Source organism: Paenibacillus sp. 01T47 (assembly GCF_056398245.1).
Map to the genome: position 1 here is coordinate 1 of NZ_JBFTPA010000016.1, position 115343 is coordinate 115343.

The 115343-nt window shown below is 46.0% G+C and carries 83 protein-coding genes (1 of these 83 running past the window's edge); 10 read left to right on the top strand and 73 right to left on the bottom strand.

From position 1 onward, the window contains the following. Positions 1 to 10 precede the first annotated feature (10 nt). Positions 11 to 103 (top strand): IS3 family transposase, encoded by a 93-nt coding sequence (locus AC1DOV_RS25335; RefSeq protein ID WP_477510785.1) that lies wholly within the window; start codon positions 11 to 13, stop codon positions 101 to 103. Between the two features lie 72 nt (positions 104 to 175). On the opposite strand, the gene AC1DOV_RS25340 is transcribed toward AC1DOV_RS25335, so the two are convergent. Then, positions 176 to 1114, bottom strand: a complete 939-nt coding sequence (locus tag AC1DOV_RS25340) for a VanW family protein (RefSeq protein WP_477551323.1) — start codon at positions 1112 to 1114, stop codon at positions 176 to 178. 144 nt (positions 1115 to 1258) lie between these two features. On the opposite strand from AC1DOV_RS25340, the gene AC1DOV_RS25345 reads away from it, so the two are divergent. Next, complete coding sequence (locus tag AC1DOV_RS25345) at positions 1259 to 2428, top strand: hypothetical protein (RefSeq protein ID WP_477551324.1); 1170 nt, start codon at positions 1259 to 1261, stop codon at positions 2426 to 2428. Between the two features lie 73 nt (positions 2429 to 2501). Here the strand turns inward: AC1DOV_RS25345 and AC1DOV_RS25350 are convergent, their stop codons facing one another. Further along, a complete protein-coding gene (locus tag AC1DOV_RS25350; protein ID WP_477551325.1) occupies positions 2502 to 9389 on the bottom strand; it encodes a rhamnogalacturonan lyase family protein in 6888 nt (2295 codons plus the stop codon). Positions 9390 to 10095: 706 nt separating this feature from the next. Between AC1DOV_RS25350 and AC1DOV_RS25355 the strand changes: the two genes are divergently transcribed. Continuing rightward, complete coding sequence (locus AC1DOV_RS25355; RefSeq protein ID WP_441884881.1) at positions 10096 to 10452, top strand: helix-turn-helix domain-containing protein; 357 nt, start codon at positions 10096 to 10098, stop codon at positions 10450 to 10452. Positions 10453 to 10507: 55 nt separating this feature from the next. On the opposite strand, the gene AC1DOV_RS25360 is transcribed toward AC1DOV_RS25355, so the two are convergent. The 20 genes from AC1DOV_RS25360 to AC1DOV_RS25455 form a co-directional block, all read right to left on the bottom strand. Beyond that, positions 10508 to 11371 carry a hypothetical protein gene (locus tag AC1DOV_RS25360; RefSeq protein WP_477551326.1) on the bottom strand — a complete coding sequence of 288 codons (864 nt, stop codon included), beginning with the start codon at positions 11369 to 11371 and terminating at the stop codon, positions 10508 to 10510. Between the two features lie 85 nt (positions 11372 to 11456). After that, positions 11457 to 14699, bottom strand: a complete 3243-nt coding sequence (locus AC1DOV_RS25365; RefSeq protein WP_477551327.1) for a hypothetical protein — start codon at positions 14697 to 14699, stop codon at positions 11457 to 11459. Between the two features lie 28 nt (positions 14700 to 14727). Continuing rightward, on the bottom strand, positions 14728 to 16068 hold the full coding sequence (locus tag AC1DOV_RS25370; protein WP_441884887.1) for a UDP-glucose dehydrogenase family protein: 1341 nt from the start codon (positions 16066 to 16068) through the stop codon (positions 14728 to 14730). A gap of 29 nt (positions 16069 to 16097) precedes the next feature. Beyond that, complete coding sequence (locus tag AC1DOV_RS25375) at positions 16098 to 17465, bottom strand: sugar phosphate nucleotidyltransferase (protein ID WP_477551328.1); 1368 nt, start codon at positions 17463 to 17465, stop codon at positions 16098 to 16100. A gap of 73 nt (positions 17466 to 17538) precedes the next feature. Beyond that, entirely contained in the window at positions 17539 to 18492 is a 954-nt protein-coding gene (locus AC1DOV_RS25380; protein ID WP_477551329.1) for a polysaccharide pyruvyl transferase family protein, read from the bottom strand. A gap of 1 nt (position 18493) precedes the next feature. Next, a complete protein-coding gene (locus AC1DOV_RS25385) occupies positions 18494 to 19846 on the bottom strand; it encodes a lipopolysaccharide biosynthesis protein (protein WP_339204772.1) in 1353 nt (450 codons plus the stop codon). 9 nt (positions 19847 to 19855) lie between these two features. After that, on the bottom strand, positions 19856 to 20755 hold the full coding sequence (locus tag AC1DOV_RS25390; RefSeq protein WP_441884894.1) for a glycosyltransferase: 900 nt from the start codon (positions 20753 to 20755) through the stop codon (positions 19856 to 19858). Positions 20756 to 20758: 3 nt separating this feature from the next. Further along, the gene (locus AC1DOV_RS25395; RefSeq protein ID WP_430059508.1) at positions 20759 to 21790 is read right to left on the bottom strand and encodes a glycosyltransferase family 4 protein; all 1032 of its coding nucleotides are present in this window, start codon (positions 21788 to 21790) and stop codon (positions 20759 to 20761) included. 15 nt (positions 21791 to 21805) lie between these two features. Beyond that, positions 21806 to 22378 (bottom strand): DapH/DapD/GlmU-related protein, encoded by a 573-nt coding sequence (locus tag AC1DOV_RS25400; protein WP_477551330.1) that lies wholly within the window; start codon positions 22376 to 22378, stop codon positions 21806 to 21808. After that, positions 22375 to 23508, bottom strand: coding sequence for a glycosyltransferase (locus tag AC1DOV_RS25405; protein WP_441908583.1), 1134 nt, complete (start codon positions 23506 to 23508; stop codon positions 22375 to 22377). Before AC1DOV_RS25405 ends, AC1DOV_RS25400 begins: the two co-directional genes overlap by 4 nt. A 1-nt stretch (position 23509) precedes the next feature. Next, a complete protein-coding gene (locus AC1DOV_RS25410; RefSeq protein WP_477551331.1) occupies positions 23510 to 24679 on the bottom strand; it encodes a glycosyltransferase family 4 protein in 1170 nt (389 codons plus the stop codon). Then, complete coding sequence (locus tag AC1DOV_RS25415; RefSeq protein WP_441884904.1) at positions 24676 to 26061, bottom strand: hypothetical protein; 1386 nt, start codon at positions 26059 to 26061, stop codon at positions 24676 to 24678. The genes AC1DOV_RS25410 and AC1DOV_RS25415 overlap by 4 nt, the downstream gene beginning before the upstream one ends. A 21-nt stretch (positions 26062 to 26082) precedes the next feature. Beyond that, positions 26083 to 27198, bottom strand: a complete 1116-nt coding sequence (locus AC1DOV_RS25420; RefSeq protein WP_477551332.1) for a glycosyltransferase family 4 protein — start codon at positions 27196 to 27198, stop codon at positions 26083 to 26085. Positions 27199 to 27293: 95 nt separating this feature from the next. Further along, complete coding sequence (locus AC1DOV_RS25425) at positions 27294 to 27983, bottom strand: sugar transferase (protein WP_477551333.1); 690 nt, start codon at positions 27981 to 27983, stop codon at positions 27294 to 27296. Further along, entirely contained in the window at positions 27980 to 28888 is a 909-nt protein-coding gene (galU, locus tag AC1DOV_RS25430) for a UTP--glucose-1-phosphate uridylyltransferase GalU (RefSeq protein ID WP_076269101.1), read from the bottom strand. Before galU ends, AC1DOV_RS25425 begins: the two co-directional genes overlap by 4 nt. Before the next feature lie 188 nt (positions 28889 to 29076). Next, positions 29077 to 29769, bottom strand: a complete 693-nt coding sequence (locus AC1DOV_RS25435; RefSeq protein WP_339204780.1) for a CpsD/CapB family tyrosine-protein kinase — start codon at positions 29767 to 29769, stop codon at positions 29077 to 29079. Continuing rightward, positions 29750 to 30505 carry a YveK family protein gene (locus AC1DOV_RS25440; protein ID WP_076269103.1) on the bottom strand — a complete coding sequence of 252 codons (756 nt, stop codon included), beginning with the start codon at positions 30503 to 30505 and terminating at the stop codon, positions 29750 to 29752. The genes AC1DOV_RS25435 and AC1DOV_RS25440 overlap by 20 nt, the downstream gene beginning before the upstream one ends. A 163-nt stretch (positions 30506 to 30668) precedes the next feature. Beyond that, positions 30669 to 30953 (bottom strand): hypothetical protein, encoded by a 285-nt coding sequence (locus tag AC1DOV_RS25445; RefSeq protein ID WP_430059502.1) that lies wholly within the window; start codon positions 30951 to 30953, stop codon positions 30669 to 30671. Positions 30954 to 31815: 862 nt separating this feature from the next. Beyond that, complete coding sequence (locus AC1DOV_RS25450; RefSeq protein ID WP_477551334.1) at positions 31816 to 32865, bottom strand: M42 family metallopeptidase; 1050 nt, start codon at positions 32863 to 32865, stop codon at positions 31816 to 31818. A 43-nt stretch (positions 32866 to 32908) separates the two neighbouring features. Next, positions 32909 to 33385 carry a GyrI-like domain-containing protein gene (locus tag AC1DOV_RS25455; RefSeq protein WP_477551335.1) on the bottom strand — a complete coding sequence of 159 codons (477 nt, stop codon included), beginning with the start codon at positions 33383 to 33385 and terminating at the stop codon, positions 32909 to 32911. A 164-nt stretch (positions 33386 to 33549) separates the two neighbouring features. Between AC1DOV_RS25455 and AC1DOV_RS25460 the strand changes: the two genes are divergently transcribed. Genes AC1DOV_RS25460 through AC1DOV_RS25470 form a run of 3 tightly spaced genes read left to right on the top strand, consistent with a single transcriptional unit; the run spans position 33550 to position 35462 of the window. Further along, positions 33550 to 34143: a bifunctional transcriptional activator/DNA repair enzyme AdaA gene (locus AC1DOV_RS25460; protein WP_441884915.1), complete on the top strand. Its 594-nt coding sequence runs from the start codon at positions 33550 to 33552 to the stop codon at positions 34141 to 34143. Further along, positions 34127 to 34642 (top strand): methylated-DNA--[protein]-cysteine S-methyltransferase, encoded by a 516-nt coding sequence (locus AC1DOV_RS25465; protein WP_477510701.1) that lies wholly within the window; start codon positions 34127 to 34129, stop codon positions 34640 to 34642. Before AC1DOV_RS25460 ends, AC1DOV_RS25465 begins: the two co-directional genes overlap by 17 nt. Position 34643: 1 nt before the next feature. Continuing rightward, positions 34644 to 35462 carry an SPL family radical SAM protein gene (locus AC1DOV_RS25470; protein WP_477510702.1) on the top strand — a complete coding sequence of 273 codons (819 nt, stop codon included), beginning with the start codon at positions 34644 to 34646 and terminating at the stop codon, positions 35460 to 35462. On the opposite strand, the gene AC1DOV_RS25475 is transcribed toward AC1DOV_RS25470, so the two are convergent. The 26 genes from AC1DOV_RS25475 to AC1DOV_RS25600 form a co-directional block, all read right to left on the bottom strand. Next, complete coding sequence (locus AC1DOV_RS25475; protein WP_477551336.1) at positions 35459 to 36154, bottom strand: DNA alkylation repair protein; 696 nt, start codon at positions 36152 to 36154, stop codon at positions 35459 to 35461. The genes AC1DOV_RS25470 and AC1DOV_RS25475 overlap by 4 nt on opposite strands. 18 nt (positions 36155 to 36172) lie before the next feature. Next, complete coding sequence (locus tag AC1DOV_RS25480; protein WP_477551373.1) at positions 36173 to 36790, bottom strand: DNA-3-methyladenine glycosylase family protein; 618 nt, start codon at positions 36788 to 36790, stop codon at positions 36173 to 36175. Positions 36791 to 37245: 455 nt separating this feature from the next. Further along, a complete protein-coding gene (pgsA, locus tag AC1DOV_RS25485) occupies positions 37246 to 37824 on the bottom strand; it encodes a CDP-diacylglycerol--glycerol-3-phosphate 3-phosphatidyltransferase (RefSeq protein WP_441884921.1) in 579 nt (192 codons plus the stop codon). 61 nt (positions 37825 to 37885) lie between these two features. Further along, positions 37886 to 39826: a family 10 glycosylhydrolase gene (locus AC1DOV_RS25490; RefSeq protein ID WP_477551337.1), complete on the bottom strand. Its 1941-nt coding sequence runs from the start codon at positions 39824 to 39826 to the stop codon at positions 37886 to 37888. A gap of 110 nt (positions 39827 to 39936) precedes the next feature. After that, positions 39937 to 41418 (bottom strand): extracellular solute-binding protein, encoded by a 1482-nt coding sequence (locus AC1DOV_RS25495; protein WP_477510705.1) that lies wholly within the window; start codon positions 41416 to 41418, stop codon positions 39937 to 39939. Between the two features lie 104 nt (positions 41419 to 41522). Further along, a complete protein-coding gene (locus AC1DOV_RS25500; protein ID WP_477551338.1) occupies positions 41523 to 42392 on the bottom strand; it encodes a carbohydrate ABC transporter permease in 870 nt (289 codons plus the stop codon). Positions 42393 to 42416: 24 nt separating this feature from the next. After that, complete coding sequence (locus tag AC1DOV_RS25505) at positions 42417 to 43373, bottom strand: ABC transporter permease (RefSeq protein ID WP_441884929.1); 957 nt, start codon at positions 43371 to 43373, stop codon at positions 42417 to 42419. Between the two features lie 782 nt (positions 43374 to 44155). Then, positions 44156 to 45760, bottom strand: coding sequence for a response regulator transcription factor (locus AC1DOV_RS25510; protein WP_339204794.1), 1605 nt, complete (start codon positions 45758 to 45760; stop codon positions 44156 to 44158). After that, complete coding sequence (locus tag AC1DOV_RS25515; protein ID WP_477551339.1) at positions 45757 to 47628, bottom strand: cache domain-containing sensor histidine kinase; 1872 nt, start codon at positions 47626 to 47628, stop codon at positions 45757 to 45759. Before AC1DOV_RS25515 ends, AC1DOV_RS25510 begins: the two co-directional genes overlap by 4 nt. 2 nt (positions 47629 to 47630) lie before the next feature. Further along, on the bottom strand, positions 47631 to 49160 hold the full coding sequence (locus AC1DOV_RS25520; RefSeq protein ID WP_441884936.1) for an extracellular solute-binding protein: 1530 nt from the start codon (positions 49158 to 49160) through the stop codon (positions 47631 to 47633). A 480-nt stretch (positions 49161 to 49640) separates the two neighbouring features. Continuing rightward, complete coding sequence (locus AC1DOV_RS25525) at positions 49641 to 50522, bottom strand: sugar phosphate isomerase/epimerase family protein (RefSeq protein WP_441908599.1); 882 nt, start codon at positions 50520 to 50522, stop codon at positions 49641 to 49643. Positions 50523 to 50540: 18 nt separating this feature from the next. Beyond that, positions 50541 to 51605 (bottom strand): Gfo/Idh/MocA family protein, encoded by a 1065-nt coding sequence (locus AC1DOV_RS25530; protein ID WP_441884940.1) that lies wholly within the window; start codon positions 51603 to 51605, stop codon positions 50541 to 50543. 30 nt (positions 51606 to 51635) lie between these two features. Beyond that, positions 51636 to 53210 (bottom strand): FAD-dependent oxidoreductase, encoded by a 1575-nt coding sequence (locus tag AC1DOV_RS25535; RefSeq protein WP_441884942.1) that lies wholly within the window; start codon positions 53208 to 53210, stop codon positions 51636 to 51638. 19 nt (positions 53211 to 53229) lie between these two features. Next, on the bottom strand, positions 53230 to 54048 hold the full coding sequence (locus tag AC1DOV_RS25540) for a sugar phosphate isomerase/epimerase family protein (protein ID WP_477510710.1): 819 nt from the start codon (positions 54046 to 54048) through the stop codon (positions 53230 to 53232). Between the two features lie 315 nt (positions 54049 to 54363). After that, positions 54364 to 55911 (bottom strand): ABC transporter substrate-binding protein, encoded by a 1548-nt coding sequence (locus AC1DOV_RS25545; RefSeq protein WP_441884946.1) that lies wholly within the window; start codon positions 55909 to 55911, stop codon positions 54364 to 54366. 83 nt (positions 55912 to 55994) lie between these two features. Further along, complete coding sequence (locus AC1DOV_RS25550; protein WP_076267076.1) at positions 55995 to 56885, bottom strand: carbohydrate ABC transporter permease; 891 nt, start codon at positions 56883 to 56885, stop codon at positions 55995 to 55997. Between the two features lie 15 nt (positions 56886 to 56900). Beyond that, positions 56901 to 57806: an ABC transporter permease gene (locus AC1DOV_RS25555; protein WP_441884992.1), complete on the bottom strand. Its 906-nt coding sequence runs from the start codon at positions 57804 to 57806 to the stop codon at positions 56901 to 56903. Positions 57807 to 58057: 251 nt separating this feature from the next. Then, a complete protein-coding gene (locus tag AC1DOV_RS25560; protein WP_339204804.1) occupies positions 58058 to 59629 on the bottom strand; it encodes a response regulator in 1572 nt (523 codons plus the stop codon). Between the two features lie 2 nt (positions 59630 to 59631). After that, positions 59632 to 61377 (bottom strand): sensor histidine kinase, encoded by a 1746-nt coding sequence (locus AC1DOV_RS25565; RefSeq protein WP_441884949.1) that lies wholly within the window; start codon positions 61375 to 61377, stop codon positions 59632 to 59634. 92 nt (positions 61378 to 61469) lie between these two features. After that, on the bottom strand, positions 61470 to 63740 hold the full coding sequence (locus AC1DOV_RS25570; protein ID WP_477551340.1) for a glycoside hydrolase family 3 protein: 2271 nt from the start codon (positions 63738 to 63740) through the stop codon (positions 61470 to 61472). A 129-nt stretch (positions 63741 to 63869) separates the two neighbouring features. After that, a complete protein-coding gene (locus AC1DOV_RS25575) occupies positions 63870 to 64973 on the bottom strand; it encodes a Gfo/Idh/MocA family protein (RefSeq protein WP_441884953.1) in 1104 nt (367 codons plus the stop codon). 22 nt (positions 64974 to 64995) lie between these two features. Continuing rightward, positions 64996 to 65865, bottom strand: coding sequence for a sugar phosphate isomerase/epimerase family protein (locus AC1DOV_RS25580; RefSeq protein ID WP_477551341.1), 870 nt, complete (start codon positions 65863 to 65865; stop codon positions 64996 to 64998). A gap of 520 nt (positions 65866 to 66385) precedes the next feature. Next, positions 66386 to 67294 carry a fumarylacetoacetate hydrolase family protein gene (locus AC1DOV_RS25585; protein ID WP_441884957.1) on the bottom strand — a complete coding sequence of 303 codons (909 nt, stop codon included), beginning with the start codon at positions 67292 to 67294 and terminating at the stop codon, positions 66386 to 66388. Between the two features lie 41 nt (positions 67295 to 67335). After that, on the bottom strand, positions 67336 to 68109 hold the full coding sequence (locus tag AC1DOV_RS25590; RefSeq protein WP_339204810.1) for an SDR family NAD(P)-dependent oxidoreductase: 774 nt from the start codon (positions 68107 to 68109) through the stop codon (positions 67336 to 67338). Positions 68110 to 68175: 66 nt separating this feature from the next. Beyond that, a complete protein-coding gene (locus AC1DOV_RS25595; RefSeq protein ID WP_441884961.1) occupies positions 68176 to 69336 on the bottom strand; it encodes a UxaA family hydrolase in 1161 nt (386 codons plus the stop codon). Continuing rightward, positions 69333 to 69656, bottom strand: coding sequence for a UxaA family hydrolase (locus AC1DOV_RS25600; RefSeq protein ID WP_441884963.1), 324 nt, complete (start codon positions 69654 to 69656; stop codon positions 69333 to 69335). The genes AC1DOV_RS25595 and AC1DOV_RS25600 overlap by 4 nt, the downstream gene beginning before the upstream one ends. A gap of 212 nt (positions 69657 to 69868) precedes the next feature. On the opposite strand from AC1DOV_RS25600, the gene AC1DOV_RS25605 reads away from it, so the two are divergent. Together AC1DOV_RS25605 and AC1DOV_RS25610 are read left to right on the top strand one after the other, a co-directional pair. Continuing rightward, on the top strand, positions 69869 to 70741 hold the full coding sequence (locus AC1DOV_RS25605) for an AraC family transcriptional regulator (protein WP_477551342.1): 873 nt from the start codon (positions 69869 to 69871) through the stop codon (positions 70739 to 70741). A gap of 134 nt (positions 70742 to 70875) precedes the next feature. Then, positions 70876 to 71742 (top strand): phytanoyl-CoA dioxygenase family protein, encoded by an 867-nt coding sequence (locus AC1DOV_RS25610; protein ID WP_477510863.1) that lies wholly within the window; start codon positions 70876 to 70878, stop codon positions 71740 to 71742. A gap of 109 nt (positions 71743 to 71851) precedes the next feature. Here AC1DOV_RS25610 and AC1DOV_RS25615 read toward each other — a convergent pair whose 3' ends face one another. The 19 genes from AC1DOV_RS25615 to AC1DOV_RS25705 all read right to left on the bottom strand — a co-directional run bounded on the left by AC1DOV_RS25615 (position 71852) and on the right by AC1DOV_RS25705 (position 100431). Beyond that, positions 71852 to 72649: a polysaccharide deacetylase family protein gene (locus AC1DOV_RS25615; RefSeq protein WP_477551374.1), complete on the bottom strand. Its 798-nt coding sequence runs from the start codon at positions 72647 to 72649 to the stop codon at positions 71852 to 71854. Between the two features lie 96 nt (positions 72650 to 72745). Next, positions 72746 to 74458 carry a hypothetical protein gene (locus tag AC1DOV_RS25620; RefSeq protein ID WP_477551343.1) on the bottom strand — a complete coding sequence of 571 codons (1713 nt, stop codon included), beginning with the start codon at positions 74456 to 74458 and terminating at the stop codon, positions 72746 to 72748. Position 74459: 1 nt separating this feature from the next. Further along, positions 74460 to 75542, bottom strand: coding sequence for a glycoside hydrolase family 88/105 protein (locus AC1DOV_RS25625; RefSeq protein ID WP_441884970.1), 1083 nt, complete (start codon positions 75540 to 75542; stop codon positions 74460 to 74462). Position 75543: 1 nt separating this feature from the next. After that, complete coding sequence (locus AC1DOV_RS25630) at positions 75544 to 76614, bottom strand: TolB family protein (RefSeq protein ID WP_441884972.1); 1071 nt, start codon at positions 76612 to 76614, stop codon at positions 75544 to 75546. A 26-nt stretch (positions 76615 to 76640) separates the two neighbouring features. Then, entirely contained in the window at positions 76641 to 78983 is a 2343-nt protein-coding gene (locus AC1DOV_RS25635; protein WP_477551344.1) for a helix-turn-helix domain-containing protein, read from the bottom strand. A gap of 56 nt (positions 78984 to 79039) precedes the next feature. Continuing rightward, the gene (locus tag AC1DOV_RS25640; RefSeq protein ID WP_477510865.1) at positions 79040 to 80653 is read right to left on the bottom strand and encodes an extracellular solute-binding protein; all 1614 of its coding nucleotides are present in this window, start codon (positions 80651 to 80653) and stop codon (positions 79040 to 79042) included. A 79-nt stretch (positions 80654 to 80732) separates the two neighbouring features. Continuing rightward, on the bottom strand, positions 80733 to 81539 hold the full coding sequence (locus AC1DOV_RS25645; protein ID WP_477551345.1) for a carbohydrate ABC transporter permease: 807 nt from the start codon (positions 81537 to 81539) through the stop codon (positions 80733 to 80735). 100 nt (positions 81540 to 81639) lie between these two features. After that, positions 81640 to 82620 (bottom strand): ABC transporter permease, encoded by a 981-nt coding sequence (locus tag AC1DOV_RS25650; protein ID WP_477510866.1) that lies wholly within the window; start codon positions 82618 to 82620, stop codon positions 81640 to 81642. A 1170-nt stretch (positions 82621 to 83790) separates the two neighbouring features. Then, entirely contained in the window at positions 83791 to 84798 is a 1008-nt protein-coding gene (locus AC1DOV_RS25655; protein WP_441884982.1) for an ROK family protein, read from the bottom strand. Beyond that, positions 84795 to 85430 (bottom strand): D-sedoheptulose-7-phosphate isomerase, encoded by a 636-nt coding sequence (locus tag AC1DOV_RS25660; protein WP_441884984.1) that lies wholly within the window; start codon positions 85428 to 85430, stop codon positions 84795 to 84797. The genes AC1DOV_RS25655 and AC1DOV_RS25660 overlap by 4 nt, the downstream gene beginning before the upstream one ends. A 50-nt stretch (positions 85431 to 85480) precedes the next feature. Then, a complete protein-coding gene (locus AC1DOV_RS25665) occupies positions 85481 to 90586 on the bottom strand; it encodes an S-layer homology domain-containing protein (protein WP_477551346.1) in 5106 nt (1701 codons plus the stop codon). A gap of 102 nt (positions 90587 to 90688) precedes the next feature. Beyond that, positions 90689 to 91747, bottom strand: coding sequence for a dienelactone hydrolase family protein (locus tag AC1DOV_RS25670; protein WP_477551347.1), 1059 nt, complete (start codon positions 91745 to 91747; stop codon positions 90689 to 90691). A gap of 13 nt (positions 91748 to 91760) precedes the next feature. Next, positions 91761 to 94244, bottom strand: a complete 2484-nt coding sequence (locus tag AC1DOV_RS25675) for a glycoside hydrolase family 38 N-terminal domain-containing protein (protein WP_477551348.1) — start codon at positions 94242 to 94244, stop codon at positions 91761 to 91763. A 1-nt stretch (position 94245) separates the two neighbouring features. Next, positions 94246 to 95244, bottom strand: a complete 999-nt coding sequence (locus tag AC1DOV_RS25680) for a zinc-binding dehydrogenase (protein WP_441882563.1) — start codon at positions 95242 to 95244, stop codon at positions 94246 to 94248. A 31-nt stretch (positions 95245 to 95275) separates the two neighbouring features. Beyond that, on the bottom strand, positions 95276 to 96229 hold the full coding sequence (locus AC1DOV_RS25685) for a zinc-dependent alcohol dehydrogenase (protein ID WP_441882565.1): 954 nt from the start codon (positions 96227 to 96229) through the stop codon (positions 95276 to 95278). 9 nt (positions 96230 to 96238) lie between these two features. Continuing rightward, entirely contained in the window at positions 96239 to 97249 is a 1011-nt protein-coding gene (locus AC1DOV_RS25690; RefSeq protein ID WP_477551349.1) for an SGNH/GDSL hydrolase family protein, read from the bottom strand. Positions 97250 to 97271: 22 nt separating this feature from the next. Next, entirely contained in the window at positions 97272 to 98090 is an 819-nt protein-coding gene (locus AC1DOV_RS25695) for a carbohydrate ABC transporter permease (protein ID WP_441882569.1), read from the bottom strand. Positions 98091 to 98095: 5 nt separating this feature from the next. Then, positions 98096 to 98965 (bottom strand): carbohydrate ABC transporter permease, encoded by an 870-nt coding sequence (locus tag AC1DOV_RS25700; protein ID WP_441882571.1) that lies wholly within the window; start codon positions 98963 to 98965, stop codon positions 98096 to 98098. An 89-nt stretch (positions 98966 to 99054) separates the two neighbouring features. Beyond that, positions 99055 to 100431 carry an ABC transporter substrate-binding protein gene (locus AC1DOV_RS25705; protein WP_477551350.1) on the bottom strand — a complete coding sequence of 459 codons (1377 nt, stop codon included), beginning with the start codon at positions 100429 to 100431 and terminating at the stop codon, positions 99055 to 99057. A gap of 157 nt (positions 100432 to 100588) precedes the next feature. Between AC1DOV_RS25705 and AC1DOV_RS25710 the strand changes: the two genes are divergently transcribed. Together AC1DOV_RS25710 and AC1DOV_RS25715 are read left to right on the top strand one after the other, a co-directional pair. Then, positions 100589 to 102394: a sensor histidine kinase gene (locus tag AC1DOV_RS25710; RefSeq protein ID WP_477510875.1), complete on the top strand. Its 1806-nt coding sequence runs from the start codon at positions 100589 to 100591 to the stop codon at positions 102392 to 102394. Positions 102395 to 102434: 40 nt separating this feature from the next. Continuing rightward, complete coding sequence (locus AC1DOV_RS25715; protein WP_477510876.1) at positions 102435 to 103988, top strand: response regulator; 1554 nt, start codon at positions 102435 to 102437, stop codon at positions 103986 to 103988. Positions 103989 to 104131: 143 nt separating this feature from the next. Here AC1DOV_RS25715 and AC1DOV_RS25720 read toward each other — a convergent pair whose 3' ends face one another. The 6 genes from AC1DOV_RS25720 to AC1DOV_RS25745 form a co-directional block, all read right to left on the bottom strand. Next, a complete protein-coding gene (locus tag AC1DOV_RS25720) occupies positions 104132 to 109102 on the bottom strand; it encodes an FN3 associated domain-containing protein (protein WP_477551351.1) in 4971 nt (1656 codons plus the stop codon). 5 nt (positions 109103 to 109107) lie between these two features. Further along, positions 109108 to 111423 (bottom strand): helix-turn-helix domain-containing protein, encoded by a 2316-nt coding sequence (locus AC1DOV_RS25725; RefSeq protein WP_477510878.1) that lies wholly within the window; start codon positions 111421 to 111423, stop codon positions 109108 to 109110. Between the two features lie 64 nt (positions 111424 to 111487). Next, positions 111488 to 113044, bottom strand: coding sequence for an extracellular solute-binding protein (locus AC1DOV_RS25730; RefSeq protein WP_477510879.1), 1557 nt, complete (start codon positions 113042 to 113044; stop codon positions 111488 to 111490). A 56-nt stretch (positions 113045 to 113100) separates the two neighbouring features. Further along, positions 113101 to 113976 carry a carbohydrate ABC transporter permease gene (locus AC1DOV_RS25735; RefSeq protein WP_477527710.1) on the bottom strand — a complete coding sequence of 292 codons (876 nt, stop codon included), beginning with the start codon at positions 113974 to 113976 and terminating at the stop codon, positions 113101 to 113103. Between the two features lie 19 nt (positions 113977 to 113995). Next, entirely contained in the window at positions 113996 to 114889 is an 894-nt protein-coding gene (locus tag AC1DOV_RS25740; RefSeq protein ID WP_441882589.1) for an ABC transporter permease, read from the bottom strand. Continuing rightward, on the bottom strand, positions 114886 to 115343 hold the 3' portion of the coding sequence (locus AC1DOV_RS25745; protein ID WP_477510881.1) for an alpha/beta hydrolase family protein. Its footprint extends 604 nt past the window's final position; 458 of the gene's 1062 nt are visible here — the last part of the coding sequence; the start codon falls outside the window, past its right edge; it ends in the stop codon at positions 114886 to 114888. Before AC1DOV_RS25745 ends, AC1DOV_RS25740 begins: the two co-directional genes overlap by 4 nt.

Below are 115343 nucleotides of genomic sequence, written 5' to 3' on the forward strand. Positions count from 1 at the left end.
TGAACGGGACATTGAAGCCTACATTCACTTTTACAATTACGAACGATTACAGGCGAAACTAAACGGCCTCAGTCCAATGGAGTTTAGGACTAAGGCCGTTTAACAGGTTTTATTATTTGTAATGTCTACTTGACGGGGTGCAGTTCATTCATTCGGCAGTCTCTATTCTAATCGTTTATTTTTTTGGCTCCGAACCGCCAGCATCCATCTCCAGCTTGATTTCCTCAGGCAATTTTCTCGAAGCGCTGGGCACTTGTCTCGTTTTTGCATTAACGTCTTCCGAAGAGCAAATAACGATGCTAACCTGCCCTCCCTGCGCATAAGCACGAATGAGTATAGGCTGATCATATTTATTTTGAAACACAAAGTCCGGCCCATACCAGCTTACCGTCGCATCGCGTCCTGGCGGAACATATTTGACATGCCGGCTGTGTGAGTAGCGCTCAACAATTTTGAGTCCTGCCCGATCCACTGCATTAAAGAGGGTAGATGAAATTTGACAAATACCACCGCCGACGTCTTCCGAAACCTCTCCCCTCACAATGACTGGAGCACGCAAATACCCTTTTTCCCTTGTCCGCATGCCAACAACCTCATTAAAAGAAAACCGTTCATCCGGGAAAACGACATGGTTATTAATTGCTTTCGCAGCTAATTCAACATTATGAGAACGGTTTTTGTTGCGTGAGTTGTAGTATGTAGCATAGAGTCCAATTTTTTTGGTTTTGATGTTCGAGAGCAGCTCACTGTCTACTTTCGGATAAGTCGTTAGCATAGGAGCCTCAAGCTTTAATAATTCCCCTTCAAAAATAAAGCTGTAAAACAGCTCCTCGAACGCTTTCCGATTAAGCTTACTTCCTGTCTGCTCGGACATGATACTCCCCGCTCCATCAAGCGCTGCGTTAATAGGAGGCTTCTGCACTCGTTTATCAAGCTCATCCATAAATTTATCAAGCTTCTCTTGATTAACGAGCGGTATGCCAGTCATCGAATCGCTATACTGTGCACGTTTCATTTCCGAAATCGCATGGCCTTCATGCTCGATAACTAAAGATTCAGAATATGCTCCTTGCTGGAACAAAAACAATATGGCCAGAATCCACGGCAATCCCATTGTCGTTAATCACCCCTATACGGTAGTATCCGTGCTAGTATGAATCATTTTAGGCAGAAGCATGCATACGCGGTGACCACATAATTAACGGGACATTGGCTGAATATAAAGATAACTACAATTGTGATTGGAGGAGGACAACTTATGACCCGGACCTGGAGAAAAGCAGCTGTTGTTATATTCGTTCTTATATCGCTGTTAACCTTACAAACCAACGATGCCGCTGCACAGACGATGATGTTGAAGCCCAAAAAATCAAATGAGCAGCAGCAGCAACATATAATGATTATGACTGTCCGCTCTGGTCAACACTCCTCATTTATGAGCGAGCTGCAAATCGAAAGCCAAGAAATGAATGCCGCTTTGCGTCAATCCAAGCATGTTCCTGAAGCTGAAATAGACTATTACTCCGATATAGACATCGCGTTAAAGTCTGCTGAAACGGTACATTATCGCTTGGATCGCTCTGGACAGCTCTGGAACGAAGCAAAAGCAGAAAAAATAATTTTGCCTGACAAGCTGGCTAAGAAGCTGGTTCGGTTAGCCGAAGGGTTGCGGACACAGCATTACGGGAAATTGTTGACATGGCAGCAAGCAACGGAGCTTTTGCCTAAAAAAAGCATGTTTTCTGTGACGGAGCTGGAAACGGGATTAACCTTCCATGTACAACGGCGCGCAGGCAGCGATCATGCAGATGTTCAGCCGTTAACGAAAGAAGATTCCCGTGTTATGAAGCAAATTTATAATGACAAATGGAGCTGGAAAAGAAAGGCCATACTCGTCCACTCCGGCGACACCTGGATCGCTGCTTCTATGAATGGCATGCCGCATGGCGGTGACGGCATTCCAGAGAACGGCTTCTCTGGACACTTTTGCATTCATTTTCTAGGCAGCTCCACCCATAAATCAGACACTCCAGACCCCGCGCACCAAATGATGGTACATAAGGCTGCTGGTCAAATCAAACCTTATTTCGAATCTGTTCAGCCGAGCGTTCTGGCTAGAAGCTTCGTAGAAGCGATGTATCATCAAGACCATGAGTTGTTGCTTCCGCTCGCCAAAGAAATGCCTAAGGAAAAGCTCGCTTCCATCTTACATGTTATGGAGTCACTCGTTTCCATACGAGAGCAAATCCCGCCAAAGTCCAAAGGCCAGATCCACACCGATGAGCTTGGTGATGCTTTAACGACCGAAATAAGATTGCCTGTATCCATCCATCAGCTGAATAAGCCTCGCCGAAGCAGCGTCTATACCTTTATGTTCAAACGAGAAACCGCTAAGTCCCCATGGCATATTCAAGATATTATTGAATAAAAAATCCCTATAGCTGCGGAATCCGAATCACTCGGCTTTCCTTCGCTATAGGGATCTGCTCAGTTGACGTATTTTATTCGAGCATGCTCATCATCGAATAAATGACTTTTGCTGCTTGTGCTCTTGTACTCCATCCATTTGGCATAAATGTATTACCCGTCATGCCGTTCAGAATGCCTGTCGACTGCATTTCCTGAACAGCCTTGACTGCATAATCGGCAATCTCCTCCTGATCGGTGAAAGCAATTCCGCCTCCACTCACAAGCTTCAAGCCAGCTACCTCAGCTGCACGGTAGGCCATAACGGCCATATCCTGCCGTGAGATAAGCTCGTTGACGCCAAAGGTTCCGTCAGACTTGCCTTTTATTATGCCAAGCTTCTCAGCTGCGGCAATTGAGCTGGCGTACCATGCGCCTGCTTTCACGTCGCTAAAGCTGCTTACTCCTTCGCTGTCTTCTAGCTCTACTGCTAGCATCAGCATTTTCACAAATGCTCCTCGTGTCACCTCGCTATTTGGCTGAAAGCTGCCATCTCCATAGCCATTAACAATGCTGCGCGCTGCCAATGCTTCAATCGGATCGATTGCCCATAAAGCTTGATTCAGATCCGTGAATGCAGATGCTGCGTATAGGCTAGAATAATAGCTGAAATGATTCGTTTTGAAGGTGATCATCCCTGTTTTTGCATCATACTTTCCATTGCGAACGATTTCGAATTTGCCATCGTCTGCGATATAATAAACGACCACATTGCCCGGCTTCTCACCTGGCTTAAGCACATAAGGAACACTTATCTCAAGTGTATGCTTGCCGCCCGCGAATTCACTTATTTTCTTATCGCCTACATATAGATTGAAATCATAGACGGTTCCATCGCCAACTTTCTCTCGAATAGCCTCGGAGAGTCCAGAAGTATCCATCCTATCGATTGATAGTTTTAGCGTTTCTGTACCTGCGCCAAGCGCACCCTTAAGTGCTTTGTTCGAAAGGGTTACTTTTGCCGAGCCCGTATCAATTGTTAAAGATAATTCATCCTTCGTATTCAAGCCCGCAAACGCTCCGCCATGAATGCTGATCTCTACTGATTTGGCAGACCCTACCGCATTCACCTTAATGGTGAGCGATTTCGCTGCTGCTTCGATCACTTTTTGGAGATCCGCAGCTTCTACCACCGCTGTCGCTTTTCCGTTCACTGTCACTGCTTCAACCGTTACTTGATTGCCAGCAGGTGCTGGAGTTGGCGCTGTTCCACCCGACGATGAATCCGGTGTTGGACTTGGAGTTGGTGTTGGTGTCGGTGTTGGACTTGGTGAAACGACTGGATCTGCAAGCAGGGTAATTTTTTTCTCCCCTTTTACACCCGATCCATCCGCAGCCGTCGCTACGACGGTTACCTTTCCTTCCGCTGTCGCATGAAGCAGGCCATCTGTTCCGATTGCTGCCAGAGCAGTAGTGCTGCCATCCTCATCCACAACTGACCAAACAACATTTTTGTTAACCGCAGTATCCATATGAACCTCTGCATTCATCTGGAGCGTGCTGCCCACCTTAACAGAATCGGCTTGCCCTGCCGCTGTTACCGTTATCGAGGTAACTAGCGCTTGAATATATTGAATATTTGGAGCTGCTGGCATCGCCATTCCGTCTCCTAAATAGAAGCTTGGATGCGGAGGCTGGTTATAAGCAACATTTTGCCAAGCTACTCCTAAACGATAGTTCGGATCATGCATCAGCGTGCGAATGCGATATTCGGTTTCATCCACAGTAGAGTAGATTCTAAATTCGCTGCTGTCTTCTGAACGCCACATGATCTCCTCACGCCAGTCGCCGAACAAATCAGCCTGCAAGCTAGAGTTCGCTTTCGTCGAGTTATTTGTAGAGGAGCCAACTGCGGTCAATAAATTAACCGTTTTTGCATTCATATAATCCCATTTATCGATGCGATTATAATCCTGCAGCTCGCGCAGCAGATCGCCATCCCACCAAACGCCAAAGTTTGTCGAGCTTGGGATGCTCGTCGTTATTTTCTCGCCTTTGGCGCTGTACAATCCTGTAACCGGGATATGCTCGCTACTTACAATATTGGCGCTCCACATCTCTTCACCCAAATATCTTGGATCGAGATCCGCTGACATCCCGCGGCCCGTATCTACGCCGGTATGAATCCCCCAAATAATTTCGCCTGTACGCGCATCCTTCAAATCCATCCCGTATGGGGAGTCGCTATGCTCTTGTACAGCGAATATTTCCAGTCCCGGACGTTCAGGGTCAAGGTCGCCAAAGTGCATCGCATCACCGTGACCAAGTCCCGTATTGTAGAGCGGCTTGCCATCGTCATCAATACCCATCGCGCCAAAATGAATTTCGTCTTTGCCGTCGCCGTCCGAATCGCCTATCGATAAATTGTGATTCCCTTGGCCTGCAAAGGAGCCGTTCCCTTCATCGTTAGAGTCAAATACCCACCGCTTCGTCAGCTGACCATTGCGATAGTCATAAGCAGCAAGCACCGTACGTGTGTAATACCCTCTGCTAAAAACCAAGCTTGGCTTCTCGCCGTCAAGATAAGCGACCGCTGCTAGAAAACGGTCTACCCGATTGCCATAAGCATCTCCCCACGCTGTAACATCACCGCGAGGCGGATCATACTCTGTTGTGGCAAGTGCTTTTCCAGTTGAACCCTCGAATATGGTTAAATATTCATTACCTAGCAAAACATATCCGGTACTGTTGCGATAATCCTTGCTAGGATCACCGATGGCTTTTCCCGTTCCGTCAATCGTGCCATCTGCTGTCTTGAACGTTACTTCCGCACGTCCATCACCGTCCAAGTCATAAACCATAAACTGCGTATAATGCGCTCCTGCTCGAATATTTGGTCCGAGATTAATGCGCCATAGCCGCGTGCCGTCAAGCTTATAAGCGTCCATATACACAATGCCCGTATAACCGGCTTGGGAATTGTCTTTGCTGTTGGATGGCGACCATAACATGACAATCTCATATTTACCGTCACCGTCGAGATCCCCTACGCTAGCGTCACCCGCTGCATACGTGTACGGCTGTCCGTCCTTCGTATAATCATCGGCTGGCTTCTGCAGCGGCACTGATTTGTACTGCTTTTGCCAAACGCCGAAGCTGCTGGTCGCCGCCTGCTCAACACCGCTCAGCACTGATGTAATATGGTACGAGGATGTGTCTGTACCCGCAGCATCCACATAGTTCGTGCTCTTCGTGATTAGCTCATCGTTAAGCTTGACGCCGTCACGATAAACATTGAAGCCGATTGACTCTGGATCAAGTCCTAACATACGCCATCCCAAATAGTTGCCGTTCTCCGTCTTAATGGCGACAGGCGAACGATCCAGATACTCCATTGCACGAACAAGCGTTGTAATTGCCTGCGTCTCCAAAGCACCCGACAGCTCAGAAATGCCGCCCTCATTGACAGAGGCCACTTTATAGTAATAAGGAATCGTCGTCAAAACGGTGTTGTCGGTATAAGCTGCCGTAGATGACTTTCCAATCAACGTATAAGGGCCATTCGCTTCTTTGGCGCGATACACATTGTACATTCTTGCCTGTGGAACGGCATCCCAAGTGAAGCTGATATCGTTTTTGTGAATGGAAGCAAGCGCAAGGCCAGATGGAATCGCTGCTTTCTCCACATTCGGATCAATCATGGACACCTGTAGGAAATTAGATGTCACCGACTCAAATCCGGTATTGTCTATTGCCGACACCGAATATACGTACTCAAGGCCAACATCCGCGCTTGTATCAATAAACGTTGGTTGCGTCGTCACGCCTAGCAGCTCAGCGCTGCTTGCGACAGTAGCCTTGCGATAAACATGATATTTTACAGCATCTGCTACTCCCGTCCATGAAAGCTCCGCCTTAATAGGATTGCTGCTCAAATCAAGATCGTTTAGCTCTAGCTTCGTAGGCGCTAGAAGCAGCGGCGTTATTTCAACCCCATTCAAATGAGCAGTCTGACCGCTGAGGATCATGTTCAGCTGCCCGTCCTTAACGGCAATCATGTTGAACACTCGTTCAGCAATATTTTCCTTGCCTGAGGAAACCGTGCCGAAATCCTTGCCTTCGATATTAATATTCGTTTTCGTTGATCCGATCCAATCCCCTGTATAGGTTTTGACCGAATAATAACCGTTTGGCAGGTCCACTTTGAATTCATAGCTTTTGCCAAAATAAGCAACAAAGTCTCGTCTGAGCGCATCTGTACCCGCTCCGCGGTCTCGATCTATCATCCCTGTGCTATCTGTTATGCCATACCCGCGTTCAGCAGTGTAAATCGTATTGCGAGTAACCTCGGTATAACCGGCCTCAACTACACCGCCAATCGTTCCGAAATCATATTTGTACAAAGCCGATTTCGTTTGAATAAAAATAGGATCGGATGGCGCAGATTCCCCTTTGCCATTCACTGCTGTCACATATACATGATAGCTGTTCCCTTCCACAAGGCCGCCCATATTCAGCGTTGGAAGTGTAGAGGTACCGATCATCGCATACGCACTATCCGGCTCTGAGGAAAGCTTGCGATAGATTTTGTAAATATCAGCCGTTGCTGTTTTGTCCCATTTGAGCAATGCTCCTGCATTGCTTATGCTTCCAGCGATAAGGCTAGTCGGCTTAGCTGGCACGTTTGCTGGCAATTCAATTTCTTTTACGGATTGAGCCAGAGGCAAATCCAGCTGCTTGATCGCTGCCGAAAGCATACGCGCGAGCTGAATGGCGCCATATTCTTGGAAATGCGTATCATCAGCGGAGCCATTCAGGAATGCTCCGTATACACCAGCTGGCGTATGAAGGAACACGGATAACGTTGCTGCTGGACCGATTGAATCGTAATACGCAATACTCAGCGCGCTCAAATCGACCACGTTAACGTCAAGCTCCTGCCCCACTTCCTTCATCGCTTGCACGTATTCTGGGAAGCTGACGTTAAACTTTCCAGTTTCGGCGTTGAAGCTGCGCCTGCCCATCGGCGTCACAAGAATTGGCGTTGCTCCGCGCTGCTTCGCGCCGTTTACATACGTTTTCAAATAGTTTTTGTAATCAGCTGGAGATGCATAACGATCCGGAACGCTAATCGTTGCATCATTATGACCAAATTGCACGAGGAAATAATCGCCCGGCTTTATAGCTCTCAGCACCTCATCCAAGCGGCCTTCGGATATAAAGTTTTTGGTGCTACGACCGCCGATCGCATGATTTTTGAAAATAACATTTTCAGAGAAAAAACTTGGAATCATTTGTCCCCAGCCCGCTTGTGGAAGCCAGTACGGATCGTATGTTTGTACTGTAGAATCACCTGCTAGATAAATAGTAGGCAGCTCGCCTGGTGTACGCTCCGCCTTTTTCATAATGACGAGCGCGTTGATTTTTGGAGCAGTACCCGTAAACTCGAAGTTCAGCTGCCCGTCTACCAGCGCAATATCGAAGCTCATTTCAAGAAATTGACCTGCTGGCCTAACCGCATTGCCGTCCAGTCGTTTTACCTTTTCCATGTTCTCGACCGTAATTGAAATATCTGTTACGTCATTCAGATCCCCTGCAATAAGAGACACGGTGTAATCTGCATTCGGCAGATCCACAATGAAGGATGTGTCCTTTACGATGCTGAAGTCCGAGCGCAGCGCATCCGCTGTGCCGCGGTCGACGAAGCTTACCTTTGCCGGATCACCAAACCCGTATTTTCGCTCCGCGGAATAAGCAGCAGCAGAGGAAACGGAAACATAACCATCGGCTGCCCAACCTTTTCCAAAATCAAAACGTTTTACATCTCCATCCGGCAAGACAACCGGCGGCACATACACGGTGCTTGCCGCGTAAGCCGAGAAGTCGGACAAGACTTGTCCATTCCGTGCTTTTATTTTGTAATATTGCACGATAGCGGTATTCGCTGTTTGATCGATATACGACGATGCTGCTGATTGGCCAATCTCAGCATACGTCCCATCCACTGCATCCGAACGATATACGACATAGTCCGCCGCTCCAACAGAAGCGCCCCAAGCAAGCCGAGTAGAGGCGGCATTCACTTCGGTAACTGCTAGATTGGTGGGAAAAACAGGAGACTGCGGCATCGGAATCAAGGCAGCCTCGCTAGCTGTACTTAAAGGCGACTGCTGGCCAAAGGCATTGACTGACGAAACATAATACGTATAGCTGTCCCCAACACTTACATTAGCATCGGAATAGCTCGTTTCTTTGATTTGCTCAGCAATTGGCTCACTTGGCTCACTGCCGCCAGTCGTACGGTATACATGGTAGTAAACTGCATCCGTGACAGCTGTCCATTTCATTGAAACTCCGCTTGCGCTTATACTCGTCAGCATGAGTCCTTCTGGCGCAGAAGGAAGTACTTGCTCGATAATAACAGCGTTCAATACACTGAATGTTCCATCGCCTGTCAGTTGAATATTTAGTTGTCCATCTGCGACTGAAGCATGATAAACCTTGCTCTCTACAGCTCTGCGAGAGTTGATAGATTCCCCGGCTACATCCTCAATCGTTACCTTCGTTTTGTAGGTAGAAGTCGTTTGAAGAAGATCACCGGAATAAAGCGTGACCTTATAGTTGCCATTAGGTATGTCCGCTTTGAATACAAAAGGAACATTTGTTCCTCCCAAAACAAAATCATTAATTACGTTATCCGGTGATTCTGCCCCTCGAAAACGAGAAGCAAGATTCATATCCAAACCATAGCCCTTCTCAGGTGTATAAAGCGTCGTTCCAGTAATTCCGATATAACCATCCGCAACAGGACCGCCTGTACTTCCAGCAGGTGCTGGCGCTGAACCAAAATCAAACTTCCACATCTGCGGCTGTGCAGTTTGCGCGGCCTCTGCTTGCTCATTTGTAAATCCAGCAAAAACCGTGCAGAAAACCATAACTACTGCCAACACTAACGACATGCTCCGTTTCAATCGCTTACTCATTCAGCGTTTGTTCCCCTTTCATAAATGGGCTAAAATAAGCTGTAAACGTTTCTAGCAATCACGCAAAATTTTTGGCAAGAAATATTTACCTCTTAATAGTACTCTTATAAAGAATGCGCTTTCATTAGAAAAAACCATAATGATTGTTCAAATATCCGTGTATTTAGGCAGCTTTTGCAAAAACGACAGACTTCGGCGGCGGCATACTGGGCTGTTGATTAGTGAAGGTGACTGTAAGCAAGCCGGTGTTCTAAAAGCCTTAAAGTTATGTTAGTTTGGTAGCTGTAGGTACATATATACGCTTATAGTGTTAGGTGGGCCGTTGGAGTGGGGATTTATGGTGGCTATTAGAACGTATATGTTCTTAGAGCCTTGAAGTATCATGAGTTTGGCGGCTGTAAGCACATATATGTGCTTATGGAGTAAAACCAGCGTTGAAATAGTGATCTAAATTGGCTGTTAGCACGTATATGTTCTTAGAGCCTTGAAGTATCATGAGTTTGGTGGTTATAAGCACATAGATGTGCTTATGGAGTCAATTCGCAGTCGGAGAGGGACTTTTGGCGGCTGTAAGGTTGCTTACAACAAGCTAGTGTTCTGATTTGTACATGCAATTGGAAAACATGATATAATTATGTGTGCATTTACCTTGCAAGCAATATGATCATTTAAAATAGACATTGTGACGTTGGAGAGGGGGATATTGATGTTTGCGAAGCGCCTTAAACAGCTGCGTAAATCGAGGAAATTAACGATGCAGGAAGTTGCTGATTATTTAGGAGTTGCGAAAAGCACCTATGCAGGCTATGAATCCGGCTATCGACAGCCGACTCTTGAATCCATTCAAACCATTTCACGCAAGCTGCGCACTTCCGCTGATTATCTTCTTGGGCTTACTGATTATCCTGAGCCGCCAATCGAGCTCAATCATAATGCGAAGGAATATTTGAATTATGATCAGCTGCACTGGGATGGGGTTCCTTTGGAAAAGGACGATCTGGATTTAATTCGCAACTTGCTCGAACGTGTACTCCGCGATCGCACCTTGCCAAAGGATGGATGATCTATCCACTATATCTATATTTGATTAAAATAAGGAACTCCAAACGTTCTTAGCTTCAGCCGCCCATCAATTGCAGCAGCTTCGCCTCGAATTGCCCTTGAAGCTGCAGCATGAGATCGCTGAACGTTTGCTCCCACTTATCCGTAATTTCTGCCTCTACATTATCCTTTTCTGCTTGTGCAATAATTCCCTGCATTTTCGTACTGCATGTCGCTTCCACCTTCGAAAGCCCGTCCATCCATTTCTGGCTTAACTCCTGAAACGCGTAAGGGTCAGACATATCCAATTGCGCAATACTTGTTTCCGCTCCTGCCAATATATCATTCATATCCTGCGTACACTTAGCTTGAATCTGGACAATCTGCTGCTCATACTTTTCCGTTGACGTAATTGGAGCTTCCGTTTCCGGCACATTTGGCTGATCAGGCGAAGGCGTTGGCTTTGGTTTTGTCGTTGGCGTTGACGTTGAACCATCATTCGGCTTCGTCTCCGTCCCTTTGTTCGGTTTAGTTGTACTTGATGGCTTCGTCGTCTGAACGGGCAAAGGATTTTCATTTTCCCCAGCCGGCTTATCCGCCTCTTTCTCCGGCAGTACAGCTTCCCCTCCACTTCCAGCAGGCTTACCTGCCACCTGTTCCACTGGTTTGCCGGTTTTGTCAGTTGTTGGCGGTACGCCATCTACAGTTGGACTCGTTTTCTCAGGAGCAGTCCCATACAGTTCTTCCTCACTCAGCTGTGCTTGCTCGTTTAATGCTGCGCCATTCGCATTCACAATAAGTGATTGTTGTGAGGATTCATTCCAATAGAGACCGCCCCACACAAATAATAGAATAAGCGTTAACGAGCCTAAAATAATATTAATCGTATCCGGCTTCTGAAGCCGCGGACGCCGTTTCTTCCTAGCATGATGCTTGCTCATATTATGCTCATACCACCTTCCGTTTTGAATAGAAAGCAGCCAGTCTCCTTTCTCTTAGACGAGAAGGAAGACTGGCTGCTTTTTGTTAAGATCGCATGATTTCCGTAATAATAGTAGTAAGCAATTTGTTGACCTTGCTTTTCGTTTCGTTTATCGCCTTATTTTTCAGCGCGTTCGTTGTTTTTACTTTATTGATCTCATCAACAGCTACATTTCTAGCCTGTACAACATCCATGATCAGTTGTGCCTTCTGCTCATCATTGGTCGCTGCTTTCAGCTTTTTCTTAACCTCGTTCAGCTTGCTATCCAATTCTTCAGCTATTCTCTTAAACTCTGCCTTAGGATCAATTTCCACATCTTCATTAACTAGCGTCACCTCTTGCTGGAAAATCACTTTAGCAGAGCCGCCGTATGGATTCACTAACGTCGCTTGAATAACAGCCGTACCATTAGCAACCTTTTTCGGAATCGTTACTTTCCCTCGCGAATCGACCGTGACATCTTTGCTTCCCGATACTTTCTTCCATTTCAAGAACGAGGATGGCAAAACAGTGCCCAGCAGCTTCAAGCTGTATTCATGCTGCCTTCCGCTATCCGTAATCTTCACCGCCGAAATAACTTCTGAACGGATATAAGCAACTGTTAATGCGTTAAGGGCCCGCTCATCATATTTCAGCTTTAGTTGGAATTTAAAAACAGATAGTCGTACATCAGCCGATTTAACACCTAAGTTGTTCAGCGCCTCGCTTAATGCATAATCATCCTTTTTGGATAAAATTTCACCCATGGCTTCCATAATAACCGCATTTATTTTTTCCTTGTTGCCGAGCAGCTGAGCGATCTCCTGCGGCTTCATATCCGAGATAATTTTGCGAACGGTCCCTTCAACACCCGGACGGTCAGCTCCATCACCGAACAACAGAACGAGGAAATCATCCATGCTGAGGCTTGTTACCCCGCCTGCTGCGGCAATCGTCTTCAGTGCAGCACGGAATTCTGGATTCGTTCGAATCGCTTCAAGTCCCTTCGCTTCTGGATCATATTGCAGGGAGCCTACAGACTGAATAATCTGGAACACAGTCTTCTTCAGCTCCGCTTGGTTAACCGATGCGGGAAGCTTAGGAGCAATTTTGACCCAGACAGGATCAATAAGTGATTGATCCTTGGCAAAATCAAGCTTGGCGATCTCATCGCGCAAATTGCGTACATCCTGCACATCCGAAGGATCTCCAGCAAGCAGTGCCGCGTGAAGCTTATTCATTCTCTCAAGGAATTCTTCTGCCGGGAAGTGTTCTCCCTCTCCATTTGTAGCTGTTAACGTAACCTCTTTCTCAAATATAACTTTAGCTTGTCCACCATATGGGTTAATCAATGTGGCTTGAACAACCGCCGATCCGCTGGCAACGCCTCGCGGAAGCGTAACCGTACCGCCAGTAGATACTTTCACATCTTTGCTTCCAGATACTTTGCTCCACCGCAGCGCAAGCGGCGGAACATCCACGCCGAACACCTTCAAGCTGAATTTTTGCTCACGGCCATCTTCACTGACTTTAACAGCCTCGACAGCTTCAGAGCGCATATGAGCGATAATTAGCGCTTGAATTGCTGGCTCATCCATCTTCAATCGAGCTTGGAAGTTAAGCATGGTTGCAGCAGATTCCTCCGCCGTTACACCCAACTGGCTTAAAACGGAGCTGAACTTATAATTGCCGGTTTCACTTAGCAGCTCCTCTGTCTTCTGGAGCAGCAGTGTGGAAATCGCTTGCTTATCTCCAATCAACTGCAGCAGCTGAGTCGGTGACAGGCTGGCAAGCTTCTGCCTTATCGCGCCATCTACACCTGGGTTAACGCCACCATCGCCAAATAAAAACATGAGAATATCGTCTATGACAAAGCTAGTTTCGCCGCCTCCGGCTGCTCCAAGCTCAGCTAACACTGCACGATATTCAGGATTTTTGCGAATCTCCTCTAAACTTGCAGCCTGCGGGTCATATGGAATCAAGCTAATCTCCTTAACCATATTGAATAAAACAGCCTTCAGCTTTGCTTGGTCTGCTTCTGCGGGCAGCTTAGCTGCAATCTTCTTCCAAATCGGATCAATTAAATTGTGATCCTTAGCAAAGTCCAGCCCGGCAAGCTCATCACGCAAATTGCGAACAGCCCCAATATCTGCTGGATCTCCTGCTGCTAGAGCAGAATGCAGCTTATTCATCCGCGCAAGGAATGACTCTACAGGAAATTCGGTCTCATGCGAAATTGCAGCGTTTAAGGTTACCTCTTGCTCAAATATGACTTTCGCCGAGCCACCGTATGGATTAATCAGCTTAGCCTGAATAACAGCTGTGCCGGTTTTCGCAGCATCCGGTATAGTAACGACACCCGTAGGCAATACCTTTACATTAGAATCGCCGGATACCTTTGACCATTGCAGCACTTGTGGGAAAAGATATACGCCGAACACATTTAAGCTATACGAATGCACACGACCGGTGTAGTCTATTTTCACGCTTGATTTCACGCTTGATCGAATATACGCCACAGTCATCGCGCTGATCGCAGGCTCGTCCTTCTGAAGCTTCACCTGGAAGTTTTGTACGGTCGCTCTTACATCCTGCGGCGTCACGCCTAAATTTTTCAAAATAGAGCTGAACTTGTACTCCTTTGTCTCACCCATCAGCTTCTCCATCGCTTGAAGAAGAACCGTTACAATGCCCTGCTTATTGCCAAGCAGCAAAATCAGCTCCTCCGGAGACTTCTCCGCGATCAAGCTGCCAATCGTTCCTTCAACGCCTTTACGGCTGCTGCCATCGCCAAACATAAAGACAAGAAAGTCTTCCAATCGGATGTTTTCGTCACCGCCGGCAGCTGCAATCGTCTTTAACGTTGCACGAAACTCTGGATTCGTGCGAATAGCCTCCAAATCAGAGGCTTCAGGGTCGTAACGGAAGGAGCCTACAGCCTTGATCAACCGGAACAGGCTCGCTTTAAGTTCTGCTTTATCGGCAGACTCAGGAAGCTTCTCGCTAATTTTGGTCCAAATCGGATCGATCAGCTGCTGATTTGTTGCTTCATCCAAACCGGCAATTTCATCTCGCAAATTTTTAACCTCTTGCATGTCCTTCTTGTCCCCAGCTGCTAGTGCTGCATATAGAGCCTGCATACGCTCCAAAAACACGCTTGAAGGCAGCGCAGCTTCTGCGGCACTCGCCGCTTGAACAAATCCCAGCTTCTCGGTCAGCCCTTTCTGGCTGAGCGGTAATCCGCCTAGCGATGCTGTAAGCATAGAGATCGCCAGCGCGGATAAGGTTACTTTTTTTCGAAACGTCATTTCATTCACCTCTGGTCATTAGTTTGGTTTAAAATTGTAATACAGGTATTTGCTGCTTTACGCCTTGATTAAGGCTAGGGCGGCCTACGGAGTAATAAACAAATTCAGTACCAACCAAATGCTCCTCTTCGAAAACATTGCGGCCGTCAATCAGAATCGGACTTTTTAATACTTGTTGAAGCAGTCCAAGGTCAACATGCGAGAACTCCTCCCACTCTGTCAGCAAGCAAAGCGCATCCGCATCTTTTGCCGCTTCCATCGCGTCCTCGCACCATTCAACACCGCTAATTTCATATAAAGTGCGGAAGTTGTCAGTCGCAATAGGGTCATAAGCCTTGACCTTAACGCCGTTGTCCACCAAATGTTGAATAATTTCCGATGCTGGCGAATCGCGCACATCATCGGTATTCGGCTTAAATGCAAGCCCCCATACTGCAATCGTCTTGCCTGAAAGCTCACCTTGAAATATCGTCTCCAGCTTGCGAATGACGTTAAAGCGTTGATCCTGATTGACCTCTACTACCGAGCGCAGCAGCTTGAACTCATAATCAACATGTCCGGCAATTTGAATTAAGGCGCTTGTATCTTTAGGAAAACAAGAGCCCCCGTAGCCGATTCCCGCTTTTAGGAATGATGGGCCAATTCGCTTGTCATAACCCATTCCTTCAGCTACCTTCGTTACATCTGCGCCTACCTTCTCGCAAATATTAGCGATCTCATTGATAAATGATATTTTGGTAGCTAGAAATGCATTGGACGCATATTTAATCATTTCAGCGCTGCGAATATCTGTAATAACGATTTGTTCCGTTAAGGGAATATGAAGCAGCTTCATAATTTCTGCTGCGCTTTGTGAGCTGGCTCCAATAATAATGCGATCGGGATGCAGCGTATCTTGTATCGCCGAGCCCTCGCGCAAAAACTCTGGCAGCGAGATACTGTCAAACAACTCACTCGTGTGGGAGGAGATGACGGTTGCTAGACGTTCATTCGTTCCAACGGGTACGGTGCTTTTTACCGCTATGATTTTATAACCGTTCATCGCCTTAGCAATCTCTATGGCTGCTTGGTCAATGTAAGATAGATTAGCCTCGCCATTTGGCAACGGCGGTGTTCCTACCGCCAAAATGATAATGTCCGATTGCTGTACCGCGCTTCGCAAATCAGTCGTGAAGGTGAGCATTCCTGCTGCTCGGTTCGACGCTGCGAGCTCCTTGAGGCCTGGCTCATAGATCGGAATGCCGCCAGCGTTTAGTGTCTCAATTTTGCGCGGGTCCTTGTCTACGCAAATGACGCGATTGCCAAGCTCCGCATAACAAATGCCCGAGACGAGCCCCACATAGCCAGTTCCAATAACCGTGATGTTCATGCTATTCGCTCCTTCATTGAATGATTTATTTATACGGTGCATATTTGCATAATCTCATTCCAATCGAAGGCAAGCCGGACGATGTCCTCTTCTATAAGCTCCGTCCCTGTCTGAATTTCGATAATGTCCATTTCTGTTTCTGCGCGCAGGCTATGAAGGCTTTCTTTCGATATCGTTAGCACATCGCCTGATTTCACTTCAAAGCTTCGACCATTCAGCACCATGACGCCATGTCCGGCAACAATCGTCCATACCTCGTCTCTCAGCAGATGATATTGATAGCTTAAGTTCCGTCCTGGCGCAACGCATATTCGTTTAGTCAGCACTTCCTTGCCGTCGGGATATTTCAAATAATCAAGCACACGATAGCGGCCCCAACGACGCTCCTCATACATCGGACGCTGGTCGGAATGCTTCATGACCTCCTTGATCATAGGACTAGCCGCTTTGTCCGATACCAAAATTCCGTCCGGACTCGCCGCTACAATGACATTCGATACATTCAGCAGCGTAATCGGGATGTCGAGCTCATTAATGACATGCGTGTTCGTTGAATCTCCCGAAATAATCCCTTTTCCAATAAGCGGCGTTTCAATTTCCTCGGTCAAGGTGTTCCAAGTTCCAAGGTCTTTCCAATCGCCCTCATATGGCAATGCCACGATATGATTGGACTTTTCTACGATTTCATAGTCAAAGCTGTTTTTCGGCATCTTCCCGTATTGCTTCAGCATCTCGTCGTATTGAATCGGCAGTTCATTAGCAATCAGAATGTTAATGAGAAAATCAAGCTTGAATGCAAAAACCCCGCAGTTCCAAAGTGCAGCCTGCTCAATCATGGCTGCCGCTTCTTCTTCGCGGGGTTTTTCTCTAAAGCTGTTTACATTGACATAATGGTTCGCCTCAGCTGCAAGCTCAGGAACGATATAGCCGTATTTTTCCGAAGGATATGTTGGCTTCACGCCCATAAGCGCTAAATCTGCTCCCGATTCATTCAAAACCAGCTCAAGCACCTTCGTCTTATGGAAAAACGATTGCTCCACGTAGGGATCAACGGGCATGACAACGACTGTTTCATTCAAGCTTACGCCTTGCACCGAATATAAATAGGTTGCTGCGAGCGCGATAGCAGGGAAGGTATCCCTTCTTTCCGGCTCGACGATCACTTCAATCTCGCTTCCGAGCTGGCTGTGAATCATATCTACCTGCGGCTTGCTTGTTGCGATGTAAGCATGCTCGCGTAAACCCGCCTTCGTGATTTGTCCCCATACGCGCTGAACCATCGATTCACGCTCGCCGCTCTCGTCTTTTAGCACCTTCAAAAACTGCTTGGATCTCGATTCGTTCGACAACGGCCACAGCCGCTTGCCTGAGCCTCCGGATAGAAGAACAATCTTCATGTTGATTCCTCCTAATCGTTTTTATAATACGGTGATTCGATTCATACTTACTCTCTTCGATATGCCAAGATCATTATGCTTCGTTCTTCACCACCAGCTGCGCTGACTTGATCCCGCTGGTCCATGTATTGTAATAGTTCGAGTTTTTGCCATATGAGTTATCGAGCAGCGTATTAGGCTTGTCCATCAAGCAGGATAATATATGCCCGTGCAGCCTAGAGGTTTGCACGATGCGATAGCCGCTGAAGCGCTTGACCGCTTTGTCTACGAGATAGTCGGAGTACTTGCCCCATATCGCCTGCATCGGCAGAGGGACACCGCTTTTCGTCATCATTTGCCCGATCATCTTAATTGATTTTTTCTCGACGCGATTGTATAGGGAAGCCCAGTCCAAATAATCGCCACTCCCTGCCAGTTCAAAGCTCGCCTGCTCGCTTGTCTTCTCGATGTCGGTACGGAAGAAGCAGAGCAGCTCCTTGCCGGGGCTGCTTTTGGGCAAAATAGGCCACAGCTGATGTGCCATATCCGGCGATAAGTATACGCAGCATTTATCAAATTTTTGAGCTGCTATCCCATAGGACAGCGTATCCCGCACAAAAAGATGAACATCCTTATGCGCGTTAAAAATACGCGCCGTGCGATCATACTCCGCTTCCTTCTCGAAGAAAATCGTCTGCGGCAGCAGTACAATTCGGTGATTAGGATAATCCTTTACGATTTTCTCCCGCAGCTTCTGATGAACCGGGTACAAATCACCAAAGTTGCCTCCGCCTTGAAGCACGATAATTTGATCATTCGGAATGGTCAGCTTGTCTGGAAAATCAAGAACGCTATAACGCGCAGCCACGCGGATATGATTGTCTTTAAAAAACGCCTCTGCACCCTTCATAATGAGCAAATCGCCGCCATTGTTGTAAACGGGATAATCGATATAATAAATGCTTGAACCCGGTGGTATCACCTTTGTAATTCGGAGAAGCATTTTTTTGAGGCCCTCCATCGGATGTACCTGTGCTTCAACTTGCATATCAACGCGCTCCTTTACGTTGTTTTTTGTCTTTCAAACGCTCGATTAAAAAACGGAAATCATTTTTATCAAACAACATCCCTGATAGCTTTACTTGGAAAATAATTCTCATCGAAGCCAACGTCACTACTAAACGAATGACCGCGCCGATTAATAAAGCAAGTGCAATTCCATTTAGCCCATACAGGGGTGTAAACAGAAAAAACAATCCGATGGTTGCCGCTAAGGCAATAAGCTGGCGGACAAGCACCAGCCCTGGTCGGCCCATTGCATTAAACGAGGATGCCAAAATCCATGAGCCCCCGCCGAGAATGCATTCGAACGACAGCAGATAGAAGGCCCCGCTTGCTTCAAGGAACGGCGCTCCGAACAGGATGCCCATCAGATAACGCCCGATGAACATGCTCGGGATGACGACAATCGTCATCAGCAGCATCGATAACCGAAACGCCCTGCCTACCGTTGCGATGATGGCTGACTTCTCCATGCCGGTAACCTTCGGGAACACAACGTTCGTAATCGCCATCTGTACGACATTGAATACGCGGGACAGCGCATAAACGACCGTATACAACCCCAGTTCTCTAGCTGTCAGCATCGATAGAATGACAAGCTTGTCAAACTGTGTGTAAAGCGTGCCGAGAAGCTCCACTCCGAACACTTTGCTGCCATAGCCAAATAACGCTTTCGCTGCCAGCCGATTGCCGAGTCCCTTCAACCAGTTCATCTGAAGCGTTTCTCTTAAACTATAGAGTGACCATGAAACGACAAGCACGCTGGTTACGAGAAATACAAGCGAAGCATTATGCAGGCTTAAATCACCAATCGCCCATAACCCCAAGAGCCCAACCAAATTGCACAGCGGAACCAATAAGCGCACACCGTTATAAATGTTAAACTTGCCAGTGCTTTGCGCCAGCGCAGATATTAAATTGATAGCGAGCAGAATCGGCAGCATGAGTACCGTATACCATCTCGTAATTTGAATGATGTCAGCAGGATAGTTGCCAAGCCATACCGGCAGCCATACCCACGCGACCACGCCAATGATGATGCTGACCGGAATTTGAAATAGAAAACCCGCTCTTACAAAATCACTGCCGCTGCCTTTGTTTTGCTTCATATTATAAATAAGAGAGGTCGGCAGGCCGAAGCCAACAAGACCCGCGAGAAGCGTTGGCCAAAACAAAATGGCTGAAAATTCGCCCTTGCCAACAACGCCGAACATACGCGCCGTCACGATGGACGTCAGCGTGCTGATAACCATGACTAGCAGGTTCGTTGCACTCGTGCGCATAATCGTTTGAACGAGGCCGTTGCCTCTCCACGCTTTTGAAATAGCAAGCTGTGCCATAGCTTTCCGTCAACCCCTACCGTTATAGCGCAGAATGCCGACTAATGACCCGTTGCGATAACATATTTTCACGACTTGACTGATGAATTTCTTAAAATGAAAAATCGACAGCAAGGATGTTCCGATTGCCTGAATCATTCGGATCACATGTTTTACGATAGCAAAGAGGCTTCGATCCTGCCGCTTAACCGCATCGCTCACGCCTTGCCAGAAGATCCGCTTCAAAAACCATTTTTTTGTCGTTCTCTCCTTGGCAATTTTGTGTTGAACGGATCCATATGGCGTATAAAATACTTTGTAGCTTTCACGAATTCGTGCGATAAGCTCACTTTCCTCACTTGAGAGCAGGTTTGTGCCTACCCGCCCAAGATCCTCTCGGAACGGCTTATATTTATGAAAGACGCTTGCCCGAAACGCAACGTTTGCGCCATATGGAATGGACGGTGCAGGCATTTCCTTCACAACGTTTGCATAATCAAGAATCGTGAATACCGAGCGATGCTCCTCTGGAATCCAGTCCGGCTCAGCCGCTTCCCAGATCGGATCAATTTTGCCGCCTACACAGCCAATCGCCGGATCGCTTTCGAATACGTTCACAATATGCTGCACCCAGTCCCGCGAAGCCAACGCATCATCATCCAAAAATAAAATGAATTCACCGTTTGCTTCCTTAATCGCTCGATTGCGGGCTACCGACAAACCAAGCTTGTTCTCAAAAATATACCGAATGCTTGGACCATACCGATATGCAAGCTTGCCTACCACTTCAGCCGTATTGTCTGTTGATCTGTTGTCGATTACAACAATCTCGATTTGTTCCCGCTCAAAGCTTTGAGCGATTACGCTCTCTATTGCCTCTCCCGTATCCTTCGCCCGGTTATGGGTGCAGATGGCCACCGTTACCTTCATCCTTTATCCCCATCCTTGGTAAACATTTTTTATCCTCTGTGCGATCGCGCTCCAGTCGAGCTCCTTAAGCACTTCTTCGTACTTAGGCGTCTTATGCTCTCTCTTCACATTTAACGCGGCTTTCATTGCATTTTCGAGACCGTTATAATCGCTTGGGTTGTAGCTCACGACCATATCCTCCATAAAATACTCATCGATAAAATCATTGTCAGGCATGACGATCAGCTTCCTGAACGAGAGGCCAAGTATCGCAGAGCCGGAGGTCGTAATTTCCTTGTACGGCATCACCATCACATCAACGGCGCTAATCAAGTCAGCCACTGCTTCATTTGGAATGAAGCGCAGGTCCAAAATAATGTTTTCCTTATCCTCTACCCGCTTCAAATAGGATTCCATTTGCTTGTCCGCTTTGCCCGCAATGATCAGATAGGTATTTCGAGTTTTGAACGCATTAAACGCTTCAATTAAATCCTCGACACCCTTATACGCCTTGATTGCCCCTAAAAACAAATAAACATCAGCTTCTTCGCTGATGCCATAAGACGCTCTGAAGTTGAAGCCTGCAGGCTTATACACGCCAAGATAATGACCATGCTTTACAACAAAAAGCTTGCTAGCAGGCACTCCGAATTCCATCATAACCTTACGTTTGATCGACTCCGAAGCAACCAGCAGCTTGCTGCAAAATTTGCAAATGATCGTTCGCATGTAACGCTCCAGCCGCTTAAACTTCACCTGATGCGGATACAGGTTATGAATCGTCCAAACCAGCTGCACTTTTCGCAGCTTCAAATAAATCATCGTCATTATAAATATGATCGATTTCACCATGAACAACAGCAGATTATCATTCTGATAGGCATGATGCATCCAGTGAATATGGACGATGTCGCCAGCTTTCGCTTGCCCGACCTGAAGCGCTAGCTTGCCATGCTGCAAATCCTTCACTTCCATGCCTGCACTGCTGAGTGAATCGGTCAATAAATCATTGTAAAAGTTCAATTCGCTTGATTTTGGCCACATCCATACTTTCATCGCCGTACGCTCCCTTTAGTTATATCTGCGAACCCATTCCTTCGTAATCTGGAGCTCGCGAATAATCTTTGCGGGTGCACCGCCTGCCAGCACATTATCCGGAATATCCCGCGTGACGATGCTGCCTGCAGCAATGACTGAACCGCTGCCAATCGTTACGCCAGGCAAAATAACAGCTCCGCGTCCAATCCACACATTGTCCGAGATGACGATGTCCTTGCTGCCTGCTCGGTCTTCCATATCTACGGGGTGGAAGTTCGTATCGATAATGTTCACCATCGGACCGATAATCGTGTTGCTGCCAATTCGGATCGACTTCGTGCAGCCAATGTCGAGGCCATAATTAAAAAACACATTATCCCCTACCCAAAGCTCCGCCTGCTTCTCTACGGTAACCGAAGAAGGCAGCGGCTTCGCATGGAAAGAAACATTTTTCCCAACGATGAACCGCCCTTTGTTTCGCAAGGTCAGCTTTCCGGAAATACGGCCAAGCTTGCCAGCTGAACTCGCCTTGATTGGCAGTATGGCAGCCCCCTTCAATACAGCCAGGAGCTTGCCGAAGCTTAATCGATTATATACGGTGCTCATCTGACCATCCCGCCTGCCGCTTCCGATTTTAAGTTTGGCGCAAGCAGCTCACGATATGTCGACTCCACCTTCTTCGCAATGGAGCTCATATTAAAGTCGCTCATTACGCTTGCATAACCTTGGCTTGATAGTTCCTCATAATCAACTTCCCCATCGTAAACGCTTCTCATCGTCTGATACAGCTCTTCCACATCGCCGTCCTTCACGATGAAGCCGCCTCTCGTATGATGGATAATTTCTGGCGCTCCGCCCGAATCTGCAACGATAACTGGCGTTTCAACGAGCATCGATTCAATAATGACTCTGCCAAACGGCTCGTTAAGGGAGAAGTTTATCGTTAAATCACATTCCTTCATCACATCTAGCGGTTTTTTGCTGTAGCCATAGAAGACCACATGATGCTCCAAGCCGTAGGACAGCACCTTTTGGATCATGTCATTGTAATAGTCATCCGACCCGTCAACGGATGCATCGCCCACGATGAGCAGCTTCCAATTGTTCCGATTGCTATCGCTCAGTTTCTTCACTGCCTCGATCATGAGATGGTATCTTTTCCATTCCACAATCCGGCCGAACGTGCCGATGACGAGTGTATCATCCTCCATAAAGGCTCTGCTTTTTCTCGTCAAAGCAAGCTCTGGATCAACACCGTTATAAATGATCGTCTTGTTGCTGCCCTGAATCGAATTGGCTACAAAATGCGAAATGCATATTACCTGATCAAAAAATTTAGGCAGCACTTGGTTGAACATACGCAAATGGGTATAGTCGCGATGATGCCAGATCAGCTTTGACTTCGTCATAAACTTTAGCGGAGCTGTGTACCAAGGTGCGCGCCAGCCGTTGGCATGAACGATGTCGATGCGATTTTTACGAACAAAGGACTGAATCTTAAGCACCGTTTCGATATAACCTAAGCCTAGTTTTTTCTTAATGCTGCCCAGCTGCAGCGGAAAATGAACATAATCCGATCTTATTTCATTTAGATACGTCGCATCGCGAGGACTTAACAAGAAAATCCGATATTTTGACGTGTCCAAATAATTGATGAGATGGATCAGGCTTTGCTCAGCGCCGCCCTTCTTATCCGCGTGGGTAACAAACAACACATTCGTTTTACTTCGACTCATATTAGAGCACCTGCTTTACTGGATAACTGACGTTCAAGGATTGCATATATGTTTTCAATACTTCTTTGTGATTGTAATGGGTGCGCAAGAAGCTTTGCGATGACTCCAGCAATGATTTTGCCCTTTGAGGATCATCGAATAGCTGCTTGATTTTCCCATAAAATTGCTCCGGCCGATCAGCGACCATGATATGCTCGTTATCTACAAGTCCTGTTCCCTCGTAGCCGATGGAGGTGGAAATAACCGGCAAGCCGTTCTGAATCGCTTCAATCGTCTTCAGCTTGACGCCCGCTCCGTTCTGCATCGGGTTAACGAATAAATAGCCGCTTCGGTATATTTCATCCAAACTCTTTGGCGTATCATGTACAATGACATTCTTTAGGTTGTAGCTCTCGAGCCAGCTGAGGCTCTGTTTTCTGCTGTTCCCTGCTATGATGAACTTATAGTCCGGCTCCTTCAGCATCAGCGGGTGGATATGCTCCAGATACCACTGAATTGCTTCTCGGTTGTTCGGCATAAATAGGGAACCAATGAACACGACATGCTTGCTGCGAAAATCACTAGCTTCGAAGTTGACCTTCGTAACCGGAGGCGGAAGGAACAAGCTTTTTGCAGCAGGATGCTGTTTGCGGAAGCTTTCAAATTCCTTGCTCGATATAAACAAGTATTTATCCACCTTCTCCAGCATTTTTTTTTGCAAAATCGTGAATTTGCGGCTCTCCATGTGGTAATACATTTTGTGAACGACGTTTTTGGTGCTATTGGCTAGCGCCTTGAAATAGACCGCTTCATCGTTATGCACCCGCAGGATAACCGTATCATGCTTGATCTTTGGATTTTGCAATACCGGATACACGTAGTCGCCTTCAAGCAGTACATAATCATAATCTCCTGCCAGCTCTACATTACTTAATTCACTGCGCGACTGCACCTGCATCGGAATAACATGCAGCAGATCAGCCAGCTTGCTTCTTCGATCACATAACGTGATCTCTTCCACGTAATTATATACTGTGTCCATATCTTCCTTAGATGGCATCTGCTTGCCGCAAACGAGCAAGTGGATCTTCCAGCCAAGCTCCGCGAGCACCTTGATTCTCCCCCATGTGTCTACCCTTCCGCCATGATCGGCGGGATAGGGAAAATCACTGCACACCACAAGCATCTTCATTTGGATACCCCCGACCTTTTTGGTTGATCTATATCGTTTTTGCCTAAATAAAGGCTAATAAAAGCAAATAGCAGCCATATCTCATATTTAATCTCCAAGGAAACAAGAAGCATTGAAAATAAGATAAAAACTAAAGCAAGAAATAATATAGAGCTGGATTTCACTTTGACGATCAGGTTTTTGGCAAGCAGATAAAAGAACACAACTGCGAAGAGCCCGCCAAACATAATCCATTGGAAAAAGCCCGATTTGACGCCTAAGTTTTTGTCCGAGCCCGAATATTGCAACAGCTCCCCCGCATTAATTTGGCTGATGCCAAATGTATTGTAATAGAAATGGGACATCATGCTGATCGAATCATTCACATACTTATCGAAATACATGAGATATGCTCCTGTGCCAACCCCGAGCGGATTGTGAAACACCGTAATCAGCGCGATGATGATCGTTCCCATACGCGTGTAGGAAGATGTGTAGTTTTCGATGTCATTACTGAACGAGCTGACCAGCCCCGCAGAAAAATTAGTGATGAACATATACATGGCCAGAACGACTGAGATGAGCAAAACAAAATTTTTCTTTTTTCGAAAATCCAAAAACTTAATCATCGTCACGACTAGCGTGAACAAGCTGATAATCATAAACCCTTTGGAGCCTGTAATAAATAAGTAAAACAGAAAAAAACCTGAAGCATAAACGATCGTTAGCGTCTTGCCGAAGCTGTTCAAATACTTTGTCAGATATACCAAAATGGATGCATATACGACCACGATGGAGCCCGTCGTGCTGCTCTCTGAGGTCAACATCCGAACCCTCCAATAAGGGCTGCTCCCTGCATGCAAATACGTGAAGGCGTTCGGCATACTCATAAGCTCCAAGATCATAATGACCGTCAGCAGCGTAACGATTGCAAGGAAGCAACCATACAGCGTCTTAAAGCTTGTAATTTTGGAAAAAACGAGCTGCATATGCCTGATATAAAGCAGGATGAGCACAAAATAAATAAGTACCTTTATCGCTTTGCCAAGCAGACTCTCTGATCCGAAGCTGTAGCTGCCTTGAATGAATTGAATTAGCAAATAGGCAATGCTGATAAAGCACAAATATAAAATAAATCCGAATATATACTTCTGCAGCATGCTGCCATGCATCACCCGCTTATGCTTCGCCAGCAGCCCAATTTCGCATAACACAAACAGCGGAACCAGCAAAATAATGGGTGACCTGCCAATCTCGCCGATTATATTGACTAACGGGAAATCCTGGTAGACGGTCAGCACCAGCAAGAAGCATAAATAAATCGCCAAAAAGATTTGCTGCTTCTCTTCTTTTTTGGCTAATTTAGCTTTAATCACTAGATTGCTTTGCAAGATTTGGCTCATCTTCTCTCCATCCCCGTAAATCTAGACGTATTTTTTGACGGCGGAGGATAACGGTTTGCTTGATTTCTGCAAGGCTTCCTCGTAAAGCCGCTCGATTTGGTTGTTCATTTTATCCGAATGGAATTTCTCTTGGAAAATGTCCCATCCCGCTAAGCCAAGCGCTCTCAGCTTCGGCTTGTCCAGCTCATGAATGATGTCTGCCAGCTGCTGCTTATTATCGAAGTCGAATACATACCCATTAACGCCATCGCTAATAATTTCCGGCAGCGCACCTCGATTGCTCGCAATAACCGGTTTCTTATTCCGCAGCGCTTCAATGGCGACGATGCCAAAGCCTTCCCAGCGAGATGGAATAATGACCGCATCACAGGATTGCATATAACGATCGATCTGAGAATTGTCCACCCAGCCGATCTTAATTGTGTTCTCAGGAAACTTGTATTCAACTTCCTTCAGCACAGTATCGCCAACCAAATATAAGCGAACGTTTGTAAACTGATGCTTGTTGAACACCTCAAGCAGCAGATCAAACCCCTTCTGCCGATCGAAGCGTCCTACATAAAGTAGATGAATCATGTCAGGATCAGTCTCGAAAGGCGGCGTGCTTACTTCCAACGTATCCGAAACGCCGTTATAGACGACTCCCGACTTGGCTGCTGGCAGTCCATAATGCATGGCCTTCTCATATTCATGCCTCGAAATATTGATAATGAAATCAGTCCGGAGTGCGAGCGTCTTCTCTACTAAGGCGAATATCCGCTGCTTCCACGGCTTTATATCCATCAGAAAAGCCCAGCCATGCGCATTATAGATGACGATCGGGCGCTTGCTCTTGAAAAAAAACAACGTCCGCAGGAAAACACCTGCGAACGTTCCGTGTACATGTACAATATCAGGCTTGAAGTCCTTTACCTTACGATGAATAGCTTTCATGGCTTTCACAAAATAAGCCGGCTTCCTCTTGTAAGGGTACAAGCACAATCGATCTTGGCTAATTTGAAGCGACTCAGGGCTCGAATTCTGCTCAGAAGCCATAAGAAAAATATCATGTCTGCTCGCTTGGTAGCTCAGCACCTCGTTCAAGTGCGTCTCGATACCGCCCTTCGTAAACTCCGAAATATGCAGGATTCTTGCCATTTTTATCAACTCCTTAAGTTTTGCGTAGCAAAACTGACTTCGTAAGCATTAGCTTAGTTTTGCGTAGCAAAACTATCTTCGTAAGCTTTCACACTCTAAAAAGCATCCTGAGAGCCGACTAACGTTTTCACCGTTCTCAGCATAATTTTGAAATCGAACCAAATGCATCGCTTCTGAATATAAGTTAGGTCAAGCTCAACCATTTGCTTAAAGCATAGATTGTTTCTGCCGCTTACCTGCCAAAGTCCCGTGCAGCCTGGCGTTACGGACAAGCGCTGCTTGTCGTACTCCGTATATTCCGCTACCTCCCTTGTAAGAGGCGGCCTTGGACCAACCAAGGACATTTCGCCCCTCAGCACGTTCAGCAGCTGAGGCAGCTCATCGATGCTCGTTTTGCGAATGATCTTGCCGATCTTTGTAATGCGCGGATCATCCTTCATCTTGAACATTGCACCGCTAATTTCGTTCTTATCCAGCAGATCCTTCAGCTTGTCCTCGGCACCCGTCAGCATCGAGCGAAATTTGTACATGCGAAACGGCTTCTCATCCTTGCCGATCCTTGTTTGATAGAAGAAGACAGAACCTTTAGGGTCCTCCCACTTAATAAGGATAGCGATGATGATAAACAGCGGGCTTAACAGGATTAAACCGACTAGCGAACCAACAATGTCAATCGTGCGTTTGATAATCGAATACATGCTTACCGTTTGCTGAGCGCTGCGCCTATTCGAATAGTAATCAGAAACGCCGATTACCGCTTCATCCTGATATTGTGGAGGTGTCATCTTCTATCACTCCTTCCAGCTAATAACTGTTTGCTAAGCTCCCGTTCCATTAATTCCTCAAGCTCAGTCATCAACTGATACTTAATTTCATTATTTCTTAAGGCAAAGTCAAGCGTCGTCATAATGAAGCCTAGCTTCTCTCCGACATCATAACGAATGCCTTGGAAATCAAAGGCGTAAACGCCTTTTTCTACGTTAAGCTTTTGAATCGCATCGGTAAGCTGAATTTCGCCTCCAGCTCCGCGCTCATGGCGTCCTAAATATTCAAATATATCGGGAGTGAGCACATAACGGCCCATGATGGCTAAATTAGAAGGCGCTTGTCCTTGCGGCGGCTTCTCTACAAAACGATTGACCTCATAAAGATTGTCTACCCGCTGTCCTGGGTCAACGATACCGTAACGATGCGTCTGATCAACGCCAACCGTCTGTACGCCAATAACCGAGCGGCCGGTTTTCTCATATTGCTCAATAAGCTGCCTAGTGCAAGGGACTTCTGCTTCTACAATGTCATCCCCAAGAAGCACTGCAAACGGCTCGTCCCCAATGAAGTTGCGAGCGCACCATACCGCATGCCCAAGCCCCTTCGCTTCTTTTTGCCTTATGTAGTGAAGATTCACATTTGATGATTTTCTTACCTTTTCCAATATATCCAGCTTGCCTTTTTCTTCTAATATATGCTCAAGCTCAAATGCGATATCGAAGTGATCTTCAATCGCCCGCTTTCCTTTACCCGTTACGACGATGATATCCTCAACGCCTGATTCAATGGCTTCCTCTACAATGTATTGAATGGTCGGTTTATCGACGATCGGAAGCATTTCTTTTGGCATCGCTTTGGTTGCCGGTAAAAACCGTGTTCCAAGTCCTGCGGCGGGGATAATGGCTTTTCTCACTTTTTTCATTTGATTTCACCCTATCCTATTATTTTTTTTTGGTTGTTAAGGGGCATCTAACCCCTCCTCACGTCACACCCTTGACGATTAACGTCTAAGGTCGGCTGACCCACAGCATGACCGAGTGCCTCCGGTGATAGAGGTGCAGGAGACATTACCTATCTATTTCTTGCTTCTATGAGCTGGAGCAAAGACGATTAAGCTTCTGTCTTTTCTCCGTAGTAGTAAGAGTAGATATCTGAATGATTTCGATTGATCTTATTAAGCACGACGCCGATAAGATTTGCTTTCACATGTTCAAGTGACGCTTTTGCTTTAAGGGCAACATCTTTTTTCACTTTTCCCGAGTCGATCACAAGAACGACCCCATCGCTTTGCGTTGCTACAATTTGAGCATCCGTTACAGACATGATCGGCGGCGTGTCGATAATGACGACATCGTACCGCTCTCTAGCTGTCTTAAGCAGCTCCGCCATTTGCTCCGACGAGAGCAGCTCGGAAGGATTGGGAGGCGTTGGCCCCGCTTGGATAATGGACAGATTGTCCGTATTCGTAAACTGAATGATGTCCTCAAGCTTCAGTTGGTTCAATAAAGCCGTCGTTAAGCCGCTGCGGTTGGACTTCCCAAAGATATGATGCTGCGAAGGCTTGCGGAGATCCGCATCAATCAGAAGCACCTTTTTGTTTGCTTGTGCAAACGCGACTGCCATATTGGCGCATGTCGTGCTTTTGCCCTCGCTTGGCTTGGAAGAGGTGACCATAATAATTTGCAGCTTTTGATTAATTGTCGAGAACTCAATGTTTGTCCGCAGCATCCGGTACCCTTCAGAAATGGGCGATTTGGGATTAAGCTCCGTTATCAAGTTCCATTTAGGAATCAAACGAGACATTTTGTTCCCTCCCTGCATTCGTCTTTAACGTGGCGTTGCTGCTGTGTTCTGTCGCATCCCGCTCTTCGAACTTCGGAATCGATGTTAGTACTGGTACTTCCAGCAGTGCCTCGATGTCCTCTTCGGTCTTAATCGTGTCATCTAAGTAATCCAGCAGGAAGGATATGCCTACACCTACCATCAATGCCAGCATGAACGTGACCGCAATGTTCATCTTAGGATTCGGAGCAACGGGCCCGTGTTGTTCATGCGGATCAGCTTGGTCCAGCACGGAAACATTATCTACCTTCATCAGCTCTGGAACCGATTTTTGAAAAACGATGGCGATCGCATTCGCGATTTTTGCTGCTTGCTCATAGGAGTCATCACGTACCGATATGGACATGACCTGTGTTTCATTCACTGAGCTTACGCTTACCTTGCCGATGAGCTCGCCGTATGTCACACCGAGATCCGGGTATTGCTTGACAACTCGCTTCATCATTCGCGGCGTTCGCAAAATCTCTTTATAGGTTTTGATAAGTCCGATCGTGGAGTTAATCGATCCAACATCTATGCTCGGAATGAGCGAGCTGCTGTCCTTATACTGGTTAACGATTAACTTAGCGGATGCTTCATACTGTGGTTTGATAAAGTAGCTGGAGTAAATGCCGATGGTTAGACAGCTCACTGAAATAATTAAAGCTATCATCAGTAGCCTTCTTTTCACGATGATCCAATACTGTTTTAATTCCAAATCATTTCCTCCATTGCTTTAAAATCATCCGTTGCCGAACTTCACGAAAGTTGTTCTTAATGAATATTAAAATTCTCTCATTATTCGAAACGCGAACTTTTGGGCATCGTTTGTTTACAGGAATAGGTTTATCCATGGATTCCTGCTTAGACATAAAATGTTATCATCTCGTGTTATTAATGAACTCATCCACGGTCCCGCCATTCATTACATGCTCCATCATATCGTCAGAGCAGGCTTGTAGGCCGATCTTACCGAGCAGCTGAGATATCAGCTTCGCCATGTCAATCGGTTCATTATGGATTAGGCAGCCAGTTGCCATAAGCAGCTCAGGCAGCGACCTCGCTTCCGATTGACCGTCTTTCTGTAATAGAGAAGGATCCTCGGATAGTATTTTCAAAAACTGCTTCAGCTTCATCTGCTTCTGCTCCTGATTTGAAACATTCATCTCTGAAACCTCCATTCATCAGCTCGCTCATACATTTTGAGTTTTGGAAAGCTTCTTGTCTCTCTTTGCACTCTAGTATGACACAGATGATAATAATTCTTGAGGGAATAAAGACATGGTCACACTTAGACAATCTTGCTCATTTTCATTATGGTTTTCATAAGTACGGACTCCTAATTGATGCGAATAGTGGGATATGTCATGTCATGTTTTTTATCGCCAAATTGATAATTCTGACTATTGAAAGCGCTTAATAAATTTTGGGTGAAAGTCCCACTTGGGACTCATGTTTTCCCGCATACTTTTTCCCTCTAACCCATGTAAAATAAAGGTTTTTTTCCTGTTTGCCACTTTCCAACGAACGAAGAATCCAATTAAAATTCCACTAATTTAGCGAAAAAATAAGGGACTATTGACCAGCATCCTACCTAAGCAGCAGTAAAACACCATTCGACATATTTCGCATTCCTCTTTTTCCTGTACGTTTTAACCCCTAACTGCCGCAAATTTACACTTAAAAAACAAAAAAAAGCGGGGTTTGAATTGAAAAAGGGACTATTCGGAGCCTAAAAAGCGGATATTCCATCGTTCTCAGCTAATCGATCATACGTTTCAGCAATCTATATTTTGCACCCTGTCAGGATAAACCAACATCATTCGGGATAAATATAAAGCTTCTAAAGCACTGAAATCATAGAGCATTCCCTATCTTTTTGTCCCAAAATAACGCTTGGCGCTCTTCTACTAACGTCCTACTTCATTGTCTTTCTGACAAGTTTAGTCATCAAAAAAAAGAAGAGCATCGATGTCATCGCCGCTCTTCTTCGCATTTTTTCTACCTATTGTATATTAACTAGAAATCTTACTCCATGACATAAGCCAGAAGCAAAGCGGACGTGCCTACGATGGCATCTGCGTGTGTGCGTTCCATGCCGTGGGAAGCGTGAACGCCCGGTCCGATTAATGCCGCACGAATATTGCTTCCGCCGCGCAGCGCAGCCGATGCATCGGAGCCGTAGTGCGGGTAAATATCTACTGCATAAGCTAGGTTCTCACGCTTCGCTAATTCAATTAACTTAGTCGTCATATTATAATCGTATGGTCCAGTCGAATCCTTGGCGCAAATGGATATATCCTGCTCTGTCGCAGAAAGATCATCTCCCAGCGCTCCCATATCCACCGCAATCATCTCCGTTATATCCTCAGGAATATAAGAACTTCCGTGTCCCACCTCTTCGTAGGTCGAGAAGATCAGCTTGAGTGTATATGCAGGTGTGTTCCCTTCACGCTTGAACCATTCCATTAATCCAAGCAGTGCTGCTACGCTTGCTTTATCGTCCAAATGCCGTGACTTCACCCAGCCATTCGGAAAGATGCGCACTCGCGGCTCCCACGAAATGATATCGCCTACGGAAATGCCCAGCCCCTCTGTATCTGCTTTGGTTTTCACCAGCTCATCTATGCGAATTTCCATATTCGCTTCTTCGCGCTTCCACTCCCGCGAATCGGAGTATACATGCACAGAGGCTTTCGTAGACAACACCGTTCCCTCATATTTCCGGCCGTCACGCGTGTGAATAACGCAATACTCCCCTTCGACCGTTTGCATATTGTAGCCCCCGATCGACGTGAAGCGAAGCTTCCCATCAGACTTGATCGAACGAACCATCGCTCCAAGCGTATCCAAATGCGCGGTTATGCCGATCACTTTCTCTGAATTGACGCCTGGAATGGTTATCATTCCGTTGCCCTTTGGCGTTATTTCGAGCGAATAGCCAAGCTTCTCTGCTTCCTCTCCTAAATGCTTTACAATGTCCATACAGTACCCGCTAGGGCTTGGAATGTTTAGTAAAGCTTCGAGCTGGCTAAGAATAAAATCCCGATTAAGCTGTTTCGAAAGTGGCAATGACATGATATTGTGCTCCTTTTAAAGCTATATTTTTTATAACCTCTCATTACTTCAATGCAATATACAAATCAATTTCATTATCGGGACTTTCGGGTTGATATCGTTCATCCCAAATTTCAAAATCGTAGTTTTTGGGTTCATTTCCCGTTTCACTCATCCAATCGCCATAGACATAGCCGTACGAACGACTTAGCTCGGATTCAAGTCCTTTGTGCTTGTATGTAACATACTTACTTTCAGTCACGGTATGACTAGTCATATCTACTGGAACATCAGCTTGTTCACTTACCTCGTAACAGACCAGATTCGTAAACCGATCGACATGTGGGTCAAAATCATCATTCATGGGGTAGATTTGCATTAAAATCACATTTTCATTTTTTCTATTCATAATTTCCGCTTTTCTTTCAACGAGTAATCGATAAGTATTCTTGCCAAGACCAGACTCAAACTCTGTTATGTTAGCTTCAATACGATAGCCTACAACATGTAATAAAGGTAATGTTATTACTTTAGCTTCCATAAGCTCTCCTCCATTAGCAGCATTGATCCTTCTATTTTACGCGATTGCGCGTCAGGATCAAAGTCTACCCTCTAATCATCCCGCTTTCGTTATCTTGCTTTTACATTCTAAAATACGTACATACGTTCACTTTCGAGGTTATACTAATGATGGAGGTGAGCAAAATGGTGAAACAACACTCAGAAACATTGACCGAGGAACGGTGGCATGCCATCTTAAGCAACAATGCTGCTTATGACGGGATCTTCTTTTACGCGGTGAAAACGACAGGAATATTTTGCAGGCCATCCTGCAAATCCAAACCGCCCAACAAAGAAAATATTGCTATCTACTCTACGGCCGAGCAAGCTTTATCTGCCCGCTTTCGCCCATGCAAACGATGCAAGCCTACCGGGATGCGCCTGCCTGATGATGAATGGATTCATTTAGCTGCCGAATATATCGACAGAAACTATATGAACAACTTAACTTTACAAGTCGTTGCCGATCAATGTCACGGCAGCCCCTATCACCTGCATCGGACCTTCAAAAAAATCAAACACATGACACCCGTTGAATATATACAGCAATTACGAGTCGATAAAGCGAAGGAGCAGCTGACATCATCCGATTTGTCCATTTCAGAGATCGGTTCAAGCGTCGGCATGCACAACACGCCGTATTTTGTAACGTTGTTTAAGAAGAAGACGGGCTGCACACCCGCAGCCTATCGGCAATTGCACAAACAGGAGGCTGATTCGAATGACCAAACACAGTAAACCGCCCATTTATTGGACATTGCTCACGTACGAAACTTGGAGCCTATACGTTGCAGCCACAACGGAAGGACTCTGTTTTATCGGCTCTCAGAATGAACCGATAGACGAGCTGGTCCAATGGGCAAATACCCGCTATCCAGGCAGCCCTTTACTAGAGAATGTTGAGTTGCTCCAGCCTTATACAATTGAAATAGCTGAATACCTTCAAGGTTCCCGCAAGCAATTCAGCATCTCCTTCCACTATCAAGGAACAGCCTTCCAACAGGAAGTATGGAAAGCACTTTGCGATATTCCTTATGGGGAAACGAAGTCTTATTCCGATATTGCCCATCAAATCCAGCGGCCCGCAGCTGTTCGCGCTGTGGGCACGGCGATTGGCGCTAATCCGATCTTAATTACAATTCCCTGCCATCGCGTCATTGGAAAGAACGGATCGCTGACAGGCTACCGCGGCGGCATAGAAATGAAAACAAAGCTGCTACAGCTGGAAAAACACTAATATGCCGATCGAATATTTATATACACAGCCCAAAACCTTATTGAATAAAGGAACCGGCTTTCTTACCGGCTACAGCCATTCTTTAAATCCTTATACAGGGTGTACGTTTGGCTGTTCCTACTGCTATGTGCGGAAAATGCCTGTTTCTTTATTTCGAGGCGCCGAATGGGGAACATGGGTCGATATTAAGAAAAATGCTGCTGAAGTTTTTCGCAAACAATTTTTAAGAGAAAAGTCTAAAGGTCCGGTTACTATTTTTATGTCATCCAGCACTGATCCCTATCAGCCAATTGAATATAAGGAACAAATTACTCGCTCCTTGCTCGAGGTGATGGTTGATGACCCGCCTGATTTTTTGTTTGTGCAAACGCGAAGCCCGCTTGTTCAGCGGGATATTGATCTGCTCTTGCGACTTGGAGAGAAGGTTCGCGTCAGTATGACAGTCGAAACAGATCGCGAGGACATTCGAAAACATTTTTCACCGAATGCCCCACCGATTAAGGCTAGGCTAAAGACGCTTCAACTGCTAGCTGATGCGGGCGTTCCCACTCAAGCGACGATTGCCCCCATGCTGCCAAGCAGTGAGCAATTCGCCGAAATACTGCGCCCGCTCGTTGAACGCATCTGCATAGACGATTATTTTATGGGTGACGGAAGCAGTGGAAAACGAACGCGACAACTAGGCATCAATGCTTTGTATGAGCAGCTAGGTCTTGAGGAATGGTATCATCCGGCTGCTTATCGCGTCGTTTACGAGCGGTTCAAGCAGGTTTTTTCGGAGGATCGCATTTATGTAAGCCAGGAAGGCTTTGAGCCTTAGCTTTTTTTTCGTTTCATACCGCGTATTAAGATTTTGGTTTCTTGATCGACGCGGTATGATTCTATTATTTTTTGCAGAGCTTTGTTATAGGTGAAATCATCTAAAGAATTAGCACCGCTTTTCAAATAATTCATAGTAGCCTCTGGCTGCTTAATATAACAAATTGACAATGCCCAAGCTACCGCCATCTTGACGTAATACGTCTCTCGTTTCGTCTGATCAAGCAGCTGCAAGAGGCGCTCGATATAAGTTTCTTCAATATAATACCCAAGCAGCATAACGACGCCAAAGCGTATCTCATACTCTTTGTCAGATACCAAATACGGCTGTATGAAATCCCATACCGCTAACTTATTGTCCGTTGTAAATTTCAGCCCATTGCAAAAGCTGTCACAGACTGACCAATTGTCTATCTTCGGAACAAATTCAGCGACAATGTTTAAACGTTCTGTGATATCCGCTTGAGCATAACCAATGACCATCCCCTGCAGCATCACTTCCTCAAAGTACTCGCTATCTGCATCCTTTAAATAGGTACGCCAGTCATCACTTGCTATCGACTTGGCCAGCTGGCGCAGCTTCGGCAGCCGAACGCCTAATACATTATTAATTGTAGGAATAAGCGCAGCCGTAAATTTCTGAAAATCGTCTTCCTTCAATGCTATGAGCTGTTCTTTTATTGTTTTCTCCATGTTGTTGCTCCTTTTAGCTTACTCCATTGACAAGGTCCACAAATAAATCGAAGCCACTGAACCATAGGGCGAATACCTTAGCCGGTAGGTATCGAACTGTTCTTTGGTTAAATCTTGAAGACCATACAGCTTCATCATCCCGCGGCGAATGGCAATATCTCCCCAGCTCACGACATCTGGGCGCTCCATCGCATGAATGAGCAGCATTTCAGCCGTCCACTTGCCAACTCCCTTTAAGGACATCAGCTGCTTGATTACCTCTGCATCCGATAAGCGGTTCAGCTCTTCCAGCCGGATTTCACCTTGCATAATCGACTCCGCAATGCTTTTTATGCAAACGGCCTTCTTCATCGTTATCCCGCAGCTTTGAATCTGATCTGCCGTTTGATTAGCTATGTTCGAAGGGGATATTTTACCAAGCCGCACCTGCATTCGCTCCCATATGGTGTGCACTGCTTTAGCTGAAATCAGCTGGCCTACAATCGCATAAACGAGTGAAGTGAATAAGTCCGGCATGATGATGCGTTCGACTTTTCCGAGCCGAGACATGACAGCACCAAGCGCTTCATCTACGCTTTTCAAATAATCGATCTCTGCTTGCCCATAGTCAAAAAGCTTTGTTTGTATCGTTTGCAGACGGCTCGCCCCCTGTAAATCGAAATAAATAGCTGTATATTCTTACTATACCTCATCGGGCTTTGTATGTTTTAATTACCGAATATAATCGCAAGATAACGAAATCGGCGATGATAGAAATAAAGGACATCAGATACCTTATTTGCTTTGATTTCCTCTTTTTTCAGAAGTAACGGACATAGGGTACGCTATTAGGCTCCAAGCGTTATGATTTAACTTGATTTCGACTAAATAGCGAAATCTATGTCCGTTAGATGCAAATTAAGCCCAAATTATGAAGAATAGCGGATTCTATGTCCGTTAGCATCAAGCCTGAGTCACAAATGAATAGGAATGCTTAGAAGGAAAACGACCATTTCATAAAACAGCGGCAGTCTTGGACTGTTTCATCTCGTCCATCGCTGCCGCTGTATTTTAAATGGGATAGGTTTAATCGTTCTACTCTACTTTTATTTCTACTGCAGCAAGCGATAGTTGTTTTTGATGTAGTTAGCTCCGGATAGGATGGTCAACGCTAAGGCAACATACATCAAAATTTGATCAACAGGAATCGCTGTCAAAAAGCTGAGCGGACGATGGTTTAACAACACCGCTGAAATCGCAACAACTTGAAAGACCATCTTAATTTTGCCGAATTGGTCGGCTTGCAAGGCGATTTTTTGAGATGAGGCAACAATTCGAATGCCCGTTATAATAATCTCTCTTCCGATAATCACAACTGCGATCCAGCTGTAAATCATCTGCTCGCCTACCATTAATATTAACGCGGCGGATATTAGCAGCTTGTCTGCCAGCGGATCGAGCAGCTTGCCAAGATTCGTAATCTGATTATATTTTCTTGCGATATGTCCATCTAATTTATCCGTCGCTGAAGCGAGTATAAATAATGCTGCGGCATAATAAATGCCATAGGTATCTATATGTAGAAAAAATTCTGATTTGCTGATTAACCACTCGGGGTATATCGGAAAAAATAAAATAAACACAGGTATTAATAAAATACGAGCAATCGTTATTTTATTCGCTAGATTCATATGGTTCCTCCTTCGCATTATGCTAGTCATTATACCATATGTTGGTAGGCTTCTGAAGAAGCTACCTGCGCGCCTCCATAACTTTTAAAGACTGATTAAGCATATCCCAATCGGTATGCGAGGCGTCAAACAGCATTAGCCCGTCTGTGTACCGGAAAGCCGAACGAAATACCTCACCCTGCCGCTCGGCGCTATTCATCTGATTAAGGGAAATGCCCGCATATACCGGAACTTCTCCACCTGTGGCAATGTTGCCAAGCGCCATATATTTCTCCACCTCGGCCAGCGTATCCTGATACGTACCAATCATGAGGAAATCCAAGTGCCTGACATATCCAGTGCCTCGGTAGTCCTTGGTATAGACGGAGCCCTCCTGAAATTGAAGGCGGCTGTCATATTGAAAATCCGGGCTGGCCCAGTTTGCACCGTTGACATAATAGGTATCAAACCAAGACCCCACGTAGGCAGATAACAAAACATCGCTTCCCGTTTGTCGCTTATGACCGTCCACCATCTCCTTGACCTCCGCAACAAAAGAGGTAATGACGCCTGCACGGAAAGCCCACCAGTCCAAAATCAACGGACCATCTATTCTCGTATTGCCTTGATAATCGAATATGTCCTCTGGCCAACGATGAAGCCGCTTGCCCCTTTCCGCCAAATATGCCTCAAAGCGGCTGCATGCCAAAGGACTGAAATCCGCCGTTTCATTGTCGTATCTGCCCCGGTCCAAAATAATGCCGTCCACCTGATAGCCGGCCATCACTTCCCGGAAAGCAGCCAATTGATGCTCGCGCACCTTCTCATGAAGCGGGTTGGCAAATGCAACCAAGCCCGGAGCCGAGCTGTCTCGCTGCCGCTTGATCACGCCTTCATCTTGATGCTTGTAAACCATTTCCTCCCATTCAGGATGCTCATTTAAAATCGCATATTGACCACGTACAATGGAGCCTTCTGCAAATACATTCATGGATGCATGAATAGCTAGACCAAGCTGATGCCCCTCTTCTATAAAAATCTGCAGCAAATCCAGCTTTGGATAAGGAGTACTCTGCTTAGCGTTTACCAATTCACTCATGTGGGGACGCCTCGTCAGCGGATTTTTGAAGTAAGAAACGTACCCCTCCACCCCTTTAACGTCAAGCGCAATATCCGTAACGCCTGCATGTTTTGCTCGCTGCAGCAGTTTTCTTACAGCGTCCGCAGACTGCAGCTTCCCACTGTTGGCTCTCTGATCTATCCAAAGGATCGTCCTCTGCTTCCTCTCAGCACGGCTCTTAGAAAAAATAGCTAAGCTTCGAGCAACTGGGGTTTCGTTCCCCGCTTTGATCTCCACATCAACAAAGTTGACGCCAAGCGCCAGTTTCAGTTTATGGGCAAAAGCACCCTGCTCGTCTACCACAGCAGCTTCACCATTAACCATTAGCGCCGGAAACTCGCCTGCATTTCCGCCGCTCACATTACCGCTAACTGTAGTAACAGTCTGCGTTTCCGTATAAACGGATGGATGGTTCAAATAAAGGCTGAATTCATGATCAGCAGCGCCTGCCAGCCCGTGATGATCAGTCACCGCACCATCCTTGCGCAGCTTGATACGGTCTCCTTTTCTAAAGCAGGTAGACAAAAAGAAGCGGCTGCTTTCCGGAGCATACAAAGGATCAAGGGCAAGAAGCACGTAACCATCCTCAGGGATGTCTAGTATCGTTGGGCCCGACCAGGCCGGGGCAAAGCCGACAGGCGCTTCATTAACGACGCGTAAAACCAAGCCGCCTGCTCCCACCTGCACCGCAACGCCATTCTCAGGAACAGTGACCGATTCCCCCCATGCGCTTGTAAACAAGACAAGCCACTCTTCGGCCACCGGAATGGTGTTGACAGCCGTTATAGCGTGCCGCTGCCCTTCTAATGTAATCGTAATATCCTCTGGCGCAGCTTCCACTTGGGCATGGATAGCAAGCATATCAACCTCACTGCCTTTATGCGGCTTAAATGGTTCATTCATTTCTGTTCCCCCTCAGTCAATTATGCTAGGCATTTCGCCTGGGCGACAAAGAGGCACCTGCGATTCGCAGCTGCCCCTTTGCCATCAAGCCTACGTCTATAGGCAAGCCATTATTTTGAAATGGTTTGATACCACTCGTTCGCTTCCTTGACGGATTCTGCGCCGCCTTCGGCCATCCATTGCGAAAGGAAGGTATCGTAGTTGTCTCTAGATTGCGCACCTGCGATATACATTAGCACCGTGTCGTCCAGCAGCTTCGTCAGCTTTTGCTTGTTTTTGGATACCGCATCGATTGGCGGCGCAATCGACATCGGATCAACGACAATATTGCCTTTCGCCGCGTTTTCCTGAAACGCCTCATAGTAGCTTTGCAGCACAGGGTCCTTCCGAACGCGTGCCTGCCAGTAAGCCGGATAATCATATTCATTAACCCCGGTCATGTAGGAGCTTGCATTGGTTAAGTCATCATTGAATTTAGGCAGAATGGGATAATATTTTCCATCCTTCACTTCGTGATGAACGCCTTCCTCGCCAATGGCGAGCTTTATGAAGATATCCTTCTTCAGCTTGGTATCGAGCAGCTTGATCGCATGCTCCTTTTGCTTGGATATCTTCGGTATCGCAATAAACCAAGTAGTTGCCAGGTTAACGCCAATCGATGATTTGCCATCCTTGCCAACTAAGTATGGAATAATGCCGATTTTGGCTTCAGGGAAGTTTTTGACAAGGGCAGCTTCTGCGCTAGAAGCACTCCACCAAGCCAGCTTGATCATTGCGGCATTGCCGCTGGAAAACTTCTCAATCGCTTTCGCACTCGTATTGATCGGCATTTCCGAATCCAGCAGCCCTTCGCTGTACAGCTTGTTCATATAAGCCAAAAATTCCTTCATCTGCGGAAGCTCTGCTTTATGCAGCAGCTTGCCATCCACATCGTTCCAGTCGTTCAGCACGCCGAATGCTGCTGCAATATCTCCATAGATAGAATCCTTTGAGCCCGTTAACGGAACAATGTTTTTGGCTTTCTTGATCGCTTTCAACACCTCATACAACTCATCCGGTGTTGTCGGGTTTTTCAAGCTCAGTTCTTCCATCCAATCCTGACGGACAACGAGCTCCTCGCCTACGCTAATGCCAGAGCCAGTCTCCGGTATAGCATAGATTTTGCCGTCAATCGTAACGCTTTCCCATGAATCTTCCTTAATCGCCGCTTTGATGTTAGGGCCATGGCTTTCGATCAGATCATTCAGCGGCTCCAGCGCGCCCGCTGTTGCCAGCTTGTAGAACTGGGCAGAACCCAGCTTCATGATATCGAAGTTTTGCTTGTTCGCAACCATCAAGTTCAGCTTCTCGTCGGCACTTTCCGCCGGAAGCATTTCATAGGTAACCTTGTAGCCGGTCGCATCTTCTATGTTTTTAGCAACCGGGTCTGCGTTCGGATCGAACAGGCTGTACTGCATCAGCATCGTAAGTTTGGGATTGCCTTCGCCATCTCCCCCTGAGCCGCTGCCCGGAGCTGGAGTGGAATTGTTGCCGCATGCGGCAAGAGCAAGAGCAAATACAAGGACTATGGCCAACCAAGAACCTTTTTTCATAGAGTACCCTCCCGAATATGTGTTTTAAAGTCAAACTGCATTACCCTTCCATTGCCCGCTATCTTGACAAGCTGACAGCATCACCGCCTTTCATGCCGATAGGTTTAACCCTTAACCGAACCTACCAGCACACCTTTGACAAAATATTTTTGCAAGAACGGATAAACCATCAGGATCGGCAGCGTAGCTAGCAATATTGAAGCTGCCTGAATGGACTGGGGCGTTGTGTTCAGCGCCGCGTCCACGTTATCCTTCAAAAACTCGCTGCTGGAGGATACCAACAGTTCCTTCAGATACAGCTGCAGCGGTTTGAAATCCTGATTGGTAATGTAGATCATTGATGTAAAATAGTCGTTCCAGAACGCCACCGCGAAAAATAGCGCAATGGTTGCCAGCACAGGAAGCGACAGCGGCAAAACAATGGAGAATAAAATTCGGATGTTGCTTGCTCCGTCCAGCTTGGCGGACTCCTCCAGCCCGTCCGGCAGCCCTTCAAAGTAATTTTTGATAATCAGCATGTTGAACACGTTGATGGCCGCCGGCAGGAATAGAATAGGAAACTGATTTACCAGTCCAAGATTATGCATGAGCAGGTAGGTAGGAATCAGGCCGCCGCTGAACAGCATTGTGAAAATAAACATCAGCAGAAACCATTTTCTGCCTCGAAGCTGAACGCGAGATAATGGATACGCCGTAATGGTCGTGAGGAACAATCCTAACGCCGTCCCCACAATGGCCAAAAGAATCGAATTTTTTAAAGAGTTAAGGAACATGGAATCCTTGAGCACATACATGTACGTTCCGGTCTGAAAGCCAATGGGCAGCAAATTGACCTTGCCGGAGATGACCGCCGCTTCGCTGCTGAACGATTTGGCGATCAAGTTAACGAAGGGCAGCAGCGTCGTCAGACCTACCAGTATGAAAAATAAATAGTTGCAGAAATTGAACAGCTTCTCTGAAAACGATGTTTTCACGGTCACAGCAATCTCCCCTTTCAGTTACCAAATCCCGCGTTGCAGGTATTTGCGGCTAAGCGCGTTGCCCGCCAAGACGAGCGTGAAGGCAATAACGGATTCAAATACGCCAACAGCGGTCGTAAAGCTGTAGTCCTGATTGCCGAGGCCCATTCGGTACACATAGGTGCCGATGACATCTGATACCTTGTATACTGTGGGATTGTACATGACGAGAATTTGCTCTGTGCCAGCCTCCAGAATGCTGCCGAGCCTTAGAATAAACATCAGCAGTATAATGGGTGCGATGCCAGGCAGCGTAATGTGCCACAGCTGCTTCATCCGCCCCGCTCCGTCAATCTTGGCTGCTTCGTACAAGCCAGGATCAATCGTGGCGAAGGCCGCAAGATACACGATGGTACTCCACCCCGTCTCCTTCCAGCCCGCTGAGGTAATCAGAACACCTCGGAACACGCTGTTGTCCAGGAAAAACGAGATCGGCTCCATGCCGATCATACCCATTGCCTTGTTGACCAAACCGCCGTTGCTGGAAAGCATGTCGATAAATAGACCGCTTACGATAACCCAGGACAGAAAATGTGGCAAATAGATAACGGTCTGAATCGCGCGCTTGAACAACATCCGCCTGATCTCATTCAACAGCAGGGCAATGAGAATCGGCAGCGGGAACAAGATACCGATCTTCAGAAAACTGATAATAACGGTGTTTTGAAAAACATGCAGAAAATCAGGAGAGTTGAACAGTTTGGCAAAATGCTTCCATCCCACCCACGGGCTAGCGTCATAGCCATCAAAGATATTGAAATCCTTAAAGGCGATGGTAATGCCATACATCGGGGCATATTTGAAGAGCAAAAGAAACAAAATTCCAGGGACAAGAAGTGCATATAAATCCCAATCCCGTTTGACATCGGCAGCAAGCCGTTTGACATAATTGTTTTTAGCCTGGGGCTTATCCAGTGGTGCCGTTGCGCTTTTCATCGTATTCCCCCTCGATTTGATGCTTTCTACCTAAAATTGTAGTATCCAGCGCTCAGGGTTGGTAGAGTAATGCCATTACTATTTCTGGTACTTTGATGTTTGATTTCTTCATAAACAAGGTGTAACGGCTGTCGCCGTTCTTTGATGGCAAACCCTTACGGGTGATATAGAAGTCGACTTCATTGTGTAAGAGCTATAAATTTTTTTATAAAAAAAGGGCTGCCCGTAAAGCAATTCCCGAATCATTCAGCCTCCACTTTTCACGTAATATGCTAGCAAAAAAGAACCTTCAGATTCACTTTCGTAGTGGTTTTGAAGGTTCTTTTGCGCACACTATGGGATTCTCTCACACCGATTCACCCTTTTTGGATATCCCCCTTTCTAATCCGGCAAGTATGCACTTCTACATTGTTCTTCATTATTTTCTATACTGCATATTCGCAGGATAGCGGCATCTTTCTCATAGTTACGTGTAGCTATATTGTATTTCCTGCAGTATAAGCACTCTTTAAATGCTAAAATGGCAGATCATATTGCAAGCTATTGCATAAATACAACATAAGTATCCAACACAGCTAAAATGGGCGAAGTTCCTGCAATTGTGCAGGATAGCTGGGCGTTGATCGCGGAGAATGGTGTTGAAGACTTATCAAAATAGCATCAAAACAAAGAAATATAGTTTTACAAAATGAAGAAGGGGCGTCCCTAAGTCAATTATGACTTTTGAGACACCCTCTTTTAATTTTTTTGGTTATTGCACGCCACCTAATTAGGCGCAGCTGTCACGCTTTAACTCCACCTGGGTTGACGCCCCAATATTTACGGAACACCTTGGTGAAATAGCTCACATCCCGGTAGCCCACGAGACGAGCGGCATCGTACACCTTGCCCCCATTCTGCAGAACGGATTTGGCCCGTTCCATCTTGCGCTCCAGCACATAGGTCGAAAAAGGTACTCCTGTCTCCTGCTTAAACAGCCGGCTTAAGTAAGATGAATTGATAAAAAGGCGATCTGCGACCGTATGCAGCGTAATATCCTGATCGATTTCCTGATTGACGATAGACAGAATGGAGCGAACCACTCCATTGCTCGTCGTTTTCCGCTGCTGCTGCAGGTAATCGCAGATGCGGCCAGTCAAGCGGACTAGCCAGGCCCTAATCTGTTCCTTCGTCGCCAGCAGCCTGATGTTCTCGAAATAAATCATATCCTCTCCTGCGACGCAGCCAATTCGCCAGCCCTGCTTCTGAATCATACGGATATACAGGCTGCTCAAATAAAGGACGGCCTCATGGACCTCTTCCGCCGTCTCCACGGACTCTAGGCTTTTGTCCCACAATCCTTGCAAAGCCTCCAGCGCCTTGGCCTCGTCAGCGGTTTCCATGGCGATCTCCAGCGCTTTCTCCAATCCTTGCTGTACCTGAACCCCCTGTTCCTTACGGCCAATCTCGCGGTAAGGAATAGCGATGTCGCAGCCGTATACAATACGCTCCTGCAAGGCACGGCAAGCTTCGGCATACAGCGCACTCATGCTGCCAATCCCTCCAGCCGCAGCGCAAATGCCTGCGCTCGCTGTCAGACCAAGCGTCTCCCGGGTGCGCGACAGCAATTGAACGACCGATGCCTGTACGCGCAAAGCGCTGTCTCCTGGCTCCTCCTCGCGCCGCAGCACAAAAACAAGGAGCGTGTACCCTTGATGATCAGGGCACACCCAACAGGAGGCGGGCAGCATTTCTCTCGCCAGACATTGCAATGAGAAACGCCACATTGGAGCATCCTCCGCGCGAAAGCAGCCATCCCCTTGCGGAAGCGGGTCAATATCCACCACCGCAACTGCGATCCGGTCGGACTCCTCAAGCTCAATCTGATATTCCGCACCTCTTCGCAGCACCTCGCTATCGTCGTAGTCGCCTGCTGCCCACTGCCGAATAAAACTGCTTTGCAAATGGGGAAGATGCTCACGCCACTTTACCTTCAGCTCTGCCTGCTCGCGCCACTGCTCCATCTCGTCTCGCAGCTGCTTTGCCGCTTCCAGTACGGCGCCCAATATTTCCTCTTCAGCCGCGGGCTTCAGCAAATACTGGGAAACCCCTAAAGCGATAGCATCCTGAGCGAAGCCAAAGTTGTCATGTCCGCTTAATATAATCAGTTTCAGCTGTACACCGTTGTCTGGATATTCCCTAAGCTTCCTCACCAGTGTCAGCCCATCCATCTCCGGCATCTGGACATCAATCAGCATGATATCGGGTCGCTTCCGCTCGATCAATGCCAGCGCTTCTACCCCGCTGGCAGCCAGTCCGACGACCTCAATGCCATGCTCCTCCCATGGAATATTATTAGCCAATCCCAACCTAAGCCGCAGTTCATCCTCAACGATCATTAAATTCATGCGGATCGCTCCCCTTTTTCCAGAGTATGGTGAGTTACAGCACGAAAACTTTCCTTGCATTGATCCAGCGGCAGCGAAATGGTGACCGAGGTTCCATGTCCTTGCACGCTTTCGACAATCAATTCAGCTTCCTTGCCGTAATAAAGCTTAATGCGAGTCATTACATTGCGCAGGCCGAACAGGTCACCCGTCTCCTCGTCCTCCAGCGAAAACAGATTCGCTTCGCGCTGTCCCAGCCGCTTCATTTCTTCTTGAATATAGGCTAGTCGCTGCGAACTCATCCCTGAACCATTATCGCTTACGGTGACCTGAACGGCCTCTCCATCTTTTATTCGGCCGGAAATAACAAGCTTTCCGCCTTCCGTTTTCCCTTCCATCCCATGCAGGATAGCATTCTCCACAAGCGGCTGCAGCAGCAGCTTCAGAATCGGGATGGGGCGGCAATCCTCCTGAATGTCGTATTCCACCTCAAAGCTGTCCAAGTAACGGATTTGCTGAATGCGAATGTAATAATGCAGATGCGACAAGCTTTCGTCAATCGTAAATACATCCTTGCCCTTGTTCAGGCTTAGACGGAAAAAACGCGACAAGTTCAGCACCATCTCGCTAATTTCATCCGCCTCGTAATTTTTAGCTGTCCAGTTAATTGAATCCAGCGTATTATACAAAAAATGAGGGTTAATCTGGGTTTGCAGAAATTGAAGCTCCGTCTTGGCCAGCCTCAGCTGCTGCTCGTAATGATCTTCAATTAGCCGCTTCTGGTCTACGACCATCCGATTAAACGCTTCCGTCAAATAACCCAGCTCGTCGTGCCGTGTATTCTCCAGATGCACATTCATATTTCCCGTACCCAGACGCTTCATGCCCTTGAACAGCTTATCTACCGGAGAAGCGATACCGATATAAACAAGCCAGGATATGCCCAGCGCCAGAAGGACGCTTACGAAAATAATAGCTAACGTATACAATCGTAGCTGATCTGTTTTGGCGTACAGCTCTTTTTTGGGCTGAATCAGCGTCAGCCGCCATTTGGAATACTCCGAATCGATAGACACCGTCATCTCCGCATCCGTCGTACGGGGAAGGCCAGGCATGCCCCCGCCCTCCGCAAGCGTATGCTCTGCGCCGTCGAGCTTGCCTGTCCCGGCAATCAATTTGCCGGTATCGCTGTGCAAATAAATGGTAGCCGAAGGCGATGGGAGCAGCGACTTCATCAGATTGATCAGCTTGCTTTTGTCCACTGTAATAATGACTACATCCGCTCTGCGATTGTTGTTGTACAAATCCATGGTTCGCAGCAGCGATACGCTATCGGTATTAATTAAGCTGCCGAAGGTCGCGTTGCCGGCAATCGGCTCCTCCGCCAGCAGATAAGTGATTTCCGTCCCGCTAGTAATGGCGGTATTCTCAAGCCATTGCTGCTGCTCTGGGCTACTCAGCCTTCTCCCTCCATAATTCGTCGAAATCATCATGTGGGAGGGCTGATGATACAAGGATATTTGCGATACGATATGATTAATAGAGTTTACATTCGACAGCTGCTTCAGCAGCATCGAAAAATCGACGATAGAGAGCGGCGACAATTCCGCTCCGTTATCTGCAAGCAGCTTGATAAACACAGGGTCTGTTGCAATCAGCGTCGAAATCTCCTCCACATTTTGCAAAGTCAAATCAATATAGTCCATAGCTGAATTCAGTACCGTACTGGACCGCTCCACCGCTTGGTCATGCAGAATACTGCGGGAGCGATCAACGGCAAATAGGCTTACCAAGACGAGCGGCAGCAAAATCAACATAAAATAGCAGGTTAGCCGAAACTGGATTTTGCGGGAAAAGCGATCCCGAAACCATTTGACGGGATTTCTCATGCTTATCTCCCCCCTCCGGCGCTCAAGCGGGCTTCGTACCATTGATTAACTTCCGCTGTAACCTCTGCGCCACCCTCGCGGTACCACTCCTCCACAAAGCTGTCGAACTCATCCAGCGAAACGATGCCCATCACGATTTGTGTAAAAATGCTCTCAAGCTCCTCTAAATGTCCGGCATACTTGCTCATCGCCGGTGTCGGAATTCCGAAAAATTCGTTTTTTATTAAATTTTGTTCAATCATTTGCAAATTATCGTATAAGTGAAAGTCGCCGAGCGAATCCAACCGAGCCTTAGCCATAACAGGATCAATGACATCGACAAGCGACTGGTAGATGCCCCTGTACAAATGCTTGTCATGCTCTACAAAATCGGTGACCATTTTCCCATTTTTCATCGACCAAATCTTGCCTTCAAAACCAAGCTTCAACGTCTCCCTGCCCTCTCCCACGATGAAATTAAGCAGCTTTACCACTTCTTCGGGATGTTTCTTACCGACCGGCACCACGTTGTAACCGCGGATTAAATCCTTGTTATATACGCCGCTGTGCCCCTCCGGTCCGACGGGATACTCCAGCGGAATCCATTCCGCCTTGGGATCTTTCTTTTTGCTTGCCGCAATGGGTCCGCGCGTATCGTACCAAGTCGCGGAAAACATGCCGACCTTTCCGTTCTCGATTTTTTCGATAAAGGCATTGTTGCGGTTAAGCGGGAATTCCGGATCAATCAGCCCTTCCCGGTAAAGCTTTGCCAGAAAAGCGAGCGCTTGCTTGGTCTCCGGCAGCGTACTGCCATTAACCAGCTTTCCATCGCGCGCCACCCAAGAGTTCAATTGAACACCAAAAGCGCCAAAAAACGGCGCTGTCCGCCCCATGTCCTCGAGCAAAATAAGGCCCATCGTATCATTGAGCCCGTTCCGGTCAGGGTCTTCCTTAGCAAAGGCGCGCATGACTTCATAATATTCGTCCAGCGTCTTAGGCGGCTGCAGTCCTAGATTATCGAGCCAATCCTTCCGCACATACATCAACTCGATGCCCTGCACGTCTGTTAAACTTGGAATGCCGTAAATTTTTCCGTCGTAGCGCATTCGATCCCAAGCCTCTTCAGGAATAAACTTCTTCAGATCTTGTCCATATTCGTTAATATAGTCGTCAAGCGGCGTAAAAGCCCCTTTTTTGACATATTCGTCAAACCAAACCGGGTTGAAAGTGTGAATGAGATCTGGGAGATTTCCGGAAGCCATAATGACGTTTAGTTTCTCTTCATAAACTTCCTGAGGGGGAATATTGACCCGCAAATCCAGTCCTGTACGTTCCTTTATATAGTTTATATAAGGATTATCGTTTTCGTCTGAACCATCCGGGAATGTCATGCCCAAATCGTTAATGACCATCGAAATCGCGACGCGGCTCTGCGATGTGGGCAGCGGCTGACCAAGCTTCTCCCACTCGCTGCAGCTTGGCACCGTCGCAGCTACCATTAACAACGCTATTATCCGAACAATCAAACGACAGTTGAACCTTTTGCGCTCCATAGCTCCCCCTCCATCTTTTCCGGAATGCATCCGGCATTACTCCCTATTCAACTTCTCCTTCAAGCAAGCGCTAGACTGCGGTACATAACCAGCAAAAGCAGCCTCCTTCCCACCTACTCACTGTTATCTATCTAAATTATGTTAACTATAATAACACGAAATACAACTAATAAGAGTGGAAAGGCATAATGCATCAGACCAATCTTCTTTTCATGTCATTAAAGCGAACATACATTAAAGCGGTTGCATAAATAACAAGGTAATACGGATATCGCTATAGAATATACTTCCTATATTTTAGAATAAATAGAAGCGGCTGCCCTTATGGCTATTCGAACTTTGCAGGCTGTTGAGCCCATCCTATTCCAATAGCCGCTCCAGCAACCGCTTTACGTCCAATCCAGCAAATGTGAATAAATCTGTTATTTCCATTGTACTTCCAACAAGCGCCCGCTTAAATCTTAGATTCAATAACTGGGGCTAGCGGAAGCTCTTAATAAATTGAACCGCTTTGCGTATATCGGTCTCCGGCTGATCTCCAACTTCGCGTTCGATCGTCAGATAGCCATTATATCCAATCTCCTTTAACGCCGTAAAGTATCTGTCGAAATCAACATTCCCTTCGCCGAGCGGCAGCTCACGGAAAAATTGTCCCGTGCTCACCATCTCCGCAATTTTGGCATGATCCATCGGCTCATAGCCAAGCGCACCGTATACCATGCGAGGATCTACCACCTTGCGACGTATGCCGTCCTTGACATGGGTGTGAACGACGTAATCCTTAAGCAGGCGAACCCCTTCCGCTGGATCATCCCCCGTCACCATCACCATATTGGCAGGGTCAAAGTTGACAGATACCCCTCTGCCACCTAGCGTATCCAAAAAACCTTTCAGATGGGCCGCCGTCTCCGGGCCGGTCTCGATAGCGAAATAGGCCTTCATGCTGCTGGCATATTCATTCAGCTCGCGGCAAGCCTCCTGCATAACAGCGAACACCTCTCCATCTTGGTCCTCCGGCACGATTCCGATGTGTGTCGTTACAATGGTCGTGCCGAGGTCCAGCGCCAAATCGAGAATCCGCTTTGATTTCTCTACTTTTTCCTCGTTAACGGATTTATCCTGGAAGCCATGGCCACCCAGGTCGCCGCATAACGCGCTGATTTCCAGCCCTAATGAATCAATATAAGCCTTCAGCTCCCTGCGGGCGGCAGCGCCGAGATTAGCCGGGTCCATCTCGCCTGAAACGGCATAGATTTGCACCCCCTCCGCACCAACCTCCTTCGCCTTCTTCAGCCCTTCCTTAACGCCGACGCCAAAGCTGTCTACAATGACGCCTATGGGATTTCCGATATTTACAGACATGCCGATTCCACGCCTCCCCTAGTCGAAATGGATTTCCTTGCCTAGAGTCGCCGACTCGTACACGCCGCAAAGTATTTTCATGATTTCAACGCCGTCCTGCACTGGACTGATCGTGTCTTTCTTCCCTTGGCAAACTTCAACAAAGTAATTGATTTCGTCTTGGAAGCCCTGCACAAATTCGAATGAGAGATTGTCAATTTGCGGCGTGGCGTTCAGAATCGTGTCATACTTCTCTGTAATTAAAGTCAGCTCCGGCTCCAGCTCGACGCCGCCTTTCTCGCCATAGAGCTTTACCGTCAGCTCATCCTGCTTCGCATGCAGCGTAAAGCTGACATCAACCAGCAGCGACGCCCCGTTCTCAAAGCGTACCAGCGCATTGGCCATGTCCTCAACCGTGTTCAGTGCTGCATCATAATCGGCTGCCTTGTAGAACTTCAAGTTTTTCACATTGGAGCGGTTGCCTAAACGGTTGTAGGTGTTGCCGCTAATGGATTTAACTTTGGGCTTGCCCATCAAATACCAGCAAAGATCGATGACGTGAACGCCGATATCGATCAGCGGACCGCCGCCGGAGCGCTCCACATCAGCGAACCAGCCTCCAGGGTTGCCCAGCTTGCGTATGCATGAAGCTTTGGCGTAATAAATCGGGCCGATTTCACCATTGTCCAAAAATGCTTTTACAATTCGCGTATTGGAGGCATAGCGGCGGACAAATCCTACCTGCAGCGTCTTGCCGGATTCCTTGACAGCCGCTTCAACCGCTCGTGCCTCCTCCACCGTTTTGCTAAGCGGCTTCTCGCAAAGCACATGCTTGCCTGCCTTCAGAGCGGCGATACTAATCTCCGCATGGGTGTTGTTCCAAGTACAGATGCTGACCGCATCAATATCGGGGTTCGCCAGCAGCTCGTTGTAGTCGGTGTAAACGTTAGGAATGTTATATTTCTCCGCCTTTGCCTTCGCCCGTTCTTCCTTCAAGTCGCAGACAGCGACCAGCACGGCATCCACGTTTTTGCTGTAGGAGCCAAAGTGCATTTCTGATATGGAGCCAGCTCCGATTACGCCAATTCGAATAGGATTGCTCATTGCGATTTTCTCCTCATTAGTTAATTTAGTTTAAACTGCACGCAGCGAAGGCCATGCCAGCTCGATGCCCTCAGCAGCCAGAAACCTCTGGTAAGCGGCAAGCTCTGTCTCCGAAGAGCGGACATCGCTTGGCGTCAAGCCGCGATCCAAGCAGAAGCTTGCACAATAGCCCGCTGCCTCGCCAATATTCCATTCCACCGGATGAAGCCGGTAGCAGCCGTTTGTAATATGAGTAGTTCCGATATTTTTACAAGCAGCAAGCAGATTGTTCACTCTTACCGGGATGAGACTGCCCAAAGGAATCTGGAACGGCAGCGACGATATATCAATATAGGGCTGATTTTCCGTGCTGGGATGCAGATCAATGCGGTAACAGCCGATGCCCACTGAATCCGAGAAATATTCAGCACGGCCGTCAGGACGGCTTTCCGTTGCAACATGCTGCTCCAGAATCGTAAACTCCGCCTTGATTCGGCGTGACTCCCGAACGTACGGATACATGGCAAGCCCATCCTCTGTCCCCACCACATCGGGACGAAGCCTTAGCCCTGGGTAACCTTTTCCCCCATCCGGGCGAGGAGCCTCTGTCTGCATCCAATAAAGCAGCGACAGGCTGAGCTGCTTCGCCTCGCTTAAGTGACGCTCCCTATCTTCCGGCTTCACATCGATAATAGAGCCCAGCCAATAATCGTTCTGCGGCCAGTTGACCAGCGAAATAGAACTGTTGTAAGTCCCTTGAACGTAGTGCTCCTTCTCAGCGATTTGACGATATTTGAACAGCGAAAAAGCGCCTTCGCCAGGGAAAAGACCGTACTGAACCGGCTGCATCGTTGCCGGCTTGACGCCGGTCCAGCTTAGCAGGCGATCCGGCCAGAAATCCGCCTTGTATTCCTTCCAGAAATCATAAAGCTCTGGCTTTGGAATCGTATGATCCTCGCCTTCCAGATAATCGATGGCGAAGCAATAGGTAAAGCCCTGCATATCTTGCGGCAGCGCCTCTCCTTCTACAGCATGAGGCTCCCCGGTTTCTTCACGTGCTTCCGCACCCGTGACGTATTCCACGCCTGCCAGCGGGAGCAGGTCGCCGCATTCCGTAGCGTCGAGAAAATATGGAGCCTTCAGCAGCACCGTATTTCCGCTGTCCAAGCTTTTAACCGTCACCGAGACGATGGTATCGCCATCGCAATGGGCGTTTACTGGAACATGGCGGCGCAATATCGTCAGCTTACCGCTATGTACATAAGGAGCAAGCTGACGCTCCAAAACGGCAAGCGCCGCGCGTGGCTCGTGACATAAACGGCTGACCGTACCGCCACCTGGGTTTAGCTGTTCGTTCTCCCGCGCCGCTGTCGTGAGTGGAAAGGCATCAAGGTAATAAGCGCGGATATCCTCGCGAAAGCGGCGATAGCTCCGGGTGCAGCCGAAGGACTCGATCCAGGGATGCTCGTCAGGCGGAACCGCCTGACTCGTTAATTGACCGCCGATCCAATCCGTCTCCTCGGTCATGATAACGGTTTTGCCCGACTTCGCCGCTGCCAGCGCCGCCGCAACTCCTCCCGTGCTTCCTCCTATAACTACGATGTCGGCCATTGCTTCTCGTTCCATGCGCTTATCTCCTTTGGGGTTAAATAATGGTTGCAAAATAGTCATAGCTGCGCCGAATGCCTTCCGCCTCGCTGCCTACACCTTCATATTCAAGAACAAACGCTCCGCGGTATCCATTCTCCACCAGCTTGTTCACGATTTTCTCCAATTCAACATCGCCGTCTCCTAGGTTGATTCCTTCAAAAGCTTTGCCTCCGAGAGACTTATAGCGCCCGTCTTCACGCATTTCAAAATCCTTGAAATGAACATGCGAGACATAGGGGAGCAGCGTCTCAAGCGCGGCTGTCGGATGCTCGTCTACGAGCAGAAAATTGCCTGTGTCAAACGTGGATCGCAGAGCCGGAGAACCAACCCGATCGATGATCGTTTTGACCTGCTCGCCGCTTCCCGCTAACTTTCCGTGGTTTTCCAAACAGAGAACCAAGCCTTCCTTCTCAGCGACCGCAGCAGCTTCTTTCAGTCCATCCACAATCCAGTCCAGCGCTTCTTCGTAGGTTGCAATGTCGCTAAGGTTGCCGGAGAACACGCGGATGACGTTTGTTCCCAGTATCTTCGCAACAGGGTAGGCATCCGTAATCTCCTTCAGCGCCCCTGCTCTTTCCTCCTCGGTTGCCTTGACGAAATCATTGGCTACCGCGTAGCTGGACACCTTGATGCCATTATCTCTCACAAATGCAAGCACGCTTGGCAGTTCCTCCAGAACGTCCTTCCAGAACACATTCAACAGCTCGACATCCTCAATCCCTTCATCCTTGCAAAAGGATAGAAAATCCAGCACCTTCCATCCGTTTTCTCTCACGGTTCTGTGCATGCTCCACATGCTAAGTGACAGCTTCATTTTGCAACTCCCTCCATGCTCTGTTATGGCCTCGCTTTGTTGATAGGCAACGCTATTGCTTACTGCGTACCACCATTGTAAAAGCTGCCATCCGGCATAAATAGAGTAGACCGATGACCATTTTTGGTAACTTGATGCGATTATCTCTCCATTCACTAAAAAAAGAATTGAAAGTTCCTATTAACGAAGCACCGCGGCTGCTCTCCAACAGTCGAAACGAATGCGAAAGTTGAATGATTTAGATCTTATATAACTAAAAAAGGGCTGTTCCGAAAGTAGTTATCTACTTTCGGAGCAGCCCCATTCAGCTTCTTCCTATTTTTTAGCTGCCGCCCAAGCGTCCAGCTGTTTTTGTTTCTCTGCGATAATTTTGTCTATTCCCGCTGCTTTCAGTTGTTTATTGAATTCAGGCAGCTTCGAAACAGGATCGACCGTTCCGGTCTCCAATGCAATTTTGTACTGGTTTTGCACATTCGTTACTGCCGCAATTTCTGTTTTGACGGCATCTGCATTAAAAGTAAAGCCAAGCGCTTTTGATTTCACGGCGTTTCTATTAAACTCAGCCAGCTGATTCCAAAGCTCTGGATCATCGCCATTCCAAATGTGTGAAAGCGATTGGTTGCCAAACATCCAGCCCATTTGCAGGTTGTAGCCTGAGTTTGTTGCATCCACGCCTTGCGGGTAATCAATGACATTGTCGGAAACCTTCACGTAATGCTTGTTCTCAATCCCGTAATCCAGCAAGTTGATGAAGTCTTTATCGGTATACATCATATTCAGCAGCATCATCGCTCTCTCAGGGTCCTTCGAGTTTCTTGCGATACTCCACATAATGGAAGTAATATTATACGTCGCTGTTGCTGCAGGGCGGAAATGTACCGATACCATCTCTTTGCCTGTAGATCTCGATTCCTGCGTTTCAATTCCCGGCTTCATATGGGATATGAACGAGAATGCCTTGCCCGATTTAACTAAGTTGTATTGCGTCTCAGTGCTTGTAGCCGCATCCTTCGCAATATATCCTGCTTGATTCCATCTTCTCACTGTATTCAGCATTTCGGCATATTCCGGCGTCTCATACATATTCACGACCTTCAGGTCGTTGTCATAGCCTGGAAGCACGCCAAAGCCTTCGCCCAAGTTATCAAAGTAGCTGAGAACATAAATATCGAGAATAGATGTTCCATACTTAACTGTCGGAATCATACCCGGTTCATTATCTTTAATTGTTTTGAATACAGCGTCCAAATCATCCAACGATTTAATCGCAGCAGTATCAATGTTATATTTTTCAACCAAATCTTTGCGCATCGTGATGCCATAATCTGCTGCCAAATCTCTGATACTTGGTACTGCATATATTTTTCCATCGATTCTCGTCGCATTCAAGAACGCAGTATCAAGGGAGTCTAGCGCTTCCGTAACCCCTTGTCCTTTATCAGCCAAATATCCGTCAAGCTCAAGCAGCTGCCCTTTAGCTACATCTTGGCTGTAGGTTCCAAGTCCGCTTACGATCAAATCCACCTGTTCATTACCCGACATCATTAGCGTCTTCTGCTGAGCCCATGCGCCAAAGCCGATAGGTACCAGCTTTACTGTCGCATTGATTTTTGCTTTTGTCATTTTGTTGATTTCGTCCTGCACAAGCTTTAGATCCTTAGGCTCGCCCCCGACCGGAAATACCATAACCAGCTCAACAGGCTTAAGATCCCCGCTGCTGTTGCCGCTTTTTCCTTCTGCTGTTTTTCCGTCGTTGCCTGCATTTGTGCCTTTGTTGTCTCCATTGCCGCATGCACTGATCACCATTGCGAAAGCTAGTACGATTAAGAGAAGCGTTTTTGCCACAAACTTGTTTTTTCTCATTGCTGTGACCTCCCTATTTTTATTTGTGATCCGATTCTATCTATAAATGCATGATCCATGCCGTTATAGCGTCTATGAAAGATTTATCCTTTAACAGCACCAATCGTCAGGCCTTTAACAAAATACTTTTGGAAAAACGGATAGGCGATCAACAGTGGAATGACCCCAATTGCGGCCATTGCCATCCGCATTGGCGCAAGCGGAATATTCGCTCCAATATCTGCATTACGGCTGCCTGCCTGCGTAGAAGATTGTAAAAACTGTACGTCCAGCAATATCCGATTGAGAAGGTTTTGAAGGCTATAATAATGACTATCTGTAAGATAGATTAAGCCATTAAACCAGTCATTCCAATATAAAATGGTGTAAAATAATCCTACTGTAGCAAGCACCGGCGTCGAGAGCGGCAATACGATCCGGTAAAATATTTTCCATTCCCTTGCCCCATCGATATAGGCGGATTCAATAATCGCTGTCGGAATTGAGCTTGCAAAAAAGGTTCTCATCAATATGATAAAAAATCCGTTCATCAAAAGGCCCGGTATGATTAAGGCCAGCATCGTATTTTTTAAATCGAAATAGTTGGTGTAAAGCAAGTACGTCGGTACAAGACCTCCGTTAAACAACATCGTAAAAAATACATAAAATGCGAGCGTATTGCGAAACGGCATTTCTAGACGCGAGAGCGGATAAGCGACCATCGCAGTAAGCGTAAGTCCAAGCGTCGTACCAATTATAGTCGTTAAAACCGTAATGCTGTATGCCCTTATAATGTCAGAAGAGCTGTTCCACAAATAGTGGTATGCGGAGAAGCTTATTTTATCAGGGAAAAACGCATAACCGCTGCGAACAAGCTCCATATCATCGGTAAGGGAGGCGGAGAACAGCAGCCAGAACGGCATGATGCAGAAAAAAGTGAACACTAGCATAACGATGTTAATGATCCATTGATAGAGCTTCCCCGATGCTTGCATAATACATCTCCCTTTCTAAAACAACGCGTTGTCTTTGTTGTATTTTCGTACGACCGCATTCGATAAAATGACCAAAATGAAACCGACCAATGCTTGGTACAAACCTGCGGCCGAGGACATCCCGATGTCGCCGAGGTTAATCAATGCTCGATAAACATAGGTATCAATCGTATTCGTAACAGGCATCAGCGCTCCTGTGTTAAGCGGAACTTGGAAGAATAAGCCGAAATCAGAGTAGAATATACGTCCAATGGCGAGCAAAGTCATAATCGTAATAACCGACGATACGAGCGGAAGCGTAATCTTCGTAATTTGCTGCCACCGGTTAGCTCCGTCGATCGTTGCTGCCTCGTAATACTCATTATCAATGCCGATGATCGCTGCCAAATAAATGATGCACAAATTGCCTACGCCTTTCCACACGCTTACGAGCGTTAAAATCCATGGCCAATACTTGGTCTCACTGTACCAAGAGATAGGATCAAGCCCCATCGTCGGAAGCAAGGTTTTGTTCATGAATCCGTTCTCAACATCGAGGAAGCCGAGCACCAGATAGCCGACAATAACCATCGAGATTAGAAAGGGAAGCAGGATTAGCGTCTGATACAGCCTTGATAAGAAACGTTTGCGAATTTCATTAAGCATTATCGCAAGCGCTAATGCAATCCCCGTATTCAACAGGATAAAGGTAATATTATAAAGCAGCGTATTTCTTGTAATGATGTAAGCGTCCGTTGTTTTGAACAAATACTCAAAGTTTTTAAAGCCAATCCAGTCACTGCCCATAATTCCTTTGGCAAAATTGATGTCCTTAAATGCGATCACGATTCCGAACATCGGCAAATAGTTGTTAATCAGCAGGTACAAAAGGCCGGGCAGCGCCATCAGTACGAGGGCACGGTATTTCTTAACCTTTCTCATCTCCGATGCGAATGCTGCTTTCTTCTTCGTCTTCAATGAGACCTGCTTCATATTGGAGGGTGACGTCTCAGGATTTGCTTGCACGGGTCTCAACCACCTTTGGCTTCGTTTAATATGTTGCTTAACTAATAGTAGCGCAAACAAAATAGAGCCACTACTAATAATCCGACATCCGACTTTCGAGTTTCCGACATCATAAACGGGAAAAGAAAAATGCCGTCAGAGGGTCTCTAATCCTCTAACGGCATCGTTTATTTGGACGGACAGCCTTTGCGATAATACTGGGGTGTCATCGATACTTCTTTCTTAAACAACGTAGAAAAATACGAAAAATTCGAGAAGCCAACCGCGAGTGCGACGTTGCTGATCGTAGTATCGGTTCTTGCGAGCAGCTCCTTGGCAAGATTGATTCTTTCTTTCAAAATATAATCGGATATTGAGAGCCCCGTCTCTTTCTTAAACAGTTTAACGATGTAATCAGGGCTTAACCCAATATAATCGGCGATATATTGTCTGGACAGCTCCTCATCGATGTGAAGCGCAATGTAGCGCTTGATCTTCTCGACCACCGTCTCCGTAGAATCCAGCTTTTCCATATGGACGAGCGCCTTCTCAAGCACATCCCGCACCCAATTCTGAAGGTTCGTCACGCTTCGTGTCGCTGACAAAATACGCTCTGGCGTCAAATGATCCGAAAAGATTTCATCCGCGCGCAGTCCCTGCTCATGCAGCGTATGCAGAACCATTTGCAGAAAGCTTTGATAAAATTGCTGCAGCCTTTTGGCGCCTAAGCACTCAATTCGTTTCCATGAATCCAAAAACTGCTGCGATTCATCGAGTACCTTTTTCTTATTTCCTTGCTTAATGAGCTCCGACCATACATTCATGGGCGGCATTGGAATCTGCGATTCCTTCTTTATTGGATCATCGATGAACATCACACAGTCTGCCATATTAACTTGATTCTTTTTAAAAGCGATCAAGCCTTCCACCATATCGCGCACTTCATGGACTTGTGCCGATTTGCCTATATAGCAGGACACGTGACAATATAAATAATGATTGCTCATCTCAATAAAAGACTGACAGCGCCTTTTGATTTCTTTGCTAAAAAGCTTGCCATCTTCTGTTTGCATAACATCCTGTGCAAACACAATGAGCATGTAATCAGCGTTCATCCGGACGATTTGTGCACTAGCAGCACGCTGAATAACGACCTCCTCAAGGGCGTTGTGGAGCGCATACTCCATAATTTGCAGATCACGGGCGGTTAATGATTTCTCCCAATGCTCGATACTGATAAGAACCGGCAGAAATGTCATAGACCTCGTGTACGGAAGCTTCTGCTTGCCGATAACCTCCAACATTTTATCCTGATTAGACGGAATGGCTTGCTTCAGTACATCCTGCCAGAAACGCTCAGCCACCATCGTTGCCGATTCCCGCTCCTTCCTGATTTTCTCGATTAGCTTCGTCATCACAAGCTTCAATTCATCATGCGGAACGGGCTTCAACAAATACTCGAAGCTGCCAAGCTGAAGAGCTTTTTTCGCATATTGAAAATCAGCGTGACAGGTAAGGAAAACACATTCGGTTTGGGGATACTGTTCACGCACCCATTCAAAGAGCTCCAGCCCGCTGCCCTGCGGCATTTCTATATCACAAATCATCATATCAAATGGCTGAAGACTAAATTCCTCCTTCGCTTGCCGAAGATTATGTGCGAGAGTGACACTTATAATGCCGAGCTCTCTCCAGTTCACACTCGATTTAATGCCGTTTGCGATAAAGATCTCATCATCAACGATTAATAAACGGTACATATTCACGACCTCATTTCTTTCGTTAAAGGCATCGTTATTTCAACTGCTGCACCATCTTCGTTATAAAAAGCCATGCTCGCCTTGTCCCCGTATAACAGCCGCAATCTGCGTCTTACATTCCAAATGCCAATATGCTCGCCATCTTCATTCATTAAATTAATTTCCTGCTGCAGCTTCTGCAAGACCTCCTCGGAGAAGCCGCGGCCTGTATCATGAATTTGAATTCGCAATCTCTCTTCTGGCATCAATTCGCATCTTCCAATCGTTATCGCAATATGAGTCGGCTCATCCGTGTTAATTGCGTGTTTTATCGTATTCTCGGCAAAGCTTTGGATAATTAACGGAGGAATGTAACATTCCCTCAGCTCGCCATCAACAGTGATGTCGTACGTAAAGCTTCCGGGAAAGCGGAAGGTCTGGATTTTCAAATAGTTTTCACTATGATTAAGCTCATCCTGCAGAAGCACGTAATCCGTCTGGCTGCGGAACATAAACCTGAAATAGCGGATCAAGGAGAGGGACAGCTCCTGTATTAATTCGTACTTCTTCTCTTGTGCCAAGTAATAGACGATGTTCAAGCTATTCAAAAAGAAGTGAGGGTTAATTTGCAGCTGCAGCTGTTTCAGCTCTGCTTTCTGGTTAATCAATTGTTCCTCATATACGTCAATTTTCAATTGTTGAATATCGCAGACCATGCTGTTGAACGTTTCGTTCATCATTTCGAATTCATTGGAGGTCGGTTTATTCGGTATTCTTGCCTCCATATAGCCTTCTTTGATTTTGCGCATGGCGACAATAATTCGATTGATCGGCAGCAGAACCACTTTACGCAGAAAATACAGAGCAATCACTAGAATGAGAATCGAGCCTGTCGCAATAAGCACAATGATTCTTTGCAGATAAGGAAGCTTCTCCAAAATATTTTGCTCGGGTACGACAGCTACTAATCCAAATTCACCTTTGCCTGACTTTTCGCCCATGACGAGGTAATTGTTGTCTGCGCCTGAAAGCTGATACGTCTTAGAGATATAGGATAAATCGATTTTATTTTTTTCGAAAAAGTCCTCGTCCTGTAGCGGCCTATTGCTCTCATCAACAAGCAGCGACCTGCCTTCCGATCCGAGGTCTAGAAAGTCCAGCGGGTCCATAACTCCGTCCACATTTACCCCTGCCCCAATGTACAGGTTGCCAGCCTTAATCATATGCAGCAAATAATTTTGTTCTTTCAAATTCAGCACAGACCATTTATCGTACTGATAGCTTTTCATCGCTTGTTCATCGTTCAGAAGCGCAACAATTCCTTCCTTGATGAAATCATTGTTGGTATAAGCAGAGCCCGTCAGCTTAGGCGCGAACAACAAATCCTGATTCAAGGGTGAATAAATAAAAAAATAGTCCAATGCTTTATAATAAGTCGCATTGTCTCTTAACTCTGTAAATAGCCAAATTCGCTGCAAATTGTATAAATCTACATCTGCTTCTGGGAGACTATCGAGAATATTCAATCCGGATTCTTCCGCAGTAAATTTGAGCATGTAGCTATCTATATCCTCAAGCGTCGTATCAATCAAACCCATGTATAGATTAAGCATATTGCTGTTGGACTGCGCCACTTGATTACGAACGACATCAATGGAATACAAATTGTTATAAATAAGAAAGGAAACCATCGGAATCATAATAAGCATAAGCCCTGTTACCAGCTTAAATCGAAGCGAATTAAAGAGAGAACGATTAAGTAATTTCAAGATCTGCTAAGCCCCCATTTGCCTCTTAAATAAAAAATAGAGCTATATACAACTATTAGCCGGGGATTAATCCCCGGCCGCACGTTATCAAACTATTTTTTCTTGCCGTAGCGTTTCGTCCTATCATCCACGATAATCCCGCTCCAGTTTAAGCCATATGCAAAATCATAGGCGTTCCCCTCGGAATCAACATGTACTTCCATATCGTGTGCAACATCTTCCAGCTGCTCCTCAACGGTCTTCATATTCGCAGGCATCTGCATCGGCAGCAGCCCTGAAGGCTCTGCTTCACCGGTAATAATATCTAGAATCGCTTGATCCTGTACCCCAAATGCAGCAATGATTGCATCGGCCTCTGCTTCAAATTCTGCAACGATAGAAGGCTTCGATAATTGCAGCGACACAATGACAGGTTTGCCTTTCATAACCTCTTTCGTTCTCAGTACAGCCTCCAAGTCCGAAGCATTTGTGGTCGTTACCGTTTTCCCCTTATAGGAGCGGTTTAACACATCTCTATCATCGCCGGCTATACTGATTTCCCTAGTATGCTCTGCGGTATACGGGGTGTATTGCAAGCTTATCGGAACATAACCGTTTCCACCTGCTTCAGCATCTGCCTTGCTGTATCCGCTGCCGGAATCTGCCCCCGTAATGAACACCATTGCAAAATCAGCTATCTCCGGGTCATCCGTTACCTCGAAATATTTCTGTATAACATCCATATTGACGGGATATCCATCAAATGCAGCAGTCGGGAATCCGATCCAATTGGTACCTGCTGGTCTGTAGCGTTTAGGAATATAGACCGTCTTCATTTTCTGTATCGGGAGAACGTTTCCTTTGTTTTTAAGCAAAACGAGTGATTTGAGCTGCGCTTCGTAGCCTGCTGTCATAAATTCAGCATTGCCGACAATGCGAGTGGTTTGTTCTGGATCGCAATACGGGTTCTCGAATAAGCCGACGCGGAACATGTTCTTCAAGAGCCTTACCGCTGACTGCTCAAACCTTGCTCGCATATAAGCTTCACCGTGCTCTGCCACACCGATATGGTAAGCTTCAATGACAGGAGCCGCATCATTATTTCCACCGAATTGATCTACTCCGGCCATAAGTGCTTTGTAATGACGCTCCGAAACGGTATAACCTTCCTCAACCCCCCATGCACGTCCTCCTGGAAACAATCGTGTAATATCAGTGCCTTCATCGTCCGTAATTCCCCAGTCCGTGCACACGACACCATCGTAGCCATATTTATCACGAAGCAGGTTACCGATGATGTGAGCGTTGTAAGCATTGCCGACATTCTCGCCATTCACCTGATCTTGATTATAGGAAATCGTATAATAAGGCATGATGGCCGATGCTTTCTCCGTCCCTCCTGAGAGCTTGAATGCGCCGTCCAAGAACGGGATCAGATGCTCCTCGAAGTTGTTGCCTGGATATACAGCAAATTTGCCGTATCCAAAATGAGCATCTCTGCCGCCTTCGCCCGAACCCCCGCCCGGCCAATGCTTGACCATCGCATTTACACTTCCTGATCCCCAGCCATCTGATGGAGACTCTTCTTCAAACGAGGTCTGAAATCCGTCGACATAGGCTTTTGCCAAATCGGCTGACAGTCTTGAATCCTCTCCGAACGTGCCGTCGAAGCGTGACCATCTTGGATCGGTCGCGATATCGATTTGGGGAGAAAGAGCGGTTGCAATGCCAAGCGCCCTGTATTCCTTAGCAGCGATCTTCCCAAACTGATGAACAAGCTCAGGATCAAAAGCTGCTGCAAGCCCCAGCGTTTCGGGCCACATGGAAATTGCGCCTCCCGCCCCTGCATTATATTCCTTGCTCGCATCGGACCCATGGCGCGGATCGCTGCTGTTATTCGCCGGGATGCCCAAACCTGTACTTTCGGCCAAGGCTTGTACTTTATTGTTCCAATGAGCAGCAATCTCCGGACTTTCAACAAAAGTAAGGAGCACATGCCGCAGATGGTCTTGGGTTAAAAACTTTATTTGTTCATCGGACAAATCATGCGGCTTCGCACCGCTCTCCGAATAGGGCTTGCCATTATAAGAGGCGGTGAAAAAGCCATGTGAAGCTGGAACAGCCTGATGTGCGCTGTACAACATCAAACCGGCAATTTGCTCGATGGACATTTTTGTGGCTAAATCCTTTGCTCGCTCTTCTGCCGGCAAGCGCCAGTCCTCGTATTTATCCAGCTTCCCATCCTTATTGAAGTCTTTAAATGCAAAACCATCTTCCACTATAATATTTACGCCTGAATTAGCTGAATATCCGAGTGTTGGGCCACCTTCATTTTTTACATATGTAATCGTTTCCAATTTTGTTTCAGTCCAATGATCACTCATGTCATTACTGCCTCCTAGGAAGATTATCATATTCAGACATTAACGTATTCCCTCTCACTAGCGGAAAAACCTTCCCACTGATGGAAAGGCTCCCTTTTATATTGTTATTCCGTTAAATGAATTGAAACTTTATTCAAATTCTACAACTTTGCCCGTTTCAGCCGACTTATAGATCGCCTCTAAAATTTGCGTGACCACATAAGCTTGCTCTGGTTTTACGAGAGGCTCGGTATCATTAATAATACTATCGAGCCATTGTCTTGCCTCTTTCACGCCATCATCCTCAGCCCCTGGACCGAAGTAAGCAATGCCCCCGCTAAAGGAAGGTTTCGTCTCCACAAGCTGTCCGTGTTTGGCGCTATTAAAGATGACATCGCTTTTCCCAAACGTTGAGCTAGCTTTCATTTCTGCTCCGCCTTCTGTCCCGCAAAGCGTAGTCATCGCCTCTTTAGCATCGGTTGTATTTAATATCCATGACGCCTCCAAGAAAATCGTAGCGCCGTTTTCCATTTTAATAAATCCAAAAGCCGAGTCTTCTACATCATATCTTTCCGGGTCCCATGCACCCATCATATTGCCTTCGAACTTATCCGCCATTTTATGATAGACAGAACCACTCACCGATTTCGGCTTATAGTTATCCATGAACCATAATGCCAAGTCCAGCGCATGCGTGCCTAAATCGATTAACGGTCCGCCGCCCTGCTGCTCTTTATCCAGAAAGACCCCCCATGTCGGCACTCCGCGTCTGCGCACGGCATGGGCTTTAGTCATATAAATGTCTCCTAAATCACCTTCGCGGCATGCCTTATGCAAAATTTGAGAGTCATTTCTAAATCTATTCTGATAGCCAATCGTCAGTTTCTTGCCTGTCCGCTTAGCCGCATCTACCATTTTTTTGGCTTCAATTGAGTTGATCGCCATTGGCTTCTCACACATGACATGTTTGCCCGCTTCTAGTGCATCAACTGTTATATAAGAATGCTGCAGGTTCGGTGTTAATACATGAACAACATCAATTGATTCGTCTTCGAGCAGCTTTTTGTAATCGACATAGACTTTAGCGCCCTCGCTTCCAAAATCCTGAGCTGCCTTTTGCGCTTTCTCTTCAATAACATCACAGAAGGCAACCATTTCACCCATATGTGAAAGCTTGGCTAACGATGGCATATGCTTCTGGTTTGCGATACCGCCGCAGCCGATGATACCGATTTTAAGTTTTCCTTTGTTCATTGAACATTCTCCTCCTTATGGGCTATACATATTGTTGAAGCACGGTTAGATCCTTGCGAATGCTGCCAAACTTGTCTTCAGACTCGCCCTCGTTCTCCACAAGCGCATAACGGACATGCCCCATTGCGCGGATTTGCTCATACACAGCTGCAAAATCAAACCTGCCTGTGCCAAGGTCAACGAAGTCTCCAGGGCCAATATGCTTCTGATAGATTTGAAATGGTTCAAGCCCTTCTTCACTGCCTAGCTGCATAGCTTCCATAATATTAAGCTGGCCGGATAGATTATTGCTTATATCCTTCTGGTGGACAATATCACAACGATCACCAAGCTTCTCTAACACATGAATCGGATCTATACCCGCGCGTACGACCCATGCCATATCGATTTCAAATTTCACATAGGAAGGATCTGTATTTTCCAAAATCAAGTCGAACAGCGTTTGATCACCGACCGCTTTAAACTCATGCGCGTGATTATGCAGATAGAACTGGAACCCGCCATCCTTCATTTTTTTGCCGACACTGTTCATTTGCTCCGCCGCTTTCAGCGTATCCTCACGATCTTTGATCCACACGGATGGGAGCACGATTCGTTGGCAACCGATACCCGCGTAATACTTCATAAGCGAATCCCAGTCATGCGAAATCAATTCTTGCCCTGGCATCGTGCCTTCATGAACCGCTACTGCATTTAGACCAAGCTCACGAAACTTATCTCGAACCGCTTCCATAGGAATTTCATCGATATATCGTGTAAAGGACTTCATATTGAATCCGATAAGCTCAATATTTACATACCCTGCAGCAGCAACCTTCTCCAGCGTTCCAAAGTAATCCTCACCAAGCTCCCTGTATACGGAAAAAATATTAATGCCTGCTTCAATAGTCATTCGGCGAAATACCCCCATCTCGATTGGTTGATTGTGTTCTTATTTATTATGATAGAATACCGGAGACTTTCTTTCTTTCACGTATCCGTCATTCTATTATTGAATTTCCGCACTGTGGCTGTCGGAATGAAAGATTTGCCGCCAACTTTTTGGATAAAAAAAAGGGACTGTCTCAAAAGTAGAATTACCTCCACTTAAAACAGACCCTGTTTTTTTTGATAGAGCTTAGGCAAAACGATGTCCTTCCCTCATCCTACTTATAGCTAGCGAACCTAATAGCCCTTATTTAGAACATTCATCGTGGCTTATACTTGTAACGAACTCTAGAATCGTTATTTCGAGAAGAGTTGCTCTTAACCCCTTATAAAGCATGCTATATAATACAGTTCGTTAGTGAAATAATCTTGAGATGTTATCCGCTGGATGAGCCCGTTTATAGCCAACCGCATGTCATTCTTTAATAATAAAAAAAAGAAAGCCTCAATGAAACAGGCTTTCTCCACTCACTGATATATGCTGTTTACTGAACTTCCTCTACAAACCGGTTCGTCAGCGAACCCAGCTTCTCGATTTCGATCGTAACCGTATCGCCAGCCTTCAGCCATACCCGCTTCTCTTCCGGGTAGCCGAGTACAACACCCTCAGGCGTTCCAGTAAGAATAATATCGCCTGGCGACAATGTCATATGCTGTGAGACATAGCTTACGATTTCATCACAGCTAAAAACCATATCCGAAGTATTGGACTGCTGACGTACTTCACCGTTAACCGTGCAGCCAATGGACAGATTGTTAGGGTCTGCAATTTCATCTGCAGTGACCAAATAAGGACCGAGCGGGCTGAACTTGTCCAGTGATTTGCCAAGCAGCCACTGCTGCGTGCGCATTTGCAGATCCCTTGCGGACAAGTCGTTGACGCAGCAATAACCGAATACATGCTCCAGCGCCTGCTCCTTCTCGACATACTTTGTTTTCTTGCCGATGACGATAACTAGTTCAGCTTCGTAATCAACCTGACTTGTCACCTTTGTTGGAAGCGGAATATCTTCTCCATGAGCAGCTACGGTGTTATCGAATTTGTTGAACAAAATCGGATACGCAGGAATTGGAGCGTTGGTCTCATGCGCGTGTTTGCGGTAGTTCAGTCCGATGCAAATAATTTTGCCCGGCTCGGTTACACATGGGCCGAATGTAATATCCTCTTCGCGAAATAGGGCAGCAGAATATTGTTCTGAAGCTGCGGAGACTTCCTCCACAAACTGGCTTAACGAACCAAGTGCATCCGAGCCACCTTCGATCACTTCCATAACTGCTGTCGGTACATTCGGCTTATTGTTGATTTTGAGTGCCTCAACGATATCCAAGACGCCACTCGCTAATTTAACTCCTAAATGAGAGCCATTTTCTTTTTGAATGACAAGCAATTTCATAGTTATCTTCCTCTCTTTTGTGGATGATTCATACTGCCGCGTCAGGCATTTTTGCCGAACACGACGCCTCCATCAATATAAAGCGGTGAGCCCATCATAAAGCTCGACTCATCGGATGCAAGAAACAGTGCTGCCTTCGCTACATCTTCCGGACGGCCTAATTCATTGCTGAGCTGCCGTGATTTTAGCGATGCGATGGCAGCCTCTGGGTCCTCGTAAGAGGTGCGTAAATAGTTTTCAACAAACGGCGTCATAATCGTACCCGGCAAAAGTGCATTTACACGAATATTGTACTTAGCATAATCGACCTGCATCGATTTGGTAAGTGCCAGTACCGCTCCTTTGGTAGCTGCATAAGAAGCGCGGTTTGCAAGACCCATCTCTGCAATACAGGAAGACATGTTAATAATAGTGCCGCTCGCTCGTTCCATCATATGAGGCAGGACATACTTGGAAGGCAAATAAACCCCGCGAATATTGACCCGGATCACGCGATCCCAGTCATCCGGCTCCACCTCATGAAGCGCCCCTACACCGCTAATGCCGGCATTATTGAACAGGACGTCAATTCGGCCGTGCGCGGCAAGCGTTTCGCTTACCATGGATTGAACGGAATCTGGATCAGTAACATCCGCATAAACAAACGAAGCCCGCCCCCCTAGGGAGTTGATCTCTTCTACCGTTTCATTTCCTTTATCTGCGTTCAGATCGTTAACCACAACAAACGCGCCTTCCTTGGCGAATAGCAGCGCCGAGCTTCTGCCAATGCCTGAACCTGAACCGGTAATGAGGACAATCTTATCCGCTAATCTCATATACTAAGCTCCCTTCTATATTCGAATTCATGCCCCAAAACTAACCACGTGGCTCACAAAACGTTTCTATAGGCTAGGTCCGATACGGTTAATGCTGAATTCTTGATGGCCCAGCGTTTCTGCCTTCGTCCATTTTCCATCCGCTACATCTATGATTTCTTGCCATATTTTCTCTCCTGCCGACTCCAAACTCAGCATGCCGCCCAGCATATCGCTAACGTCGACGTCCATATTATCTTCCATCCGCTCAAACATCCGTTTATTCCCTGTAATTTTGATAACTGGCACGACTGCTGCCCCCGTTGGCGTTCCTCTGCCCGTCGTAAAACAAACGATATGAACGCCCCCCGCTGCCATGCCCGATACACATTCGATATCATTGCCCGGCGAGTCCATGAAGTAGAGTCCGCCCTCCGGTATTTGTTCTGCGTATTCGATAACTCCTTTAATGGGTGCTTTCCCGCATTTGCTAATGCAGCCTAGTGATTTCTCTTCAATCGTAGAAAGACCGCCTTCAATATTGCCAGGACTCGGATTGCCGCCCCGCATGTCAGCGCCCATCCGCTCTACCTCTTTCTCGAAACGGCCGACAATATGATACAGCATATCCGCCGTTTCTGGCGTGGCACAGCGCTGTGCCAGCACATGCTCGGCGCCGATAATTTCGGTCGTCTCGCCGATAACGATTGTTCCGCCTGCTGCGATTAAAGAGTCCGCGGCTTCACCAAGTGCCGGATTCGACGACAAGCCGGAAGTGGCATCGGAGCCGCCGCATTTCACGGCTACCTTGAGTTTTGACAGCGGAACAGGCACTTTCGGCTGACGCTCAAGCTCCACCATCATTTGTTTGGCTAGTTCCGTTCCATGCTGGATCGCTTTCACTGAGCCGCCAACCGACTGGATATCAAATACTTCCACCAGTTTGCCGGTTTTACGAATATCCTCTGCAAGCGCGTAGGGATCCACTACCTCACACCCTAGACTGATGATGATCACTCCGCCTACATTTGGATTTTTGCCAGTTCCCGACAGCACCTCGAAAGTACGTTCCTTGTCCGCTCCGATCTGGCTGCATCCATGCTGATGAGGAATGGCCACAGTACCCGGTACTAGCTGCATGATTCGGTTGCAAACCTGATTGGAACAGATGACCGTTGGAATGATGAGCAGATGATTGCGGATGCCAATATCTCCGTTCGCTCTTTCGTAGCCCATAAATGTGCTCATGCTTCCACCTTCCCGGCTATATCGCCTCTGCCGCGTATTCCTTCAATATTGTGGACATGAACATGCTGCCCCACCAAAATGGCCATGCTCGCTCGCCCGATGGTTTCGCCGTATTTCCGCACTTCCTGTCCTTCACTAAGCGCCTTAATCGCCAGCTTATGTCCGAATGGGATAACATCAAGTGCTTTAATTTCATGAATTTCCTCACCATCTCTGTAGCGAATGGTTTCTTCAGCTTCAACATCACGCAGCGCCATCACAACATGATCTCGGTCATCCATAATTAAAGCATCGACGCCATCTGTCATTTGTTGTTTCATTCAGCCACTCCTCCATCTTTTGTTCGTTCATGACTAATCGGTTTACTATCCAATTTTTAATCGTTATCCTTCATAATAATCGAGCATTTAAGATATGAAAATTGCGAGAAAACGCTTAAACATACCCTATTTTGACTATTATTCGGATAGCCATTACACTAGTACCGAACAGCATATTTTTATATCTTCCTCATCAAGGAGGTACCGCCAAAATGAAGCCGATTCGCAAGCAATTTGATGCTGCTGCTTCTTTTCCATTCGAATTCAGCTATCGTGCGGTAAAGGATTCGCATAATGAGCTACCCAACCACCTGCATGATTGGCATGAAATCGTCTATGTCCATTCGGGAAAAGGCGTGTTTTTTATTGATGGCTCCTTCTATGCCATAGAACCCGGTGATTTATTTCTGCTCCCTGGCAACACCGTCCATCGTGCATTGCCGGATGAAGAAGCTCCGTTGACGGTGAGCGCCATTTATTTTCACGGACGTATCGTTCAATGGGACTCCTTAGGCGATACCTTTTCTTTTGTTCAATGCTTTGAGGAGGCTAACAAGCGGAAGAGCCAGAAGCTCAGTCTGGATACATCCGACCAGCACTTAATAGAAACGATGCTGATTCATATTAACGATGAGTTGACAATGGATAAACCAGGGCGCCGCCATGCTGCCGTCCTTCATCTGCTTCAGCTGCTGCTTCTGCTGAATCGCCAAATACCCGCTCCAACAGCCGAACGGAAACATACCGGTGCGCCGGAGTGGATGAGGCTAACGCTTCGTACAATCGACGAACATCCTTTTGGTGACGTCAGCTTATCCACGCTAACCGCCAAAGCGGCAGTGAATCCATCACATTTTACGCGTGTCTTTAAGCTTCTTACTGGTATGACGCTAACTGAATATGTCACGGCAAAACGGATCAGTCACGCCAAGGAGCTCCTTCTATCCTCGGATGCGCCAATCAATGCGATAGCGAGCGAATGCGGGTTTGAGAGCCTGCCACATTTCCATCGCACATTCAAAAAACTAACAGGAACGACGCCAGCCGGCTACAAACGCAGCAGCCTATCGTCAGACTTTAAATAGGCGCAGCAGGGACTTCATGTTAAGCAGGTTAGCGGATGTATTGATAAATCATCGTACTGTTATCTAAATACAGCTTCAGCTCCTATTTGGTACGATGGGTTCAATTGTTGATAACGAATAGGAGGAAATAAAACATGACAAGTCCATCTAATTTCGGTAGTTTAACGAAAGAACAAATTGATTTTTATAATGAGCAGGGCTATCTTGTGCTTCCAAATCTGCTGTCGGAACAGGATTTAGCGCCCGCCAAAGAAGCGATGAATAAGAAAGTATCCATGATTGCAGATGAGTTAATGCATGCAGGACTTATTAGCGATAAACTGGAGCATCGGCCCTTCAAATATAGGCTCGCGGAGTTGTTTGCGGATTTAACCTCAGAGGAATTTCTGAACTACGGTAGAAGCTGGCGTGATAGACTGCCTGGCTACTTCGATTTAATGAGCAATCCAAAAATTTTGGACGCTGTGGAATCTTTAATCGGTGGAGAGCTTTTTTCCAATCCGGTCTACAACACAAGACCGAAAATCCCAAAGGTTGCTGCTGGAGCAGTGCCTTGGCATCAAGATAAATCGTATTGGCCCGATGCCAATTCTAATCCTGTCATAACCGTTTGGATTCCTCTTGTCGATGCGAACGAAGTTAATGGCTGCTTGCATATCAAGCCTAAGACTCATCGCACGAAGCTATTGGAATGGCATAGCGAAAGCCATACAGGTACAGGCTACACGGCGTTGCATGAAAGCCAGCTGGGAAAAACAAAAACTGTCGTCTTGCCCGTTCCAGCTGGAAGCGCGATTCTTTTTAATGACCGTTGTCTGCATATGTCCACCCCCAATGAATCAGACGAGGTGCGCTGGAGCGTAGATTTGCGATATCAACCAACGGATCAAGATCCCATGCCATCCCATGGCGCAGGTTTTCTAGCAAGAAGCTATCTTCACCCTGAAAGAGTAGCCACTCTGGAAGATTGGCTTGCAGAAAAGCCCGAACACAACACATAAAATATATGGGAACTTAGCATTTGTTCAGCCAGAAGAGCGAGATATGCTCTTCTGGCTGTTTATTCTAGAAGCTGCCGAACTTCAGGAATGGCGAAAGCTTAGCCTTATTTTAAAACTGAGTAACTTGACCTGCACTAATTTTAATAGGCTTATCGTCCACGCTTATCCAGACGTCGAGCGCAGAAGGGTTATGAACAATGCTTCTATCGACTGAGAATCTAAGTTTCTCGAGCGCTTGCATATAGGCTATAATCTCTGCATTCGTAGCATGCCAGATGGTATCGTTATCCTTTAGCAGCTCCCCCGCTTGATCAATAATCTCCCAGTTATCGTCATTGTCAAACTCATAGCTATGGCCCCAAACATAAAGCAAAGACATTCTACTAAACCATTCCTTAAAGTCTTTGAAAATTTCAACTTGTTCTAGCAATTGTTTATGATGACATGTTGGATGCCAACGAAACGGATCAGCTGGCATATCGAATCTGCCATGGCTGTTCACCGTTCTAGCATATTCAATTCCAAGCGCTGGAAGCATCGCAACGACTTTGTCATTATAAGTTCCAAAAGGATAACTCATTCCACGTACCGGATATTGTACAAGACTCTCCAGCGTCCGCCGATCTTCCAAAATTTCATGTGCTACTTGATCTGGTGGAGAGATTTCTAGAAAAGGGTGACTAACCGTGTGCGCAGATACTTCATGGCCTTGAAAGAGCGTTCTAACCTCTTCCGCTGTAATATATCCCTCGCGCCCAAGAAAACCAGAGTTAAGATGAAAGGTACCTTTGAAGCCATACTGATTTAATTTCGCTACGAGCTGCCGGTCTTGAGTTCGCCCATCATCATAGCTGAAGGTCATAGCCTTCGTTCGTCCTTCTGGAAATAACGTGTACTGAACTTTCATCACATTTCGTCCTCTCTTATTCTTTTTGCTCAGCTGGACTATACACACTGCTAAAAGAAAAACCCATCAGTTCGATGGGTCAAGCTTTGTGGATAATTACAGCATACTAGGCTTCAACTGCAAAGTAAGCGCTATATCCTCATTATTCCAGCTTGCACTAATAGTTGCAAGCTCTTTTGTACGTTCGATTTGCGGCTTGAAGCTATCAACTCCTTGTCCTATGCAAAGAGAGAAAAGAAATGCAGCCTCGTTCATTTTTCGAAAATCAATGACCTTCTTTTCACCGGTATGAAGTACAAGGTCGATACCGAGCAAGTCACCCTCCCTAGTTACTTCCCAGCTCCAGTCTCTGGCTGCCTCACCTGCACTCTGATCATCAAAGGCTGCAAACCAGCTGCGCAGCGATACCAGCGTCTCCCCTATTCGCAGGCTAACACTGCCTTTCTCCACTACGGTGCTGACCTGATCCAAAGCGCCGCCAATTTCCAGACGGAATCGCAAATCTGACGCTTCGATTGAGCCATGAATCATATCCAAATTCGGGTGGGTATCACCGCCATTGACGACAAAATTCACTCCAAACAACAGATGGTTCTCCCGCTGCTCCCCATGAAAAATAGCAGAACAATAATCATAACCATCGTGCAGCGCACGCAGATGCAAGTAAGTCGCCTCGCCACCATTATCAACATAGGCGAGCAAAGTCCTTGTCTGGTTCCACATAATCTCTTTGTTGAAGCTGCCAAGTGTATAGGTCGGCGTCATATAAGTAGTTGCCCACTTCTCTTTACCATTTCCATTGATCCCGAAGCATTCCCTTATCGTCCGCTGACCGAGCGCAAGGAAACCTTCTACATATTGCTCTGGACATACAGCGCCGCACTTATACCAATCTTCATAATAAGGAAGTTCATCCTCCGTATAAAAAGCCAGCTTTCCTTTGGTTGCTAGTTGTAGAAAAGCTTTGCTTTGAGGTGTAAGCAGCGTTTTGTAACAACGGCTGTGCGGACCGGACCACTGCCTTGTACCGGCATGAAAATGATCCGCTACACTTTTCCATGCGATGTTCAGCAAGTCGTTTCCAAGCTGCTTTGCATAATCATTGCTCGTTTCCGTTACAATAGCAGACAGCTCCAAAATAGCAACATAAGTGTACGTCGGACTATTATATTCTTGGAACGCCTGCCGAGGCATTGTATAGCTATGCAGCTTTTCCAGTCGTTCCAAACCGTATTTTGCATAATCCTGCCGCTCGAACCATTCACCAGCGATGAGCGTAACGAATGCGCCCATAATTGCAATGTTAGTGTAATGCGGTCCAACATTCCGAATGATAATCGCGTCACAGGCATTACAAATAGCTTGTTTCACCGACTGCCGCAGCGTCTCTGGCAGCCTTGCATCGTGCCTTGAAATGATCAGCACAAGCAGCTTGCCGCAAAAGTCAGCCCAGTTCCAATCAGGAGGGGACATTTGATCAAGCGGCTCCTCATAAAACCAAGACCAGATACCGAATGTATTGCGGCTCCGATCTGTATCCTGCAAGGAAACGATTTGCTCAATAATATCGAAAGCACGCTGCTCATAATGTTCTTTCCCTGTATCCAGCAGACCCAGCGCATAGCTGAGCGAGCTCCGTGTTGAATGGATAAAATCAGCCTGTTTAATGGTCGTATGATAGCCGGGACTACTGAAGGGTGACCTAAGTAAACGGTTTTCTGAATTGTACTGGGAGTCTAGGGAATCAATCAGCTCAATCAACTTGTTTCTGTTATCGAATGAATTATTGGAATTGTCCACTATGTTCATTTCATCCCTCACCTGTAATCAAGTTATCTTCGTTTGCTTGCTCAGAAGTCAGCAAGAGCATAAATTCTGTCAACAGCTGTAAAGTTAAGCCTTGCCCATAAAGTGTCGGATAGATCGGAATCTGATTATAAGCGTCATCGGATGGCATAATAGGTGTTCCGCCCGAGACACCTGCAACTTCACCATTAGAATTAATTAGCGACAACACTTCAGATAGCGTTCGCTCAGCCGGCTCCAGAAATGAGGCGTCAAGCATACCTGTGTTGACTCCTCTAAGAAAACCGCATGCAATTCCAGCACTTGCCGAGGTTTCTTTATACGTATCCGTGCGATCCAGCACCGTATGCCACAGCCCGTCTGCAGCCTGGCAAGAGCGTAGTGCAGCGGCAAGAGTGGAATATCGTTTGTTAAGCTCTGTTGGTATGGCTGCTAACCCGCTGATTTCACTCACAATCTCGGGTATGCTCATAACGATCCATGCATTGGCGCGAGCCCAACGAACCGCTGATAAATGGTTGCCTGCCTCACAGTTCCAGCCGTGAAATAACAATCCCGAATTCGAATCCTGCAGCAGCTGCAAATGAAGCATGGTCTGCTCTAGTGCCTCTGTAGCCAACTGCTTATCACCCGTCGTTCTCGCCAGCCTAGCTAGAAATAAGACAGCCATAAATACCGTATCTGCCCAAACCTGTTCACGGAACTCGGCAGCCTCCGTAACGGTGTGCTCGAAAGCCCGCTCGCGTGTACGCGGCGCTTCATTCAGCATCCACTGTGCAATTTCCTGTGACTTGGCGAGCAGCCAAGCCTCTCCGGAGCGGCGATATAAGGAAGGAAATACGGCAAAAGGCGCCATTGCATTAATTACTTTCTGAGCATCGGCCTTATGCTTATTCTGCTCTACCCATTTTTCCACGTACTGGATCGCTTCTTCTTGCCCTGACTTCTCACCATAATCCAAAATTGAGATGATACCGACACCAGGAACCCAGTCCCACTGATTCATATCCATGCCCCAATTCCCCTGATGATCATCGGTCATATAACTGTAGATTTTGCTCATCGCCTCTGCAATCTGCCCTGTCATATCAGTTCTCCTCAGTGAATTGATCAATGTCGATGATGCCAATCCATAAGTGCTGCTCCTCATCTGCAAAAGTAAACGACACCTTTTTACTATCGGGACTGAACATGGGGTGGGGATGTCCGGGATGATCTCTCCATAGAGGCAGCTCGCACAGCAGCTTGGAGGTTCGCTTCTCCAAATTGATGAGGACGATTTTGCTTACCTTCATTCCCTCTTCAAACGTATCCGCAACGGCAAAACGCCCATCTGGACTCGGCGCTACATGCCAGTACCTGTAGTCGCCATTGATAAGTTCATGATCTTTGCCCGTTTTTTCAACCCGATATACTCCTGTTGGTTTTAGCGGGCTTTGCGGATACTTGACGAAATACAGATACTCCCCATCTGCTGCCCACATCTCGTGCCCCACATATTCCACATGCTCACCTGTATCCAGCCGCTGCTGGCGAAAAATATTACGTATCTCACGCGTCGTTGTATCCGCAACGTAGATACGATCTGCAATATGGTCTGTCCTGCCCTCATGGGCAAAAAAAACAAGCTGATCATAACGAGGATTAATCATCGAATGATTCGCAATAGGGTAGGGCTCTTTAAACCCCGGTGCAGCAACAACAGAGACCTCACCTGTGAGGACCTCAACAATCCCGACTACCCATTCCTCGCCGCGTTTCCAGTAAGTTCCTATTTTCTTTCCGTCATTTGTGATGGAGAGTGGACCATACACCTCAGTCCCAACCTCCATTCTGCATACGTTGCGAGACAGCATCGTATGCAGATTAAACTCATAAATCGCAGATCCGACATAATAATAGAAATAATCATTTGACGATACAACACCGCATCCCCAGCTGAGGTTTTCTATCAGTGTTTCAACCGCACCCGTCTCTATATCAAAAAGAACATAACGCCCTTTAAAGCTCTCATCTATGTCTGTACAGACCATAATATTGCGGCTGTCTGCCATCCAGGTTTGAGCTGTAAAATAGTTTTGGCCGGTATCCGTACCAGGGTTTCCAACAGCCTGAATAGCGATATTCGTTAAAGGATCCTTCAACTTGCGAATGATCATGCTGCACCCTTCCTCTCCTCTATAGTTCAAACCTCTCCATCTTCTTCTCTCCGCGCCCGCTCTCTGAATTCCGTAGGCGTTAGCCCTGTTATTTTCTTGAATAATCTCACAAAGCTATTCACATTTGTATAGCCTACGCCCTCCGCAATATCGCGTATTTTCTCTTCCGTATCCTTCAGCAGCTGCTTGGCCTTGTTCATGCGCGTCTCCATCAAAAAATCGATAAAATTGCACTCCTGCTGTTCTTTAAACAGCTTGCTGAGATGAGATACGCTCAAATGAAATTCGCTCGCGAGCAAATTAAGCGACAGGTCGCTGCGCATATAATGTTTTTGAATATAGAGCATCACATTGTCAATGACATCATTTCGTTCCCTGTTGCTTCGCTTTTCCTTAATTCGTTCGATGAAGCTCGAGAGTGATTGGATCGTAAAGGCCTCAAGATGGTGCAGCTGCTCATACTGGTTCAACATTTCAACCATGTACTGCTCCGGCAAAATCCCCTCAGGGTCAACGCCAATTTCTACAGTGGCTGTCGCGGCCTTCATCAGGCACTGTACAATCAGCTGCATAATCATTTCCGGCGGCACGACATGCTCGGTGAACGATTCGAACCATCTGTGTACTTGCAGCTTCATCTTCTCTGTATCCGACACCTTAACCGAAGCGACAATCCCATCTGTCATGGCAAATAATCGGTAAAATTGCGGGGATTGCTCACTGAACACATCCTCTTTCGTAATAATCGAATTGCTCCCCATTACGAGCTTATAGCTCAGCGCCTCAAGCGATTGCTTATAGGAGCGATGAATTTCGTTGACCGTTTCAACAATATCTCCGATGCCAATCGTAATCGTGCGGTTAAAATACTCCTGAACGAAATCCTTCATTAAATCAGCTACTGCGACCGCCCGCATCATATGGCGCTGCGGATCATCTTGATCACCGAAGCTCATAATGACAGCGCATTTGCCAATGCTCACTTCCACTGCAATGCCGCGGCTCTCTGCATTCATCAGCTCCTCTGCTACATTGCAGAGCGCATAGGCATAAAGCTGCAAATCCCGCGGCGAAGCAATTTCATGCTTGTTGTCAAATTCAATGCTCATGACGACATAATGCTCTAGATACAAACTAATGCCAAGCATATCCATATAAGGCTGCAGCACTGCAATATTTTTGCGTTTCTCAGAAAGCAATTCAGTGAGCAGCTGCCATTTGATAAGCGGCTTGCTTTCAATTACCTGCTTATGCAGCTCTTCCCGATCTTGCAAAATATGTTGTACCGTCGATTCGAAATATTGAAATTCATCCGTGTATTTCCGTGTTGTTCCTTCCTTCGGATGAATTGTCAAATGCCGAGTCATCGCCTGAATAAAACGATTAACTGGCTTGAAAATCCAGCGGCCTACCATCGCTGCCGATGCCGTCGCCACCACAAACAATACAATGGCAAGAATAAGCAGGCCATTGCGAATGGCATAAAGCGGCTTTAGAAACTGCGCTTCCGGCACTACCCGAACAATATTCCATCCCGTATAGTCTGACTTCACATAAAAAACGGAGGATGCTGTCCGTTCAACCTGCTCAGAAAAATGGCCGCTCGTTTCCGAGGCATTCAATATCTGGTTAATATACGGAAATTCACTAATGTCCTTGCCCAGCTTGCTCTGGTCTGCATGCAGCACCACGACGCCTTCACTATCCATAATAAAGGTCTGTCCTTTATCCATCGCAGCCGTATTGCGAATCAAGCCGTACAGCAGATCCTCCTTAATATTTACGGCGATCGCACCTTCCCGCGTACCTGACGAATGAATAAGCGGATAAGAGCGTACCAGCGTTACAACATTGCGGTATACCGGATATTGCGAGTGATTAAGCTGTACCTTGCGAGTCGACATCCAATTGAAATATCCATCATACTGCTGAAATTCTGGAATCCATGAGAAATCCAGCTTATAATCCTGTTCAGTCAATACATTTCCTGAAACGAGCCGCTGCGTGCCATAGGAATAAAGATCGATGGAAAAGAGATAATCAATACTATTAATCGCATTCGTAATTAGAGTGGATACGCGGAAAGCATTGTTCTTGCTCTCCAAATCGGTCAGCTCATCATTGAAGAACCGTCCCACCTCAGACGTCTTCAGCAGCTGAATTGCCGATTTATCAATATGCTTAAGCGACAGCTCCAGCTTCTGATCCAGCTGTCCTAGCAGTTCCATGTTCGTACTGGTCAACTGCCGCTCCAGCTGTCGGTTGAATACGGAGTACGTCAAAAATGCAGAAGAAAAAACGAGGAAGAACAGCAGCATCGATAGTACTGCAACCGCCTTTACAAGCCGCCGATTTTGTACGAGCTTCATATCTGTTCCTCCTTCATTTTTGTCTTGTCGCGCAAATGCTTCGAATCTAAAAGAATCTAGAAGCTGGCTTTATTGTCTTCATACCACTTCTGGGCAATCTCTTCTGCTTTTTCACCACCAAGGCGTTTCCATTCCTTGCGAATCTGATCCAGTGCCCATTGACCTGTATATTTGTCTCCTTGGGTTACGGCATTAGCACGTGTTTCCCTAATGAAGGTATCCAGTGTTGAACGGATTTCATTAATTTCATCAAAGCTTGGCTGATATGGAATATCGCGGCGGAACTCATTTTTCAACGCAATATCGAGCGATTCCATATCAAGCTTAGCAATGCGCTGTGACAAATCATCGCTGGCCGCTTGAACAAGCAAATTCTCGGCTTTAAAACCGCTCTCGTCACGCAATACAGCGTATTCTCCTGCATAAATAACTTCTTTTGTAAATTTATCCGGATCAAGACGTTTCGCAACGTCACCTACCATTTCATGATGGACGCCTTCCTCTCCATTCACGAGTGTGAACCAGCCCTTCTCCAAAATCCAATCCAAATACTCCATAGCGGCCTTCGGATTCTTCATATCCTTATTGAAAGTGACATAAAATAGCGGCGAAGCCTCCTGATACGTACCATATTTGCCATGCGGAGTAGCAACCGCTTCCAATGGCTCAGGCTTGGCGTCCGGCACATTAATGAGTAGATCCTTCGTTATAATATCGGTATTACCGAGTCCCCATTGCCCCATATAGATTCCAGCTTTACCTGTTGTCCACAACTGGGTTGCACGCTGATTGTTGCTATCCGTTAAATATTCACGATCAACAAGTCCCAAATCATACAGCTGCTTCTCCAGTTCAATCGCTTCACCAAAACGGTCAAGGGTTGCACCATATACCATTTTCCCATCTTCCACATACCATTGATTGTTCATTGCCGCATATAGAGCAGAGTAAATATCGAATGTCGTATGACCGACTATTGGCGTGCTGTCTGGGTAGCGTTCTTTCATCGCTTTGGCTACAGCAACAAGCTCTTCCACTGTCGTCGGCCTCTCAAGCTTCAATTCGTCGAGCCAATCCTGTCTTATCCACATGCCATGGTTTACAATGCCGGTAATCGCACGTTTCGTCACTGCCGCATAAACTTCTCCATTGAAAGTAATATAGGGCAGCAAATCCGGATTTTCTTCCAAATATTTTTTGTAGGTCGTGCTGTATTTCTCAATATAATCACCGATCGGTTGAATAACTCCTTGGGTGACCAGCTTGCCAATATATGTCCGGTCATATTCCCACAGCAGGTCCGGCGCTTGTTTCGATGCAATCAATACGTTTAGCGCATCCTGTGCTTGGTTGCGCGGTACAGGTACGATCGTTACATCAATACCCGATTGCTCGCGAATCCATTTTACCCAGCGATTTTCTTCATAGGTACCCTCATCGCTTGACACTGCTCCTCTATCAAACGTGGAAATGCTGACCTTCTTAGGCATCCCATCATAGGGATCTTTCTCGCCTGTAGAGGACTCGTTGGCAGGTTTGTCAGTGGCCTTGTTCGTTGTATTCGTAGAACTGCTGTTTTCCCCACTGTTGGAACATGCCGTTGCCAAGAGCGCCATAATCATAATCAGCATAAGCAACATTTTTCCTTTTTGTATTCTCTTCTGTTTCATACTTGACCTCCTACAAAATAATTTTTTTATATCAAAATGTGCATTCTTGGCACCCTTGATATTCAGCTCAAGCCGTACATTATCCTTTAATTGAACCAAGCAGCACACCTTTAATAAAATGCTTTTGCAAAAATGGGTACACACACAGAATCGGCACGATAGCAAACACGACTGCTGCAGCCCGAATGCCTTCCGGCGTAATCGAGATTTGCGACACACCTTCACCGCTTCCACGCAGCAGTTCTGGACTTACCAAATCGATCATCTGGTACAGCTTCACCATCAATGACACTTTATCCGTACTTCGAATGTAGATTAAGACATTCATATAGGAATTCCACCAGCCCACGGCATAAAACAATGTTAATGCAGCGATGACCGGTTTGGAGAGAGGCAATATGATTCGCCATAAAATAGTGAAATCACCGGCACCGTCAATCGCAGCGGATTCTTCCATCTCGTCAGGCAGCCCTTCCAGAAACGACTTCATTACGAACATATTGTAAGCGCTTATAAGTGCTGGCAGCCAAAGTGCCCAATACGTATTGGTAAGTCCAATGCTATTGATAAGCAGAAAATTAGGAATTAATCCGCCGCTGAACAGCATCGTAAATAAAATAGCCATCAGCATGACATTTCTGCCTTTTAATCTCGCTTTAGAGAGCGGATAGGCAGCAATGATCGTAAAAATCATATTAAACGCGGTGCCGATGACCGTAATGATGATGGTGTTCTTCATCGCTACGATTAATTGGCCGTCTTTCAGCAGCTTTAGATAGGCTTCCACATTGAAATCAACCGGCCACATAAAAATTTCTGCCGCATTGATTGCCCTGCTGCTGCTGAATGAAACAGCAATCACGTTAATAAACGGAAACAACGCCATGTAAGCAAGCAGCGCCAGCAAGATGTAGTTAAGCCAGCGAAATATGACCGAAAAAACGCTTTGTTTTCCAAGCTTCAGGTTGCATCACTCCTTTCATCCCTTACCATAATCCTCGTTCTCCCAGCGCTTTTATAATCCGGTTAACCGAAACAATGAGGATGAGCGCAATTAGTGATTGGAACAAGCCTAATGCGGTAGTGTAACTGTACTGCAAGTTCACAATCCCCCTTGTATACACGAAGGTACTGATAACCTCGGCCACACTCGTTACTGCCGGATTCCTCAGTGCATATATCTGCTCGAAACCAACGTCCATCATTTTTCCTACTTGCAAAATAAGAAGAATCGCAATTGTACTGCGAATGCCTGGCAGTGTCACATGCCAGATCTGTCTTATTTTATTGGCGCCGTCAATTTTGGCCGCTTCATACAACGTCGGATCGATCGAGGCCATCGCAGCTAAGTAAAGAATCGTCCCAAATCCGGCTTCTTTCCAAATACCAGACACAATGAACGTCACCGGCCACCATAGCTTATCTGCCATAAAATAGATCGGCTCTATTCCAAACGCCTGCAATAAATAATTCACTATGCCTGTAGATGGCGATAACAGTGCAATAATGATGCTTCCGAGGACAATCCACGAAATAAAATGAGGAATGTACAGCAAGTTTTGCAATGTTCGTTTATACCACTCCACCCGAACTTCATTAAGCATGATCGCGAGCAGAATCGGAGCAGGAAACGCAAAGAGCAAGCTGTACAGGTTAAGCAGCAGCGTATTTTTTAATACGATATAAAACTCGCGACTGGCAAACAACTTCTCAAACTGCTGGAATCCTACCCAAGAGCTTCCCCAAATCCCATCGGATAATCGATAATTTTTGAAAGCAATGATTTCCCCAGCCATCGGTGCATATTTAAATAGCAATAAATAGATGGCTACTGGCACTAGCAGCATATAAAGAAATCGATTGCGTTTTAATTCCTTCCGCATGGATCTTATCCATCTCGAGCCTGCTCCTGCTTTCGGCATTTTAGGCATGGGAGCTAGATCCGCTGACTGCGAATGTTGCTTCAAAGTAATCCCCCTTTCTTTTGGCATGTTATCATTCTGTTCAGCAACGCCTTGCCAACTTAACGTAACATGTACAGCCGAATGCGGAAATCTCCACTTTTTGTGCTGCTATTCCTTCACTCTGAAAGCGCACCTTCCATTTTTGTGATGCTATCCCTTTTTCATTATCTATCGGCTGAAAACCCTTTATTTACTTGACATCTTGGGTTTTCAGCATGCAAATCCGAAGTTAGAGCGCCAAGTTAGATAGGCACAGTCCAGATACAAGAGGAGGGCAATTCGTGCCATAAAATGGTCGAGGAGCCTGTAACCATTTTGATTCTGTCGTCAACACTTATTAGGAAACGCTTACAATTGGTTGTTATTAAAACACCAAAACTAACTTGTCTGAGCTCCCGTAAGAACCTATTTGTTCTTACAGAGCCTGCCTGACCGCCTTAACGCATCCGAATGATCGTTATAAGCACATATGGGTTCTTACTGCTCCAAAACTAACTTGTCTGAGCTCCCGTAAAAACCTATAGGTTCTTACAAAGCCCGCCTGACCGACAATCTGCATCCGAATGGTCACTGTAAGCGCATATGTGTTCTTACAACTCCAAAACTAACTTGTCTGAGCTCCTGTAAGTACCTATAGGTTCTTACAAAGCCGGCCTACAGTCTGCATCCGAATGGTCACTGTAAGCGCATATGTGTTCTTACTGCTCCAAAACTAGCTTGTCTGAGCTACTGTAAGAATCTATTGGTTCTTTCAGAGCCCGCCTGACCGCCTTAACGCATCCGAATGATAGCTGTAAGCACATATGGGTTCTTACAGCTCCAAAACTAACTTGTCTGAGCTCCTGTAAGAACCTATTTGTTCTTACACAGCCAGCCTGATCGACTGCCCACAACCGAAAGATTGCTGTAAGCACATATGGGTTCTTACTGCTCCAAAACTAGCTTGTCTGAGCTCCTGTAAGAACCTATTTGTTCTTACAAAGTTAAACCATACAGACTGCGGTTCGTCCCTATGGATATCAACCTTGATGTGCTTAGTGGCTGGTTAATCCAAGTTGTCATATTAACTAAGTCTCCCTAATAATAAAAAAAGATCACCCGTATTGGTGATCTTTTTGTTTCAACTATAAACGTTGCCCACATTTTATGATTTGAATAATTCGCTCTTATTTATTAATCCTTTCTAATTGCATCAAGCTGAGACTGGCTCATGTGCAAGTCTCTAGCAACAGACAAAGCTGCATAATCTCCGACTTCTTCTCCAAGACCGGCAGGAACGATCTCGCAAATCGCTAAGGAATTCGGTAGAGCCTCCATCTGGAGCGCTTCCAGCATATAGGGTTCGATAAGCTGTCTTTGTCTTCCATAGATGCTCCCGATGATAACTTTTTGCGGATTAATAATATCAATGAGGATAGCTACTCCGCGTCCCAGATGACGTCCGACGTCTTGGAAAATACGGAGTGCCCATGGATCGCCTTTTAAAGCCGCTTCTGCTACATCTCTAGCAGAGATCTCATCGATGGAATCAGATGGATGATAGAAGGATGGGAATTCTCCACCGCTATCCATTCGTCCTGTCACTAAGGATTGAGCAGCACGGGCTATGCCTCCCCCACTGCAGAAGCCCTCAAAAGATCCTGCTTTGTTATATCCGATCGGTCCTTCATTCTCCAGTCGAATATGTCCCACTTCGCCCGCATTGTCATTCGTTCCTGAATATAAACGTCCATCCAGAATAAGTCCTGCTCCCATTCCAGTCCCGAAGGTAAGGAAGATCATATTGCGGGTTCCTCGGCCTGCACCCCATTGCCATTCGGCGAGGGCACATGCGTTGGCATCATTTTGCAATCCGACCGGTACATTAAAGTAATGCTCAATCGGACTAATGACGTCGACTTTATTCCAATGTGACAAATTAGGGGGAGATAGAATAAGCCCATATTGGCTATTTAGAGGTCCACCACAGCTGATACCTATCGCTTTTAATTGTTGTCTATCACCCGGATATTTTAAGAACAAAAGGGTTAATTCATCAATCATTTGTTGGATGGTCTCTTCTGGCGTAGGCGCAGTCAAAACGTATGCTTTATCGATAATTTGTATTTGATTTTCCGATAATCGTCCGATTGTGACCGCGCATTTGGTTCCGCCAATATCAATTCCAGCATAAGTGATCATCCTCCAAAAAACACCTCCTCAAGCATGATGCACAAGGTATGATAGATAGGAAGATGCCGCTCTTGAACATCCGGTGTTTCGTAATAGGGGACTGTGATCGTAACATCACATAGCACCTTCATCTTACCTCCCGATTTCCCTGTTAACCCAACGGTTTTCATTCCCTTTGCTTTAGCGATTTGAAGGGCACGAATGATGTTGCGAGAGTTCCCTGAAGTGCTAAGGCTTAGAAAGACATCCCCTTCATTGCCATAGCCGTATACCTGCTGTGCGAAAACCATATCGGAATCTACGTCATTAGCGTAAGCTGTCATAAAAGCACTCTGACTTACTAACGAAATGGCGGGTAAAGCACCTTGCAATCCATTACAAATCTCGTCAGCCTCTTCTGGAAATAACTGCGTAAACTGATGCCGGAAGGTTTCGGGAACCGAACGTGTTAGCATGAAACTTTTCATCAATTCCCCCACAATATGCTCGCTATCGGCTGCGCTTCCACCGTTTCCGGCAACCAGCACTTTTCCATTATGACGATAACAGGTTTCCAAGAGGCTAAAGGATTGCTGGATTTCAGGAAGACATTCCTTCAAATCCGGATACTTGGCATAGAGAGCTTGTAGATGACGATTCATGCATGATTTCCTTTCAAGAAGCAATTTCGATTACATTGTCCTTCACTTCATTAAGACTTATTAATTTGATTAATCATAATAAGAATGAACTGTGCTGCCTCTGCTCTCGTAGCATTAGCTCGCGGATGGAACATATTATCCCCTTTTCCCTGTACGAGGGCCGCTTCATTCATTGCTGCCACAGAAGGCATTGCCCATACAGGTATGTCCTTGGCATCGGCAAACTCGACATTCATGCTTGTATCTTTATTCAGTCCAAGTGCTCTTGCGACTAGTACGGCCATCTCTGCACGTGTGATAAGCGCATTAGGAGCAAATGAATCAAGACTGATACCAGAAACAATGCCAGCCTTCACAGCTGCTTGCACGTTTGCTGCATACCATGCATCCTCCTTCACATCCTTAAACAGCTGCACTTCCTCAGATGCTTCGAGGTTTAAAGCACGAACTAAGAGAGATACAAATTCCGCTCGAGTTGTATCGCCTGCAGGCTTGAACATGGAATCATTCACGCCGTTCACAATATGCTTTGCCGACAATACTTGGATCGTTCTTGTAGCCCAATGAGTAGTGAGCAAATCGCTAAACGTCTTGTTATATTCCAAAACTGCATATTTGCTCAAATGCCGAAGTTTGACAGTCAATGTTTTGGCACTGCTGTTCACTTTACCACCCACATATTCCCAAACCTTAGTCAACTCGTTATAGTAATAAATACCGAGAAGCTCTTCATCAACCCCATCGGCATCATAAGGTAAAGTAATCTCTACACCGTCTTTTCCCCCTTTAACTTCGACCACGCTGCCGTCTGTCTTTTTTAACTTCATACTAATTTCATACACTTGACCTGCAATTGTTATTTGTGCAGTTGCACTTTGAGAGGCTGACCGATTGTCACCCGCTTCGCTCACTGGCTTAATCTGCGCTTCAATTGCTGCCCCTGCCTCATTGCCGATCTGTCCTCTCCAAGCATTGAGCAGTTCTCGATCTACATTTACGATTACCGAACCCGCCACTACGGATAAAGGATGATCTCCAATTTGCGCTAATGGAATCGATACGACGGATTGGTCATTGCTTAGCTTTACTATCGCTTTACCATTTTCCACTGACACTATGCTCCTAGCCATATTTCCATTGCTTCCGCCAGAACCATTATTACCTCCATTGCTGCTGTCTGTAGAAAAGTCTAATTGATCTAAATATTTGATTTGCCCTTTGGGTTCATTCCCATTAAAGCTCTGAATCCAATTAGGGTCCGTTATAATCCAAAGCTTACCATCCCTAATTCCCCAAGGCTTGCCATCCGCTGAGCTATAAAGCACTTGTGTCGTACTAGTCGCATTCGAATTAAGTACCTGTACCTTTGTTCCATTCTCTAATACCGTAAATTCGTTCGTAAAATAGGAATCAATCTCTGGTAACGCCCCCAGGTTTTTGCGATAGCCCATATACACGGTATTTCGTTTGCCAGCCTTTAGGCTTCCCTGAGCCAATAAAGCTTCACCGTAGATGGTCGTAGCTGGATCGTCCTCCAAGCTGACGACTAGGACTTTCGTGGCTATATTAGGATCAAAAGTAGGCACAACCCATTTATTATCGAAGGTTTGAAGCGTTGCTCCGCCTCGATAATCATTACCTGGGAGTACAACATTACGTCTATTCAACATCCACCAAGTCTCGCCGGCAGGATATACGTAATAGACCTCAGGTCGATAGGTTTCAATATGTGCTAGAGAATCAGGAGCCAGAATCGCATCCTTGTATTCTTTCAGCCAATCGAACTGAATCGGTTTAGCGGTATAATAACCATAAGCTTCCTGGCATGATGTGAAATAATCACAATTAAATAAGAAATCATATATCCCTTTGCTCCCCGCCTCCAGGAGCCTATCAAAATGATTAAACATCGTTTCTTTGTCTGGATATCCCTTTTCGCCGGATTGATATTTTCGGTCCATATTTTCATCCAGCTGCGTTTCCGTCGTCAAAAACCATAAGGTTTGTGCAGATTGTTCGATTTGAGAATAGGTATAACCCGATCTTTCTCTAATTAGATATTCATTATCGCCGTAGATCTCGCCTCCAACGCCAGCAAACCCTCCAGTCTGCTTATCATTAATAAAGTATTTCCTTGTAGTTCCAGAAAGCTTAAATACAACGGGTACATCAACGACATTTGTAATCGCATCTGAAAACCTCATGAGATAGTCGTTATAGGAACCCTCTCTGAAATCGACAAAATCATCCCATAAAACGCCGCGATAAGCATCCGCTGCATACGTAGAACCTGGATTTCCCTTGTCTACCAAATACAATTGGTTGTTCCAAGCAGCCGATCCTTCTCCCCGTACAATGGGCACTAAACGCGCCGCTGTTTCATAAGATTCAACAGGACTGCTCATTTTCCAAGCCTCATTTAAGGCATCCAATGTGTTATATTTCTGTTTTAACCAATCTACAAATTGTGAACTATAGATGGGGGAGTCAAACAGATAACCTTCATCTCCGTTGTATATTCCTGATTCGTTCGTAACAGGATCAACAAACAGTCTGAAATTGGGACCCCAGGTGACCTTGCTAAGCGTGTCTACCATACTATTAATAATCAAATCTCCTGCATCCCAAATATTCCTTAAAGTATGGCCAGAGTACTTAACCTTAGGTGTAAAATAAACGGTATAGGCCGTTTGGTTCGCACTCGGAAGAACAACATTTGCATGCAGCTCGAGCGTAGCTGAATCCACTTTGCGAATATTCTCTTCACCGGATTGAATAACCTCGCCTGTCGTCGGATTCATGACCACATACAGCGCCGACATCGCATCCACATAACCTGAAATTTGAAACGTGGGTACCGTTAAGGTGACTTCTCCGCTATCCACGATATTCTCTTTCTTCAGCACGCCCGCTCCTTCATAGGCTCTCGGCATATAAGCGGAAAGGGTCAACCCTTGGGCTCCTTGTACCTGCAGGCCATAAGTAAAGCCTTCCTGGTCTAAGTAATCCAGCATTTTTTGCCATGCCCATGCCGGAACCTCCATGACAGCCGTATTGATATACATATCCATTGCCCCATGTGCCTTCATATATTGCAGTACTTCAACATCCTTATCCCAATTTGCTTTATTGATTGCAGGATCTGTTTTGGAGTAAAAGAGCAAATAATCCGAAGTAAACATACCACCGATCGGTACGAATGGTTTACCATCCCAAATCATCGTATGCGACTGGTTAGCATACCAGAAATGAGATTGTCCCAGCTTTTCATCGGTAAAAGTACCGTGTGTTAATGGCTTGTAGTCCGTATTGGACGCAGCGACTGTCACTTCAACTTGCCCCGCTGTTTCCTGCTCTGCTTGCAATTTGTGGAGACCCCATGCCACAGTATAGCTGTCAGCAGGCACTCCTTCAGGCAGTGTAAAACTAAACGATGCCTGAGCTTCCACATTAGCTTGGAGCTCGGAAGTATTCACAGCTGCAATCTCGGCAACATACCAAAGCACATCGCCCTTATAAAGGCTTAAATATCCCGTCGTATCAAAATCTACGGCTTGATTCAAAGCATACGTTACATTTCCTGCATAGGATCTAGGGCTGGCTTGGTTCGGCTGAACCTGCAGATTAGCTATCGTTGCCTTTAGCATCGGCACCGCAGCATTCGTTTCTTCTTGTTCAATATTCAAATGGCCTACTTTAACCGATTTCTCGCCATTAACTGCATTATCGTAAGAAATATCTACAATGCCGGTACGGATTTCGTTTTTTCCTTTTGGAGCATTAAACGGAACCGTTAATTGAATCGTTTCCGTATGCTCCTCACCAGCCGTCCAAGATGTTTTATTAAACTCTTTAACCGCCCTTGATACAACTTCCCCCTCATATACTAATTCAACGAAGAAGCTAAGGCTTGCATTGACTGGGGCAATGGCTTTATTCGTAACCGTAACGCCTACTTGCTCTTCTCGATTCACCAACGATTTATCTAACGCGCCTGTTACGTATTCATATTTAACGGCTGCCTTATCAAAAGGTTTGCTTAATCCATTCGGCTGCCACCCCCAAAGGGCAGGCACAACGGCGATTGCATCGATGCCATGATTATACAAACCGTCGCTTGCTCCTTGTCTTGGCGTATTCGTTAAAAACGTGAAGTCATGCTGTCCTTGGCTCAGATCCGCGCTGCTTAATTTGTGCCAATAGAAAGGCATGCCCTCAGCAACAAAGATGGAGCCGTCTGTCACAACAGGCGGGGTTGTATAGGAGCCCTCGTCCAGCTTCCAGTTCCAAGGAGACATCCAAATGCTCAGCCCCGTAGCTAACGCCCAGATATCATAGCTTCCTGTTTCTGGTATATCCACTTGATACTGCGCAGTTGCCGAGGTACCTGGTGTATTGGTTTGCAGCAAGAGATAAGTGCTTCCGCTTGCCTGTGACTCAGCCGCTCCATGATAACCCCCTTGTGCAGAATGAGCGTTTTCTCCTTCCATCCATAAATAATTTTCTTCGTCTGACGGTTCAGGTACAATGGGAGCCGTTGGTTTACTCAGACCATCCGGCTGCCATTCCCAATCAACAGGTACGACGGCGATCGCATCGATGCCTTGATTATATAGACTATCGTTCGCCCCCTGCCGAGGAGCGTTTGTTAAAAATGCTAGGTTGTGCTGCCCCTGAGTCAGCTCGGTGCTATCTAGTTGATGCCAATAAAAGGGCATCCCCTCCGAAGCGAAGACAGCTCCCTCCGTGACAACGGGAGGTGAATGATATATGCCTTCGTCCAGCTTCCAGCTATAAGCGGACATCCAAAGACTCATACCTGTCGCCAGCACCCATATATCGTAGCTTCCGGTTTCTGGTATATCGACTTGATACTCCGCAGTCGCTGATGTATCGGGCGTATTCGTATGCAAGGCGAGGTATTTCCCTCCGCTTGCCTGCGATTCATCATTCCGATAATAACCCCCTGGAGAAACAGATAAATAATCTTCCCCTTCTGTCCACAAGTAAGCATCCGCCCCTGAAGAAGTATCCCTTAAAGTACTTTCGTTTGAAGCTGCGCCATTCGATATGACCGGTAAGCTTGAAAATAATAAGAGAAAGACAATCGTCCATGTCATCCCCTTTTTAAAAGCCTTAAACCTCTTGCTCCTCATGATTAAAACCCCTCTCCTTTTATTAAAGCGCTTTCATTAACCATGATATGATTTCAGCCCCATACGGTAAATGGAGGATTCGAAAGTTGCAGGGGGAATATTTCACATTCGGACCGCTTGGCAAAACCACTCCATTGCTCTATCGTTTATATCCAGCTCATGAGCTCCATCAACTACTTCTCTCGACAATCGATGCATGATATTCAGCTGCCCATAAGGCACGGCTAGTTTATCAAGCTCTTTAAGCGCATGTGCATAGTGGAACAGTTCATCCTTTTTACCCACCTCAATATGCAGAAATCGCGGACAAATTAATCCTGCTATTTCTGCGTCTAGAAACTTATTGCCAGCATTAAACCAAGTAAAATCAGACCAATCATACCTAAAGCGATCGTTGAAAAAGCAGGATGAATACGCCGCCTTAATACGAGTATCCGCTGCTGCTGTAAAGAGGGTATAAAACCCGCCATAGGATAAACCAATCATACCGACTTGGTCAGCGGCGATATCATTCCGTGATAATAAATAATCCAAGCTCCGCTGAATTTTATAGATTTCCACCGCAGCAATAGAGCTGCCCACCTGCTTTAATTGTCTATCGATAGACGCCCTGTCATACGGAGGACCGTATTCCCCTTCCTTCCAGAGCAGAAGCTGTGGCGCAAATACAGCGATGTTCCTTTGAAGTACTCTTCGCGTCATATCATGATAGTTCGTGGGACCATAGAAACTGGAACATAATTCCGGCGTGCCTTCTCCTCCATGCTGTGAAATCACGAGAGGAAAAGGCCCCTCCGTCAGTGGCAGGAATAACAGGCCGTACGTCGTCAGACCATATTCCCCTTCAACCATAACCCTGTAAATTTTGCTTAAACGATCTTGGGCAACCCATTCAACTCGAGCATTAGGTATTGATGAATCTAGCGCTGGATCACTCAGCGGCCATCCTAACATCGCTTTGAATTTCTCACGATAGGGTTCTAGTCCCGCTTCGTACGTATCTATCGATGAGGTATCCGGGCGGAAGAACTCCGCCCGATTCTGATTCCCAGTTGCACGCATTCGCTTGATGAGATGATCGAATTCGATCTTTTGTTTCTCACGATACCAGTTTCCGATATCTGGATCTTCTCCATATAAGTCGTTCTTAGAACCGCTCATTCCATCACAGCTCCTATTCTTCTGACTCCATCATGCTTCCTTCTGACAGTATTTTGTCTGTCACGTTTAATTTGAACGTTTTAATTTCAAACTTTCCTAGTGTGATTACCTGCTTCATATTCAATGAAGGAATGTGAAGCTCTGTCGTTCTGCTTTGGCCCGTCGGTTCAAACAAACGAATGATATAATCCTCGGATCGTTCCGCTTTCTTGAATGTCGTTACTAGAATGCTCGAATCACTCAGGATCAGAGATGACTCTGGTCGTTGTCCGGTTCCAGGAGGGAAGAAGGAGAGCGCAAATGGCTTTTCGTTAACCGTAAGCGCGTCGCGATCCACAGTCGTCAGAAGCTCTGAAGCTTTTCCCGCGTTAAACCAGAAACGGTACACTCTTTCTCCTTGGTCGATTCGATTGGAATAACGATCCTGCGGCATGATCGTTCGATCATGAATCGGATGCCCTGTGTAGCCTGGAGAGCGAAGCAACGAAAGACGCATCTCCCCATTGGCATAATCAGAACCGTACGTTCCATCATTCATTTCGATCATCACAAAATCATTTTCTTGATCATGGACAGCTGTCCATTTTTGGGCGACAACCTCTTTACCATCTGAAGGCAGATCATCCATACCATACGCCACTTGACCCTGATATTTTGCTTGCTCATAAGGGGTCGGAACGGAAAGCTTCAGCATTTTGCTTTTCTCGTTCCAATGCACGCGGAGCTGCACTTCAATAAGAGTACCGCTCTTAGGCAATTTATAGGTTTGCACGACAAAAGAATCATGATAGTGAAAGATAGCTTCTATGACTGTCCTCACTTCTCCGTCTTCAATAACACGCACAGACTCCAGCATCTGCTCCGTCACCCCAGAGAACTGTGTCCCTTCACTCGCGGACATTAATGCAAACACGCCTGCCACTTGGCGAAAGCTTTGTACGTTCATTCCCCAAGCATCATCATCGTCTTCGATAACTAAGGGCATGAATGCTCCAGGTTTTACCGCATCAATTCCATGCACCCGATAACGATCTATTAATCCGGTTTTACAGTTAACAATCACCTCCATTTCTTCGTTTTGAAACGTTATGCGATGATTGTGAGTTTTAAGTTCCAGCTCGGGTTTTCTCGGTAAAACTTCCAATTGAACATCAAAACGATTCATTTGGCCTGGAGCGAGAACGGCCTGAAATACGGTACGTTTACGCCAATCCAAATTAAGGTTGCTCTGCTCCTTTTCCGCCTGTGATGGAAGACGAACTCCCTCTTGATAGACAACAGGAAGTGAGAACTCATCGTTCCAGTTCTGATCGGATAATTGAAACTCGCATTCCACGATGGTTGAGATAGGGTACGGGTGCGGATTATAAACCAAAATAGGAATCTCGCCTTCATCCGCTTTGCGTTGTCCCTTGGCAAGCGCAAAGAAGGTTTTGGCTTTCAATCGAGAAATGATTTCGAGTCCATGATCAACTAAACGCAAGGAAGCCTCCTCTACGGGTTGAATAGAAGAACCCGGAAGCACATCATGGAATTCCGTGACCATGAGATCACATAAAGCTTCATGAATGTCATCATAGGGATAGCTCGTTAGACTCAGAAGAGCAGCGTGCGAAGCCATCTTTTCCAACATATAAATTTCATTTTCCAACAGCCGGTGCTTTTGTTTAATCCGGATTTGTGAAGTGTAGCATCCAACCGCCCATGGATTAATATCCGATTTATGATGAAGAAGCTCTATACCACTCTCTTTTAATTCTTGGAAATAAGCTTCCGGGGTGGAATGCAGGATTTGAGTATCCTGGCTGGATGAAATCAACTCCTGCAGTTGAACGAGATCCAATCTGGATGGCCCTCCGCCATGATTGCCAATTCCCCAGAGTAAGGAAGCAACAGGGTTATGCTGTTTTTTCTCCAGCCACTCCTTCACTTTATGATCGGCCTGACCTTTGGGGGAATTGTACATCTCAAGCGCACGATGCCCAATAATCTCTGAACCATCATAGCCAGTCCAAATGAAATCCTCTCCAGGCAGCTCACAGTTAACCGGATCAGGACGACAAAATAGGTAGGAATCGAAGCCCGATTTTTTCATAATTTGTACAAGTCCCCGCGTATGTCCAAACGGATCGAAATTAATTGCGGTCGTGGGGTAGGAATCGAATTTTTCTTTGAAATAGAGTCGACCGAGGAGCATCTGGCGAACAAAAGATTCACCTGATGGCATATTACAATCTGGCTGCAAGTACCACCCGCCCATGATATGCCATTTCCCCTCCCGAACAAGCTTCTGAATACGCACGAATAACTCGGGCTCGTACTCCTCTACCCATTTGTACAGCGTAACCTCGTTATGGTTGAAAATAAATCCATCAAAGATCTCACACAGTTCAGCGGCAACTCGGAAGGTAGAAATAGCCTCTGCGGCTCCCTCCTCCCACTCCCAAAGCCATACCGGGTCCAGATGGGCATTGCAGATGAGATGAAAATTTTGCATGTTAAAGCCCCCTATCCCAGTTCAAAACCACACCCAGACAGGGTTTATTTTTATCCAAAATTAGTTTCCATGCCTCTGTAGCTTGCTCCGCTGGAAACTGATGCGTGATGAGTGTTTCTGTCTGCAGCCAGCCTTCTTCTATTCCACGAATCGTTGCATTCATTCTTTCGTTATCCCATCCCGAAGGATTGTGAAGAGTAACTTCTTTCTCCCGCAGAGATTGGATATCAATTCTGCCATCCGTCCCTAGGAACCCGGCGGAGACCAGATGTCCGTTATGACGCAAGTAGGGAAGACATTCATAAACCGCGGCGAGCGAGCCTACCGTATCCACAATAATGGAAAGATCGGCATGCAGTGAAGAAAGCTGCCCGCTTACGTCGTTCTTGGACGTATTAATCGCGAGTGCCTCATCCGGGAGAAGCGCTAACCGCTCCTCATGTCGGCCCAGCACGGCAACCTTAGCCCCCCGGTGAATTAAGGTTTGAGCTGCCCACTGGCCGACAAGACCGTCGCCAATAACGACGGCCTGATCCCCTTCCTTCACCGGTGGCCGAGAGCCGCAATTATAGCCAACTTGTGTAAGCACAAGCCCGGCAAACGCCACAGGGCTCATCCCGTCTGGAATTTTCCATACTTGGTTAACGTCCGTTACCGCTGGGCTGACATGGCCTCCTTCACTAAATGCCATTCCCTTTACTTTGCTTACCGTGGCAAATACGCGCTCACCTGCTTGAAACCCCTCTACCTGATCACCCAACGCTCTAATTTTACCGACCTTTTGATAGCCGTTGATCTGTGGAAATGGCAAAGCATCACCCTCAAGGTATGGGACTTCTCCCGCGATTCGTTCGCCCTTTAGGAAGGAAGATTCCGTTCCAATACTAATCCAAGAATGCTCCACGTCGATGACGATATCACGACTCCCTAGCTCAGGAACGGTTACCTCTTGATATTCAACCTTGCCTTTATCAACGAATACAACACCATAGCCTTTCATTGCCAGATCCCCTCCGCCTTGTATATTGGACTTAAATATCGAAATCGGTTTGTGGATAAAAATATACCTTAATCGCTTCCTGCTTATTTAATAAATCAACGGCTTCCTGATACCGATCAAACGTATAATGATGAGTTTGCAAACATTCCATGTTTAATTTCTTATTTCCCACCAGGTCGATTAGCAGCTCATGATCCCTTGGACCAACATTGCGGTATTTATAAGATTCCAGCTTCATTCCCTTGTACCACAGATGCTCCGGATACTTCACTTCTCCGCGAAGAACACCAAATATAACGATATGTTCATCTACGTACTCAATCAGATTTTGCACAGAAGCGGCCGCCCCGACACAATCGTAGCCTAAATCGAATTGTTGACCCTGCAGCTCATCGACAAGGCAAGTCTCGCCAAGTCCAAGCTCTCGAACCTGTCGTACTCGCGTTTCATTAATATCTACTCCGATAACACGTGAAGCCCCCCATAGGCGCGCCACCTGAATGGCCAGCATTCCCGCAGGTCCTAGACCGGACACGACGATAGATTTGCCCCGCAGATCGCCAAATTGCATGATTCCAATTACTACACATTTCAATAGTTCAAGCGATACTGCTTGTTTATCAGAGATATGATCTGGCAGTTTGATGAGCTCCTCTTCACGGAAGCATAAATACTGCGCATAAGCCCCGTTACCATCCAAATGCTCAAGGGCAGCCACACGGTCCCCCACATTCAGCGTACGCACGCTTTTTCCCACCGATTTGACTACGCCAGCCAGCTCATGTCCCGGAAACCCCGGGGGTAATGGGTAATTGGGAGATTCATTATAATTAAACATATTGCGGCCAGCCAGCATATTCATATCCCAGCGAGGACAAGTTGACACCAGTCTTATCTCTACCAATACCTGATCATCAAAAGGTACCGGAATTTCATGTTCTAAGATGGTATACGTATTCGCTCCTGTAATTTGCAAAGCTTTCATAAGACAGCATCACCCTTCTATTAGATGTTCAAATGCCTGATAATAAAGCCAATGCCCATAATCATTCGGATGATTAATATTGTTGAGCAGAAGGCTCTCTGGCGTTTTTCCTGCTCGTAATTCTTGTTTCCAAATCTCATTCACATCTACAACGCCGATATCATATTCCTTCCCCAAGCGACGAAGAACTTCAGCGTATCCATCCATTAGCCCACTCGTATATTTCCACAAGGGATTTGGCTCGCAAGGCGTAACAAGCACAATATCTGTTTCACAGCTACGCATCGTAGTTTCTATAATCGTTCGAATATTACTCTCGTAAATAGCATAAGGTACTGCCACTTCTCCCTCGAATAGATTCTGATCATTCATCCCGTACCCTATCGTTAGAAGATCGGGTTGATTAGACACAATATCCTGCTCTATGCGGGCTGCGCCTCCCGTGCTTGTCTCTCCTCCGATTGCTTTATTAACAACGCGAAGGTTTCCACTCGAGCTTATAGCAGATAGCCGATGCGCAAAACGTTGATAAAAAGTATAGCTATCCTCACTTGCCTCTCCGCCTTCGCTAATGCTGTCACCAAAAACCACATAAACAGCTTCTTGTCCGGCATTAAGCTTTTTCATCGTGTTTTTTAATAAACGACTAGCCCCCAAGCTCATTCCGGCATTTAATTGATGTTGATGTTGCTCCCTCTCATATTCGTAGTCTATAAATACAGTGAAACTGCGATTACTGTATTCCTCAAACAAATGATGATCGAAGTTCAGGTTTTGAAAGAATACATGGTCAGCCCAATCCCGTATACTGCTTGCGACCGTTCTTGCAATCAGCCCAGTTTCATAATCAACAATAAAATCCTTTCCTTCTTTATAACTAACCGACTTCACATGCTCGGAATTCGTATGTGTTCTTAAGCTCAAGCTTCCTTTGACGATCGGGTGGAATCGCAGCTGCTGCTTTTCTTGCCCCACAAAAACGAGTGACTCCGCTGTTTGTTTCACGTTATGCACTGACATTTAGCAAACCTCACCCTCCCATTTAACTTTTCACTGCCCCTGCCGTTAAGCCTTCAACGATGTACTTTTGCAAGAATAGATACAATAGAATGACCGGCATGGATACCATAACCAAGTCAGCAAAAACCAGATTCCAATCCGAGGAATGCTGACCAAAGAAAAAGTATACGGTCAAGCTTAAGGTGAAGCGGCTCGCCGTATTTAAGAAATAAAACGGGGTAGTGAAGTCATTCCATACCGACATAAATGCAATAATTAGGACGCTGGCGCTTACCGGCTTCAGCAATGGGAAAATAATCTTCCAAAACAATCCGTAAGGGCTAACTCCGTCAATCATTGCGGCTTCATCCAATTCTCTTGGAATGCTATGAAAAAAACCGATGTATACGTAGGTTAGAAAAGCATAATTCCCAGCAATATAAAGCAAAATCACGCCTAAATAAGTACGAACCAGATGCAAATCAAACATCAGCATATACGTCGTAATAATGGAGGAAGGCAATATTAAGCCGGCAATAATAACCGTTTGCAGCAGCCTGCTCACCCGGTTATCTCTCCGTTGAATGAAATAAGCGGACAGTGAACAGAAAATAACGATAAAGAATACACTAATGACGGTTAAAATCGTTGTATTCCATAATGCCTGAGGAATCTTGGCATTTACGAACACATCTGAATAGTTATGCCATAGGTTCCATTTCGTCGGGAAGGATAATCCTAAATCTGAAGCCTCCGCCTGTGTTTTGAAGGAGTTCACAACGACCAAGTAGATAGGAATGGCGATGATACAGCTAATGAACACAGATAGAGCTTCCCATAATGTTTTACGCAATACTCGCATTCCACTCACCCTCTGTTGTCTTTATTTAGATATTTGTTCGTTATGGATACAAGGACGAGAATGATCACAAACAATAACAAGCTAGCGGCAGTCGCTTCCCCATTTCTTCCTTGCGAGAAACTTTTGTAGATCATTGTGTTAATTACGCTAGAAGCATTCCCTGGACCGCCTCCAGTAAGCGCATAAACGATATCGAATACTTTTAATCCGCCAATGAGCGAAATAATAATGTTGGTATTCACAACGGGGAGAATCATCGGGAATATAATATGCCTCTTCTGCTCCCAATTTGTTGCTCCGTCAATCTTGGCGGCTTCAATCATCTCTTTCGGAATGGTCTGAAGTGCTGCCAGAAACAAGATGACCGTTAATCCCGTCCACTTCCATATTTCAACAAAGGAGATGGAATACATCACGATATGGCTATTTGTAAGCCATTGTTGGGTTAGAAAACCAAGATGAAGGTTCTCCAATAACACATTGATAAACCCCCGGCTCGGGTGAAATAGGGCTGTAAATGCCAGTGATACTGCAATCGGGCTTAGTATGACGGGAAAGAAAAGGGCAGAGCGCAAGAAATTTGTACTTCTTAGCTTTTGGTTTACAAAGTTAGCTAATATAAACCCAAGTCCGACTTTACCGACTGTTGTGACCACTGTGAAAATAAAAGTATTCTTAAATGCAATAGAATTGCTCGAATCATCAAATAGGGATATGAAATTTTCAAATCCAACGAGCCGTGTGTAATGAAAGGTGGCGTCTAGATTCGTGAAGGCATAGAAAAAATTTGAAATCGCTGGCCACACGAAAAAGATTAAAAATATACAAAGTCCTGGAGCTAGCATTGAGTACCTGTAGTAATGACGCTTCAGCATTTATTTGCCCTCCAAAAAAGAGAGAGAGTTTCTCTATTTCAGAAACACTCTCCAAATTTGCTTTTCATATCGACTATTTCTAGAAAGCTTTACTTGAAGTTCGGATCATCCTTAGCTTTAGCGTTCTTCACTAATTCTTTCTGTTCCGCTTCTTGCACCTGCTCTGGGGTTTTCGCGCCTGCTACTAAATCCTGCAGGAATGCTGGATAATCCCCGTATCCATAGGCAGGGATGCCTTCGCTAGGATTAACGCCGGTTGGAGCAGCTTTTCCTTCCTCTCCAAACTTCTGTGCATCAAGCTCAGCAGGTGTCAGAAGTGTATTCGTAACTCCCTTGATGGCTGGTATACCGCCTTCTGCGCCGAAATAAATATTTTGAGTCTCAACGGATTCAAAGTAGTTGACGAATTTTTGAGCCGCCTCTTGATTGCTTCCTTTCACGACATACATAGCATTAGGCGCATATACCCCAGCAACGTCCTTGCCCCCACCATTAAAGGGAATAAGGAATGCTCCAATATCATTCGTTTGTTCAGGGTATTTGGCCGCAATATCGGTCATGACCCATGTAGCCATTGGATACATAGCTGCATCCCCATTTGCCAATGCCTTCTGTGCATTATCATAAGTATCCGATAAATAATCTTTGTTTACATACTTCTTATCAACAACTTCCTTAAGGAAAGTCATCCCCTGTCTTTGAGCATCAAAATTAGAAAACGTAGCTTTATTGGAAAATACTTTGTTTGTTAATTCCTGAAGGCCAGCCTGCGCCGCACCGGACTGATGGGTTGGAATTTGCAATGTCCAAGCATCTTTGGCGGACAAGTATACTGGGACTTTGCCTGCCTTGCTGATTACTTCAGAAGCAGCCCAGAACTCATCCATCGTCGTTGGAATTTGTAAGCTCAAGCTTTCAAAAACCTTTTTGTTAAACAGCATAACCGCCATATTAGATCCGCCGTAAGGAGCCGCATAAAATGTTCCAGCCGAGTCGAATGCACCTGTCCAAACCTTCTTATCGAAGTTAGCCATCCAAGGCTGATCCTCCTGTGAAACGAACTGCTCTTCCGGTTTCCCTAAGCCGTAGCCCTCATTAACGCCTCCATAGAAGAACAACAGATCTGGCTTATCATTCGTGGCAAACCGGGTTTTGATTAAATTATCCCCATCTGCGCCCTCAGGAAGCTTCTCAATCTCTAAAGTGATTCCGACCTTCTCTGCAGAGCCCTTCAGAACCGCTTCCATACCGCCCTTTAACCAACTCGTATGCATAAGTGCCTTTAGAGTAATCTTTTCTGGCGGTGCTGATGGTGAAACATTTTCCGAGGTTGGAGCTGCACTGGCTTCTGACGGCGTATCCGTTGAATTACTGTTGCTATTCGTTCCTGCACAAGCTGCTAAAACAAGCATGGTAAGAACCGTTACTATCCATAACAGCGTTCTCTTTGTGGTGAGACCCCTCATGTTCATTCCTCCAAATTTGTGATGTAAATGCTTACAAAACCAATGTTATGTTTTTTGCTTCTTATCGTAAATGGCGAATTTGAAAGTACTAGGGGAAATATTTCACACTGGGCAAGGCTGCATTTTTAATGTGTTATACTGAACGGGGAGGTCGTCTATGCTGTCTTTCAAAAATTTACAAACGAAATTATATGTGACTTATTCGCTTGTCCTCATCGTCATTGCACTCATTATCAGCACTCCGATGTATGTATATTTGAAAAATAATATTGAAACCAATTTAAAAGAAAATGTGGACAAGCTTGTAAGCGGTTACTCCAATGCTCTGGATGTTTATTCCACCATTAATAACAACGTAACCACCCAGCTATATATTAATCGTGACAATTCCAGCTATACTGCCGTCCAATATTTAAGCTCTATCGCCTATCTCAAAAATACGAGTCCCACCGAAACGTTACAGTCCGAAAAGGCCATTCAAAACTCCCTTTACTTGAATGCTGCCGTCTATCAAACGATTCATAGGATTAATTTGTTTACGTCAAAAGGTGACTTCTACTCAACTAACGAAGCTGACGTAGATATTATGCAAACCATCCTTGCGAATGATGGATTTAAGAATGTTCAAGCTGCGAAGGGCTCTTCCTTATTGAATTTTTCGGAGAAGGACAGATGGCTATCCCGTGATTCCGAAGCCGTCTTTTCATTTCTGCGTCAGATCAGCTGGGACTCGCATCCCGTTGGTTTTCTTGAAATCCAATTCAAAGCTTCGGATTTATTGCATGTAGAGGAATTAGATTCGAAGCAGGATAAAGAAATTATGATTGTACAAGCGGACCAGGTTCTTTATTCGTCTACACCTCCCTCATCCAACAAACTAGCCTCGATCCTTAAACAGGTTGGCAATGGGAATACAGGGAACGGCTTCATAACGAATGAAAAGGGGACTAATGATTTCTATATGTATCAGACCTCTGAGAAAACAGGCATAACGATTGTAGCCATTATTCCAAAGTCGCAACTTTTTGCGCCATTGCTCTTATTTCGTAATGTCACGATCATAAGCGTTCTACTCCTTATTGCGATCTCGGTTTTTGTTTACTTTATTCTCGCCAAAATTTTAACGCATCCTCTTAAAAAGCTAAAAAAAGCGATTGATTCTATTAATTTAGGTGAGACCAATCAAGCCTTTATTGAAAATAAATTTCATATGGGTGAAATCGAAATTATTAACCGTTCCTTTCTAGCCTTGAACCAGCGTTTACAAGATAGTCTTGAGGAGACTGTTCAATTCCGAACCTTGCAAATGCAAGCTAAATTCGATGTGCTACAAGCTCATATCAATCCTCATTTTTTATTTAATATGTTAGGTGTCATTACTGTTTTATCAGATAGAGGCCAGCAAAAGGCTGTATCGGACACAAGTAGAAAACTTTCTCAATTCTTACGATATTCGATTTCTTCCGGCTCGTCGATCACAACCGTAAGTGAGGAGCTAGAATTTGCACAGCATTATTTGGATCTATTAAAATCTCGCTATCAACACCGGCTACATTATGATATAGAAGTTCCTGAATGGCTTTTAAATATTCAAATTCCCAAATTAATGATACAGCCTATTATAGAAAACGCCATTCAGCATGGTTTATCGGATAGCGATAAGCAATTGAAAATTCAAATTATCGGTAAAATAATCGGAAATAAGTGGGAGATACGAATCAGTGATAATGGTGTCGGGTTTGAACCTGCTTCTTTGGAAACGTTGAAGCACAACATTCAAGGCTATCTTGAACGCATTCAAAATAATCAAACATTAAACGAGCCTATTTCAATTGGAGGAATGGGCCTAGTGAATACGATTGCTAGACTTCAGCTCATGTTCAAGGAGCAATATCAATTCTCCTTCGGCAATAACGAGGATTGCGGAGCCTATGTATGTTTCCATGGCTACATCAAACTTTAACATAAGTTCCCTAACGTATCATGTAATGGAGGCGGCTGCCATGAGGATTATGATTGTTGATGATGAACCCTTCTACATGGATCATCTTAAAGAAGTAATTGAAAACAGCGACTTTAGCAAAAGAGAGCAGACCCAGATTGTCGCCCAATGTATTAGCGCTAGCCAGGCACTGGAAGCCATACCGACCGTTCAACCCCATTTAATCTTTACCGACATCAAGATGCAGCTCATGAACGGGATCGAGTTTGCAGCCATCATTCGGCAAAATTGGCCTCATATCATCGTCGTAATCGTGAGCGGTTACTCTTCCTTTGAATATGCCCGGGATGCCATTCGGGCCAATGTGGAGGACTACCACGTCAAGCCGGTTGATCCTTCAATCATCGAACAATTATTAGATAAGACGAATACACGCATTAGCTTGGATACCTATCTTCAGCAGCAATCTTTATTAAATGAATTGCTCGAAAACAAGAGTATAGAGGGAAGTATCCAAACCACTTTACAGCAGTGCTTTCCATTCTCTAGCTATTATGTGTTTTGCTTTAATAAGCCTACATTTTCACAAGATAAAGCTCGTTGTCCCACTCTGACGGAGCAAGAAATCCAAAACAAACTATCTTCGAATCCTTTATTGCTAAAGAACGAGAAGGCTTGGATCGTTTCAAGAAATGATTTCAAAAGGGGATTTATTATCCTCGGATTATATCAATGCGGCGACCAGCGGATTAAACAACTTGCTGAGGAAATTGTTCTGATGATCGGCGGTTCAGGCAGTCACCCTTCCATCGCCGTTAGTCGAAGCTTTAACGATATTAGACAGTTTCACCAGGTTGCAAATCATCTTCACGATGAGCTGTACCATCAACTGGTCATTGGACAATCCAAGACGATCTTTTTATCTGAGCAACAACCCGCTTTAGAAAAACTCAATCTGCTCCTAAGCAGCACCGATGAGAAGAAAATTGTTATTGCGGTGGATAAAAAGGATTGGAAGCTGTTAAAAAAAATGATCTTCCATTGGTTTGAGCAGTGGGAGGAGCACTCCTGTCCGAACCTCTATTTACAAAGAAATGGCAAGCAAATGGTTCAATGGTTAGAAAAGCATTTCCGCTCATTAGAACCCCTCATAAGTATCACAACGGAGAAAGAAATGGAGGAAATCATTGAATCCGCCTACTCCTATTCAAATGCTGCTGAGGATATCTGGAACTTGCTATCGCATATTTTCCGATTTGAAGACCATGACCCCGCCAGTAACAAAGGAGTCCGATTACTTGAACAAATCTCCGACTATTTATCCGCGAATTTGAGCGAAACAATTTCAATGACTCATATTATGGATCGATTTCAAATTTCGAGCACCCATTTAGGAAATCTATTTCGCAAGCATCATGGAGAAACCTTTGTCGAATATTTAACTACTCTCCGCATTAATAAAGCGAAGGAGCTCATGCGAATTCATCCAGAGATGCCTCTAAAAGAAATTTCTGAAATTACAGGTTATACAGATCGGCACTATTTCACCAAAGTATTTAAGCTCGTTACAGGTAAATCCCCGACAGATTATAAAGATCAGCTTCTTCAGGAATAGAAGTTCGAGGCTTATTGATTTTTGTCCCAAATGGATTTTATAAATAAATAATAAGAGAGACTCCAAGGCATCTGCTGCCTTGGAGCCTCTCTTCAATAACTCTTTATACCTGAATATTCCTAAGGGGGGTTTGCTGCCGACATTTAGCTATGAACAACAAGTGAGGTGAGCGTAAGTTCCACCTCCGTATCGCCCACTGCCACTAAATGTATTTCTCCATAACCGCTTGTCGGCCTAAACGCAAATGATTTTACCGCCGAGCCTAGTTCCGGTTGTATAAGCTCAACGCTTCCAACAGCCTCAACTCCTTGCAAAAACACCGTATATTCGCCTGGAGTTGAGAATCGGAGTCGCAGGCTCATTTGATCCGATTGAACATCAAGCAGCTCGATATCAGCCAAAGCGCTTATTCGAATATCATGCGTTCCAATCCGCACCATCTTCGTTACCGGATTTGTACGTTCTCCTACAAGCAGGCTAAGCAGCTCAGCACCTTGGTAATTCGGGTACAGGTAATCAGAGGTTTCCCATTTCAGCAAACTTGTTGCATCATACAAATGAGTAGGATACCGGCTATCGGCGGCCGTCGTTTGCCTTGATCCGCTTACGGATAAGCCCTCACTGATTTTGGAGTAGTCAATGCCTCCCGCATCCAAATAATCCTCCCATAAACCAGATGACTTCATAGATTCATATAGCTCCATCAGTGCAATCCCGTAATCATGCCCGGACCACTGGACTGGTCTCCCGAACCAGGTAGAAGGAAGCGGCACACCGTTGCTCCGATAGATGGATTGCCCAAAGGAAGCGATAGCTGAATATTCCATAAATGTATGGCTGCCAAAAAATCCTCCCTGGCCGTCAGCTTTCTCTATGCCATAACTTCCGTCACTCCATAGATAAATGAAAGGCAATCCTCTACCCGCCCACAGCTTCGCATTTTCCAAATATTTGTCTTCGCTCGTCAGTGTGTATGCTTCCACATTGGCTCTTACTGCAAGTGCCGCCGTTCCCAGCTCAGGAATCATATTTCTCAGCTCCCATGACTGCGAGCCTCTAGGCATCGTAAAGCTGTCATTCATATAATTCAAGCCGGCAAGGCCATAAGTTGTCGCATTTTCATTGCCAGTCAGCCGAGCATGTCTAAGCATTTTGAACAAAAATTCGGCATTTGATCCCGCCGTTACGTCCGATAATTGGCCGATAAAAGGACTCGTTGGAAATCCTTTGCGTTTAATGAAGGTTTCGTAATCCCAATAGATGCCCTCCGTTACATCAGCGGGATTTACGAGCTTCGCCGTTGAGATCAAGGAATCTACATTGACGCCTTGCATAGCCTCCATCGTTTTTGCGGTTATTCCTTCCAGATAGAAAGGAAGAATGTAGCCATAAGCAGAATAATTGCTGCCTAACCCAGCCATTGCTGTTTGAACCCGCTGCTTCGCGATGTTTTGGTAGGAGGCGGCGGCGTATTTATTCAATAGGGCATATGGTGTAATAAATGCAGATGTAATCATTGGCGTCGCCGCAGGCCCGATACGATTCATCCATTTATGATCAGAGGGCGACCATAGATTCTCAAAGCTGGTCAGAATAGCTTCGCTTTCCTGCTGCATCGTTCCATGTGCGTAGGGGAGCGGCTCTGCAAGCCCGTGCTCCTGCGTCCACTCTTCAATGGTCGCGGACATTTCCGTCCCTTCCTTAACAAACAACTCGGATTGGAGCTTTAGTAATTGGTTAGCGCCTAACTGATAAGACTGCCGAACCGGATTTTCATTATTGGCGCTAGCTGTTGTTTTATCGTAAAAGGTTGGGATGCCAGTTGCAAACGTCGCATTTTCATTGACCCCTTTAAAGATCGAAGGAATAAATAAGCTTAGTTTGGTAGAAATCGTGTCTTCGCCTCGTTCAAGGCGATTGGGTATGCCAAAAAATGCGGACGGTTGATCATTTATACCGTCCCATTTTTGCCTGGCATCCCACATTAATCCAAACATCAGCTCACCTTTTCGAACGGCCATTAACGGCACCGTAATTTTTCGCGGATGAGGAACATAACGATAAGCGTCTACATTATCGATGACAGCATCGGTATTCGAGGACTGATTGTTATTCGTCATATCGTCCAGCCACTCCAGACCAGGAAACAGCGCTTCGTTAATATAATCGCCCTGCACATCCGTCATTGAACGAATGACCCGGTAGTTCGGATCGAGCGCTGGAACATCGGCTTCGCCAAGCAGCAGCGTTGGTCCGATAATCGCTGCAATATTCCTTGCCTGATTCGATTGCAGCATGTGCTCCAATTCCAGATTCCCTGAGGCAGTTTCTTCAACATGGATCGCTCCTGACCATAATGCTCCATCGGAAGCCTCAAAGGATATTGAGAAGCTGGAGCCCGTAGCCCCGCTTGCATAAAGCTCCTTTACCGTAAGCTCGTCATGTATTATTTCCTGAACGCTACCAAGTGAAGGCATAACGGCGATTCTGCTCCATGCGCCGTCGCGTTTTGCCTCCAGCCAGCCGTAGCCGTAGCCCTCCAGTCCGGTATGGCTCGGAGCCGGGAATACCAATCGCCTCTCTCCATTTCCGATAATGACGTCATCCGGCTGTCCGCTGCCGGGCAGCGTTGCCGGCAAGCTGAATATGCGGGATAAGCCTCTCGTCGTTGCGATGCCATTTCCTTTTACCGAAAAAGCGATTGCGCCAGCCCCTGTATCCAGCACATTGACATTATAGACAATTTGTGCGGACTCTCCTGCCGATAGCGCAGTGAGATCAAAACCTGATACTGGCGTTATTTCAAGAAAATCCGGAGCGCTTAGCTGCAAGTCAAGTCCCGCTACGCTGGCGCCAATATTTTCGATTTCAGCTTTTATGACAAACTGATCGCCCGGCGATACGATTTCGTGGGCCGAAGTTTGAAACGTAGTCAACCGAATTTCAGGAGAAAGATCTTGCTTGCGCAGCAGCTTGATTTCCTTGACTACAATCTCAATGCCGTCCTTCATGCTCGGATAGGTGGCCATCGGATCGATTCGAAGCTTAGTGATGTTCCCCGTCCAGCCTGCATGCTCGCCCATATCTATCAAATAATTCTGGAATTCCGGAATCTCTGCAGCGGTGTTGCGAAACGATATTTTTCTAGATTCGCTCAACCTGTCTGTATCTACTCCCGCATCCGTCCCGAAATAAATAGCGGCATTGGCGGTATGGTTCACCTTCATCGTTAAGCTGACATAACGGTATTCAGAAGGAATATTCGGATAACCCGCGCTGTGCGGCTCCAAATAGAAGGTTGGATTCGATGTAGAAGCTCCGATTGGCTGATCTGTCGTAAATAAATGAACACCCTCCGAATCCCGATAAACGTGATTCACATCAATATGATTCGCCCAAACGCCTGTATCCGAATTCACATCCCAGCCGAGCAGATTCGACCAAGGGGCCGCCGGCTTGCCATACAGCTCATCTTGCTCCTCCGCAAACAGCTGCACGCCGCTTGTGGTGAAATCCCAATCGGTAACCTGATTTGCCAGCAGCGGAACTTTCGTATACTTTGCAGAAGCTGCAGCTCCGGCTATTTTCCCCCTTACTGCCTTTACTTTCATATACGTTGATGCCGTTACGGTCAGCCCCGCTGTTGAAGCAGGAACAGCTATTCCATTTAACGCCGTATCCGTCGCCGGATCATAAAGCGGCTCCGTTCCATCCGTTGTGTAGATCAGCGAATCTGCGAACGCCGATTGTATAGCAATGGTCTGAGAATTATGAAATATAGCTGAATTCGTTAGAGAAACCGGATTTACTCCTGCTGTATACGTTACTTGCTTCTGGTCTTTGATCACACCATCTAACAGTGCGATAGCTTTCAACGTGGTAGTCGCATTAATTTCGATCGAATCATTAAATATAATATCGCCTTCGATCAAAGTACCGTGGGTAAAGCTTGGCTCCGAACCGTCCAGTGTATATCGGATTTGATCGGCTCCAATGACGGAAATATCAACCTGCTTGGTTTGTCCGAAAAAAGTATCGCCGCTGGATACCGTCAATTTGGTGTCTAACGGATCCCCGACAAAGACGGTCCCGCTCTTAAACATCGTAATATTCGTATCCACATTCGTTCTGCTGCTCGTATAGACGGGGGTAAGCTCGACTCTGTAATCCTTTCCTGCTTGTAAACCGTCAACAAAAACATATTGATTTCTCGGTCCCGTATATTCGACGGACTGCGGGCTTCCATTGTCGGTTATATTTTGATAATTGACCTTAAATTTGGAAACGCTTTCATTAAAAGCGGGAATAAAGAGATAAAAGCCGTTTGTATCGCCTGCCAGTTCTAAGCTGTCACGCTCTGCTTCCGGCCTTAAGTGGTTAAATAGAAAATTATCCATGGTGAATCCGACATTGGCATTAGCAAATACGCCAACGAATCCTGGCAGAGCCTCGGAGGATCGAGTGACATCGACAATGGGCGTTGCTGAACCATTTAAATAAGTAAGAACACGGTCGCCATCAACAACCTGCTTCACGCGAAACGTTTCCCATGGCAATACATCGCGGTTTAACGCCGGTACGCCATAATCCTTAATCGCCCGGAACTTCCCGCTACCCGTATTGGCAATAGAGGTGCTCCCTTCAAAAAAGTTCATTTTTGCATCATAGCTGATATGCGTCTTCAGCTGCGAGTCCCAGCCATCGCTCCAGGCTTGCTTCTGAAACTGGATACCGGCCTGTTTATTCAGCTCCCTATGCGTAACCGTCATATCAAAGGAAATCTCAAAATCGTCGTATTTATGAGTGGGGTTGCCGTTGAAACCATAATCAAATACACCTACGGTTGAAGCTTCTACTGGCCCAACAGCAAGCTGCCCGCCACTCAAGGCTACATGTGCTGTATCTCCTGAGAACTTGAAGGCAGAGCTGCTTCCGTCATGATAAATTCCGTTTTGCAGTGTACCGGCTTGAAAATCCAGTAAAAAGGTGGAACCCTCTCGAATGACAGCGTCATTCGAGCTTGCTTCCGCAGTTAAAGGCTTGCTTGCCAAGCCGGCTGGCAATAGCAGAATAACCGTCATAAGGACGGCAAAATACTTCTTAATCCTAATCATATCAATCACTCCTGTCTCTGATTTTTTTCTCGATATTGCCCTGGCGTTATGCCTTCTTGCTTGCGGAAATATCGAATAAAATTTTGCGAATTATTGTATCGCAGCCGTTCGGCAATCTCCAAAATTTTCAAATCGGTATCAACCAGCAGCTTCTTGGCTAACTGCAAACGGAAATTCGATAAATAATCGCTAAAATTGAGACCTACCTCCTTGCGAAATACACCACGGATATAATCCGGATGATAACCGATCCGGGATGCGCATAATTCTAATGTAAGGTCCGTTTCAGCTTCTTCGTGGATCATAGCGAGCATTTGATCGGAAATTTTGGCATATTGATTTTTCCGTTTCTTCTCTAGTACATTCATCATCGGATAAATAAGAATTTGGCTAAACCATTGCTCCATTTCCTTAATCGTCTTGAGCTGATACAACTGGTCGATTAATGACTTTTCTCCATCATAGAGAGAGTCTATCGGCTCACCCAGGCTTTGCGCCATTCGAACTAAATCCAACAGGAAGGATGTCAAAGGAACAAAATATTCTCTATGCCCTACCTTCTCATTGAAAATATCTTGAAGATACTTATGAAGCAGCTGGTCAGCCTGAGCATAATCAGCAAGCTTGATTGCATCCAGCAGCTCTTGTTTAATCCCATCCGGAATATGCGAGAGGATCGTTCCCTCCGGCTCGACATCCATAATATGAATAATGCAGCTAGGACCCATGCGTATCGTATATTTAAGCGCCTCGGTTGCGTCCTGATAGGCCCAAGGAGCAGATTCAACCGTTGGATAAAACCGGCTAATTCCTACGCTAGCTTTCAAGCCCAGAAACTGATCAATCTTTTCTCTAGTCTCATCGGCATACGCATTGATTTTAAGCTTGAATAATTCCTCAGACGTCTCATTACTGCCGATCAGTGTAACCTGTGTGCGCTGCATAACGACAGGCTTCAGCCTTTCGCTTTCATTCAAAACCTCGCCGGCAATATTGTTTATAGCAAATAGCAACAGCTCTTCATCTCTATTCTCATACCGGGTTCCCTCAAGCGTATCAATCTGGATCGCCATGACGCCAATATAATGCCAATTACGGTTTGACGTTATCGCATCCATTCGCTCCGTCATTTCTTGGGCCCTCACTTCTCCCTGATAAAGCTTGATCATGAACAGCTCATCAACATAGCGCTGCTGACCTTCGACAATGCCGGAGAGACGATTTTTCGCATACAGCATTTCATAGACCTGGCTGTCAATATATTGAAACTCATCACTGCTGCGCTTGACTGTTGATCCTTCTTCCTTCTCAGCAAGAAAGCGGTAAAGACGACTGATCGGGCTGTACATTTTTCTAGACCCCAGCAAGGCAACAAACAATGTACCTACAAAAATCAGCAAACATGCCGTGTAGGTATACCATTTAATGACCTTGGAATCCTTCGTAATGAGATTCACCGATGAAATGGATACATAGGTCCAGTTATTATAGGAGGATTTGCGGAAATTGACGCCCATATCGGTATTTATCTTCGCATGGTTATCGCCAACCGCCTCTGCCGTGGCAAACATAAACTGCAGCTCTTTCTTATCGCGAAAATCCTGCCCGATTTGTTCTTCATTGCTGTGTGCGATGACAATCCCGTCATGATCGAGAATCATCACCTCGCCAAGCTCATTGTTATTGGTCAACAATTTCGTAATCTCTTTATTCATAAATTTGATGATGATTAATCCCGAGGGGCTTTGTGCATGTAGCGGCAGCTTTTTGACCAAATGAACCTGCTTTCCCCCGTCAGCAGTCGTCCAAAAGCTTGACTTGTCAACCTTGGCGTAGCTATGAATCATTTCCTTTTGATTAAGTGCTTCCAGCCGCAGAACCTCCGTGCTGTTGTCGATCACCCATCCGTTGTTGAAGCTGACGAGCCATATGTCATTTATACCGAGCTCGAAGCTTTGCAGCTTATGTAAGCCTTGAAGCAAATCATTCACAGTTTCGAATTGATTAGCAGTCAACGGCATATTTAAAGCTGAGCTCACAAGAGATGAATTCATAAATTGAACAGCAGATAAGTCCGCCATCTTCAAAAGCTGCTCAACACTTTGCTGTGTTTGTTCCAAATTCAGACGATTGGCCTTGGTTACTTTATCTTGAATAATCTCGGAGGACTTATAATAAGAAAGAACGCCAAGAACGATGACAGGAAGAGTTCCCAGCAGCATGTTAAATAGAAATAATCTCGTTAAAAATTTCGGCAGCCGGTTTCCTAAAATAAGTAAAACCTCCATATTTTCAAATAACTTAAGGAATTCACCCTTCATAAAGCGGTGAACCCCTGTCTCGTTATTGTAGATTAACTATTCAGGAATGGCTACGAATCTACCATTATTTCTGTACAGCGCTGTATTGCTCTGTCAATTCCTGAATAGCTTGGTCTCCCCCGCTTTTACGCCATGATTCTATCGCTTTTTGCCAAGCGCTCTCATCGATTTCGCCCATAATGAATTTCACCCTGGCATCGGTAAGAATTTTGGTCATTTCGGGTCCCTTCTCAGCCAAGGTCGTCGATTGAAAGGCTTCTACTGGATTCGGCACTACAATTTCAACATTGTCTTTAAACATTTGTTTGTATTTTTTTACGATTGGCGCATCCTCGCCTGCTGTCACTAAAGCACCGTCATCGTAACGAATTTGGTTAATCGAATTGATATCTGTCTCATAGGCTTTGCCATCGGTACGAACCGGTACTCCGTTATCTTGCTTGTAGTGCTTACCCTCAATTCCCCATTCAAATAAATTTTGAATTTTCTCATCAGACAGCTTATCCAGGAAAGCAAGAATGTTTTTTAGCTCTTCCTCGGTTTTTACGCTCGTTTTCGGGAACATATACAAACCGTTATATCCGCCGTTGAATAGCATCTGACGCTCGCCCGCTGGACCGCTGATTCTGCTAATTACATCAAGCTCGGCATTTGGATTTACTTTGATTAAATCATTAAAACCACTGTTCACATCATCTAGTGCGCTAATAATCAACCCGGCATTTCCTTGATTCATCGCTTCTACGCGCTTTGTACCCGGCGTAATCGCAAAGTCCTGATTGATCAGCTTCTCCTCATACAACCGTTTATAAAGCTTGAGCACATCCAAATATTCACTCTTGAAAAAATCAGGAACAACCTTGCCGTCCTCAATGCCATACATATTGTATCCGCCATGCCAAGCGAGCAGCGCTTGGAAACCGTTCATGCCTCTGCCTTCGTACATCCCAAACGTATCGTTTTTGCCATTTTTATCAGGATCTTGCGTAGCAAAAGCTTTGATCACATTGTAGAAATCATCGATTGTTTTAGGAGCTTCCAATCCTACCGTATCCAGCCAATCCTTGCGCAAAATGATGCCTTCGCGCGCCACAGGACGGCTGCGGAATACACCGTATGTCTTGCCTTCTATGGCGATGTTGTCAAGCACAAGCGGATTCAGCTTGCTCAAATTTGGATAATCTTTAAGGTACGAACCAATTTCCCAGAACATGCCAGACTTTGCTGCGTTAATGATGCTTGGGCTTTTGTTACCCGTTATCATCATAATTTGCGGCAGCTCGCCGCCGGCAATGGTCGCATTGATTTTATCCGTATAAGCAGAGTTAGGAACCCATGTAATATCAAGCTTCGTCCCGGTATATTCCTCAATGAACTTAATCGCTTCATTATCCGCTTTTGGCGGCTCAACCGAATAATATTGATTAATCATGGACAGTTTGATCGGTGCAGCAGGCTTAGCCGTTTCCTCTGGTGCCGATGTAGATGTCGGCGGTAATGACTCCTTCGCACTGTTTGTGCCTTTGCCGGCTCCCTGACTGCAACCAGCCAATAGGACCGCTGATAGAATGATAGCACCACCAAATCTCATAGCAGCTTGTAAGCGATTCCAACCCTTCATTTAAAAATCCTCCCCTTGCTCTCATAGTTTTATATTAAATGACGACGCATCATACGTCATCCTTTAACCGAACCCAATAGAACCCCTTTGGCAAAATGCTTCTGTAAAAATGGATAGACCATTAGAATCGGAAGCGTCGATACCGTTATCACAGCCATCTTGACGGACTGCGCCGGAATCGCAAGCGATTCGCTCATCTGGCTTGCGTCGCCAATGCCGCCTTCCGCCATAATAACGACCTGTCTTAACAAAACCTGAATCGGCCATTTAGCCGTATCATTAATGTAGAGAATGGCCGTGAAAAAGGAGTTCCAATGCCCTACCGCGTAAAACAACGAGAAGGTAGCAATTGCCGGCAATGAAAGCGGAAGCACGATTTTAATTAATATTCCTATATCATTGCATCCATCGATTTTTGCTGCTTCCTCAATTCCATCAGGCATCTGCTGGAAAAAGTTTTTTAATATAATGAGATTGAATGCGCTGATCGCACCCGGAAGCAGCAAAGCCCACAGCGAGTTCATTAAGCCTAATGCCTTCACAACCAGAAAGGCGGGAATCATCCCTCCGCTAAACAGCATCGAGAAAATGATCATCAGCATAATCGGTTTTCTTCCATGCAGTTCTTTTCGCGATAGCGGATAGGCCATTAAAGACGTAAATATGATGTTGATCGCAGTCCCCGCCAATGTAATGAAGATCGTATTCAGCAGGCTGCGTACAATTGTATTTGTCGAGAAGATGTACATGTACGCATCTAATGAAAATTCCTTTGGAAAAAACACGACGCCACGCCTAGCAAATTCCTCTGATGATAGGAAGGAATTAAAAACAATATATAAAAACGGCAGCATAGCGAGTACGGCAAACAAGATTAAAGCCGTAATATTGACAATATCAAATAACCGCCCGCCAACAGTTCGGTCTTTCATGCTAATTCACATCCTTCTTCTAATAAATGCCTTCTTCCCCAGCCTTCTTAGCGAGTGCATTTGTTCCAAGCACAAGAATCAACCCAATTACGGATTTAAACAGTCCTACAGCTGTGCTATAGCTGAATTGTCCTTGATTAATGCCGGTCGTATAGACATAAGTATCGAATACCTCGCCAACCTCTCGATTTAAAGCATTAAGCATTAATATAATTTGTTCGAAGCCCGTATCCATAAAGTCTCCCAGCCGCAAAATCAACAAAATGATGATCGTGCCGCGTATAGCTGGCAACGTAATATGCCATAGCTGACGAATGCGTCCTGCTCCATCGATTTTTGCCGCTTCATACAGCCCGGGATCAACCCCTGCCAATGCAGCCAAAAATATGATTGTACCCCAGCCCGTTTCTTTCCAGATAATCTCCGTCATGATCATCGAGCGGAACCACTCAGCGCTAAGAAGGAAATTAATTTTCTCTCCGCCCATTTTCACGATAAGCTCATTGATCACGCCACCCTCAACCGTAAATAAAATGTAGAAAACACCGACTACAACTACCCACGAAAAAAAATGGGGAATATAAATCAAAGTTTGTACAAACCGCTTGAAAAATTCCTTTCTAACCTCATTCAGCATGAGTGCTACAATAATCGGCAGCGGAAAGAAAAACAGTAGATTATACATAGCCAGCACAACTGTATTCCAAAATAGCAGACCAAAGGTTGGTTCGTTGAACAGTCGGATAAAATGCTTCAGTCCGACCCATTCGCTTTTCCAAAAGCCCAGATAAGGCTGGTAGTCTTGAAATGAGATCAACACGCCCCACATTGGAAAATATTTAAACAAAATAAAATAAACAAGCCCAGGCAACAACATGAGATATAGCCAGCGATCACGAATTAATATTTTCATGCCAATCCTCCCCAAAAATCCTTCTTGCGCTTAGGGTCATCCCGATGGTAGATCGAATAACCTGACTTTGCTCCCGCAACATCGAACACCTTACTATTCAAGTCATATTGCAAGACCGCCACCTCGTTCAAATCTTGCAGCACTACTGCGAATTTTTTCGTGACGAGATATCCCGCTACGATGAATAAACCCTTATCCGGAATCTCAATTGGGACAGCATTACGTATACGGTTAACCTCGCTTTGCTCCTGCATTTGAACAAGCTGATCGCTTGAAGCATTTCCCCAGTGCTCCCTTGTGCCTACCCCCACCAGTTCCAAATAATGAACCTTCCTTGATAGTCCGAGCTCTTGAATCCGTTTCATATAGATCCGCGCATGCTCCACCGGCACACGAATATCTTTATCGCCATGAGCAATAAACAACGGGGTAAGCAAATTTTCGGCCAGCGCCA

Coding starts and splice junctions, on each gene's coding strand:
- AC1DOV_RS25545 (WP_441884946.1), bottom strand. CDS start 55,911: ATGAGAAAAAACAAGTTTGTGGCAAAAACGCTTCTCTTAATCGTACTA.
- AC1DOV_RS25505 (WP_441884929.1), bottom strand. CDS start 43,373: ATGAAAAGCGCAACGGCACCACTGGATAAGCCCCAGGCTAAAAACAAT.
- AC1DOV_RS25400 (WP_477551330.1), bottom strand. CDS start 22,378: ATGAGCACCGTATATAATCGATTAAGCTTCGGCAAGCTCCTGGCTGTA.
- AC1DOV_RS25715 (WP_477510876.1), top strand. CDS start 102,435: ATGAGGATTATGATTGTTGATGATGAACCCTTCTACATGGATCATCTT.
- AC1DOV_RS25475 (WP_477551336.1), bottom strand. CDS start 36,154: ATGGAGAAAACAATAAAAGAACAGCTCATAGCATTGAAGGAAGACGAT.
- AC1DOV_RS25690 (WP_477551349.1), bottom strand. CDS start 97,249: ATGTCAGTGCATAACGTGAAACAAACAGCGGAGTCACTCGTTTTTGTG.
- AC1DOV_RS25670 (WP_477551347.1), bottom strand. CDS start 91,747: ATGAGCGGTTCTAAGAACGACTTATATGGAGAAGATCCAGATATCGGA.
- AC1DOV_RS25535 (WP_441884942.1), bottom strand. CDS start 53,210: ATGGAACGAGAAGCAATGGCCGACATCGTAGTTATAGGAGGAAGCACG.
- AC1DOV_RS25660 (WP_441884984.1), bottom strand. CDS start 85,430: ATGAATCGTCATCTACAAGCTCTCTATGCCAAGTATCCGGATTTGAAG.
- AC1DOV_RS25470 (WP_477510702.1), top strand. CDS start 34,644: ATGCCGATCGAATATTTATATACACAGCCCAAAACCTTATTGAATAAA.
- galU (WP_076269101.1), bottom strand. CDS start 28,888: ATGAAAAAAGTGAGAAAAGCCATTATCCCCGCCGCAGGACTTGGAACA.
- AC1DOV_RS25380 (WP_477551329.1), bottom strand. CDS start 18,492: ATGCAAGTTGAAGCACAGGTACATCCGATGGAGGGCCTCAAAAAAATG.
- AC1DOV_RS25740 (WP_441882589.1), bottom strand. CDS start 114,889: ATGAAAATATTAATTCGTGATCGCTGGCTATATCTCATGTTGTTGCCT.
- AC1DOV_RS25370 (WP_441884887.1), bottom strand. CDS start 16,068: ATGAACATCACGGTTATTGGAACTGGCTATGTGGGGCTCGTCTCGGGC.
- AC1DOV_RS25725 (WP_477510878.1), bottom strand. CDS start 111,423: ATGAAGGGTGAATTCCTTAAGTTATTTGAAAATATGGAGGTTTTACTT.
- AC1DOV_RS25550 (WP_076267076.1), bottom strand. CDS start 56,885: ATGCAAGCATCGGGGAAGCTCTATCAATGGATCATTAACATCGTTATG.
- AC1DOV_RS25710 (WP_477510875.1), top strand. CDS start 100,589: ATGCTGTCTTTCAAAAATTTACAAACGAAATTATATGTGACTTATTCG.
- AC1DOV_RS25445 (WP_430059502.1), bottom strand. CDS start 30,953: ATGAATGTTTCAAATCAGGAGCAGAAGCAGATGAAGCTGAAGCAGTTT.
- AC1DOV_RS25560 (WP_339204804.1), bottom strand. CDS start 59,629: ATGTACCGTTTATTAATCGTTGATGATGAGATCTTTATCGCAAACGGC.
- AC1DOV_RS25735 (WP_477527710.1), bottom strand. CDS start 113,976: ATGAAAGACCGAACTGTTGGCGGGCGGTTATTTGATATTGTCAATATT.
- AC1DOV_RS25410 (WP_477551331.1), bottom strand. CDS start 24,679: ATGAAGATGCTTGTGGTGTGCAGTGATTTTCCCTATCCCGCCGATCAT.
- AC1DOV_RS25700 (WP_441882571.1), bottom strand. CDS start 98,965: ATGCTGAAGCGTCATTACTACAGGTACTCAATGCTAGCTCCAGGACTT.
- AC1DOV_RS25415 (WP_441884904.1), bottom strand. CDS start 26,061: ATGAGCCAAATCTTGCAAAGCAATCTAGTGATTAAAGCTAAATTAGCC.
- AC1DOV_RS25720 (WP_477551351.1), bottom strand. CDS start 109,102: ATGATTAGGATTAAGAAGTATTTTGCCGTCCTTATGACGGTTATTCTG.
- AC1DOV_RS25655 (WP_441884982.1), bottom strand. CDS start 84,798: ATGATCACTTATGCTGGAATTGATATTGGCGGAACCAAATGCGCGGTC.
- AC1DOV_RS25450 (WP_477551334.1), bottom strand. CDS start 32,865: ATGTCATTGCCACTTTCGAAACAGCTTAATCGGGATTTTATTCTTAGC.
- AC1DOV_RS25435 (WP_339204780.1), bottom strand. CDS start 29,769: ATGTCTCGTTTGATTCCTAAATGGAACTTGATAACGGAGCTTAATCCC.
- AC1DOV_RS25695 (WP_441882569.1), bottom strand. CDS start 98,090: ATGCGAGTATTGCGTAAAACATTATGGGAAGCTCTATCTGTGTTCATT.
- AC1DOV_RS25665 (WP_477551346.1), bottom strand. CDS start 90,586: ATGAGGAGCAAGAGGTTTAAGGCTTTTAAAAAGGGGATGACATGGACG.
- AC1DOV_RS25525 (WP_441908599.1), bottom strand. CDS start 50,522: ATGTCTGTAAATATCGGAAATCCCATAGGCGTCATTGTAGACAGCTTT.
- AC1DOV_RS25425 (WP_477551333.1), bottom strand. CDS start 27,983: ATGACACCTCCACAATATCAGGATGAAGCGGTAATCGGCGTTTCTGAT.
- AC1DOV_RS25625 (WP_441884970.1), bottom strand. CDS start 75,542: ATGACAGGGCAGATTGCAGAGGCGATGAGCAAAATCTACAGTTATATG.
- pgsA (WP_441884921.1), bottom strand. CDS start 37,824: ATGAATCTAGCGAATAAAATAACGATTGCTCGTATTTTATTAATACCT.
- AC1DOV_RS25610 (WP_477510863.1), top strand. CDS start 70,876: ATGACAAGTCCATCTAATTTCGGTAGTTTAACGAAAGAACAAATTGAT.
- AC1DOV_RS25730 (WP_477510879.1), bottom strand. CDS start 113,044: ATGAAGGGTTGGAATCGCTTACAAGCTGCTATGAGATTTGGTGGTGCT.
- AC1DOV_RS25580 (WP_477551341.1), bottom strand. CDS start 65,865: ATGACTATTGAAGCAGGCATTAATATTTTTTCCGTATACAGGGAGCTT.
- AC1DOV_RS25465 (WP_477510701.1), top strand. CDS start 34,127: ATGACCAAACACAGTAAACCGCCCATTTATTGGACATTGCTCACGTAC.
- AC1DOV_RS25605 (WP_477551342.1), top strand. CDS start 69,869: ATGAAGCCGATTCGCAAGCAATTTGATGCTGCTGCTTCTTTTCCATTC.
- AC1DOV_RS25520 (WP_441884936.1), bottom strand. CDS start 49,160: ATGGAGCGCAAAAGGTTCAACTGTCGTTTGATTGTTCGGATAATAGCG.
- AC1DOV_RS25530 (WP_441884940.1), bottom strand. CDS start 51,605: ATGAGCAATCCTATTCGAATTGGCGTAATCGGAGCTGGCTCCATATCA.
- AC1DOV_RS25705 (WP_477551350.1), bottom strand. CDS start 100,431: ATGAGGGGTCTCACCACAAAGAGAACGCTGTTATGGATAGTAACGGTT.
- AC1DOV_RS25355 (WP_441884881.1), top strand. CDS start 10,096: ATGTTTGCGAAGCGCCTTAAACAGCTGCGTAAATCGAGGAAATTAACG.
- AC1DOV_RS25365 (WP_477551327.1), bottom strand. CDS start 14,699: ATGACGTTTCGAAAAAAAGTAACCTTATCCGCGCTGGCGATCTCTATG.
- AC1DOV_RS25345 (WP_477551324.1), top strand. CDS start 1,259: ATGACCCGGACCTGGAGAAAAGCAGCTGTTGTTATATTCGTTCTTATA.
- AC1DOV_RS25495 (WP_477510705.1), bottom strand. CDS start 41,418: ATGAAAAAAGGTTCTTGGTTGGCCATAGTCCTTGTATTTGCTCTTGCT.
- AC1DOV_RS25590 (WP_339204810.1), bottom strand. CDS start 68,109: ATGAGATTAGCGGATAAGATTGTCCTCATTACCGGTTCAGGTTCAGGC.
- AC1DOV_RS25360 (WP_477551326.1), bottom strand. CDS start 11,371: ATGAGCAAGCATCATGCTAGGAAGAAACGGCGTCCGCGGCTTCAGAAG.
- AC1DOV_RS25555 (WP_441884992.1), bottom strand. CDS start 57,806: ATGAGAAAGGTTAAGAAATACCGTGCCCTCGTACTGATGGCGCTGCCC.
- AC1DOV_RS25515 (WP_477551339.1), bottom strand. CDS start 47,628: ATGAGAAATCCCGTCAAATGGTTTCGGGATCGCTTTTCCCGCAAAATC.
- AC1DOV_RS25375 (WP_477551328.1), bottom strand. CDS start 17,465: ATGAAGATTGTTCTTCTATCCGGAGGCTCAGGCAAGCGGCTGTGGCCG.
- AC1DOV_RS25585 (WP_441884957.1), bottom strand. CDS start 67,294: ATGAAATTGCTTGTCATTCAAAAAGAAAATGGCTCTCATTTAGGAGTT.
- AC1DOV_RS25575 (WP_441884953.1), bottom strand. CDS start 64,973: ATGAACAAAGGAAAACTTAAAATCGGTATCATCGGCTGCGGCGGTATC.
- AC1DOV_RS25685 (WP_441882565.1), bottom strand. CDS start 96,229: ATGAAAGCTTTGCAAATTACAGGAGCGAATACGTATACCATCTTAGAA.
- AC1DOV_RS25385 (WP_339204772.1), bottom strand. CDS start 19,846: ATGGCACAGCTTGCTATTTCAAAAGCGTGGAGAGGCAACGGCCTCGTT.
- AC1DOV_RS25460 (WP_441884915.1), top strand. CDS start 33,550: ATGGTGAAACAACACTCAGAAACATTGACCGAGGAACGGTGGCATGCC.
- AC1DOV_RS25680 (WP_441882563.1), bottom strand. CDS start 95,244: ATGAAAGGCTATGGTGTTGTATTCGTTGATAAAGGCAAGGTTGAATAT.
- AC1DOV_RS25600 (WP_441884963.1), bottom strand. CDS start 69,656: ATGAAACAACAAATGACAGATGGCGTCGATGCTTTAATTATGGATGAC.
- AC1DOV_RS25570 (WP_477551340.1), bottom strand. CDS start 63,740: ATGAGTGATCATTGGACTGAAACAAAATTGGAAACGATTACATATGTA.
- AC1DOV_RS25645 (WP_477551345.1), bottom strand. CDS start 81,539: ATGGCGTTGTTTCCGTTTATTAACGTGATTGCTGTTTCATTCAGCAGC.
- AC1DOV_RS25675 (WP_477551348.1), bottom strand. CDS start 94,244: ATGCAAAATTTTCATCTCATCTGCAATGCCCATCTGGACCCGGTATGG.
- AC1DOV_RS25395 (WP_430059508.1), bottom strand. CDS start 21,790: ATGAAAGTATGGATGTGGCCAAAATCAAGCGAATTGAACTTTTACAAT.
- AC1DOV_RS25615 (WP_477551374.1), bottom strand. CDS start 72,649: ATGAAAGTTCAGTACACGTTATTTCCAGAAGGACGAACGAAGGCTATG.
- AC1DOV_RS25510 (WP_339204794.1), bottom strand. CDS start 45,760: ATGAATTTAATGATCGTTGAGGATGAACTGCGGCTTAGGTTGGGATTG.
- AC1DOV_RS25350 (WP_477551325.1), bottom strand. CDS start 9,389: ATGAGTAAGCGATTGAAACGGAGCATGTCGTTAGTGTTGGCAGTAGTT.
- AC1DOV_RS25490 (WP_477551337.1), bottom strand. CDS start 39,826: ATGAATGAACCATTTAAGCCGCATAAAGGCAGTGAGGTTGATATGCTT.
- AC1DOV_RS25620 (WP_477551343.1), bottom strand. CDS start 74,458: ATGAACATAGTGGACAATTCCAATAATTCATTCGATAACAGAAACAAG.
- AC1DOV_RS25630 (WP_441884972.1), bottom strand. CDS start 76,614: ATGATCATTCGCAAGTTGAAGGATCCTTTAACGAATATCGCTATTCAG.
- AC1DOV_RS25595 (WP_441884961.1), bottom strand. CDS start 69,336: ATGAGCACATTTATGGGCTACGAAAGAGCGAACGGAGATATTGGCATC.
- AC1DOV_RS25635 (WP_477551344.1), bottom strand. CDS start 78,983: ATGAAGCTCGTACAAAATCGGCGGCTTGTAAAGGCGGTTGCAGTACTA.
- AC1DOV_RS25455 (WP_477551335.1), bottom strand. CDS start 33,385: ATGGAAGCTAAAGTAATAACATTACCTTTATTACATGTTGTAGGCTAT.
- AC1DOV_RS25640 (WP_477510865.1), bottom strand. CDS start 80,653: ATGAAACAGAAGAGAATACAAAAAGGAAAAATGTTGCTTATGCTGATT.
- AC1DOV_RS25540 (WP_477510710.1), bottom strand. CDS start 54,048: ATGAAGCTGTCACTTAGCATGTGGAGCATGCACAGAACCGTGAGAGAA.
- AC1DOV_RS25390 (WP_441884894.1), bottom strand. CDS start 20,755: ATGAAGGTAACGGTGGCCATCTGCACCCATAACCGGGCGAAGGATACG.
- AC1DOV_RS25340 (WP_477551323.1), bottom strand. CDS start 1,114: ATGGGATTGCCGTGGATTCTGGCCATATTGTTTTTGTTCCAGCAAGGA.
- AC1DOV_RS25420 (WP_477551332.1), bottom strand. CDS start 27,198: ATGGCAAGAATCCTGCATATTTCGGAGTTTACGAAGGGCGGTATCGAG.
- AC1DOV_RS25405 (WP_441908583.1), bottom strand. CDS start 23,508: ATGAGTCGAAGTAAAACGAATGTGTTGTTTGTTACCCACGCGGATAAG.